Here is a 115343-nt window from a genome sequence, read left to right as displayed (position 1 = left end):
TCCCCCTTGCTGCGGTAGTGGATGTTGTGGTCACACGCTTTGATGTTGTCCTTGTGGTGGTAGTTGTTGTCGAAGTGGTAGTCCTTCTTGCTGTCGTTGTGGTAACGGGCTGGGGCTTTGGCTGAACCCATTTTGACGATGAGGTCTGTACCACCGTCTGTATCCTGTCTGAGCCCTCTCTCGCGTAATGAACAACGGAAACTCTGTAAAATCCGCCGCCCTTTACCTCGACCCTGCGGCTGTCAAGGCTGTAATATCTTGCGTTGCTGTTTGTAAGGTCTCCCAGCGATACCTCATCGCTCCAGTTCTGACCGTCGCTGCTGTACTGCACCACCACGTTCCTGAAGCCGACCTCGCTGATCTTCCCCGAGACCTGTGTCTTTGCTGTTATCTCAATTGCTCCGTCAGCGACAGGTGTACACTTGATGGAACATTTCTCTATAAGTCCTATTGCTCTTTCGTACTGTTCATATGTGCTGTTATCCACCGCATTAACAGTCATCTGTGCAGGTGAATTCAGAAGAAGTATTCCGAGAAAGGCAGCTGTAATGTATTTCATTTTCATGCCGCTGCCCTCACTTCTCCGATGATCCCGTGAAGAAGGGAACGAAATTCTCGGCTATATCCCTGATGTCTGAGCGGTCAAATCCTCTGGTGTGGAGAGTATAGACCGTATTTCCGTACACGAAAAGTGCCGTATTGCTCTCATCCTCAAAGATAATGAATCCGTTGTAATCCGCGCTTTCCATGAGATAGTAATCCATTTTATCGCTGGGGATCACTGCCTCGGGCATCAGGTCCTTGGAAATGTACTCCTCGATTATCAGATCAAGAGTCTTTTCACCGTTTGAGAATGTGAAGTAAAGGTCCTTGGAATCCTTCAGCTGCTCAGAGCTTGAATCCGTCAGTTCAAGTCCCTCGGCATCAAGAGGTATATATGTCGGGTAGCAGACCTCCATGCCGTTCTGTGAGGATGCCTCCCAGATGGCTCTTACAACGGGCTCAGCCGCTTCAGCGCTGTTTCCAAGTGCTTCCGACAGCGGATCTGCTGATACCGAAGGTGTACTGCCGCCTGCCGACCGTGTCGTTGTTATTGGCTCAGTAGTTTCTGCCTCCGTGCTTCCCAGTGTGCTCTGCGACTTGATGGTCGTGACCGTTACAGTGGTCACGCTCTGCATATCATCTGTGGTGACAGTAGTCGCAGTCGTTGCAGGTGACAGCGGGAGCTGATCATCAAAATGTGCCAGATCAACACTGAAGCCCGAGCTTACAGCCTTGATCAATGTCTCGACGACGTTGTAGCCGTAGGTCCTGAGGGTGTAGAAGTTGAGTGCGATGCAGACTGCGAAGCAGGCGCTGATAACTGCTGCCCACCTGCGGAGCTGCACGATGCGTCCGCGCTTTTTCCTTGCGCTGACTTCTGCGAGGATGCCCTCCGCGCCAACAGGCTTCGGAATTTCCTCATCATTAATGCCGACAATTGCGTCGGTAATGTCCTTAACGGCATCAAGATCACGCTCCTCCAAGGGCTTTGCAAGCTCCTCATCGAGAAGCCGCTGCAGATCGTATAGCATATTCTTATCCGAAAGCTTATCGGTGATAGATATATCCTTCAAATTAAACCACTCCTTGTTCATGATAACGTCCGCCTCACTTTTCAGCGGCACGAAGCTTCTTTTTCAGCTTGTGTATCTTTCTGTAAAGCGCGGGCAGGGATAGTCCCAGCCGTTTTGCAGCTTCGTTTCGTTGTCCGTAATCACTGTTGTAGTACAGCTCCAGGAGCTGTCTCTCCTCAGATGACAGCAGGTCAAGAGGGCTGTCTCCGTTTTCCGTAAAACCGCCGCTGTCGGCGATATTCATTGCCTCGGGACTGTCCTCGAGACTCACGGCAGGCGGCGGAGCTTTCCGCACGAACGCCTTTATGACGTTGTCTGCCGCCCGGTACAGCCACAGCCTTATGTTGTCGGTCTCGTCAAGTCTCTCATGCTTTGAGAAGAACACCACGAAGACCTCCTGTGTGCAGTCCTCTGCGGAATGATGACTGTAACCGAGCTTTGCATAGCAATAGCTGAATATCTCATTATAGTATTTTTCGATTATCAGCGTGCAATGTTCGGGCTCTATCAACAGTCTCACTTCCTTCCGTCGATAAGCTTCTGTAATATAAATGTCGCAAAAGCGGCTACTTTTTCTCATGAAGCCTGATCTTTGTACGCCTGCACAAAAACTGCGGCACTAATTTGGGTATTATTGCCGCAGTTTCCAAGCATATTTTATTTTATCATCTTACGGGACTTTTGTCAATCATACCGTTGAATGGGCGGTATTGAGAATGAAGTCCTCACAGGCTTTGTAACATTATTCGTCAAAGTTTTCGGGGTGCTTTGGCTTGCGCTTATAGCGCTTCTTATCGGTCTCCACTACCTTTGTGGCAGGATCGACGCCGTTCCAGCTCCCTCTCTTTGATGAGTCTATCTTCTTTTTCTCCTTTTTGCTCATTTTATCATATGACACAAATTTTTCCATATTGCCTCCCGCAGGTCATTCCTCGCCTGCCTTGAAATTATAGATGGGTGTGATGACCTCGTTTATCTCCACCGTATCGCCGATATTATCAACGATATCCTCCATCGACTTGTACGCCATGGGACACTCGTCAAGTGTCTGTGCGTTTACGGAGGTGGTGTAGATGCCTGCCATCTGCTTTTTGAATTCCGACACAGTGAAGCTCTGCTTGGCCTGTGACCTTGACATAAGGCGTCCTGCACCGTGGGGCGCGGAACAGTTCCAGTCCCCATTGCCCTTGCCTGTGCAGATAAGGCTTCCGTCACGCATATTGATTGGTATGAGGAGCTTCTCCCCTTCCTGCGCCGAAACAGCGCCCTTGCGGAGTATCATGGTATCGGTGTCTATATAATTGTGTATAGTCGTGAACTGCTCCTCAACATGGAGGTGCATACCCTTGATGATCTCGTCCATCATTGCCTGTCGGTTGAGCATGGCGAACTTCTGGACTATCTTCATATCGTGGATGTACTGCTCAAAGAGCTCTCCCTCGCAGTAGGCAAGGTGCTTGGGTACATCTGTGGTCTTGGTATTTGCCAGCTTTTTCAGCTCCGACTGTATCTGCTTTTCCCTGCCCTCTGCCTTCAGCCTTGCAATGAGCTCCGCAGCCTCTTTGTCACTGCTCTTGTTAAGTCTCCTGTAAGCCTCGTTCTGGTAGAACTTTGCAGTCTCAACGCCGAGGTGGCGGGAGCCCGAGTGGATAACGATGTAAATGCTGCCGTCCTCGCCCTTGTCGGCTTCGATGAAGTGGTTGCCGCCGCCGAGAGTGCCGATGCTCTTTTCCGCGCGGAGAGGGTCGATGTGCTTATAGCAGTAAAGCTCGGTCAGGTCTATCTTTTCGCCGTAGCGGTGGGGCTTTTCCCTGATGGCAAAGCCCGAGGGTATCTTCTCGTAGATGAGCTTATCAAGTTTTTGCAGCTCAATGTGTTTCTCCTTCAGCCTTACGGTCTCCATGCCGCAGCCGATGTCAACTCCCACAAGATTTGGGATTACCTTGTCGGTGATGGTCATGGTGGTACCGACGGTACAGCCTGCGCCTGCGTGAACATCGGGCATGATGCGGATCTGTGCTCCCTCGCTCATGGGCTGGCTGCAAAATGCGATGATCTGAGCAATTGCGTCCTGTTCGATGTTATCGGTAAAGACCTTGGCTGAATTATATTTTCCGTTTAAAATGATCATATTTTTCCTTTCCGAAGCTGCCCGAACGCATAAAAAAAGCACCCCCGCAGGAGTGCACAATGCTCAAATATGCGCAAAGCTTCAGCACATGGCTGAATTTATCGGGCAAACTCCATGCTTATCAATTATATTTTGTTTTGCTGTGGGTATGTAATATATGCTTATTGTCATGGTGTTCACCATCCTTTCGCAGAATATGGCATTATTATAATCAGTGATATGGCTAAAGTCAATAACGGTACCCAAACTTTAATCAAACTGTAACCAAACTGTAATAAACGGTGTTCGGAGCGTTTTTGTACACTGCGGAGCAAACCGAGTTCCTAAAACTGTATAAAAGGTTCATATGAACTTATTATTTTAGCATTTTCTTCTGTATATTCTGCACAATTCCATATTTTAAGGTATACGCTCCGTAATTATTTTGTCGCATATTGACAAAGAGAAGGAATTGTTGTATAATACTGTCATACGGCAGAAACAAGTCTGCCGTAAAACTATTGGCGCTCCGCATAAGCGCCCTCATATGATATGGAGGTTTATATGTTTGACAACATCAACTGGGGACTCGTTATCCCGATCGCAATAGGAGTTATATTACTCCTCCTTATAATCATTACCGGCTACATCAAGGCTCCCCCGGACACCGCGTACATCATCTCGGGTCTCAGGAGAAAAATAATCATCGGTAAGGCAAGCATCCGCATACCCTTCTTTGAGCGTGTGGATAAGCTGAAGCTCCAGCTCATCGCAGTTGACGTAAAGACTTCAAGCGCTGTTCCTACCGCAGACTACATCAATATCAATGTTGACGCCAACGTTAACGTTAAGGTCAGCAGTGATCCTCAGCTCATAAAGCTGGGCGCTGAGAACTTCCTCAACAAGGACACAGCTTATGTGGCTAAGGTTGCAAGAGAGGTACTCGAAGGTAATATGCGTGAGATCGTTGGTCAGATGTCCCTTGAGGCTATGGTCAACGACCGTAAGGCTTTCGCCGAGAAGGTTCAGGAAAACGCTGCTCCCGACCTCAACAGAATGGGCCTTGAGATCGTTTCCTTCAATGTTCAGAACTTCACCGACGATCAGAACCTGATCGAAAACCTCGGTATCGACAATACCACAAAGATCCAGAAGAAGGCTGCTATCGCACGCGCTGAGTCCGAGAAGGAGATCGAGATCGCCAAGGCTCAGGCTAAGAAAGAAGCCAACGATGCTAAGATACTCGCAGAGACCGAGATCGCTCAGAAAAACAACGAGCTGGCTATCCGTCAGGCTGAACTCAAAAAGGAAGCCGACACCCAGCTGGCTATCGCAGATGCTGCTTACGAGATACAGCGCGAAAATCAGCGTAAGACCATTGAGGTATCAAAGGCTAACGCTAACATCGCCGCCTCCGAAAAGGACGTTGAGCTGAAGGCTCGTGAGGCAGAGGTCACAGAAAAGGCTCTCGAAGCTCAGATCAAGAAGAAGGCTGAAGCTGACCGCTATAAGGCTCAGCAGGAAGCCGACGCCAAGCTCTATCAGCTCAAGAAGGAGGCTGAAGCCGATCGTTTCCAGCGTGAGCAGGAGGCGGAAGCTCAGAAGGCTGAGGCTGAAGCTCAGAAATTCGCCAAGATGCAGGAGGCTGAGGGTATCGCTGCCGTAGGTAAGGCTGAGGCGGACGCTATCCGCGCTAAGGGTCTTGCTGAGGCTGAGGGTATCAACGCTAAGGCTGAGGCTATGAAGAAGTACGGCGAGGCTGCTGTTCTCGAAATGTACTTCAAGGCTCTCCCCGAGGTAGTAAAGAACGCCGCTACTCCTCTGTCGCAGGTCGACAAGATCACTATGTACGGCGAAGGCAACTCCAGCAAGCTTGTTGGTGACATCATCGGCTCTACCACAAAGATCACCGACGGTCTCACCGAGGCTACCGGCGTTGACATCAGATCGCTCCTTGCAGGCTTCTTAGGCGGCAAGATGGCAGCTCCCAAGGCTGCTGCTGTTGTTGAGACTGCTGCTCCCGCTCAGGAGAAGGACTCCCCCAAGGAGTCAACTCTCCCCGATGACAACGGAAGCTTCTTCTATGACAGCGACAACATTCCCGACTAATATTTTACCACAGGCTCCCCTGACGATATGCGGTCGTCAGGGGAGCTTTTTGTCACTTCCCTGTTGCACGGCTGTAATCGCTCTGTAAAAATCGCCTGTTTTTTGCGGTTGACCACAATTCATTTTGCGCAAAAATTGGTTAGTCCATTTGTATAGTTTTCACAAAGTTGTACAAAAAGCATTTACAAAAAACGTCATATAGATTATAATGTTATTAGTAATTAAGTTGAGACGAAACCAAATGATAGCAATATTTGGTCACGACCTCTGTAAGTGCAGTTCAGAGGGGGGGTATTAAAATGATAAAACATCTCTCGGGCGACTTCGAGACTGTGGAGTATGACACCCAAAAATATGCCATGCTCTACGACAATAACGAGAATGAGGCTTATCCCGTTCACTGGCATAACGCCGTTGAACTCCTCATGCCGCTGAAAAATGAATATACAGTCACTGTGAACGGTATTGATTATATTATTCCCGAAAACGATGTTCTCATCGTTCCCCCGGGTGAGCTTCACAGTATGCCTGCCATTCCCGGAAGGCGTATAATCTTTCAGTGCGATAACAGTATCCTCGGCGAGATATCTGCTCTCGAGCCTGTTATGCGTTCACTGAATTCGGCTGTTCTCATCAATGCGGATATGGATAAGGAGCTGCATGTTCTGGCGAAAAAGACCATGCTGGATATCCTTTCTCTCTATAACTCGAAGTCGGAGCTTGCCGACGTCAAGATATACGTCAAGGTCATCGAGCTGTTCATGGCTCTCCGCGAATATCAGCTGGAGCAGCAGAAGATAGTTATGGACTGCGATGACGAGAAGATAGACGAGTACAGCGAAAAGTTCGGTACCGTGCTAAAGTATATCGACAATAACTACATGTACGATATCACACTTGAACAGCTTGCCGATGTTGCAGGCTACAGCAAGTACCACTTCTCGCGTATATTCAAGCAGTATAACGCTATGTCCTATCTCCAGTACATAAACGCAAGACGTACCAAGGCGGCGGAGCTTCTCCTCCTTGACCCAAGCATTCCCATTACAGAAGTGGCTATGCGCTCGGGCTTCAAGAGCCTTACTACCTTCAACCGTATCTTCAAAGAAATCAAGCACTGCACTCCAACAGACTTCAAAAAGCTATATTCACTAAGATAAAACAATACCGCACATCATAAGATGTGCGGTCTTTTTATTTTATCCCTGTTTTGCTATGTCATTAAGCGATTTTTTTTCGCCAAGTCTGTAATATCTGATATTCTCATTTGCTTCAGCCATGCCTGAGTGGTTTATTTCGATGCGGATAGTATCAAAGCTTTTGTCAAGATATTCGTCGTCGATCACATATCCGACCCTGAATGTCCTACTCTCTCCTGCCTTAAAGTCTGTCTTAAAGTAATCTGCTTCATAAACAGAACGATCTCCGTTGAAAATGTACGCCGTAGCTTCCATAGAGTTTTTAAAGTCCAGTTCATCGCCGTTATAATTATACAGATCGACGCGTGTAGAGTTCATATACAATGACCTGTCCGTATCAGTATTGTTAGTCAACGCTATATCTGCAATGATATAGGAACTGTCACCGATAAGATCGCCGTTTTCGTCACAAGCGTAATGCCCCTCGGGAAAAACGTCCATTCCATCGCCGCTCTTGGTCACATCAACTGACTTTATAACGTATTCCCAGCCATCTGTCTCACACCTCTCTCCAAGCTCTGCTGTATTTCCCGTATTAAACTCATCATCCCCGAGTATCCCCCTCAGTCTGCTCTCAAATTCCTCGATATTGATAGAGTAATTATCCGCAGTGTAAGGTAAAAGATCGTTGCCAGTACCCATATACTCGCTGCTGCTTACAACGCCATTTTCATAAATAGTGAAGTTTTCAGTGTGCCTTTGACCATCGTCGGTCTTAAATTCAAGCATCACGCTATATTTTAAATTATATCCTTCGGAAGCATTATCAGGTACACTTCTTTTCAGCATATAGATAAAGCCGTCCCTAAGGAACTCATTGAGCATTTCCTTTGCTTCCGCCCTATCGGGTTCTATCCTGACGTTATTACTATCGGTCAGCTCGGATAATACGAAGGAACCGCTGAGAAGTCTGTCCGCCTCCTCCTGACTGATGTACACATCCTGAGCAAGAATATTTTGCAGCCCTTTGTCAAAGGCTTCATAATCTATGCTGTATGACCTTCTTTCGACCTCCTCCGAAGTCAGATAGTCCTCGGAATATTTATTTGCAGAGTAGGAAACAAACCCGTCATCTGCTATATAAAGCCACGAAACGACTCTGTTTTCTTCCCACGAAATGTTATAAGCATAATCAGTAACAACAATTTCATCCCCTCTGCCACTCGTGTCTTCCACGGGCTCGCCCCAGTCGAAGGTGTTGAGGAAATCTGCCAGCCCCGTATATATAGCTGCACTTGTACGCTTATTATAGTTCCAGACACCTGACTGAAGATCAAAGTCAAATGCGGTGAAATCGCCGAAAGGTGATATTCCGGCTTCGGCAGCTGACTCTGATCCGTCGTTGCCGATTATTTCCTTTATCCCCTTATCGAAGGCTTCAAAGTCTATCATGTAGTACTTGGTGAAGGCGAGATCCATTGATAGATTTTCAGTTTCTCCACTCAAAATGTACCTCTTATAGCTGATAAAACCGTCCGTTTCTATGGTAATGGAATTCTTGCCCTTGTCATCTTCCCAGTTTATCGCGCCGTATCTGGTCAGAGAATCCTGTTGAAACTCTCTGCCCTCTGCATTCTCATACTCTTCGCCCCAGTCGAAACTATTGAAGAAATCGGCAAGTTCAGCATAGGTTTCGTCTGAGAATCCGTCGTAGTTTTCGTCAAAAAGATAAAAATTGAAGTCCACCTTGGTGAAGTCACCGAAAGGACTGGTCAGCTGTTCATTACTATCAACGATGTCACTGTCTGCCAGCTGGCTTCTGTGGTTTTTATGGAGGAGCACTCCCGTAGTTCCTATGCCGGCGGCAAGAACTGCACAGGCTGCAGCAGCGCTGACTACGCGGATAATGTTGTTTCTGCTGCTAATGCGCTCGGTACCGCTTACGACTTCGGTATAGCCGTCGTTATCGATGCGCTCTATGTTCGTTTTGTCTATGTTTTCGCAGGCTTTTATGATACGCTCTTTCATATCCTCGGGCATTGTTATCTTTTCAGCCGCATTTCTGAGCTTCTTATCCATACTACATATACTCCTTTCTGTATTTCTCCTCCAGCAGCTTCCTGCCCCTTGACAGGCGCATTTTGACTGCCGAAACGCTTACTCCTGTTATATCCGCGATCTCGTCTATCTTGTACTGCTCAACATAGAACAGTATCATTATTATCCTGTATTTGTCGTTGAGCTCCATAAGAGCCTCAAGTATTCCGCTGTCGCTTTTCTCTACAGCGTATGTATTCAGAACCTCCTCGCTCTCAGTCTCGTGGCGTGAACGATATCTGAGCATATCGCGGCATCTATTTGTGGCTACAGTGATGAGCCATGCTTTTTCATGTTCTGCGTCTGTGAACTCCGGTGCCTTCGTGAAGTATTTTATGAAGGTCTCCTGCACAGCGTCTTCTGCGTCGGCAGTGTTTTTCAGAATAAGCAGGCTTATCCTGTACAGCATATCACCGTATTTCTCGACCGCCTCGCGAGCGCAGCCGCATTTTTGCATTCATCATCAGCTCCTTTCACTATATACACGCTTTGAGTAATACAAAAAGTCACATAATATTATAGCATTTTTCTGAAAAAATGAAAAGACAGCCGATTTACACCGACTGCCTTTCAGGGGATATTAAAATTTGGAGAAATCTTAATTAGTGTGCCGACCACCGAAATGATCGGCACATTTGAAACTCTGATAAGAATTATTACTTATCAAACGCGCTTGTAGATAACGCCGCCCTGGAGAGTCTTGCCCTTTGCAGCTGCCATATCAGAGATGGTTACGTTCTGGTAACCATTCTGTGCGAGCCAAGGAAGAACTTCTTCCATAGCTGCTGCTGTTGTAGCATAGTTCTCGTGGCAAAGTACGATAGCACCCTGCAGTGATCCGTCGTTAGCTGCGTTCTTGATTGTCTGAACGATCTGATCCTTAGAAGCATTGCTCCAGTCTCTTGTATCGATTGCACAGTCAATAAGGGGTACATCATAGAGAGCTGTTGTAACCTGTCCGCCGCCATCGAGATAAGGAAGTCTCATGAGGTGTGAAGGCTCTGTGCCGATGATGCTCTTGAGCTTGCTGTTACACTCAGACCACTGATATCTGATCTGGTCACTGCTGAGCTTGCTGAGGCCTCCCTCGGGATGTGACTTAGTGTGGTTTGCAACTTCCATACCATTCTGGTATGCGAACTTGACCTGCTCGTTTGTCTTGATCCAGTCACTTACATAGAAGAATGTAGCTGTCATGTTGTTCTTGATGAGAGCGTCCATGATCCTGTAAGCCGGGTCTGTTCTGCTTGAAGCTGATGCACCGTCGTCGAATGCGATAGCGCAGAGCTTCTTGGAAGTATCAACACCGGGTGTTGTTACTGTCTTGGGCTCGGGTACCTTACCCTGACCGCCTGTTGTTACTGAAGACTTTGTGCCCTCAGCTGCAACTACTACGTTATCGATATAGAAGTCCATGAGATCACCTGAATCCTGAACTGTCTCTACGTAGAGGATCATATCGCCTGAGTTATCAGGAATTGTGAATGAAGTATTCTCGATCTTTGTCCATGTGCCCTTCTTGCACTCAGCCTTAGCGATAGATGTGTATGAAGCACTGTCACCCTCGCCCTGCTGGAGTGAGATCTGGATGGTTGCATTGTCCTTAGCGACCTGAAGAGCTGCTAAGCTTACGCTGTATGTCTCGCCAACCTTGAAGTCGGAGCCGAGTGAGATAGCTGCGCCGTTCCACTCCTGTGATCTGCCTGATACTTCAAGAGCCTTACCTGATGAACCGTAGTAAGCATCAGATGTTGCTGCAACTGAAGCACTTCTTGCTGACCAGCTGCCTGCGCCGCTGTCGAAGTTGCTGTTTATTGAACCCTTACCTGCTGATGAAGGGGTATTTGTTACCACTGTCTGCTGGCTCTTGGTTGTTGTTGTCTGAACCTGAGGTGTGTTGCCGGTAACTGTAACAACCTTTGTAGAAAGCTTGCTTGAATAGCTCTCGGGAAGTGTATTGATGAGACCGAGGAGCTTCTTCTGGATTGCAAGAGCATCGTTAGCTGTTATACCTTCGCCTGCCTCGTAAACGTCACCGTTGTACTTGCCCTGATCTGTGAGAGAGTACTTGTTGGGGTTAGCAAGTGCCTGCATGATGTAGATAGCATCTGCCAGCTCTGTTGTGCCGTCGTTGTTAGCGTCGCCCCACTTGGAAACCTTCTTGTTGAGCTCTTCCTTCTCGTCGATGACCTGAGTAACGATCGTAGGTGTTACAGAAGTTGTAGTTGTAGTTGTTACAGGAGTCTGTCCGCCTGCTGTTGTTACAGGGGGTGTCTTATCGAGAATGCTGAGGATCTCGTTGTAGAAGGACTTAGGCTGATAGTTGCTGAAAGGAAGCGGTGAACCGCCGTTCTGATCCTTTCTCCAGCTTCTCTCGTCTGTTGTACCCCAGAGGGTTACAGATGAGATGTTGTTAGCGTGATCAGCGATCTTCTGGAATATCTGAGGATATGCCTTATCGTTTCCGCCTAACTCGTTTGTGATATCAAGCTCTGTTACCTGAACGTCAAGACCGAGGCTTGCGAAGAGCTCGATTGCTTCCTCATACTCAGAAGCTGAAGGATATCTGTCAGAAAGGTGTGACTGCATACCGATACCGTCGATATAGTCGCCCTCTGCCATGATCTTCTTAGCCATGTTGTAGAGGTCCATTCTCTTCTTGGGCATATACTCGTTGAAGTCGTTCATGTAAAGCTTACAAGTAGGAGGTGCATACTGTCTTGCATACTTGAAGGCATTGATGATGTACTCGGGGTTATCCTTACCGTAGATACTTACCCAGCGTGAACCCTGCTTGGTTCCCCACATCTCGCCGCCGTTCTCGAGAGTATCTCTCATTCCGCCGCCGTCGTTGATGAAGAGCTCGTTACAAACATCATATGCATAAAGCTTGAGGTTAGGATACTGAGACTTGATAGCAGAGAATGTATTCTTGATCATGTTCTCAAGACGCTTATCCATTGTAGCCTTTGAAGCGTATCCGTTTCCGTCCTTGAAGAAGAACTCAGGAGTCTGCTGATACCATACGAAGGTATGACCGCGGACGCCGAGACCGTTCTTGCTTGCGAAATCAAGAGCAGGCTTTGCATCGTTGAGGCTGATGGTAACATCTGTACCGTTTACGCCCTTAACTGTTGAATCAGGCTTCATCTCGTTCTCACAAGTGATGGAGTTGTAGTTCTTGAGGATGAAGTCCTTACCTGTATTGCCTGAATTGAGCTCGTACTGGCTTACGGAAGTACCGAGTCTGAAGAGGTGACCTGCGTGATCCTTGAAGCCTGAGCCGCCCTTTGTGTATGTGTAATCACGGTTTGCGTGACCTGTTGAACCGCTGCTTACAGTGGGAACAGGATCTGTTGTGCCGGGATCTACTGAACCGGGATCGGATGATGAACCGACCTTGCCCTGTCCTGTTACAACAGAGGACTTAACGCCTGACTTTGAACCCTGAGCAACGTCTATATAGAAGTCTGTGAGCTCGCCGGAATCCTGGGGAGTCTCAACATAAAGAGTCATTGTGCCTGAATTCGAGGGGATCTTGAATGAAGTATTCTCAAGCTTTGTCCACTCGCCGCTCTTAGCGTCTACCTTAGCGATAGATGTGTAAGAAGCGCTGTCGCCGTCACCCTGCTGGAGTGAGAGCTGCATAGGAACTGTGCTGCCTGACTTCTGGAGCACGCCTACGCTGAAGCTGTATGTTTCGCCGGGAACGAATGCTGCCGAGTCAAGCTCGATAGCTGCGCCGTTCCACTCAGCTGTTCTGCCTGTAACTGCGAGAGCCTTGCTGCCGTCATAGCTTACATCAGAAGTAACTGCGACCTTTGTTGATCCGCTGCTTCTTGCTGTCCAGCCGCCTGTGCCGCTCTCGAAAGTGCTCTGGAAGTAATTTCCGTTTGTATCGGGCTCTACTGTAGGTGTGGGTGTAGGTGTAGGCTCGGGATCGGGTTCCTTGCCAAGAGTAATAGTATTCTTATTTACGCTTGCCTCACCGTTGCTCTCCCAACCTTCTACGTTGAAAGCAACCTCGTACATTTTACCCATCTGAAGTCCCTTGGACTCCCAAGCCTCAAAGTGCTTTGAAACACTGATGGTACCCTTTGTTCTTCCGCTGCTGCGGACACTGAAGTACTGTACGAAGGGCTTGTTGCCCTCGATAGTATATGAGTTACGGTTCTCCTTGTAGATGTAGTAGTTAGCTCCGTCGAGGCTTACTGTGCCTAAGGGGCTTCCTGCTCCGGGGGATCCGTTAGGAGGACACCAGTTCTTCCAGTCCTCAACTATATAGTACTCTACGAGAGGATTCTGTGTCCAGCCGTAGATACAAAGACGTGAGTTACCTGAAGAGCTTGCTGACCAGTTTACATCGAAATCGCAAGTGATTCCGCCGTAATCCTGGAACTTCTTTGTGCTGCCCATATCGATACCGCGGCGGGCAAGGAAGTTTCCGCTGGGTCCTGCACAGTTCCACTTTGTTGTGAAAGTACCGTTGTCACCAAGTGTCATTGATGACGGCTGGTTTGTATCAGCAGCCCAGATCTCATAGCTGTAGCCATCGGGGCCAGTACCCTTATGCTGTCCTGCACCGTTCAGAGTATATGTCTGACCGGCAGCAGCATTGAACGCTGTGAAAGGTACTGATGAAACGCATACGATGCTGGCTACGAATCCGAGTGCAGCTCTTTTAACACCTCTGAATTTCATGTTTAATCATTCCTCACTTTCATTTCGTGATATATGTTTTCTTCGTGACACTAAGAAAAAGCGCAAAAGCACAATACCTGCTTTTGTGTCCCTCCTTTTCCTCAGCTTCTGTCTTAATTTTATTACATTTCTGTGAACTATTCAAGTCAAATGTTGCTAACAATTTTTGGGCTTGCTCATTTTTTGCTCTTTTTGCACATTTTAGCTTCCACTTGTTGCGTTTTTTTATACATTTCACGGTTCTGCGTTGTTTTTCCGTTGTTTTGACAGCACAAAATGATAAGTGGCATTGCACTTTTGCGCTACCCGAAACCTACCGATATTTGCGGTCAGATCAACGTATCTGCGTGCATTAGTATATTTAACAAAATTTTAACCTAAACAAGCAGGAGCTACCTCATCCTCCGTGACAAGGCGGCACCCTGCTTTTCATTATTTATTTCCGCGAAACAACTGCCCGTATATTTTCTTTTGTGGTTTTGCACAAAGCCAAAACTGTGATAATGTAACATCCTCCAAAAAGTTCGCTAAATCCTTTATTTTTTCCGCAGAAGTGGTATAATTGTATCAGGTATATAACTCCATTCACAAGAGGGGATAGCATGGATTCCGAAAGAATTATCAACATCGCCGTCATTGTCTCCGGACTCGACGAAGAGTATCAGTACAATACTATACGCGGGATCAACAATTTCGCACTTGAGCACAACATCAATGTGTCTTATTTTGCTGCCTTCGGCGGTATGGTCGGAAGCAGGACCTTCGATATCGGCGAGGTGAGCATTTACAACTTAATAGATTATACCCGTTTTGACGGAGTCCTTCTTATGACCAACACCTTCGGCGACAAGGAGATACGCACACGCATTCTCGAAAGAGTCAGAAGCGCTCATATCCCCACCGTCATATTCGAGAGCCACGAGTTTCCCGAGTTCTATGACATCCGCATCGACAACTTCTCTGTCATGAAGAAGCTGGTGAACCATATCATACAGTTCCACGGCGCCAAGGTCATAAACTTTGTTTCGGGTCCCCTGCCCAATCCCGAGGGCAAGGCTCGATATGACGCTTTCAGAGCCGCCATGGAGGAAAACGGGCTCCCTATCGACGAGGAACGCATATACTACGGCGACTTCAAAAGCTATGACGGAAAGCTCGCCGTGGACGAATTTGCCGCTTCGGGAAAAGAGCTTCCCGACGCATTCGTCTGTGCCAATGACAGCATGGCTCTGACAGTTGTGTCATCTCTGGAAAAGCTGGGATACAAGGTCCCCGATGACGTTATGGTCACAGGCTTCGACAATACATTCAACGCAAGGAACTGCAGCCCTGCCATGACCTCGGTCAAGCGTCCGCTGTACAAAGCAGGTTTTCAGGCTGCGGAGGTGCTCCTCAATGTCATAAACGGCATAGAACAGCCTCACAGCATCACTCTAGAAGCCGCTCCCGTATTCAGCGAGAGCTGCGGATGCAGGAACGAGGAGCACGATGACCTCATCGCATACAAAAAGGTCACCTTCCGCAAAACAGAGGTGACCAACAGCAATATACTCATGATAAACCGCCTTACCGCAGGACTTGCCGAGACCGAGACCGCTTCGGAATGCTTCGACGTTATCGAAAAGCTCATCGGCGAGCTGGAATGCGAAAAGTTCCAGCTCTGTCTCAGTGAGGACTGGCAGGACGCCTTTAACTCTGCGCCCGTCATCTCCGAGCCGAATGCTTATAAGAGCTACATGACCGCTCCCCTTATCTGGGACAAGGGTCAGCGCAGGAGCGTGGGCTATTACCCCAGCAGCAATATGTTCCCCGAGGGCTTTGAGGAAAGGAGCTGCATAAACTACTTCCTCCCTCTCCATTTCGGCGACCGCTGTCTGGGCTACTACATAATCACAAACGGAGACTTCCCTATTTACAGCCTGCTCTGTCACACCCTTACCATGACGCTGAGCAACTCCATAGAGAATATCCGCAAGCTCTTCCACCTCAACAAGGCTATGGACGAGCTGAACCGCCTGTACGTCATCGACCCCCTCTGCAACATCTACAACCGCAACGGCTTCATCAATATCGCCGATGATATGTTCAGGGAGTGCGTTGCCAACGGGAAGGAAATGCTGCTCAGCTTCATAGATATGGACGGTCTGAAGTTCATCAACGACAACTACGGACACAATGAGGGCGATTTCGCTATACAGCGCCTTGCCAACATCATCAGCAGCTGCTGCGGCCGCGGAAGCATATGTGCAAGATTCGGCGGCGACGAGTTCATCATATTCAGCACCAACGCTTCACAGGGAGCTGTGGAGGCACTGGAGCACAGGTTCAACACCGAGCTTGAGAATATCAACAAGCTGGTGAAAAAGCCCTACGTTATTTCCGCAAGTATCGGAAGCATAGTCACTAAAGCCAATGAACATGATACCCTTTACAGTATCATCAAAATGGCAGACGAGAAGATGTATGAGATAAAAAGGCAGAAAAAGCTGGCAAGAAAGTCCGAAAAGGTCTGAATAAACAATAAAGCCATAGTATTTCCCATTTTAAGAAATACTATGGCTATTTTTATTGACAATGCCGATTTGAGTTTAGAGTTGAGAGTTTAGAGTTGATAGTTGTGGAGTCGCCTGCGGCGACAATATTTAAATATTGTGAGCGAAGCGAACACATTAACTCTCAACTCTCAACTTTCAACTATCAACTTAGCGCATACGCGCTAAATTATGTTTTTTAAGTGAGAATTATCAGCTCTTACGGAAGCCGACACACTGGACTGCGGCAACAGGATTGCCCAGCTCGTCCCTTATGTCAACATTGTAGCAGCATATTGTCCTGCCGTCCTTGATGAGCCTTGCTTCGGCGATGATGCGCTCTGTCTTGGGAACTCCTATGAACGAGGCGTCGCAGTTGAGCCCAACTACTCCTGCCTGCTGCCAGTTTGAAGCAACTGCAAAGGCAAAATCCGCAAGGGTGAAGTAAACTCCGCCCATGATACCGCCGACAGCGTTCCTGTGGTGTTCGTTGAGAACAAGGCTGCACTTTGAATAGTGGTCCCCTAACTCATCAATAACCGCTCCCATTTCCGTGGCAAAGCGGTCGCCGCGGAATGTCTCGCGTACTCTTTCAAGTGTTTCGTTATCAGTCATTTTATTGCCTCCTGTTTTCATATTCATCGCGCAGTATGGAGAAGTAATGCCTGCCCACATACTGACCGTCCATATAGAAATAGTCCCTGAGAGTGCCCTCGAATGTAAGTCCGCACTTCTCTATGACCTTTCGGGACGGAGCGTTTATGGTCTTGCAGCATATCTGCACCTTGTGCAGATTCATTCTGTCAAATCCGTAGGCTATCACAGCCTTTGCAGCTTCGGTGGCATAGCCCCTGCGCTGGAACTGCGAGCCTATGCAGTACTCTATCTCCGCGAAGTGGTTCTTGCTGTCCACAAGGAAATAGGCTATCTGTCCGATACACTCGCCGCACTCCTTGTCGATGACTGCCCAGCGGTAATAGTCCTCACGGGCGCAGCCACCGATGTACTTGTCCAGAAGCCCCTTTACCTCCTCCTTTGTGGAGTAAACAGGCTCTGAATACAAGGACTGCACCTTTTCGTCAGCTACCCAGTATTTCAGCATAGCATCGTCGTCGGAATATTCAAACCGTCTCAGAATAAGCCTGTCGGTCTCTATTGTCTGTGTACCGGTATGTGTAAGCATTTTTACCTCCTTTTGTCGTTTTCAAAGCACATTCTTTTCAAATCAAAATTTAGCAAAGCTAAATTTTGATTTGAGCCGTTAGCCTGATGTAGGGGCGGCGTTCCGCCGCCCGATAATAAAGCGGCGGAGCCGCTTCCTAAGGGCTAAAAGCTAAGGGCTTCGGAATTTAACACCGCAGGCGTTAAATTCCGACTTATCTAAAAAAGCTTCCCCCTCTTTCTTCAAGAGGGGGATCACGTCTTATACTAAAAATGACATATCATAAAGTCCCGCAGGCTGGTCCTTGAGGAATACCGCTGCATTTACAGCTCCCGCTGCGAAAACAGCCTTTGAAGCTGCCGAGTGGGAAAGGGTTATGACCTCATCATGGCCTGCAAAGATAACGTCGTGCTCACCTACGATAGTGCCGCCGCGAATCGAGTGCATTCCTATCTCGGATTTCTCACGCTTCTGACGGCGTGAGTGACGGTCGTAAACGTAGTGCTTGGAATTGTCAAGTGTCTCGTTTATTGCATTTGCCAGCATTATTGCGGTTCCGCTGGGAGCGTCTATCTTCTGGTTGTGGTGCTTCTCCACTATCTCGATATCGAAGCTGTCGCCCAGCACCTCGGCTGCCTTCTTTGCCAGCTGTACCAGCAGGTTGATGCCCAGTGACATATTGAATGTGAAGAACACGGGTATCTGCTGTGCAGCTGCCTTTATCTTGGCGGTCTGCTCGTCTGTGTAGCCTGTTGCGCCGATAACTATGGGAGTTCCCGTAGACAGGCAGTAGTCAAGAAGTCCGTCCAGAGAAGCAGGATTTGAGAAATCTATGATAACATCGGGCTTTACGGGCAGCTGTGCAGGAGTCTCCACAATGGGGAAATCCGCATACTGCTTGGTGTAGATGTCGATGCCTGCAACTACTGTGCAGTCCTCTCTCTCGGCGGCACAATTGAAGATATTGTGTCCCATCCTGCCGTTAGCGCCGCAGATAGCTATATTAGTCATACTTTACACTTCCTTTTCGGTGGATGGTTTACTTGATGAGTCCGTGCTTTGCCAGAGTAGCTCTCAGCTTAGCCCTGTGCTCATCTGTCAGCTCGCAGAGAGGCAGACGGCAGGGACCTGCGTTCCAGCCCAGCATATTCATTGCTTCCTTTATCGGTATGGGATTGACCTCGATGAACAGGTCGTTGCAGATATCCAGATACTTTATCTGGAGCTTCATAGCCTCTGCGAAATTGTTATCGAGACAGAGCTGCACCATGTCGTGCATCTCCTTGGGGATAATGTGCGAAGCTACGGAGATAACGCCCTTTCCGCCCAGCGACATGATAGGAACCACCATGTCATCGTTGCCGCTGTATATGTCGATATCGTCGCCGCAGGCAGCTGCCAGCTTTGCAACATAGCTGATGTTGCCGCTTGCTTCCTTGATAGCAGCGATATTCCTGTGCTTTGAAAGCTCCTTTACTGTAGCCACGTCAAAGCCGCAGCCGGTTCTGCTGGGAACATTGTAAAGGATAATGGGGATGTTCACGGCGTCGGCGATAGCTGTGAAGTGTGCAACGAGACCCTTCTGTGTTGCCTTATTATAATAAGGTGTAACGTGGAGAAGAGCATCTGCGCCTGTTGCCTCAGCCTCCTTGGAGAGCTCTACGGCATAGCGTGTATCGTTGCTGCCCGCACCTGCGATAACAGGAACTCTGCCTGCAACGTGCTTTACTGCGAACCTGATGCAGTCGCGGTGCTCGTCGTCTGTCATAGTTGCTGACTCACCTGTGGTGCCGCAGATAACTACAGCATCGGTGCCTCTTTCGATCTGGTCGTCGATGATGCGTCCCAGCTCGTCATAATTTATAGAACCGTCGGCGTTCATGGGCGTGATGATAGCCACAGCAGCGCCGGTGAAAATAGTGTTCTTCATTACACTCAACCTTTCGTTCAATTCGTAATTCGTAATGCGTAATGCATAATTAAACTACGAATCTATAGTTTTACATATTGATGTAAGAATTTTTATCAATTCCTGACATTCCGGATAAATACTGCGGAAATGTTTTTCTTCAATATAATCACTTTCATTAAGAAGCTCTAACCAATACTCAGTTTCACTCGCTTCTTTTAACGCAATACTCATTTTAGCATAAAAATCAGCTTTACTCTGTCCGCGTATCGCCTCTTTTACATTTGCGCCAATACTCGTACCGCATCTGAGTATCTGTTTTGACAGTATATACTCTTTCTTTTCAGAAGTCAGATATTTATACATTTTTATTATTCTGAGAGCAAAAGCTTTACTTTTACTAACAATAACATTTTCGCCAGCCATATAATTATGCATTATGAATTATGCATTATGCATTAATCCGGGGCTCCCCGCTTAATCGAAATAGCCCTTTGCTGCAAGGAGTTCAGCAAGGAGGACACCGCCGCCTGCTGCACCTCTCAGTGTATTGTGTGAGAGGCATACGAACTTGTAATCGTACTGTGTATCCTCTCTGAGACGGCCTGTTGATACTGCCATGCCGCCCTCGAGATTTCTGTCAAGCTTAGCCTGAGGACGATCGTCCTCCTCGAAGTAGTGGATGAACTGCTTGGGAGCGCTGGGGAGCTCAAGCTCCTGAGGAACGCCCTTGAAGTCCTTCCAGAGCTGGAGGATCTCCTCCTTTGAGGGCTTGTTCTCAAAGCTTACGAATACAGCAGCCGTATGTCCGTCAGATACGGGGACACGGAGACACTGTGTTGTAATATTGGGAGCTGTTGCCTTTACGATCTCGTTGCCCTTGATCTCGCCCCATACCTTCAGAGGCTCCTGCTCGGACTTCTCCTCCTCGCCGCCGATGAAGGGGATGAGGTTATCCACCATCTCGGGCCATGTCTCGAAATTCTTGCCTGCGCCCGAGATAGCCTGATAAGTACAAGCAAGAACGTTCTTCAGACCGAACTTTCTCAGGGGGTGAAGTGCGGGAACATAGCTCTGGATAGAGCAGTTGGACTTGACTGCGATAAAGCCTCTCTTTGTGCCGAGACGCTCTCTCTGAGCCTTGATGATCTCGATGTGGTCGGGATTAATCTCCGGAACTACCATGGGAACGTCGGGAGTAAATCTGTGTGCGGAGTTATTGGAAACGATGGGGCACTCTGCCTTGGCATAAGCCTCCTCCAGAGCCTTGATCTCGTCCTTCTTCATATCAACTGCACAGAAGCAGAAATCCACCATGCCTGCGATCTTCTCAATGTCGGAAGTAGCATCCATGAGGACCATATCCTTCATAGCTGCGGGCATGGGCACTGCCATCTTCCAGCGGCTGCCTGCTGCCTGCTCATATGTCTGACCTGCACTTCTGGGTGAAGCTGCAAGCACCTTGACATTGAACCACGGATGGTTCTCCAGAAGTGTCGCAAAACGCTGTCCTACCATGCCCGTTGCGCCTATAATGCCTACGTTGTACTGTTTCATATTGACCTCTCCTTGATAAAAAATTACAAAAAATAATAAAAACCGGTTGCAAACCGGCTCATCATGCGTTATAATAGAAATGTTGACATATTTCGTGAACATATGCCGATAGCTCTCCATCACACATGATGACAGCTGCATACCTGTTTGACATACAGCCAGAGCTGAATTTACCAAAGACAGCTCTTCGGCGGCATTGCCTTTCGCTGTCCACCATCGGACGGGTCGTCCCGTGAACAGGTACTTTTCGCAGCCGCGCCTCTACCTTGTTTACATAATAGCACTTTAAAGATACGTTGTCAACAGTTTTTGATGATTTTACAAAAAATTATTTTTCACAGAAAGGGGTGTCATATGAGCATATTTACCCATATCGGGGCAGCTCTCGGCAGCCTCGGCGACGAAAAATACGCCCTTTCCCAGAGAAAGACCATTCCCGAGGCAGAAGCAAGCCGCTTTCTCGGAGTCCGCACCCCCGACCTGCGAAATCTGGCAAAGGAGCTGCGGAAACGCGAGGATACAGCCGATTTTCTGTCGGCTCTCCCCCACGGCAGCTTTGAGGAGAACCAGCTCCACGCATTCATCATCGCCGATGAAAAGGACTTTTCAAAATGTCTGGCTCTGACCGAGAGCTTTCTCCCTTTCATCGACAACTGGGCGACCTGTGACCAGTTCTCCCCAAAGGTGTTCGCAAAGCACCGCGAGGAGCTGCTGCCCTGCATACGCCGCTGGATAGCTTCCGACCGCACATATACGGTCAGATTCGGCATCTGTATGCTGATGAAGCATTTCCTCGGGGAGCACTTCCGCAGGGAATATGCCGATATGACAGCGGATATCCGCTCCGAGGAATACTACATAAATATGGCGAGGGCGTGGTACTTCTCTGCGGCACTTGCCTCCAACTATGCCGAGATACTTCCCTATATCGAGCAGAAAAGGCTGGATATATGGACTCACAACAAGACTATACAGAAGGCGGTGGAAAGCTTCCGCATAACCGCGGAGCAGAAGCAGTACCTCCGTACTCTGAAAATAAAAGGAGAATGAAATTGGAATTACTGAAATCCGACTTCTATTACGAGCTTCCCGAGGAGCTCATCGCGCAGACTCCCATAGAGCCGCGAAATGCCTCACGCATGATGTGCGTTGACCGCGCTACGGGAGCCATCACCCACGACCACTTCTATAATCTATGCGACCACCTCAGAGAAGGTGACCTGCTGGTCATGAACGACTCCCGTGTTATCCCTGCAAGGCTCTACGGCGAGAAGATAGGAAACGGCACATTTATCGAGTTCCTGCTTCTTGAGCAGAAGGGCGACAAGCTCTGGGAGATAATCTGCCGCCCCGGCAAAAAAGCCAAGGTGGGAACAGAGTTCTCATTCGGCGGCGGAAGGCTCACCGCAAAGGTGGTCGAGGTCAAGGACGACGGCAACCGTATCGTGCAGTTTCAGTGCGAGGGCAACTTCTTTACCGCGCTGGAAGATGTGGGTCAGATGCCCCTCCCTCCTTACATAAAGGAAAAGCTGGAGAACCGCGAGCGCTATCAGACGGTCTACTCAAAGGAGCTGGGCTCCGCTGCGGCTCCCACGGCAGGTCTGCACTTCACGCCCGAAATGCTGGACGACCTGCGCTCACGGGGCATAAAGACCGCCTTTGTAACTCTCCATGTGGGTCTGGGTACCTTCCGCCCCGTCAAGGAGGATAACGTGCTTGACCACAAAATGCACAGCGAGCACTACTTCCTGCCGCAGGAGACTGCCGATCTCATCAACGAGACCAAGCGCAATGGCGGCAGAGTCATCGCAGTGGGCACCACCACCTGCCGCACACTGGAAAGCGTGGCGACTTTCTATAAGGATATTTCCGAACATGAGGGGTATACGGATATATTCATCTATCCTTCCTATGAGTTCAAGTGCATAGACGGACTTATCACAAACTTTCATCTTCCCGAAAGTACGCTGATAATGCTGGTCTCTGCATTCATGGGATACGATAACACCATGAATGCCTACAAGACCGCTGTTGAGGAGCGCTACCGCTTCTTCAGCTTCGGCGACAGTATGTGCATTCTCTGAGCTACTTATTATAGGAATGAGGGGAACAAATGAACACTGACATTTCCGATTTTTTCGTCAGCTACGCAGAGACAGAGGATTTTCCGCTGGTAATGTGCGATCTTGACTACAGGATCATATACTTGAACCCTGCCGCAGTCAGCGCATATGACAGCTACGGCGGAAACGACCTTGTGGGCAGATCTCTTTCGGTCTTCATGGACGAGGAGGCTAAGAGCAAGGTGGATATGGTCATAGAGTGGTTCAAGGAGGACAGAGAGCATAACTGCCTTCTTGCAGTTCAGGACAACCGCTCCGATAAGGACATATATATGTGCGCTCTGAGAAACGGAAACGGAGAGCTTATAGGCTTTTGCAGCAGACACAGGTCCCGTATAAAGGACACCGCAGAACCCTATACAACAATTGACTGAATAAGGAGAAAAACAATGACGGAATTAGAATTAACTGATTTTTTTAAGGGGATCGTCGATTCGGAGGAGGGACCGATCGTCATCTGCAATATGGATTACAGGATAATCTATCTCAACCCAGCCGCTATTGATTACTACAAATCGGGACACAATATGCAGGGCAAGCTCCTTGAGAGCTTCATGAACGAGGAGCTCATGAGCATGGTGCGTATGTCCGTGGAATGGTTCAAGGAGGGCAGGGACAACAACCGCGTCTTTGCTTTCCATGACAATAAAAAGAACCTGGATATGTATATCCTCGCCATCAGAAACGGCAGCGGAGAACTCATCGGCTTCTACGGCCGTGAGGAAAGCAGGACTCCCGACCAGAGCCGCCCCTTTGACCTTGACTGACAAAGAGGGAGCGCCTCTGCGGCGTCACTGTAAGCGATACACAGTGATAATATAATTATAAAGGAGAAGCTATGTTCAAACTTCTTAAAACCGACAACAAGGCTCGCCGCGGTACCTTCGAGACCGTTCACGGCACCTTCCAGACACCGTGCTTCATGAATGTGGGCACTGCCGCTGCCATAAAGGGCGGTATCTCCTCAGTTGACCTGAAGGGTCTCAAGACTCAGGTGGAGCTGTGCAATACCTACCATCTGCACCTCCGTCCCGGAGACCACGTTGTAAAGCAGATGGGCGGTCTCCACAAGTTCATGAACTGGGATAAGCCCATTCTCACAGACAGCGGCGGATTTCAGGTGTTCTCGCTGGCTCAGCTGAGAAAAATAAAGGAGGAGGGCGTGTATTTCGCATCTCATATCGACGGTCACCGCATTTTCATGGGACCCGAGGAGAGTATGCAGATACAGTCAAATCTGGGCTCAACTATCGCCATGGCGTTTGACGAATGTATCGAAAATCCGTCCCCCTACAAGTACGTTGCAGCCTCAATAGAGAGAACTACACGCTGGCTCATACGCTGCAAGGAGGAGATGGCAAGGCTCAACAGCCTGCCCGATACCATAAACAAGCATCAGCTGCTTTTCGGCATCAATCAGGGCTCTACCTTTGACGACCTCCGCATAAAACACATGGAGGACATAGCAAAGCTTGACCTTGACGGCTACGCTATCGGCGGTCTCGCCGTGGGCGAAGCAACTGAGGAAATGTACCGTATAATCGATGTTGTAGAGCCGTATATGCCTGTGGAGAAGCCCCGCTACCTCATGGGCGTGGGTACTCCCTCAAATATAATCGAAGCCGTGGCAAGAGGCGTGGATATGTTCGACTGCGTAATGCCCAGCCGAAACGCCCGCCACGCCACAGTTTTCACATGGAGCGGCATCATGCACCTTAACAACAAGTGCTATGAGACAGACCCCCGCCCCGTGGACGAGCAGTGCGACTGCCCCACCTGCAAGAACTTCACCAGAGCATATATCCGCCACCTTTTCAAGGCGAATGAGCAGCTTGCAGGCAGACTGGCAGTCCAGCACAACCTCTATTTCTACAATACCCTTACAGAAAAAATAAGAGAAGCCATAGACGAGGACCGCTTCGAGCAGTTCCGCGGCAAATACTCGCAGCTTCTTGCGACAAGAATATAAATAAATATTTACGGAGTTTTTATGAGTACTTTCCTGTTTTTGTTATTACTTGCGGTCTCCGGCACTGTGACCGCGGTTTCCCTTCACGAAATAAAATGCGATATCAGGCGCGAGGAATCAGACAATAAAAAGCTGAAAAGCATACGCGCCCTCTCAAGAGGAGCTGCTGTGCTTCTGGCTTTCATTGCCGCTGCGGAAGCCTTCGGACTTATCCGCCCTCAGGTCTATAAGGGCGCCTATGTCCTTCTCGGAGGTGCGGCAGCCTTTTCAATGCTGGTCTGTACCCTCAACAAAAAGCGCAGATACCATGCGGCAGCTGCCCTTGTAAAGGCTGTCCTCATTGCAGCAGTCCTCGAGGCTACGATATTCAATATCCCCACCTACCGTCTCTGGCTCGGAAGCTACGGTCAGATGGACTTCACCGCCGAGGAATTTGCAAAGAGCGGCAGCGCTGAGCTTCGCCCCGTCACAAACGATATCACCGTTACAAAGTCCCATGTCTCCACCTTCACCTTTGACGGCATGGACGAGGAGATAGCCGATGTATTCGTAGATATCGGCTTTGAAAAAGGCTCGAAATCTGCCATTCTGAAGATAGACTCCATGGACGAGACAAATACTGTCAATTACCGTGATTATGTTGCCGAGGGAATACTTATCAAAGGAAAGCCCCATTCTCACTACACACAGCTCCACCTGTCAGGCAAGGTGAGCAGCCTTAAACTCACGATCACCCCCGAAAACGACGGAACAGTATACATAAAGGGCATCAGCTTCAACAAACAGATACCCATGAGCATATCATGGATAAGAGTTTTCCTCATCATCTTCGGAATGACCTTCTGGCACCTGCTCATGCACAGCAAGACCATGCAGAAAAGCTATTCCAAGAGCAAGAACGTCTGCCGTACAGCAGCCATATTCATCACCGACCTCATCTGCCTTGCGGTCATACTCACCACCTTTGCAAAGCTTGACAACTACTCTATCATCGATATCATGAAATGCGATTCGGGCGACCAGATGACTCAGGAGCTTGTTGACGCCTTCGAGAGCGGAAGCACCAGTCTCCTCGAAAAGCCGTCAGCCGAGCTCAATGTCTCATTTAACCCCTACTCCACGGACCTGCTCAACAGCAAGGGCATCTCATACAGCTGGGACCACGTTTACTATGAGGGCAACTATTACAGCTATTACGGCATAGCTCCCGTTGTGTTGGTATTCCTGCCGTATCACCTCATAACCGGATATTACTTCCCCGAATCCATGGCGGTAATGCTGTTCGCGCTCATCGGTATCATAGGTCTCACCAAGCTCTACATGGAGTTCATAAAGAAGCTTTTCCCAAAAGCTCCCGCAGGACACGTTATAGCAGGACTAATCATCATCCATATCACAAGCGGAATATGGTTCAGCGTGGGACGCCCCGAGTTCTACGAGATAGCCCTTTCCGCAGGCTTTGCCGTGCTGACATGGGCTGTGTACTTCTTCTTCTCCGCCAACATCATAGGTGACAAGAAGATATCCCTCCCCAGAACAGCCATCGCCTCAACTCTTTTCGCCATTGCCGTGCTCAGCAGACCGACTCTGGTGCTGTACTGCATAGCCGCAGCAGTTTTACTGTTCATGGCACTGCCAAAAGCGGCTTCCGACGGCAAGGCTGACAAAAAGTCAAAGCTTTTCAATGCCGCAGGCGTGAGATACCTCCTCTGTGCAATGCTCCCCATGGTCTGCATAGGACTTGTGCAGATGTGGTACAACTACGACCGCTTCGGCAATCCCTTTGAATTCGGCATACAGTACTCGCTGACCATCAATGACTTCACAAGGACACAGTTCCACCCACGTCTGTCACTGGTGGCTATATACAACTACTTCTTCAATCCGCCCATTTTCGTTCCGGGCGCCCCCGGAGTAAAGACCGACTTCCAGTATCTCAACAATGGCGGCTACTTCTACTCCGACGACGTCTGCACGGGCAATACCTCGGGCATATTCTTCATTGCCCTGCCAATGTTCGCATACCTGTTCTCCGGCAAGGCTCTCAAGCTGATACGAGGCAGGAGAAACAAGCTCAGAAAGGCAGTCTGTGTAGGTCTGCCCTGTGTCATCATCCCCTTTGTAATAGTTGCTTCCGTCTGGGAGAGCGGCTACGCTTCACGTTATATGAGCGATATCGCGTGGCAGTCGCTCCTCGGAGCATTCGCAGTATTCTTCTTCCTCTACGGCAAGATCAGCGACCCCACAAAGAAAAAACTGGCAAACGGCTTCATGTGGTTCGCCATGATGTGGGCTCTCGTAGTTGGAGGAGTTCAGGAGTTCAACCAGATGTTCAGATACGATTACTTCTACAAGGACTTCCCCGAGATGTCCTTTGAGATACAGCGTCTGTTCGCCTTCTGGACCTGATAGACACAAATATGTATTACATCTATATCTTAAAATGCGAGGGAGACCTGCTTTATACAGGCATCACTACCGATGTCGGACGACGTATGGACGAGCATTTCGGCAGGACCGAAAAATGCGCCCGCTTCACGAGGTCACATAAAGCTGTCGCCCTCGAAGCTTTATGGAGCTGCGAGAACCGCAGCATAGCCTCAAAGCTGGAATACCGCATAAAACAGCTGTCAAAACCGCAGAAGCTGGCTCTCATAGCGGATAACGACTTGTTCCCCAAGCTTTTCGGCAGCGATATGGCGGAGCTCTACCGCCGCGAGACTATTTGATAAGGAGTCACTATGTACGAGAACAAAACGGAAGACCTCCCCGTAAAAGCGGTCCTCGCCTGTGTGGACACGGGAGAATTCGACGCGGAGGTCTCTATAAACGAGCTGGCAGAGCTGGCTGATACGGCAAACGCCGAAGTGGTGGGCACCATCATACAAAAGCGTCCCGCCTATGACCCTGCCACCTGCATGGGCGCAGGCAGACTGGAGGAGCTGAAGGAGCAGCTGGACGCCCTTGAGGCGGAGCTGGTCATCTTCGACCACGAGCTGACAGGCGTTCAGGTGCGAAATATCGAGCAGATACTGGACGTCCGCGTCATCGACAGGACCACCCTCATACTGGACATCTTCGCTCAGCGCGCAAGGACAAAGGAGGGTAAATTGCAGGTGGAGCTTGCACAGCAGAAGTACCGTCTCCCCCGCCTTACGGGCATGGGCACGGCGCTTTCCCGACTGGGCGGCGGTATCGGCACAAGAGGTCCCGGTGAAACGAAGCTGGAGACCGACAAGCGCCACATCCGCAAGCGTATAAGCTACCTCGAAGCGGAGCTGGAGGAGCTGAAAAAGCACAGAAGCTTCTCACGCTCACGCCGCAAAAAGGACGGCGTACTCTGCGCGGCTATCGTGGGCTATACAAACGTCGGCAAGTCCACCCTGCTCAATGCTCTAACCGACGCAGGTGTACTGGCGGAGAACAAGCTCTTTGCCACACTGGATATCACCTCACGCGCAATTGAGCTCCCCGACGGAAGAAGCGTCATGCTGGTGGACACAGTCGGTCTTATAAGGCGGCTGCCCCACAATCTGGTGGAGGCGTTCAAGTCCACACTGGAGGAGGCTGCGGCTGCGGATCTTATCCTCAACGTGCAGGACCTCTCCTCCCCCGAAATAAAGGAGCAGGCGGAGGTCACAGACAAGCTGCTCAGCGAGCTGGGCTGCGAGGGCATCCCCCGTATCTATGTCATGAATAAGGCGGACGCCGCTCCCTTTACTGATACGGTGTTCGAGGACGACAACACTGTTATGATAAGCGCAAAGGAGCGCACAGGCTTTGACAGGCTGCTGGAGTGTATCGTGAAGAACCTGCCCGAGACTGCCAAGCGCATGAAGCTCCTCGTTCCCTACGACAAGGGAGCTTTCATCGGAAGGATACGTCAGGAGGGCAAGATTTTCTCCGAGGAGTACGCCGAGAACGGCACTCTGCTGGACGCCCTTGTGGACGTAAAGCTCATAAAGGAGGCAGAGAATTACTCCGTCTGAGCCGCTTTCAGCGAAAATGCGTTGACATCGGCTTTTAAAAGCGATATAATCTAAGTGTACATACAAATCATAATTTAGCGCGTATGCGCTAAGTTGAAAGTTGAAAGTTGAAAGTTGAGAGTTAATGTGTTCGCTTCGCTCACAATATTTAAATATTGTCGCCGCAGGCGACTCCACAACTTTCAACTCTAAACTCTCAACTCTAAACTCAAATCAAAATTTAGCAAAGCTAAATTTTGATTTACAAGAAAGGATAACCAATGAACAGTAAGATAAATGAATTATACGGATTCAATGAAAAGCTCTCGGAGCTTGCCGCTCAGGCTGAGAAAAACTGCGCGGAAGCCTTCGCAAGAATAGACGCAAACGCCGAGTACTGCGGTGCTAAGGTGCTCAAAGCCTTCTCCGACAACAAGGTCAGCGAGCCTTGCTTCTACGGCTCAACAGGCTACGGCTACGGAGACATGGGACGCGAGGTCATCGACAAGGTATTCGCTCAGGCTCTCGGCGCTGAGGACGCTCTGGTGCGCTTCAACTTCGTTTCGGGCACTCACGCCCTGTCTGTTGCCCTTTTCGGCGTACTCAGAACAGGCGACAAGATAGTTTCCGTTACGGGCAAGCCCTATGACACACTTGAGGAAGTAATCGGCATCAGCGGTGAAAAGGGCAACGGCTCCCTTATGGACTACGGCGTGGAGTACGGTCAGGTGGACCTTAACCCGGACGGCACTCCCGACCTCGATGGCATCACCGAAGCCGTAAAGGGCGCCAAGGTGGCTTATATCCAGCGTTCAAGGGGATATTCACTCCGCGGAGCCTTCACCATCGCCGATATCGAAAAAATGGTAAAGGCTGCCAAGAAGGGCAACCCCGACGTTATTATCATGGTGGACAACTGCTACGGCGAGTTCGTTGAGGACAGAGAGCCCACAGCAGTAGGCGCTGATGTCATCATCGGCTCGCTCATCAAGAACGCAGGCGGAGGTATCGCCCGCACAGGCGGCTATATCGCAGGCAGAGCCGACCTTGTAGAGCTGTGCTCCTATCGCCTCACCTGCGTAGGCATGGGCAAGGAAGTCGGCTGCACTCTCGGAATGAACCGCGAGATGCTTCTGGGTATATTCTTCGCTCCCGATGTAGTTGCCAATGCCATCAAGACCTGCACCTTTGCCAGCGAGCTGTTCACGCTCCTCGGCTTTGAGTGTTCTCCCCGAAAGGACGACCCCAGAGGCGACATCATCACCGCCGTAAAGCTGGGCGACGAGGAGCACCTCTGCGCTTTCTGCCGCGGCATTCAGAAGGGCGCTCCCGTGGACTCTTTCGTAACTCCCGAGCCGTGGGATATGCCCGGTTATTCAAGTCAGGTCATCATGGCGGCAGGCGCTTTCACCAACGGCGCATCTATTGAGCTCTCCGCAGACGCTCCCCTCCGCGAGCCCTATGCTGTATGGATGCAGGGCGGCATTACCTACACCAGCGGCAAACTGGGCGTAATGCTGGCGGCACAGGAAATGCTGTCGGAAGGACTCATAAATATATAAAAACGAAAAATTACAATGAGGAGGTAATCATTATGCCATTCATCAACGTCAAGACCAATGTCTCTGTTTCAAACGAGCAGAAAACAAGTATCAAATCCGCTCTGGGCAGAGCTATCACTGCTATCCCCGGCAAGTCCGAGGGCTGGCTCATGGTGGGCATCGAGCCCGAGTACGACCTGTGGTTCAAGGGCGAGGACGCTCCTGCCGCTATGGTGGAGGTGTCCATCTTCGGAAGCGCTTCTTCAAATGCGCTCACCACTCTCACAAGCCACATCACAGGCATTCTTACCGACAACATAGGCGTTCCGTCAGACCGTATCTACGTCAAGTACACCGGTACCAACGACTGGGGCTGGAACGGTTCTAACTTCTGAGGTGATATCTATGATACTCAAAAGAATAATAGGCGCTGCTGCGGCTGCGGCACTGTGCTTCTCCGCATACGCTCCCACAGTCACAGGAAAAAGCGATACTGCTCTCAATGCTTCCGCTGAGGAGTGGTGCTTCGCAGGAACCACCTGTGAGCCTCTCCACGATACTTCACGGGACGTTCAGGCAGAGGGCGTGGGAAATCCCCTGAACTTCGGCGAGAGAAATACTCCCGCAGACGCATCAGCTGAGGAGATACGCGCTATCAACCACAAAATGACCGTTCAGGAGGTAAAGTACGCTCTCTATAAGGAGATAGACGAGCACTGGGACCTTATCTCCACCCGTCTCGGTCAGCCCGACCGTGAGAAGATGTATGCGCTGTTCCTCGGTCTCGGTTCAAGAGAGTCAACTCTCGGTGAGGGTAAGATAGGCTCCGACCATGAGACCGCATACGAGGACGGCTGGGGTGTGAACTCTGCCCATGCATACGGCACATTGCAGACCGCAGTTACTGCCTTTGCGGACTGCGACCCCAAGTTCATGCCCGAGGACAATGTTCCCGAGATGTTCCAGTATTCATTTACCCCGCAGAACTTTTATGACTGCATAATCTCAAACCATATGGGTATCAGAAAGATACTCCACTTCGCCGAGATATGCATGAACGAGCAGGGCATGACCGACTATCAGGTAGTAAGGAACAGCCTCAAGGGCTTCAACACAGGATGGTGCAATATGGCTGAGGACGACGGCGCTTATGCCACCTACGCCGATGAGATCTGCACTATGGCACAGTTCTACTACTATGAGGGACACCTCTATGATAACGTGTTCACATGGACATCTGCAAACGGTGAAGCTATAAACAAATACCGTACTCCCGACCGCTGGGACTGGTGGGGCGATACTCCTCCAAGCATGGCTCCCATAACAGAAAGACCCGTTATCACTACCACGACTTCAACAACGACTACCACTACTACCACAACGACCTCAACAACTACCACCACAACAGTTACTGCACCGCCTCAGAAGATCGTTTACGGCGACACCAACTGTGACGGCACTGTCGAGCTGGCAGACGCAATTCTCATCATGCAGAGCCTTGCAAATCCCAACAAATATGTTGTTACCGAGGAGGGCAAGACTAACGGTGACGTGGATAAGTCCACTGTGGGACTTACCTCCAATGACGCACTTCGCATACAGGAGTTCCTGCTCCATAAAATAGAAAGTCTGGATATAAACTCAGACTGACAATAAAGTTTTTGCCCCTGAGCGTTTTGCAACGCTCAGGGGCAATGTGTTTTATTCCGATTTAGTTCAGAGTTGAAAGCTGCGGAGTCGCCTGCTGTGACGATTTTTAAATAATTTCCGCGAACACATTAATTCTTGATTCTCAATTTCATCGTTTGCGCTGATCGGCGGGCACCGTAAAAGTGACCCTTGTCAGGTCGCTGTCGGGATAGCCCAGAATATAGCGCTGGAGCTTTATAAGATCGGCAATATTCAGAACGCGGTCACCGTTGAGGTCTGTGGTGATGTCGGGCACTTCATTTCTGCCCTCCGTCAGGATAAGCTTCCTCAGTGCGGCAACATCAAAAACATCGATAACATCATCGCGGTTTATATCGCCGAGGACAGTCTCTATCTCCTCTGTGGGAACGGTAGTAGTTGTTGTAGTTGTAGTCGTTACCGTGGTAGTAGTGGTGGTTGTAACCTTTGTCTGCTGTGGGAAGATGTTAAGGAACAGGTCGAGTGACTCCAGCGGCTTGCCGTGGAAATCGAAAAGCGCCTGATTGTCAAATGAGGAACCGCCCGTAGCATCTACGCCATCGTCATAGCTCTTGGCGTAGATGGTAGCCCAGCCTGTGCCGTACTTCTCCCAGTTGTTCTTCTGGTCGTTCAACGAAAGGTCGGGTATGCCCAGCCAAGCAGGCTCCCAGTAGAAAACGCCTATGCCGTGACCGTTGCAGTTGGCAATTGCCTGAAAGACGTCGGTAACGGCTTTTATCTGACCGTCAACGGATACGGGATAGCGCAGCTCGCAGTCCTCATAGCTGGAGGTCACGTTGTTGCGGAAGTGGTCGCCGTCCATATCGGTGTAGGGGTAGGCGGTCTCGGCAACCATGACGTACTTGTTGTAGGTGTTGCCGATATCCGTCAGCACCTTTGTCAGGTTCTCGAGGGAGCCGTGCCAGTAGGAGTAGTATGATGTGGCAAACACATCGTAATCCAGCTTGCACTCGTTCATGATCTTGGCGTACCAGCCGAAGTGACCGTTTCCGGGATTTGCAAAATGGTGAGCGATGAGGATATCCCTGTCGAAGTCACGGACAGCCTTCTCGCCGCTGGAGAACAGGTCGCATATCTTGTACATGTCCTTCTCGCCGCAGAAGAAGCACTCGGTCTCGTTGCCCACCTGCACCATGCCGATATCGCTGCCGTTTTCGGTTAGGTACTTGAGCACCCACGATGTCCAGTTGTATATCTCGCTCTTGAGCTTTTCATGGGAGTGGGGCTGCCAGTACTTGGGACGGGTCTGCTTTGCAGGGTCCGCCCAGAAGTCTGAGTACTGTATATCCGCAAGGAGCTTCATTCCGTGTTCAGCAGCGCGTTTGCCTATTTTAGCGGCAGTTTCCAGATCGGAGTGACCGCCGCCGTAGCTGTTGCCGTTGTCGTCATGGGGCTCGTTCCATATCCTTACGCGGATATAGTTGACGCCGTGGTCGGCAAGGACGGTGAACAGGTCAGCCTCATTGTCATTGTCGTCATAGAACTTCATGCCCGCTTCCTCTAAGGAGATCACGGAGGAGATATCCACGCCGCGGATAGGCTCCCCGCCATTGATACGGCTGTCGAAGTTGTTGAATGTCACGGCAGGTATATTTGCTGCGTCGGTGACATGGACGGATGTACCGCAGCTGCCTGCGACGGGAAATGCTATTGCCGCAGCGATAACAGCTGCGAGGACTCTCCTTGTACTCATAATGACCTCCTTTGTATCAGTCGTTTTTCTTCCTTGTTCTTATCCACATCTTCTTCATGGGGTTCTTGACCTGCATATCCGAGAAGTAATGGTACAGCACATCCTGATTGCAGCCTGCATCGGGAAGTGACTTGTAGAACTTCTCCAGACCCTTGATATCCATGCCTATCTCAGAGGGAAACTCGATATCGTTTGCGGTGAATACGACTGCACCGTTTACGGGAGTAGTATCGAAGCCCCCCTTTTTCAGATGGTGGATAACATTATCCATGTGGGTCTTGTTCTGAAGCTGTGGGTTATAGAGCTTATGGGTCTTGCTGCCGATAGAGTGGGTGAGGTTCTTGCCGCTGCCTGTTACCTTACCTGAGATGCCCTTGGTCTCCACTACAAGAACACCGAAGCGGCCGAATACAAGGTGGTCCACCTCGCAGGCCTTGTTGTAGAGAGGGAGGTAGGCATTGTTGATGATACGGATATGATCAGCCTTTCCAATTTTCTTCAGCTTTTTTGCCACCTTGCGCTCGGCAGCTCTGCCCTTGCGCTTGCCCTTGCTGAAGTGTACGGAAATATATAGAATGAGCAGAAGTACAGCCACCGCTATGACAGCGATGAGTATCCATGTTTTTTTGTCAAATATTATCGAAGCAGAAATATCAGGTACCATAATTTTCTCCTTAAAAAATGAATAATCATAATATATGCGGTGATAATAGTCATGTACCGTTGAAGCGCGGCATATCCGTCATCAGCGGTCTTACAAATCCCGAATAAAGAGGTGTTCTCAATATGTGGGACAAAATAGCTCTTATTCTTCTGATAATCGGAGGAATAAACTGGGGACTTGTCGGTATTTTCGAGTTTGATATGGTCGCATGGCTCTTCGGAGGCGCAGACAGCGTCATCAGCCGTGCGGTATATATACTCGTAGCCATTTCGGCAGTCTGGTGCATATCACTTCTCTTCCGCAAAGACGAGGAGCTTGCAGTACAGAATATCGACAGATAGACCCGTTCACACGCTCCTTCAACGATGCCGTAAGGAGCGCTACATACGGATATGCAAAAAGGGAGGCATAATGCCTCCCTTTAATTTTATGAATTAGTCGCTGATATAAGGAAGCAGAGCGATGTGTCTTGCTCTCTTGATAGCAACTGTGAGCTCACGCTGGTGGTAAGCGCAAGTGCCTGTTACACGTCTCGGAAGAATCTTAGCTCTCTCGGTCATGCACTTTCTGAGCTTAGCGAGATCCTTATAGTCGATCTTCTCGATCCTGTCAGCACAGAACATACAAACCTTCTTGCGGGGCTTCTTCGAGGGACGGGAATTTCTTTCCTTTTCCATGACTTTTCCTCCTATCGTAATAAAGTAAAGTTAACGATCTCAGAACGGAACATCTCCGTCGCTGAGGATCTCCTCAAAATCGCTGAGGTTGCCGTAAGACATACTGTCATTTGCAGCGGGCTGCTGTGGAGCTGCCTGCTGAGGAGGAGCGGAATAATTGTTATTGTAATTGTTCTGGGGAGCGCCGTAGCCTCCGCCGTTCTGATAACCGCCGCCATTGCCGCCGTTATCGCCCTTGCCGCCCACGAATTCAACGTTATCCACCTGCACGTCCATGGTGTAGTGAGTAACATCGGGGTGATTCCTGTCCTGATAGTTGTTATTTCTGAGAGAGCCCTCGATAGCGATGAGCTTGCCCTTATTGAAATAACGTGACACGAACTCGGCTGTCTGTCTCCATGCTGTGCAGCTGATGAAATCAGCCTGTCTCTCGCCTGTAGTCTTATCGGCGAAGCGCCTGTCTACAGCAACAGTAAATCTGCATGAAGCAACACCGCTCTGAGTCTGTCTCAGCTCGGGATCAGCAGTAAGTCTGCCGACTAAAATAACCTTATTCATCTGACCGCCTCCTGATAAATGAAGTAGAATTATTCAACAACTGTAACGAGTGAACGAAGAACGCCGTCTGTGATGTTGAGACGTCTTGAAAGCTCAGCGGGATAATCGGGCTGTGACTGGAATGTGTAGATCACATAGTAGCCCTCTGTCTCGTCCTCGATAGGATATGCAAGCTTGCGCTTACCCCAATCCTCGTTGACTTCAACAGCTTCGGCGTGACGCTCGATTCTCTCCTTGAACTTCTCTACGAGAGCCTTCATAGGCTCCTCGCCGTTCTTGAGGCTGAAAACAACCATTACTTCATACTTAGCGGATACCTTTGCCATTTAGCACACCTCCTTCTGGGATCATGCCCGGCAACTTACTGCGGGCAAGGATAATAATAGTATCGGTTTACACACGATACTCAAATATTATACCATTTCAAAAAGGGCTTGTCAAGCGTTTTTCAAAAACTTATTTCTCAAAAAAGTTGACAACTGACAAGCTTCATAGTATAATAAGTATATACGGGAGCCATGAAGCTCCCTTTATTTGCGAAAGGATATGTATATGAATGGAAACCTATAACATTCTCAGAGACCTTGCCATTATCTTCATATGTGCCAAGGGAGCGGGACTTCTTGCCAGAAAGTGCAGGGCTCCTATGGTAGTGGGCGAGATAATCGCAGGGCTTATCATCGGTCCCTGTCTCCTGAACTGGGTAACGCCAAACGATTTCGTGGCGCAGATGGCGGAGATAGGCGTTATACTCATCATGTTCTCCGCAGGACTTGAGACCAACCTGCAGGAGCTGAAAAAATCGGGATTCGCGGCGTTCTTTATAGCCTGTGTGGGAGTGCTTGTGCCGCTGGTCGGCGGAAGCCTGCTGTATATGTGCATTTACGGCTTCTCGGCATTCGGCACGGACGAGTTCTTCAAGGCGGTGTTCATCGGCTGTATCATGACGGCTACCTCCGTAGGCATCACCGTTGAGGTGCTGAAGGAGATGGGCAAGCTCAAGACCCGTGTGGGACAGACCATACTCAGTGCGGCTATCATCGACGACGTTATCGGAATCATCGTGCTGACCTTTGTTCTCGGCTTCAAGGACCCCGACAGCAATACACTCCTCGTAACGGGAAAGATACTGCTGTTCTTAGTGCTGTCGCTGGTTCTGGGCATTGTCATCTACAAGCTGTTCAAGTTCTACGACGACAGACACGCCCACACAAGACGTATCCCCATTATCGCCATCACGCTCTGCTTCATAATGGCATTCGCGGCTGAGAAATACTTCGGTATCGCCGATATAACGGGAGCCTATATCGCAGGAATAATCCTCTGCAACGTCCGCGATGCCGAATACATAGACCGCCGCATAAGCATAAACGGCTATATGTTCTTTGCACCTGTGTTCTTTGTCAGCATAGGACTGAAGACGGATTTCAGCAATGTTGACTCCAGCATGATAGTGTTCTCCATAGGCTTTGTCATAGTGGCAATGCTCAGCAAGGTCATCGGCTGCGGACTGGCATCAAAGTGCTTCAGGTACAGCTGGACAGACTGCCTCAAGATAGGTGCAGGCATGATGACCAGAGGAGAGGTAGCCCTCATCATTACCAACAAGGGACTGGGGCTTGGCATCATCGACTCCTCGTACTTTACTGCGGTAATACTCCTCATTATTGTATCAAGCATAGTAACGCCCGTAGTGCTGAAGCTGCTTTTCGGAAAGTCCGACAAGGGCACTAAAGAAGCGGCTCTTGCCACGGCGAAGAAATAGCAATATCCCCGAAAGGAGAATAATATGTTCAGAATAGGTCACGGTTACGACGTACACAAGCTGGTGGAGGGCAGAAAGCTCATTCTCGGCGGAGTTGATATTCCCCATGAGACAGGGCTTCTCGGTCACTCCGACGCAGATGTGCTGGCTCACGCCATCATGGACGCAATGCTGGGAGCGCTGGCAATGGGCGATATCGGACACCTTTTCCCCGACAACGACGACAGCTTCAAGGGTGCGGACAGCATGAAGCTCATGGCAGAGGTTTGCCGCAGGGTAAGAGCCGAGGGCTGGGAGATAGGCAATATCGACGCAACTGTCATAGCACAGGCGCCCAAGCTGGCTCCGCATATAATGACCATGCGCGAGAATATTGCAAGGGTCTGCGGCTGTGATGTGTCGCAGATAAGCGTAAAGGCTACCACCGAGGAGCACCTCGGCTTCACAGGCGAAAAGCTGGGAATGTCAGCCCATGCAGTAGCACTTATGCAGAAGGCATAAGCCAAAGCGCAAGAAGCGTTCAGACGGATACCCATATAAAAGTTATGCCCCTGAGAGTTCATTCACTCAGGGGCAATGTTTTTTATTAAGATAAATCGGAATTTAACACCTACGGTGTTAAATTCCGAAGCCCTTAGCCTTTAGCTTTTAGCCATTAGGAAGCGGCTTCGCCGCTTTATTATCGGGCGGCGGAACGCCGCCCCTACATCAGGCTAACGGCTAATGGCTATGGGCTAACGGCTTAAATCAAAATTTAGCAAAGCTAAATTTTGATTTATATTACGCAGGAGCGCTTTTAACCGAGTATTATATCTGCGATATCGGAGGGCTTCTCCGCTATGAAATCCGCACCTGCTGCTTCCAGCTCGGCGCGTCCGCGAAAGCCCCATGCACAGCCTATGCTCTCTATGCAGGCATTCTTCGCGGTCTGTACATCTACATTGCTGTCCCCTATCATGAACACGCGGTTCTCCTCGTCGGGGAGGGCTGCGAATATCTCGATAAGTATAGCCGTATCGGGCTTTGCAGGTCTCTTGTCATTGCCGCCGAGTATACGGACAAAATCAAACTCAGGCAGCAGCTCCATGACTATCTCCGCAGCCACATTCTCGGGCTTGTTGGTTGCCACAGCAAGCTTTACACCGCTGTCCCGCAGCCTTGCAAGGCTCTCCTTTATGCCGTCATAGAGCTTTGTCTTGTCCAGATAGTGAACCTCATAATACTCCTTGAAAAGTCCGTGGAGCTCATCGAGCCTGTCCTTGCTGTCCTCGGGAAGCGCTCTGTAACAGAGCTTCCTTACGCCGTTTCCCACCATCTGCTTATAGGCAGTATAGTCATGGGTGGGAAAGCCCAGCTTTTCCAGTCCGAAATTCACAGCGTCACCAAGGTCAGCTATTGTATCGGCAAGTGTTCCGTCAAGGTCAAATATTGCAGTTATCATGGCTCCTCCTCATTCACCCATGAGCTTTCTTATCTCGTCGGGAGTGAAAACGTACTCCTTACCGCAGAAATGACAGCTCACCGCAGTATCCTTGCCCTCATCGGCTATGGACTTCAGCTCGTCCTTTCCTATGCTGATGAGAACTCTCTCTGTACGCTCACGGCTGCAATCGCACTTGTATACGGGAGCGGCTGTGTCCAGCACATTGGGCTCCAGACCATCAAGGAGCATATTCGCTATCTCCTCGGGGGTTATGCCCTCGTCCAGCATTGCCGAAACAGGACGTATCTTCGCAACATTCTTCTCGATGATATCTATGCACTTCTCGTCCGCAAAGGGAAGGAGCTGCACAAGGAAGCCGCCTGCGGACTTCACCGTAAGGTCGGGATTTACAAGGACGCCGAGGCTGCACACCGTGGGTATCTGCTCACTGGTGGCATAGTAGCTGGCGATATCCTCGGCTATCTCTCCCGAAACAAGGGGGATAACACCCACATATGGCTCCTTCAGTCCCATGTCCTTCACCACGGAAAGAGTACCGTCTGTGCCCACTGCGCCGCCTACGTCAAGCTTGCCCTGTGCATTGAGAGGTATCTCCACCACAGGATTATTGACGCAGCTCTTTACGTTTCCGCGGCTGTCGGCAACTGCCACAAGCTGTCCTGCGGGACCGCCGCCGTCAACTCTCAGCGTGATGCTGTCCTCATCGCCCTTGAGCATATAGCCCATGAGGGAGGCAGCTATGGTAAGCCTTCCCAGTCCTGCCGTGATAACAGCTGAGGTCTTGTGTATGCGCTCTATCTCCGAAACAATGTCCTTTGCGTCAAGAACCTCTGCAAACGCGGAGCCGTCCGCAGATATAGCTCTGTATAAATTTCCCATATTATCTATCCTTTCAGTATTTCTGACCGCTCCTGATACATCTTGCGGCGTAGACTATCCGCTGTGAGTCCGCCTTCGGGGGCTCAAGAGTATCGTCGCCGTACTTTCCCAGCACCTCAAAGCCGCATTTCCTCAGCAGTCTCTCTATGTCCTCCTCGCTGTAAGCCTTTTCCGAGAAGCTGTCGGAGCTTCGGGAGTATAGCCCGTTCTCCTCCCGCTCGAAGAACTCCAGCGCCATTCTGACCTCAAGGGTGTCGGGGTCAAGAGTGTTCTCCCAGACGCAGTACACGTTCTCGGTCTCGTAGGTGAAGGTATTGTTGGCAAGGACCTCCCTGTGCTTGTAGGGAGTGTTCACATCAAAGATGAACAGTCCGTCCTGCTCGGAGAAGAATGCCACGTTCTCGAAAACCTTCCTGACATCGTCAATTGAGGCAAGGTGGTTTATGCTGTCAAGGGCGCAGACGGTGATGTCCACCGTGCCGAACATATCCAGCTTCCGCATATCCTGACAAAGGTACTGTATATCCAGTCCGCTGTCGAACTTCTTATCGAGGGCTATCCCCAGCATCTCGTCGGAGTTGTCCACGCCGATAACGTCGTAGCCAAGTCCTGCCATGACCTCAGAGATACTTCCCGTACCGCAGGCAAGGTCAAGGAGGATATTCTCCTTTGTGGTCTTGAAGCGCTGAATGATATTGTGGAAGTACTCCCCACGCTTTTTGTAGTCTATATTTGCAGTGAGCTCGTCATAATAACGGGCAAACGCGCTGTATCCGCTCATAATAATATCTCCCGAATAGTAGTTATAGCTCCTCAGCCTCAGTATGAGCCCGTAGGCAGCGAGACGTCCTTAACGTAGCTCTCATTGCCCTGCGCATCATACTCATAAAGCTCATACATTCCCTTCTTCTTTATACGATGCCTTCTCTGGGTGAGCTTCAGGCTTCCGTCAGACCAGACAAGTATGTACTGGTCACTCTCTCCATTCTCAGATGAGGAGTAGTCAAAGTAAGTGATCTCCTTTGTGTCCTCTATGGTAAAGAGCTGGTATCCGCTGAATCTGTTCAGCTCCTCCCATGGTGTATAGCTGCCGCTTGCGGTATCGTAGCGGTAATAGAGCACGTTCAGTCCGCTTCCGTCTCTCGATGTATCGGTATATATGGCAAGGTCGCTGTGACCGTCAAAGTCGAAGTCGTACTCAGAGAAAAGCAAGCCCTCGGGTACAGGCGCAGGACAGCCATTGTTGATCGTGTAGCTTGCCTGATACTCGCCTGAAAGTATCTTTCCGCACATTTCGGGCAGTCCGCTGACCTCTATGCTCTGGAGCAGCTCTGCCCCCTTCATATAGTCAACGGAGCTGTCGGTCACGCGGAAATACTCAATATCCTTTTCCGTTTTTTTCAATTCACCTGTCCGACCGTTAAGAAGCTGCCTTTCGGTAAGCACCTTCCGCAATTCATCGTCAAATACATAGTTGTACACGAAGGGACCGTCATCAGAGGTGTAATAGCTTATGCTCATACTTATGGGGACAAGCTTGTCTTCCTGCCATCTGAATACGGTACTGCCTTCGTTTGAATCGCTTTTCTGTACAACAGTGACTGCATTTTCGCTGCTGTCCGTTTCGCAGGTGACGCTGCAGCCCCTGTTTTTATCAAAAGCAAAGGCAATGGGAAGTTTTTCCCCTGCACTGACAAATTTCTCAGCCTCATGGTCGTATACCCAGCAATCAGCCCTGAAGCAGTCCAGACAAACAAAAATATCGTCATAGCCGTCAGAATTAACATCTGCAAACAGTACCTGTTCACCCTCACTGAGAGGAGTATCGAACTTCATACTGCCTGCGGACTTTCCGTTGACGAGCATAGTGGCGCCGTTCTTGTCCGCCGAGAGCTTATAGTCCTCTGCGCTCACCTCGGCAGCAGTGGTTTCAACAGCCTCTGTGGCAGGCTCCGTGACACTCACAGACGAGTCATTGTTATCTGAACATCCTGCAAGCAGCAGACTGCCTGCAAGCAGCAATAATAGCTTTTCCGATCTCATAGCAAAACCTTTCTTATGTTTATCAGCAGTCATCCTTTACGTATTTGCCTGTACGAACATAATGCTCGTTTCCGTCCTCGTCATATTCGTATATATCGCAGTCATTGCTGTCGCCGTGATAAAATTGCCGCTCTTTCAGACAAAGCTTGCCCTTGTCCCATTTGAAGATATAGCAGTTGTGGTCCTCGTCAAGTGAATGCTTATCATAATACCGGATAGTCTGTGTCTGGGAATTTGCGCTGATATAACAGTCAAAGGCATTGAGCTCCTGCCACTCCGTATACCTGTCCTTTTCGGCGTCATATCGGTAATAGACATATTTATCACTGCCCCCTGCAAGCACAGAATCCGTCTGTATCTGCAAGTCGTTATAGCCGTCGAAATCATAGTCATCTTCGATGAGGAGCACATCTGCGCTGTCATCGAAGTTGTAAGAGCTATGTGGGAGAGAGTCAGCCTTTCCGTTCTGCTTTATCCGCTCATAGAGCTGCGGAAGCCCCGACACATCAATGGACTGTATCAGCTCCCGTCCCTTCATGTAGTCCACGGAGTTTTCAGCGGCGCGGAGGTAAGGCGGATCGGTCTCGGTTTTGAAGCAGGCATCTGTCTCAGGGTTGATGTACTTTCTCTCGACAAGGACTTTTCCGCCGTTTTCGTCAAATTCATAGCAGTCTTTCAGCTTCTTCTCTGTACTGGAGCGATCATAGTATTCCACTGTCAGCTCCAGAGGCGAAAGCTTATCGTTCTGCCACTTATAGCGATATTCCAATGTCTGCCAGCTTCCACGAACTGTCGCAGACAGCGTCTTGGAAGTACTTGCAGGAGTCATATGGTACGTCTTTCCATCGAAAAGAGCAAAGGCATCAGACTTTGTGAACTCCTCTTTCTCAGGGTCATACAGCCAGTAGGTGCCTGTTTCAAGGCTGTCATACACAAAAATATCGTCATAGCCGTCGAAGTTCACGTCCTCGGTCACAACATCATCTGTTCCGTATTCGGGAGGCTCGTCCAGCTCGATAGTTCCCACCTTGCTTCCTCCTTGGAGCACGGTAAGTGTAGTGCCCGAAAGTCCCACGGTGAACTTCACCTTCTTCTCCTTATTTCTCGGAGGAGTATATATAGTGACTATGGGCTTTGTTGTGTCAGGCTCAGTGATGGTAGTCTTGGCAGCGGTGGTTTCTTCGGCAGGAGCACTGCTGAGAGATGTCCTGCTCTCCGAACAGCCCATAAGCAGTACGGCGGTCAATATTGGTACGATGTAATGCTTATTCATAATGAGTCTGTTCCTTTCACGCTGCTGTAACAAGGGGCTGCACCGTTTTCGGCGCAGCCCCGCAGTAAACTCTGATGAATAGATCAGCCAGCCGCTTTAAGATAAGTCCTCCGCAGACGGATCCTCTGTTTCGCCGCCAACAGGATTGCCCTGACTGTCCTTGGTCTCTCTTGAGCTCTCGATACCGTTCTCGTCATAGAGCACAGTCTCAATGAGCTCGCCGTCATTGTACTGGTTGACATATCTTCTGAGTACAAGGAGCTGATGCTCGTTCCACTCGAAGGTCTTTGCCTCATAGTTGAGGGTATCCTTCTTATTGTAGATAGTAAGGCTGTTTTCCGTAGCATTGGGAACGATCTCAAATCCGAGACCGTTGAGCTCGCTCCACGCTGCATAGATGCCCTTTGTGGGGTCATAGCGGTAGTACTTGCCTGTCTTGTTGAGTTCATCCTGCTTCTCAATTATAAAGAGATCGGGATAGCCGTCAAAATCAAAATCGTTCTGCCTTACGATGAAGTCGTTTATCGTCTTTGAGGGGTCATTTGCGATGGTGTTCCTTATCTCTGTCAGATCAACGTCCTTCAGCACCTGTATCGAACCCGACATTCCCTCTCTTGAAACGTCTATCTCGTTTGAGCTGCTGTTGAGCTCAAAGGTGATGGAGCTGTAATCCTTAGGGTCTATGGCAGGTGTCTGTGATGTGGGCTGAGCTGCTGTAGTTGTGGTTCTCTGAACAGTGGGGACGTGTCTTGTGGTGCCGCGGCTCCCGCCGCTGTTTCCGCCTGAAGCTCTTGTTGCAGCCTGTACTGATGATTTTTTTGACTTTGTGGTAGTTGTTCCCGATACCTTCTCGCCTGCGGTCTTTGACGTAGTCGAACCTGTTGTATGTCCGTCTGTCATAGCCTCTGTCTCGGAAGTTGTACGACTGCGGGTAGTGCCCTCAACTATTCCCGAAACGATATTGATGCGGCTCTCGACGCCCGAAGCATCGCTAACCTTGCCGCAGCCCGAAAGAAGTGCCAGAAGTATAACGGGAAGAATACACTTTTTCATATTGTCACCTCATAAAACCTTTCTTTTCTCTCTATAAAAGAAACTTTGCACAGCCGCCCCCTGCGGCAATGCTTAAAGGGGCGGCAGTCCGCCCCTGTGCATATTACTTGTTAGCCATATCCTTTGCCTTGCAGCACTTCTTGTACTTCTTGCCGCTTCCGCAGGGACAGGGATCGTTATCGCCGATCTTCTTCACGCGGACAGGCTCGTCTGTAAAGCTGCCGTCACCTGCTCCTGCATTGGGAGCATCGGGCTGAGCGACCTGCTCACGCTCGGGAGCCTCGTTCTTCTGGAGCTTTACTGTAAGGAGCATACGGATAGTATCCTCACGGATGGACTCGACCATAGCGTCGAACATCTCAAAGCCCTCGTAACGATACTCGATAACGGGGTTCTTCTGACCGTAGGAGCGGAGTCCGATACCCTTCTTCAGCTCCTCCATATCGTCAATATGAGCCATCCACTTGGTATCAACTACCTTCAGCAGGATAACTCTCTCGAGCTCACGCATAACATCCGAACCGTACTCTGCTTCCTTTGCCTCGAATATCTCTCCTGCCTTGGTGCTGAGAGTATTTACGATATCCTCCTTGGAAACGTCGCCCAGATCGTCCTCGTCGTAGTCAAGGTCCTCGGGACCGATGAGCCAGCCCATGAAGTGCTCTCTGAGACCAACAAGGTTCCAGTCGTCCTTTACCTCATCGTCAACGAGATAGCTGTCAACTGTGGACTGGATGAGATCCTCTGACATCTTGAGGATGCTCTCGTGGAGGTCCTCGCCGTCAAGTACCTGAGCTCTCTGCTTGTAGATGATCTCACGCTGTGTATTCATAACGTCGTCGTAGTTGAGGACGTTCTTTCTTATGCTGAAGTTCTGACCCTCGACCTTCTTCTGTGAAGACTCGATGATCTTTGTGAGCATCTTGCTCTCGATAGGTGTATTCTCGTCAACATTGAGGGTCTTCATAAGGTTCTCAAGTCGGTCACCTGCGAAGATACGCATGAGGTTATCCTCGACTGAGAGGAAGAAGCAGCTTTCGCCCTCGTCGCCCTGACGTCCTGAACGTCCGCGGAGCTGGTTGTCGATACGGCGTGACTCATGACGCTCTGTACCGAGGATATAGAGACCGCCTGCCTCCTTAACGGCAACAGCCTTCTCCTTTACCTCTGCATTGAACTTGTCATAGAGCTCGCGGTAGAGCTTTCTTGCTGCAAGTATCTCCTCGTCATCTGTATCAGCAAAGCCGATAGCCTCTGTGATGATCTCCTCGGGGATCTCGCGCTTTCTCAGCTCGGCTCTTGCGAGGAACTCGGCGTTACCGCCCAGCATGATATCGGTACCACGTCCTGCCATGTTGGTAGCGATGGTAACGGCGCCGTACTTACCTGCCTGAGCAACGATCTCAGCTTCCTTTGCGTGATGCTTGGCATTGAGGACCTCGTGCTTTATGCCCTTTCTCTTGAGCATAGCGGAGAGGAGCTCTGACTTCTCGATGGAAACTGTACCAACGAGGATAGGCTGTCCTTTCTCGTGGCACTCTATGATCTTATCGATGATAGCAGCGTACTTGCCCTTTTCGGTAGTATATACCTGATCGTTGTGGTCTATACGGATAACGGGCTTGTTTGTGGGAACAGCGATAACATCCAGCTTGTAGATCTCCTTGAACTCGTCTTCCTCGGTCATGGCAGTACCTGTCATACCGGAAAGCTTTGTGTAGAGACGGAAGAAGTTCTGGAAGGTGATAGTAGCAAGAGTCTTTGACTCGCTCTTGATCTTAACGCCCTCCTTAGCCTCGATAGCCTGATGGAGACCGTCGTTGAAACGACGACCCATCATAAGACGGCCTGTGAACTCGTCAACGATGATGATCTCGCCGTCCTTGACAACGTAGTCGATATCGTTCTTCATTACGCCGTTAGCCTTGATAGCCTGATTTATGTGGTGGAGCAGTGTCATATTCTCGGAGTCCATAAGGTTCTCGACTCTGAATGCCTGCTCTGCCTTCTTAACACCGCGCTGTGTGATGGTTGCGGTCTTAGCCTTTTCGTCGATGATGTAGTCAGCGTCCTCGTTGAGAGCGTCCTGATCCTGCTTGTCGTCCATTTCAACTACTGTTGTGGCAGTAAGTGTCTTTGCAAAGCGGTCAACGATTGCGTACAGGTCTGTGGACTTGTCGCCGCGTCCCGAAATGATAAGAGGAGTACGAGCCTCATCGATGAGGATGGAGTCCACCTCGTCCACGATAGCGAAGTTGGGGGCACGCTGAACGCGCTCCTCCTTGTGAGTTACCATGTTGTCACGGAGGTAATCGAAGCCCAGCTCGTTGTTTGTAGCGTAGGTTACGTCGCAGTTATAAGCTGCACGGCGCTGGTCGTTGTTGAGACCGTGAAGGATACATCCAACAGTAAGTCCCAGCCAGCGGAGCACCTTGCCCATTTCCTCAGCCTGAGTCTTTGCAAGGTAATCGTTAACGGTAACGACGTGAACGCCGAGACCTGAAAGTGCGTTGAGGTATGAAGCTACGCAGGCAACGAGAGTTTTACCTTCACCGGTCTTCATTTCGGCAATACGTCCCTGATGGAGAACGATAGCACCGATTATCTGTACGGGATAGGGCTTTTTCTCGAGGACACGCCAAGCGGCTTCTCTTACGGTAGCAAGAGCCTCGGGGAGGATATCGTCGAGAGTCTCGCCGTCCTCCAGTCTCTCCTTGAATTCGGGGGTTTTAGCCTTCAGCTCTGCATCAGAGAGCTCACCGTATTCCTCTTCCAGCTCCAGTACTTTATTCTTAATAGGCTCTATGCGCTTCAGCTCGCGGTTTGAGTAAGCGTTAGGACCGAAAATGTTTTTGAATAAACCCATTTTGTTTTCCGCCTTTACATTATTTTACATTATTCATTATTATAGTGTAGGTCTGATACATTGTATAAATACACATAATATATTGTACATCAAACGACATAGTTTGTCAATACCCATGATGAGAAATAGCGGACAAAGTCCGCTGTTTCGTCAATAATGTCATTTTTAAGCACACTGTGCGACAGGTTTTTGAGAATAATCAGTCAATAGGCACATATCCCGCCTGCTCCACCAGAGACTGCCCCTCATCGGACAGTAGCCAGTCAATGAGCACAGGCACCTGCTCGTTGTCGTTATCCCTGCGGTATATCGCGTAAAAGCTGCTTGCAAGGGGGTACGAACCGTCGGCGATATGCTCTCTGTCGGGATACGCTCCGTCCAGCGCCAGAAGCTTCACGCCGCCGTCCGTCATGTTCTCGGCGTAATACCTGAATGAATAGCCTATGGACCTGCCGAAAATACCGAAGGGGCTCTGCTTCTGCTCCCGTCCTGCCATGAATTTGTCCATGGTGGTCTGACTGCCGCTGCCCTTGTTTCGGGACAGCGCTTCTATGGGCAGGTGCTCGCCGCCTACCTCCGACCAGCTCTTTATCCCGCCCGAGAATATATCCCTGACCTGCTCCGAGGTGAGACCGTCCACGGGATTGCGCTCATTTACGATAAAAACGAAAGCCTCTCTGCCTATGGGCACCATTTCCAGCTCTGCGCCCTTTTCTTCGGCGTAGGCAAGCTGTTCGTCGTTTGGCTTTGCGCAGAATATGATATCCGCATCGCCGTCCGCCACCGCCTTGTAAGCGCCTATGGTGTTGGTGTAGTGGAGGGCGCTGTCCGCAGTGAACTCACCGTTCTCAAAGTGAACACAGTCCTCTGGATAGACCGAGTTCACCACTCCCGAGAACACGGGATAGAGAGCCGCTGCACCGTCCAGCACGGGAAGGTCTCCCGATAGTCTCAGCTCCGTGTCCGCCTTTACCGCCTCAGAGCCCTCCTCAAATGGCATATAGCGGTGGAGCTCCACGGAATAGCACTTCATCTCCTCGCTGGAGGTGTCTATGCAGCGCTTTGTAAAAAAGCCGTATATCGCAAGGTCAAAGCCTGCGAAAGCGCCTATAAGCAGCGCTATTGCGCCTATTTTCTTAGCTGTCCCCACGGTCTCACCTCCCGTTTGCCACATAGGAGACTATGGAGCAGACACCGTGCAGGTGAACTGTATACCACATAAGTCCTCCTGTCACGAGAATGCCCAGAGCTGTAATGACTGCGATGATACGTCCGAATGTCTTGTCACTCATGCCCGTCACCTCACATATGGTTCATAGCAGAAGTCAGCAGCACCATGAAGCCTATGATCAGTGCTGTCAGCAGTCCCAGAAGCACCGCCGAAACGATAAAGGCAGTCTTTCTTCCTTTGTACTTCGGGTGATCTTTCGGAGTCCTGCAAAGGTTCACAAGTGAGACGATAAAAAATATGAGCAGTCCGACAGGTATGCCGATTATCAGTATTAATTCGATGATCTCCATTATCAGGATATTTACGTCATTCATGACACCCTCTCCTTTCGCAGTCTATGTATCAGTGCTTATAAATCGAATATAAGAATAATGCCAGAATTACCACAAGAACGGCTATCCACGAAACGAGATAGCCTACCACGGACCTTCCATACATAGGAGACCTCTGCTCCCTTACGGATACTCTCCTCTTTTTGTACCATGGAACATAGAACTCTCTGATCAGACAGAACTTCGTGTGATCGTCCGGATCTACTATGACATCAACGTCCAGCCCCGTGCTGATTATCGCCCTGATCTGATTTTCGCTCACTGCGAAATCAGGATCGAGGACGCCGTATATCTCCCTGCCGTTGATGACATATTTCAGAGTGAGTCCGATCTCTCCGTCGGGGTAATGCCAGATATCGGGTTCACGTCCCACACGCCTGAGTCCGCGGTTCTTGTACCTTTGCAGGTCACCTGCATCTCTTACCGTTATTCTTGAACTTGTCACTTCTTTGTAAATGCATACGCATAAACCGATGATCAATGCTATGATAACAAGGCAAACTAAATACTTCATTTTATTTCTCCCTTTTGCAATATGCCTTTATTATAGCACTCCGAACTGCACATATCAAGAGATACCGATAAATTCAGCCCATAGTGCCCGATCAAACGTCCACACAACAGCAGCCTTGACCGAAAATGCCAAAAACAATGCCTTTCATTATGCTCTCGCCTTTCATAGCCGTTCAGCGGCTTTATTCAAACTGCTCCAGAATAATGAGCAGCATGAGTAATCCCAGTATCATACCGCCTGACCATATCACTAACTTCAACTTTAACCAAGAGTTCACCACGGAGCCGCGCTCGCTTCTGTAAGCTGCCATTGCCCTCGGGTTCGGTCCGGAGGAGTAAAACTCCCTCAGCAGACAGAACTTTCCGGGATCGTCGGGGTCTACCACCACATCTACCTCTTCATTTGCTTCGACTATGGCATTTATATCCGCCTCGCTTACGGTGAAGCCGCGGTCCAGAACGCCGCAGACCTCCCTGCCGTCGATGGTATATTTCAGCGCGAGACCGATACCGCCCTCGGCGTAATGCCAGACCTCGGGCTCTCTGCCCACTCGTCTGCGTCCGCGGTTTTTGTATTTGTTTACGTCAGAATACGTCTGTGTTACCTTGGCAGTGCCCTTTGTCGTTCTGAAAATGAATTGTACCGCCAAAACGAAAATCACTGCGCCAAAAATCAGAGCTACTATTTCCATGACCGACCTCCCTGTTGTAATATGCCTTTATTATAGCACCCCAAGCCGTGCAAATCAAGAGATACCGATAAATTCAGCCCATTCTGCCTATATCGGTACAGCAGGAATCGATCTTGTCCAATATTTCCCATTTTATAAGTATCCAGACAATAATGCACATACCTGCCATACCAATGAAAGCAATTATTCCATCCCGGAAAGCAGACGTTATCTCAAAACGCTCGCTGATATATGCAAGTATTATCCAGAGCAGTACTATGGCTGCGGTAATTATCAGACTTATCAGCATATACATCGCCTCCGTATCCTGTTTACAGCTTTATAATAAAACTATCACGCCGCAAAATGAAGATGTATTCTGTCACTTTCGCGGTGACATTTGTCATTTCCTGTTGCAAAGGGGCTCCGACCTGTGCTATACTGTAAATGGTGATGAATATGCTGATGATATCAATAAGGGAGATGGACAAAAAGGAACTCCACACCCATGCTCACAGGCTCCTCAGGGAGTGCCTGCGACCTCTCGGTGTGGACTACGGCGAGGACACTCCTGTTACAAAAGGAAAAATGGGCAAGCCCTCTCTTGCGGACCGCCCCGATATACACTATAATCTCTCCCACGCGAACGGCATTGCCGCCTGCATCGTATCGGAGCAGGAATGCGGCATAGACTGCGAAAATGTCAGGGAGTACCGTCCCAAGGTCATGAGCCGCGCCTTTTCGGAGAACGAACGGCAGATGGTGGAGAGCGCTTCCGCAGAGGAGCGTGACCTGCTTTTCTTCCGCCTGTGGACCCTCAAGGAAGCCTACGTCAAGGCTCTCGGCATAGGCATTTCCTACCCTATGGACAAGGCAGAGTTCTCTTTCCGCGGCGGAGAGATAGTCACAGACATAAAGGGCTGCCGCTTCAGACAATACATAACAGGGAACGGGAAATATGTTGTTTCGGTCTGTGAGCTGCTGAACAAAGCACAATAGGAGAAGTTTATATATCTTCTTCCTTTCTGTGGAAAACGTACTCTATCAACTTCTTTTGCTGTGCAATATTCATAAAATCGGCAATAAAATTCGGTCAAATCGGGAAAAATTCCTGTTCCCCCTTGCTTTGCCGCCCGTTTTAGGGTATAATATAATGTACAAGCTTCTTCCACCAGAAGTATTCCAACAGCGGGAGGCTGATAATATGTTCGATAAAACAATGACGTTCTCCGTCAACGAGGACAGAGAGGCGGAGCTGAAGAAAAATCTCACGATAATCTATGACGCTCTCACTCAGAAGGGATACAACCCCGTCAATCAGATAGTAGGCTACATCCTCTCGGAGGATCCTACATACATCACGACATACAACAACGCAAGAAACCTCATCCGTCACATCGACCGTGACGAGCTTTTGCAGGTGCTTGTAAGGAATTATCTCAACGCATAAAAATATGCCCCCGGGTGCTGCAAACGCTCGGGGGCATTGTGTTTTTTCAGGTGTAAGATAAATCATAATTTAGCAAAGCTAAATTATGATTTAAGCCGTTAGCCCATAGCCATTAGCCGTTAGCCTGATGTAGGGGCGGCGTTCCGCCGCCCGATAATAAAGCGGCGAAGCCGCTTCCTAATGGCTAAAAGCTAAAGGCTAAGGGCTTCGGAATTTAACACCTTCGGTGTTAAATTCCGATTTAGCTTTGCAGATGAAAAAACAGGCTCTTGCACTGCAAAAGCCTGTTTTTATTACTTTTCGGGTCTGAACCAGATGTTCAGGTCAACGTCCCCCTCGATCCCGGGAACGTGCCCTGTGTTGGTGTACTGCCATATCTTGAAGTCGTAGTAGTAGGACGGACTGTCGCCGTATTCAGCCAGCCAGAAGTCGTAGTCCTTGATACGGGGCAGGTCAAGCTTGTGCATTGCCGTTCCCGTATTCTGGTAGACCATTGGAGTGTAGCCCGAATCCTTTATCCTCTCACAGAAAGCCACACAGCAGTCCGCCAGAGCTTCAACGCTTACATCGTCTGTACGGGCACTGTCGGTATGTACTATCTCCCAGTCGTATACGACGGGAAGACTTATATCGTAAGGTGCAAGAGCATCTATCATGGCATCGGCTTCCTCAACAGCCTCATCGGCATTGGTTGCCTGTGAGTAGAAATAAGCGCCCACCTTGATGCCTGCCTTCTGTGCTCCCTCGATATTGCGCTGGAACTCGTTATCGTAGGTGATTATGCCGTCACCGTAGGTACGGTAGCCCACACGGATAAAGGCAAAGTCTATATCAGCCTGCTTTACCTGCTCCCAGTCGATCGCGCCCTGAAACTCCGATACGTCAACGCCTGTGGTGGAGATGATCTCGCCGTTCTCCTCATAGTAGGCATATCCGTTTCTCATGGTAAGACCGCTGAGGTCAAGGTCGCTTGCAGGAACATCTCCGTAGATGGGTACGAATATCTCGCCGTATGTACTGTCGTGCATGAGGAGCTTCTTGCCGTCCAGCTGATAGAAGGCCTCCTCCTTGTCTATAACAGCCCTTCTGCGGACCTGCGGCTTGTTTGATGAATTTGCAGGAACTGCGTCCTTCCTGCCCTTTATGAAGCCCACCCAGACGAGTCCCACTGCAAGAATAAGTATGATGACAGCTTCAAGGATAGCAATACTCCTGAAGCGTATGCGTTTTTTGTTGTCTGCCATTATTTCCTCCATTAGTTGTTTTTTATCTGTAATTACATAATACCACATTTTTCGCTCTTTGTAAACATTATTTTCGCAGAAGATGATAACACTTCTGTCACTTTGGCAGGTATTTCACAGAATTTTCAGATAAGGGTATTGACAAACGCAATAAAATGATGTAAAATTAAATTGAACTCAATCAATAAACCCTTTTGCTTTAAAGAAACGGAGGATATTATGGATTACACTTATAAGACAAGCATGGTATGTGCACAGGAAATAAGCTTTCATATCGAGGGCGATGTTATCACCAATATCTCCTTCTACGGAGGCTGCAACGGCAACCTCAAGGCTATCTCAAAAATACTTGACGGCTGGACAGTTGAGCAGATAGAAGCCAAGCTCAAGGGCAATACCTGCGGCAGAAGACCTACCTCCTGCGCGGATCAGCTCTGCCTCGCTGTACGCGAAGCCTACGAAAAGACAAAGACCGCGTGAGGTGAACGATGGACAAGTACGACTGCCTTAAACTGGAAAACCAGCTCTGCTTCCCTCTCTATGCCTGTTCAAGGGAGATAATCAAAAAGTACAATCCGCTGCTGAAGTCCATTGACCTTACCTATACCCAGTATATCGCTATGATGGTATTCTGGGAGCACAAAAAGCTCAGCGTAAAGGAGATAGGGCAGAAGCTTTTTCTCGATTCGGGCACTCTTACTCCCGTGCTGAAAAGCCTTGAAGCCAAGGGGCTTGTCCACAGGTCAAGAAGCACCGAGGACGAGAGGGTGCTCATTGTTGAAATAACCGAAAAGGGCGACAAGCTCAGAGAAAAGGCAGCAGAAGTCCCTCCGCAGGTGGGAAGCTGCGTGAACCTCTCACCCGATGAGGCTATGGAGCTTTACCGCCTGCTCTACAAGATACTGGGAGCAGAAAAAAATCAAACATGAGAGCGCACATAATCGTGGTGCTTATATAGCAGCTTATGCGTAATTATGGGGAGAAAACCTTTCTGAGGAAAGGTTCTTCCTCAATATCACCTATAAAACTGCTGTACGAGTATCACGTTTAAGTGCGCTCTTTTTTTCATTTTTTACGGTGGACAAAGTCGTTTATGCCTGCAAACAGCGTGAACGCCACCTTGCCGCGGTACTCCTCCGTATTCAGCAGCGCCGCCTCGTCGGGATTGGACATGAAGCCGCACTCCGCCATAACTGTGGGATTGTCGCTGTAATAACAGAGGAAAAGCTCCTTGCCGCAGAGCTTTATCTCGCGGTCGTTATCGGGCTGGAGAAGCTCCCTGAACCTGCTTTGCAGCGCCCTTGCAAGGACTTCGCTTGTGCTGTTGCTGCCCGAATAGAACATCTGGGCGCCTTTGTATTTCGGGTCTGTGAACTGGTTCTGGTGGACGGATACACAGACCGCATTGCCGCTCTCGTTGAACATGGCGAGCCTGTTGTCCATGTCGGAGCTCTTCTGGGCGGCGATGCCCTCCACGCCCTCGTCGTGTATTGACCTGTCGGAGTCCCTTGTGACCCTGACCTCATAGCCGTTGACTTCAAGGATATCCCTGAGCCTGAGGAGTATGTCAAGGTTTATGCCCTTTTCGGGGACTCCCTCCGCAGAGGTGCAGCCGCCGTCGATACCGCCGTGACCTGCGTCGAGGACGATGACGGGCAGCTCATCACCCTCTCCCGAAAGTGAAACGGGCAGGGCTCCCTTTTCGCTTTTTTCTGCCACACGGGACGCTCCGTACAGTGTAAACAGCGCACAGCCGCACAGTAATGCTCCGCTGACGATCTTTCTGTGAACTCTTTTCATAACAGTAACTCCTTCCGCTTCTGCGATGGTATTGTCACTGGATTATATGCACACAGCTGCCGCTTTATTACATTGTAAGTTGCAAAATAAGGCGGTAAGTTGCATTTTACGAGGGGTAAGTTGCATTGACAGCAAGCAAAAAAACGTGTTATCATAAATATGAAAAAGCAGTCTGTATCGCTACAGACTGCCTTTAAATATTGTATATGCTGTCCTGTAAGATCAGCCGCGGTCGAGCCTGTCAAGAAGTGTGCTCGCACTCATGGAATAGTAACGTGTGCCCACAGATGAGGGTGTAGCACCTGAATAGAATACTACTGTTGTGGCATTCTGGAGATAAGTTCTCAGGCTGGAGCAATGTCCCATGATGTCTCTGCCGCCGTTGCGGAAGAATGCTTCAAACTTTGTGCTGCCCGAACCGTTTAACCAGCCGGGATCGCCGATGCCTGCATTCTTTCCTGTGTAGATATAGATAGTGCTGCCCGAACGCTTATAGGCATTGAATCTGCTGTCAAGGAAAAGCTGACGGTCATAATTTTTCAGATTTGTGATAAATCCGGGACAGCTGATAAGCCCGTCATAATTATTATTGTATGCGATATAGTCGCTGTATGGAACGGATATTGTCTTTTTGGATATTCCGCCCACCTTGATGTAAGAACTTACACCCGAGCTCTGATCTCCGTTGCAGGTGAGCTTTAAGTCCTTCAGGAACTCAAATGTACGCGAGCCCGAGGTGGAGCCTGACATTCCCAGATAGACAGTCGGAGTCGGAACAGGATTGCTTATATGGAATGTTATCTTTGTACGGAAGACACCTCCGCCTGACTTTTGCTCAAGGACAGGCTCATCGAATGTGGTATAAGGATCAGATGAAGAAAGCCTCATGCCTGCGATATAGTGGTCATCAAGATAGATATTGCCCGTATATCCGTTATGGCTCTTTATATAGCTATAGTTGATGTCGTTTGGGTGGTCAATATAGAAATTATTCAGTATATTCTGTAAATAAGGACCTTCAAGCATTCTCAGAGCGTAATCACAGGCGTCAGAGTTTACCGGAATGCTGGGGCGTTTGAGGTGAGTATCTGTTTTGGAAACGTTTGAATACTCCAGTGACAATGCATAGTAATCTCCTGTTTTGCTCTTTACAGAAAGATTATCTATATAGGGGCGGGCATTGTTGATAGTTGCAGTTGTTGCAACTTCAAGAGGGAGCATTGCAAAAATATCGCAGTTGCCGTATTCATTGCATCTTGTATCGGTAGTTGCATAGTAAGTGTACTTGCCTTTAGCCTCCAGAATTGTCCTTGTCAGCGCAGGGATATCTTTCTGAACGCTGTAATACTGCCATTGCTGACCTCTGCCCGCCGATGTATCGTAGTTTATAAGCGGATTGCTGAATGACTTTCCTGTGTCCACGTTATAAGCGAATGCGGACATATTTGCAGGGATAGCCAGCATTGCGGCAGCAGATACAGCTGCGATGACCTTTGTAAGTTTTTTCATGATTTTTTCCTCCGTTCATTTTTTTGATTTGGTTCGTTTTTCACCGAAACTCTCTGTTTCAGCTCTGTAACCCAAGTTTATCATATTGGAGGGGGACTTTCAATAATTTGCGACAGAATGCTCATTTTCGCGATAAAATGCAAAATACGGCGACGGACGGTACAATACCGCGACGAAATGCACACTCTGCGACAAACGGTAAAAATGTACCGTTCGTCCTCAGAAATATACCATTCATCCATTACAAAAACTCATTATACGATCTGAAGATCATCACACTATAAGGAGCAGGAGGGCTTTACCATGTCATCACACAGATCTATTGCAGTAATATTCTCAGATATCAGGGAAGACTATAACGACGCTTTCCTCACAGGCATACAGTCTCAGGCAAACGCCTGCGGCTACCGCACATTTACCTTTTCCATGCCCCAGACCGGCGAGCTGTACACCAATAACGAGGAGTGGGTATACAGTCTCATCGACTACGACCGCTTTGACGGTGTTATCTTCGTCGAGCATACCTTTTCAAACCACAAGAGCCTCATTCCGCCTATCGAAAAATCTCTCCGCGAGAATTGCAGCTGCCCCGTGGTAGTCATCGGAAGCTCAAATGTGCTGCCCAACGTCATAGGCATGGATAATCAGAAGAACTTCGAGAAGGTGGTGGAGCACCTCACAGACGTCCACGGCTGCCGCACCCTTTACTGTCTCGGCGGTGAAAAGGGCATTGCCGATGAACGCATAGACGGCTTTGTGAATGTGCTGAAAAGCCGCGGTATCCCCTGCGATGAGGACAATCTGCTCTACGGAGGGTACTGGATATCGGGAGCAAAGGCTGTGGCAAAGGATATCGCCTGCGGCACTCTGGAAAAGCCCGATGCCATTGTATGTCTCAATGACGAGATAGCCTATGCCCTCATAAAGCAGCTGTTCTTTGCAGGGCTCCGCGTCCCCGAGGATATACTTGTTACGGGCTTTGATGATTCCTCATACGCCTCAAACAGCGCAGTCTCCATCACTACATTTACCGCGGATACCCACTTCTGCGGACAGCGCGCCGTGTCCCTGCTCCATTCGCTGATAACGGGACGAGCTCCCCAGCTGCCCAAGCAGAAAAAACACAGCGTCATAACGGGAGACAGCTGCGGCTGCGGCAGAAAAAGCCTGCTGAACGTCCGCGCAAAGCTTGACGCTCTCAACAGCAATGAGCGCTGTGAAATGGAGTTCCGCAACAGCCTTTTCGAGGAGAAGCTTTACAAGGTCAGCTCCCAGAAAGAGCTGTCGCTGTTCATCAAGAACCACAAGTACCTTATCCGCGATCACATCAGTCTCAGCGTAAACCTCATGGAACAGTACGACCGCTTTGCAAAATGCATCTTCCTGAAGGACTACCTGCTCAACGGCGAGACTGCTGTTTTCCGCGCCGACTCCATCTATCCCGATATGTTCTCATACGGCGCTATTCAGAATATATACATACTGCCGCTGGTATTTGACAAACGCATATACGGCTTCATGACCATAGGCTACGCAGGTCCCGAGCTGTACACCCGTCACGCCAAGGTCTTTGCAAACAGGTTAGCCATAGGCGCAGAGATACTCAATGTCCGCCAGCAGCTTCCGCCTGCGGAGGAGACAAGGTCTGTGCCTGCTCAGACTGATGTCGTCCCCACGGTCAGCGAGGTAAAAACCCCCTCTGCAACGATACTGGTAATGCACAACAGCTCCATGACCAAGGTCCACCTCGAGAACGTGCTGTACTTCGAGTCATACGAGAAAAAGGTCTTTGCCGCCATGAAAAACGGCAAGTACGAGATAAAGCAGCGGCTTTTCGAGCTGGAGGAGCAGCTGACCCATAAGAACTTCTTCCGCATATCACGTTCTGTCCTTGTGAATATGAACAAGACCGTGGGCTACAAGGTGGAGCCTGACCGCTCCATACTGGCGGTCATGTCCGACAGGGAGGAACTCCGCGTATCAAGGACAAACAAAGAGGAATTCAAGCAGAGGCTTGAAAGAACATAAAAAGCGCCCCGAAGCGTTACAAAACGCCTCGGGGCTTGTTATTTGCCGATATTTGCGCTATCTGACCTGCGTGATGAAGCCTGCTATACTTGCAACATTCGGCTCGCTGCCCTGTTTCAGTCCGCCAACCTTCTTCTTTGACAAAAAATGATGCAGTATCATTGACACTATGAAAACAGGAGTTGTAGCGAAAAATATTACAAAGAACAAAGTAATGCCGATCGCTCCCAGAACAGAGATACTGTCCATCTTGAGCCACATGAATGACAGTATCAGGGTCAGCACCTCAAGAAAAGCGAATAACATGAAGAAATGCAGCTTTGACTTGTAATTCAGCGGCACCTTCGGAGAGGCAAATTCTCCTGTCTGACTGTTCATGGCAAAAGTATAATCCACGCCCTTGTATGCAACGTTCAGGAACCATACGGGCACAAGGAAGTATGTCAGCTCCTTATGGCTGACAGAGGACTTTGTTTTCATCTGACCGGGGATATAGTCTCCTCCCACGATCGACGCCGCCCTTGCAGAACATACCCCCAGAGCTTCCTCATCGGCTTTTGCCATGGCGTGTTCCGCTCCTATGGAGTAGCGGCTGGCAAAATATCCCGTAAGGCAGGATTCCGTAAAGGGCTCGGAGTCCTCATACATGAATGGAGCCACAGAATAGAAGATATCCCTCTTGATATCGGTTCCCAGTATAGGGTAGTCCTTTATCCTGAAGTCCACTTTTCCGCGAGTTCCCACATCTGTACCGCAGTTAAAGCTGTAAAGCCATATGGGCACATAGCAGCCCACGATCCTATCCGTCACCGAGGGATCGCTGAACTCCTTGGGAGCATATTCCGCACTTGCTATCCTCTCTCTGTATTTTTCCGCAAATTCCTCTGCACTGCGGCTGAATGGTATGACTCTGTCGGGACGCAGGTCTCCGTCAAAATTTGACGATATAACCACATCATGTCCGCAGAACGGACATCTTGCGGAGGAAATTATATTCTTCGTTATGATATTGCCGCCGCATGAGGAGCAGGTGTACTCCGCAAGCTGTTCCAACACATCGGGCTCCCACACATATTTTGTGCGCTCTACCCAGTCAAAGTCCGAGAGCTTCTCATCTGTGACTTCGTTGAAATGTGAACGTATATAATCAAGGTCGTATCTGCCTGAACAGAAGCTGCAAACCATGCACTGCGCCTCAATATCAAACTGCATCGGTGCTCCGCAGGACGGACACTTGTATTCTCTCACATCTGACATTTTATCACCGCCTTTTAATCAAGTAAAATTATATCATAGTATCATCGTTATGTCAATCCGAAGGGTGAGCTGTCCTGTTACAAAAGGCGATATATAGCAAAATACGCCTTGACATCAGGCTTCATATGTGGTAAGATTGATGTATCATGCATTGCAGTCATCAAGGCAGCACCGTAACTTTTCCGCCTTGACGGGTGCAGTGCTCCCGTTCGTGATGGCAGCAGAGATAATTTCACCCACATATGGCTGCTGCCGCAAAATTCAATAAAAAGGAGCTTTAGCAATGGAAAGAAAACTAATGCAGAAAACTATCGCTGCAATAATGGCAGTCGCTCTGCTGGGAGGAGCTGTCACCGCACCTGTCGGCAGCAAATCCCTTTTTGGCAGCGCACTGACCGCAAATGCAGAAGACACTTCAACAGCTTCATTCGATGAAGTAACAATGACTCTCACGCTCAGCGGAAACGTAGTTAAAAGCGACGTACAAAAGTGGGGCAGCAACAACGCTGTCAAAAAAGTAGTCTGCGAGGAGGGCACAGTTTTCCCTCAGGACTGCCGCGGAATGTTCTATGCATTCAGAGCTGAGGAAATGGACCTTGCCAATGCCGATACCTCAAAGGTCACCGATATGTACTGTATGTTCAACGGGTGTACCTCCGTTAAAAAGCTTGATCTCAGCAGCTGGAACACAGGAAAGGTCATAGATATGGGGAATATGTTCAGCGGAATCAATTTGCTGACAGACCTTGATCTGAGCGGCTTCGATACTACAAAGGTACAGAACTTTGCAGGTATGTTCAGCAACTGCTCTTCACTCAAAAAGCTTGACCTCAGCAGCTTCTATACATTCTCGGGAAAGACGTTCATCGGAATGTTCTCTGACTGCCCCTCTCTCGAATATATTGATATGTCCAATATTTATACGAAAAATGCTGAGGAATTCAATAGTATGTTCAGGAACTGCTCAAACCTGAAGGAGTTAGACCTGAGCCGTTTCGACACCTCAAACGCCACAAGCTTCAGGTATATGTTCAGCGGCTGTTCATCACTGGAAAGCCTCGATCTCAGCAGCTTTGACACATCAAAAGCCGAGTATCTCACAGGTATGTTCGAGTACTGCAAAAATCTGAAAACGCTGGACCTCAGCAGTTTTGATACACATAATGTTAAAATGATAAGCAATATATTCCTCGGCTGCGAGAGTCTGACCGATGTTGACCTCAGCAGCTTCGATACCTCAAATGTCATCAGCCTTAACAGCACATTCATGAACTGCTATTCACTGGAGGCACTCGATCTCTCAGGCTTTGATACCTCAAGAGTAACAGATATGACCAATACCTTCAGAAGCTGCAAAAAACTGACTTCACTTGATCTCAGCTCGTTCGATACTTCAAATGTAAAAACTATGTCATATGCATTCGACAGCTGTGAGTCTCTGGGGGAACTCGATCTCTCGTCCTTTGACACCTCGTCTGCAACAAATATGATAAATATGTTCAGCGGCTGCCGCTCATTGAAGGAAATAAACCTCAGCAGCTTTGAAAATCCCAAAGTCACCGTCATGAACGGAATGTTCTCCAACTGCACCTCACTGGAGGAGATCGACCTCAGCGGCTTCAATACCTCATCAGCAACAGATATACAGCGTATGTTCAGCGGCTGCCGCGCACTGAAAAGCGTCGACCTCAGCAGCTTTGACACCTCAAAGGTAACTCACATGGGATATCTGTTCTTTGGCTGCTCCGCTCTGGAGAGTGCCGATCTCAGCAGCTTTGATACAAGCAATGTGCTTTATATGCCCTATATGTTCTTCGGCTGTTCAAACCTCGACCACCTCGATCTGAGAAATTTCAACACTTCAAAGGCAGATCAGCTGGCAAGTATGTTCCAGAACTGTACATCCCTCAAAGACCTTGATGTTACCAGCTTCGGTACCTCTAAGTCCTACATCAACCAGAAGGATATACTGGAGAACTGCCCTGCCTACAATGTAACCTGCGAGAGCGTTCAGCTCCTTCTCGACAAGGGACTCATCGGTATGCGCGTCGCTTTCACGACCAATACCGACCTGAAAACCGTTGTTATAAACGGCCCCGCAGGCGAGAAGAAGATAGACGTTTCAGAGCTTGAAAAGAATGCTGACGGACAGTATACCGCCGAGTACTACATCAATGCCACACAGTCCCATGAGCCCATAGCTTACAGCTTCTACAACGGCAGCGGCAGACAGATAAACCTTATCGATTCAAAGCGCGAGATCATCAGTTACAGCACCTACAAGCACTCTGTAAGCGATCTTGTCGGCGATTATCTCAGATTATACAATAACGACAGCACCACATATGCAAAGCTGATCGAGCTCCTCGATAAGCTCACAAATTACTGCAATTCCGCCGAGAATTACTTCAGCGGCACATCCTATACCGTAACAGATATGAGCGATGAGGACAAAAATGTTATGATCGCCGAGCACTCCACCACACTCGGAGATGATGTGAAGATATCTCTCGTGCTCAACTCCGCAACCGCTCTCAGGATATACACCGAAAGCAAAAACGTGCTCATAGACGGCAAAAAGGCTGCTCCAAAGATGAAGAACGGCAATCAGTATTATGAGCTCTCCAACATTGCGGCTCAGCGCCTCCTTGACAGACACACCGTTTCCATCGACGGCAGAGAATACTCGCTAACGCCCATGTCCTATGTATACCGTATAATCAAGAACGATCCCGCTCGCAAGGATGCACTCGAACAGGCAGCAGCTTCCGCATACCTCTATGCAAAGGCAGCAGCCGACTATGTAAAATAAAGGAAAGGATAAACAGCTATGAAGGAAAAATATACAGCTCCCGAAATGGAACTCATCGTGTTCGCTTCCGAGGACGTAATAACCACAAGCGACCCTGAGCTTCCGCCCGTTTAAAAAAACTCGGTGTTAAGAAAGACAAACATATAAAAGTTTGCCCCTGAGCGTCTTGTCACGTTCAGGGGCATTGTTTTTTAAGCTAAATCGGAATTTCGAGCTGAGCCAGCTCGACCGCTTGCCACGTTGTCGCTCGTAAACTCGCTTAATAATATCAAAAATGGTATTTGTACATCGCTTACAGCGCAATAAGTACTCCGAGCCTATGTAAGGGATTCCAAAGGGACTGTGTTCCTTTGGCGGAGTCCAGAGGCAGCGCCTCTGGTCGTCGCTTTCAGCTTTTAAGGCGACGAAATAAAACAAAGCGCTCCGCAAGGGGTGAATCAAAAAACAGTCCGGTGGACTGTTTTTTGAGAGGGGACGCCCTGCAAGTGAGGGCGTCCCTTAATTGAGCGAATGATAGTCGCCACTATAATATGAATTTTGCGGGACGTCGAGGACGCCGTCCCCTACATTTCCAATTTTTCGCGTATGCGCTAAATTATGATTTAAGAAGCTCTTTGCGAAGGCTTACCATGTCAAATATATCAGCAGAGCCGTCCTCATTCATGTCCGCAAGCTCAGACTGCTTTTGGGTGAACTCCTCCCGTCCCAGCAGGTATTGGCTCATGAACACAAGGTCGGCAGTATTTACGGAGCCGTCCATATTTACATCGCCCCGTCCGTACTCGGTCTTATTGAAAGTGCAGACCAGAGTTACTGCTTTATCAGCGGTAACGGTTATGGTCGCGGAGTCGGAGCTGACTGCTCCCGACCAGCCTGCAAAGGTGTAGCCATCGGCAGGCTTTGCTGTAATGGTTACCGTCTTTCCGCTGTCAAAGGAGCCTGTCCAGACGCCGCCCGAAAATGCAGCATCGGCAGAGTTCACGGAAAGTGAGCCCATACCCTGCGCCGTAACGGTCACAGTTGCGGTATTCTTTGATAAGCCGAGATAGTTCTGCATATCCTCAACGGCGTATTCTGCACGGCGCTTGAAGAATGTTCGCATTTTCTCCATTTCGTTGTGGTAATAGCTCCTCTGCTGTGACAGGAAGGTATTATAGTCGGAATTTGGTCTGCCGTTGTTCCAGCGCCATGCGGTCATGGTCATGTAGTCCATGTACCTGTTTTCCTCGTCGTCAAGCTCAGCCGTCATCTTAGATGGCTCGAATACGGAATATGCATATGAGTAAAATCTGTCAGCAAACTGCTGTCTGAACTGAGGATTTTTCAGAAGTCCCGCAAAAATGGATGTGGGCATACCCTTCAGTGAATTGTCCATCTTGCGGAAGCTGTCGTACTGATAGCCCTCAACTCCGCCGAAGCTCTGATAGGTCAGTCCCACGGAGTAGTCGAAATCAAAGGAGCCGAATCTCCACTTGCCGTCGCTGTAAGGATTTCCCTCTATGGCTTCGCCGCTGTTTCTCCACATGAGGTAGTTGTGGTTGGGCCAGTCCCATGTGCCGAGATACAGACCTGCGCAGTAGCAGTCAATAAGACTCTCCACATCTACCTTTGAGGTCACATACTCATAGTTGGCGGCAGAGGTCATATCGTTTTTGCGGCAGAACTCTCCCAGAGCCTCAAGCTCCTCAAGGTCGCTGTCGGTGCCCTCCTCCACCTCGCCGTTCTTTATCATGACAACATTCTCGGCAGGCACACCGTAGTTGGACTGTATGTAATAGTCCGAGGACTTTTCTATTATTTCGTACATTCCCCAGAGCTCGCCGTCGATGAACAGCATACACCTGTCGCTGTCATAGGTGGCAAGTGAGGGGATATCGCAGAGGGAGGAGTGTACCACACGCTCTCTCATCCTGTCCACCCACGCCACAGCTCTCAGGCTGAATGAGTCGTAGCGCTTAACGGTCTTTCCGTCATCGGCGGCGTAATTGTCGTCAATGAGCTTATAATCAAGCTTTGAGTCACCGTATTCGCTGCGCGCATAGACATTGAAGCTCTTGGTCTGACTGTTCCTTGTGGAAGCACCCTTGATGCGTATTCCCATTTTCTGTGAGAAGCCCAGCTCACCGTCCTTAAAGTAGGTGATGTCAGCCTCGCGCTCCCACTCCTTGCCCTTTGAGAAGAAATTGGCAACGTTATCCGTGTCCCATTCGCTCTTTCTCGGGTCATAATCGGGACTATTCTTCCAGTCGAGATACTGCTGACCTGCAACATAGATGCCCTTGTCCTTGTCGAACAGGTTATCGGGGTCGGTGACCAGTGACACTACGGGTATCGCCGAATAATAGGCAAGTTTGTCATCGCTCATGACGAAGAATGTCTTGGTGACGACTCTGCTGAATGAGCCGTCCTCCGACTTTGAAGCCGCCCTGACGACAGTCGCCTTGTCAAACTTCTCGGGATTGGCGTTAAAACGCTGATTAAGGGTAACTGAATAGGGACTGTTGTCCTGATGCTGATACTTGCTGTACACATTCTCGTCGATGCTCCTGTCGTACATTGGCACAGCGCCGCTGTATACAATGGCGGTCTCGGATGTGGTGGGGTCGGAGCCGTCAAGGGTGTAGTATACGGTGTCGGAGGAACTTATGGTCAGCTCGTTCACGCTGCCTGCGCTGTAAAAGCCCGACTCCAGCGAGAAAACAGGCTCGGCAGGGGCAGTGCGGTTGGCAGCGGCAGGCGTGGGAGCCATGACTGCGAAGCTGCTGCCGCCGTCGGGAGTACGTCCGTAGGTGGTGTCCTCTGCAAGTGCAGGCACCTCGACGGTCTGGAGCATGGTGCCGTCGGAAGCCGACAGCACAAGGGTCTCGCCCGATTTGCTCAGCGCAAAGCCCGTGTTCAGTTCGGTGAGCTGATCCTTGCTGGCAGCCAGCAGAAGATGCTCCCCCCTTTTTATGACAGTGCCCGACGGAAAAACGAACTTCATGGGCGCATCGGCGCTGTCCGACAATCCGAAGCCCGAAAGGTCAATGTCCTCGCTGCCGCCGTTATACAGCTCTATCCAGTCGGAAGCCTTACCGAGACTGTCGGTGAAGCTGCTCTTGTTCTGGGTGCAGACCTCGTTTATCCAAAGCCCTGCCACATCCTGCTCAGCCGCGGCAAAGGCTGCAATACAGGGCATTGAAGCCATCATGATGACGGCTGCGGCAAGGCTTCCCATTTTTTTAATAAATTTCATAAAAATACCCCTCTCCGTATTTAATGATAAACTTATTATATCATATCCCACATTTTACTTCAATATTTTTGTCTAAATTGAACAACTGAAATTTCGGGCTGTTTTTTGGTGATGCTGTATAAGCCCGATACTTCCGAAAGTAATAAAATTCAGTAAAAAACATATATATTGTAAATAAGTACGCTGTTATAAAAATATCGCAGGATAGTAAAATAAAAACCTCAGAACCCGTCCCCTTTTCGGCATCAAAACTGCCGTGCGGAAAATCCCCCGAATAATCAGTCATTTTGTCCACTTTTTCGGCGCTATGTGAGTTGACTTTTGTAGCAAAATGACAGTATAATGATATTATCAGAAAAAATAATGTTTTATTTTACCAAATCATTATTCAGGGGGAATTAAAATGAAAAACAACTTGATCCGCAGACTGGTCTCAGTCTGCTCTGCCGCGGCAGTAGTTTGCTCCGCCGGCAGCAGCCTTCCCACAGGCAGCCTTGGAGCTAACGCTGCCAAGGCTGATATAGAGGACTTCTCTATATCCGATGTGACCATGACCGACGACTACTGCACCAACGCATTCAGCAAGGAACTGGACTACCTGCTGTCCTTCGACACCGAAAAGCTCCTTGCAGGCTTCCGCGAGAACGCAGGACTCAGCACCAACGGTGCCACACGCTACGGCGGCTGGGAGAACACCAACATCGCAGGTCACTGCGTGGGACACTACCTCACCGCTCTGGCGCAGGCTTATCAGAATCCCAACATCACCTCACAGCAGAAGGACGCCATCTATAAGCGCATTACCACTCTCATCGACGGCATGAAGACCTGCCAGCAGCACCCACGCGGCAAGACAGGCTTCCTGTGGGCGGCTCCCGTGCCATCCGACGGCAATGTGGAGCGGCAGTTCGACCGCGTAGAGGTGGGAAAAGCCAATATCTTCGATGACGCATGGGTGCCGTGGTATACCATGCACAAGCTCATCGCCGGCATAGTTGACGTATACAACGCCACGGGCTATGCCCCTGCAAAGGAGGTAGGCTCCTCACTGGGTGACTGGGTCTACAACAGAGTGAGCAGGTGGAGCTCACAGACAAGGAATACCGTCCTTTCTATCGAATACGGCGGCATGAACGACTGCCTCTACGACCTCTACGCCATAACAGGCAAGGATAATCATGCAGCAGCGGCTCATGTGTTCGATGAGGACGCACTCTTCCAGAAGGTAGCTCAGGGAGGACGGGACGTACTCAACAACCGCCACGCCAACACCACTATCCCCAAGTTCATCGGCGCCCTCAAGCGTTATACCGTCCTTGACGGCAGGACCGTCAACGGTCAGCAGGTGGACGCCTCCGCATACCTCAGATACGCAGAGGATTTCTGGGACATGGTAACCACTCACCACACCTACATCACAGGCGGCAACAGCGAATGGGAGCACTTCGGCAAGGACGACATCCTCGATGCCGAGCGTACCAACTGCAACTGCGAGACCTGCAACTCCTACAATATGCTGAAGCTGTCCCGTGAGCTGTTCAAGATAACTCACGACAGCAAGTATATGGATTTCTACGAGAACACCTACTACAACTCCATACTCTCCTCACAGAACCCCGAAACAGGTATGACCACCTACTTCCAGCCTATGGCTACGGGCTTTTTCAAGGTGTACAGCACACGCTGGGACAAGTTCTGGTGCTGTACGGGAAGCGGCATGGAGAGCTTCACAAAGCTGGGCGACACCATATATATGCACGATGACAACACCCTCTACGTCAACTTCTACCAGAGCTCCATACTGGACTGGGCTGAAAAGAATGTAAGGATTACTCAGGAGAGCTCCATTCCCGAAGGAGCTTCCGTAAAGTTCACCGTAAGCGGCAGTTCCGACCTTGACCTGCGCTTCCGCATACCCGACTGGATAGACGGCACCATGGGCGTTACGGTCAACGGCAGCAGGTACAGCTACAAGACCGTGAACGGCTATGCCGACGTTTCGGGAGACTTCTCCGACGGCGACGTTATCGAGCTCACCGTTCCCTCAAAGGTAAGGGCTTATCCCCTGCCCGATGCTCCCGATGTATACGGCTTCAAATACGGACCTCTGGTACTCAGCGCAGAGCTGGGCAAGGAGGACATGAAGACCGACAGCACAGGTATGTGGGTAACTATCCCCAAGGAGAAAAAGGTGGCGAGCGAGACCATAAGGATATCAAAGCAGGGACAGTCCGTGGCTTCCTTCATGGCTGAGATAAACGACCATCTCGTCCGCAGCGGCGACGGTCTCAGCTTCACCCTCAATGATACCAATACCAAGCTGGTGTTCACTCCTCATTATAAGCAATATCAGCAGCGCTACGGCATCTACTGGAAGTTCGTTCCCAACGGTACTGTTATAGAGGAGAAGCTTCCCCGCGCAAAGACCACCATCACCGATACGGTACAGCCGGGCTACGGTCAGTACGAGAGCGACCAGCTCCACGCAATGGTGGAGACAGGCACAGTGGGCGTCACCAACGACAGCACCTACCGCTATGTGGAAAAGGACGGCTGGTTCACATACAGAATGGCAGTGGACGAAAGCGCTCCCCTGCTCCGTCTCCACATAAAGCTCCGCAAGGCTGACAACGGCAAGTCACTGAGGGTCCGCGTGGGCGACGCTGTCCTCTGGGCAGGAACGCTCTCATACAGCGGCAATAAGGACGTTTACGACCTGCTGCTGACCATTCCCGAGGACGTCCGTGACCGCTGCACCTATACTACAAGCGACGACGGCACCGAGAGGAGCGTCCTTGACGTTACATTCTCTCCCGACAAGGAGGGAGCAGGCTCCGCAAAGGTCTGCGACTTCATCTACATGGAGGCAGTTGCCCCCGCATACGAATACACCAATGACATCGCCTACTTCGTGGACTGCGGCGACCATAACTCCGGCACCCTCACAGGCAGGGACAGACTGGGTATGTACAACAGCGTCACCGAGCAGCTCTGCGGCGAGGACGAGGTAAGCGGCAAAAAGTGGGGACTCATAGACGACTCCACCGACCGGTACAACGGCTCAACAAAGAGCGGCGGTCTCTATACAGCCAATACATGGTGCGACGAGGCAAATACCACCGACGGTGCAGACAAGTCAAACAGCTTCCGCTACACCAAGAACCAGTACGAGAACAATATCGCCCGCCACCTTGATTACAGCTTTGAGCTTCCCAACGGCACCTACTCCGTGGAGATGTGCTTCTGCGACCCGTGGGGCTGTTCAAAGTCTCCCACGGCATATGCAAACTACGGAAAGAGCTCGGAATCTGTCATAGTAAGCAATGCTCCCACGGACAAGACTGCCGTAAGCGGCAATGTAAAAGTCACCGACGGCGAGCTGACAGTGAACCTCCGCTCAGAGGACAAGGCGATAAACCTCTGCTATATCATTATCCGTCCCCTTGACACAGAGGGCGCTTCCACAAAGGGCAGAAAGGGCGACATAAACCTTGACGGCGAGGTCAATGTCTCCGATGCAGTGCTCATGCAGAAGTATATCCTCGGCAGCTCCGCTCTCACAGGCGAGCAGGCTTATGCAGCCGATATCATCTCCGATGCAGCTCCCGATGTGTTTGACATGGCAGCTCTCAGAAGAATGCTCATCGCATAATAACAGCAAAAACAAAAGCCGCAGTATCTCACGAGGGAGGTGCTGCGGCTTTTTTGTGTCTGTACAGTAATATGGACTTGACAGAAGATAAAATAGTCATTCCGCCGAATTGAAAATATTTTTTCCAATGATGTAACAGAATGTGCAAAGAGTGCGAAAATAATAATAGAAACAAAAACGGCACAGTCCGTGAATAAACTTTACAGGAGAGATAATTATGAAAAAGACTATCGCACTTACACTGGCAATGGCAGCAATGCTCTGCGGCTGCGAAGAAATGCCGGATAACGTAAGCTCACTTGCTTTGGCTCCCAAGGCTACAACAGCAGCTACAGCTCCACAGGAGACAACAGCTGCCGATACAAAGGGAGATACAGCTGTTGCTGCTTCCACTACCACCGCAGCTGCTGACGATAACAAGACCGCCGAGACCGCACAGGAGACCACCGCAGCAGCCGTGACCGAGGCAGCTCCCGAAGCGGACAGCAGTGTTTCCGCAGACAGCAGCTCATCACTGCACAACGATCCCTTTGAAGGATATTATGTTGACCAGAACGACAGCAGCTACTCCCTCTCCATCGATCTGAAGGGCGATACCTACTATGTCAGCATCTCACACAAGCTCAGCGACAATGAGTCCTACTCATGGTTCTTTACGGGTATTTTCAGCGGCAGACAGGTGCTTGAATACACAAACGGCATAAAGAACCGCGTGTCCATCGGTGAGGACGGCTCTGTCTCCACAACTGCCGAATATACAGACGGCACAGGCAATATCCATATCACGGCAAAGGACGAAAACAACGGCATGGCATGGCTTGACAACAAGGAAGATGCAGGAGCTTACCTCTACTTCGTAAAGCAGTGATCTAAGCGCATCACACCTCCCCTTTTGCACATCCCCTTACATTTTTTTGCAGTTTTGAGCATAAGATTTCGTTATAATGACTACTGCTCAATTAATTGACACAAGTGCCGCGATGTGGTATACTAAAAGAAAAAAACATCTGCCGCTGTCTCAGCAGGCGGATACAGCACTTTTTCTTAGGGAGATATGTATATGAAAGAAGCTTTGATCATCATCGACGTTCAAAACGACTACTTCGAGGGCGGAGCCTGCGAGCTCCACAACCCGAGACAGGCTGAGGAGCGCATTGCCGAGCTCATCAGCGAGAGCCGCCGCATAGGCAGGCACATTATCTACATACGCCACATCAACCCCGATGACGAGACTTTCTTTAACGAAGGGACCTACGGCTGCGAGATATCCGACCGCATAAAGCCTCTTCCCACAGACATTGTTATCAATAAGTACTGCCCCAACAGCTTCCTCGGTACCGAGCTCAATGACTGCCTCCGCAGTCTCGGGGTGGAAAAGCTCATAGTATGCGGCATGATGACCCATATGTGCGTTGACACCACTGTCCGCGCAGCTATGGACCACGGCTATGAGGTGTCTCTCGTTGCAGACGCCTGCGCTACTATGGACCTTGAGATAAACGGCGAGGTGATACCTGCCGAGACCGTACAGAAAACATACATCGCTTCTCTGGCAGGAATATTTGCCAAGATAGTGTGACAGAATTAAAGCAGCCGACGTTTTTCGTCGGCTGTAATATATATTGAAGGAAAGAAGGTCATGGAATGAAAGTCGCTTTTTTTGACGCAAAGCCCTACGACATCCCCTCATTCGAGAAATTCGGAGGAGAAAACGGTATCCGCTTCAAGTTCTACGAGACCAAGCTCAACGAGGACACTGCGGAGCTGGCTAAGGGCTGCGAGGCTGTGTGCGTATTCGTTAACGACACCGTCAATGCCGCTGTTATCGACAGGCTGTGCCAGCTGGGAGTAAAGACTCTGGCGCTGCGCTGTGCAGGCTACAACAATGTTGATATCAAGTACGCCAAGGACAAGATAAAGGTAGTCAGTGTACCTGCCTACTCCCCCTATGCAGTTGCCGAACACGCTATGGCGCTGCTGCTGACGTCCATACGCCGCGTACACAAGGCATATATCCGCACAAGAGACCACAACTTCTCACTGAACGGACTTACAGGATTTGATCTTCACGGCAAGACCGTAGGCGTTGTGGGAACAGGTAAGATAGGACGCATCTTCATCAATATCTGCCGCGGCTTCGGCATGAACGTCATCGCCTATGATAAGTTTCCCGCAAAGGACAGCGGTATCGAGTACGTTGAGCTTGACGAGCTTTTCAGCCGCAGCGACATCATCTCATTCCACTGCCCTCTTACCGACGAGACCTATCACCTTATCGACGAAAAGTCGGTTGACAAGCTGAAAAAGGGCGTTGTCATCGTCAATACCTCAAGAGGCGCCCTCATCGACGCAGAGGCTCTCCTTGAGGGCATAAAAGCCCGTAAGATAGGCGCTGCCTGCCTTGACGTATACGAGGAGGAAGCCGATGTTTTCTTTCAGGACTTCTCGGGACACATCATCGCCGACGATACTCTCGCCCGTCTTATTTCCATGCCAAACGTTATCGTAACTTCTCATCAGGCATTCCTCACAGAGGAAGCTCTCAGCAATATCGCCGAGACCACTGTGAACAACATCATCACCTGTCACAAGGGTGAGGAGTGCCCCAATGAGCTCCGTATATGAGGTGGATAATATGCTTACAGAAAAGACCGTTTTACTTGGAGTAACAAGCTCCATAGCCATTTACAAGACCTGCAACCTCGCCCGTATGCTGACAAAGCTGGGTGCGGATGTACACGTTGCAATGACACCCAACTCGCTCAATTTCGTACACCCCCTGACATTCGAGACTCTTACTCAGCACAAGTGCCTCATCGACACCTTTGACCGCAACTTCGAGTACAGCGTGGAGCACGTTTCAATCGCCAAGAAGGCAGATGTGGTCATGATAGCTCCTGCCTCTGCCAACGTCATAGGCAAGATAGCAAACGGAATTGCCGACGATATGCTGACCACCACGGTCATGGCTTGCACCTGCAAGAAGATAATCGCTCCTGCCATGAACCATAATATGTTCCACAACCCCATAGTTCAGGACAATCTTGACAAGCTGAGAAAGTTCGGCTATGAGATAGTGGAGCCTGTCCGCGGTATGCTGGCAAACCGCGATATCGGCGACGGAAAGCTCCCCGACGAGGAGACTCTGCTGGAGTACATCGTCCGCGAGGCTGCCTATGAGAAGGACCTTGCAGGCAAGCGCATACTCATCACCGCAGGCGCTACCCGTGAGAGCATCGACCCCGTCCGCTTTATCTCCAACCACTCCAGCGGCAAGATGGGCTTTGCACTTGCAAGAGCAGCAATGCTCCGCGGCGCAGAGGTCACGGTAGTCGCCGCACATACCGATGTGGAGCCCCCCATGTTCGTGAATGTGGTCCCCGTTAGGTCTGCGGAGGATATGTTTAATGCCGTAAGGGAGCGCCTTGATGATACCGATATCATCATAAAGGCTGCCGCCGTAGCGGATTATACTCCCGTTACCACTGCCGAAAGCAAGATAAAGAAGTCTGACGGTGATATGAGCATACCTCTGAAGCGTACCACGGACATACTCGCCTATATCGGCGAGCACCGCCGCGAGGGGCAGGTGGTCTGCGGCTTCTCCATGGAGACCGACAACGTCATCGAGAACTCCCGTAAGAAGCTTACCAAGAAGAACTGCGATATGATATGCGCCAACTCTCTGAAAAAGGCAGGCTCGGGCTTCGGCACCGACACCAATATCATCACCATGATAACCAAGGACGGCGACGAGGAGATGGAGCTCATGTCCAAGTTTGATGCCGCAAATATAATCCTGAGCAGGCTCAGGAGCCTTTCCGAAAAGTAATGACAGGCGGTGACAGCGGCTTCGTCTTCAAGGACGATATGAGCAGAAAGAGCAAGATAACTCTTGTTGCAGTATTTCTCGGTCTGGCAGCTATATTTTTCCTGCTGACCATCTTCGTTGACTGCCTCACAAGCAGTCTGGAGAAAAAATGCACAGGCACGGTCTATGGCGTTGTGACAGATGTTAAGACAGAACACTACAATGACAGCTATTACTTAAACGGCAGGGAAAAAAATCGTACCAAGACCCGCAATATATACACTATAACCGTGGAGAACGACGATATTTTCAAATACCCGACCCTCTCCTCCTCAGATACATCACTGAGCGTGGGCAGCAGGGTAACTATCCACTACGACCCGAATGACACCGCTCTTTTCTACTTTAATGAGACTGAGGACAGCATAAATGCATTAGGCATCACATTCACGGCCCTTGGCTGTATATGTCTTATAGTCGGACTTGTGCTGCTCTTTGCCTTTTTCATTCTCAGAAAATACCGCGAAAGTCAGTTATATTAGCATAAAAAAGACCTCCGTGAGATACGGAGGTCTTTTTTATTGCTGTTTTATCAGTTTGCCTTAGATGATGAGCTCTCGTACTCGTCATAGTACTTCTTGATGTTGTCCATCATTTCGTTGAACTCTTCCTCAGTCATGTAGTCCTTGTAGTCCTCGTACTTGAAGCTGTCGGGATCAAACTGGAAGTCGAAATCATCATAATCGTCGTCGTCATCATCAAAGTCGAAATCATCATCGTCATCATCGAAATCGAAATCATCATCGTCGTCGTCGAAATCGAAATCGTCATCATCAAAGTCGATGCTGCCGTAGTCTAACTCGTCGTATACTTCCTCTGTGATAGCCTCAGCATACTTGTCTGCGTACTTGCTGTCAATGCCTGCCTTTGTAAGGAGACCCTGCATGAAGCTGTTGAACTCGTCCTTTGAAGCATATTCCTCAAAGTCAGGAGCTTCCTCGCTATCCATATCGATCATGAATGCGCCGCCCTTGTCGGGAATGTCGATATCTGCATTATAGTCAACAGAGTAATCAAATGTGAGCTTTCCGTAGTTAGTGCCGTCGATAACGATGTCACTGCTTACGCTCTGACCGTCCTTGTCAGCGCTGCAGCTGATAACGAAAGGAGCTGTATCGGGGATATTCACTGTGAAGTCACCGTTGAAGTAGCCCTTCTCCTCGTCTACGATCTCAACGTCCTCAAAGAGTACGGAAACTGTTACGGGAGTTACCTCCTTCTGATAATCGTCGTCAACGTAGTTGTATGAAACATCACTGTATGTGAGCTCGATGTCGCCTGTGTACTTCTTGTGGTTCTCCTCGGCTGTGAGCTTTACCGAGAACTGCTCCTCGCCGTCCTCTGTGAATGAGAACTCACCGCGGATGCTGTCGCCGTCCTTGCCCATAACAGCAGTGAAAGCGCCCTCGTCATTATAGAACTTCAGACCGCGGATAGTACCTGTGCCGTCGATATATGTATCGATGCTCATAACGACCTCTTTATCGTCATAATAGTCGCCCTTGAGGTCTTCCTTGATATCGTCTATCTCATCGTCGATGCTTGACTCGAACTCATCCTTGTCCACAACGTCAAGCTTGTCCGTCAGGATATCCTTTACAATCTTGTCGTCACGGAGCTCCTTGAGGAACTCGACCTCAAGCTTAGCAGCGTCCTTTTCTGTGAGCTCTACTGTAGCGACTGTGTAGTTTACGGTGATATCGCAGATATCCACCTCTTCCTTCTTCTCCAGCTCTACATCGTCTGCAAAGCTTGACCATACTGCCGCATATCTGTTGACCTCGGTCTCAACATCCTCGGGTGAGAGGAATGACTCGGGGTCCTTCAGGATATCCTTGTACGCAGCTGTGGGATCACTGTCAAGACCTGCCTCCTCAACAATACCCTCAAGCATCTTGCCGTACTCGATACCGATCCACTGATCCTTCAGCTCGGGGATACGGAAGAAATAATCGGCAGCATCTCCGTCGCCGACGATATCTGCACCGACAACACGGTCGCCGTTAAGGTCAAAGCCTACATTAGCGTCGATATTGCCTTTTTTGCTTGCACATTTTGCGCTGACAGAGAATTTTTCATTCTTGTCGATAATGTCTATAAGGGACGAGATTTCTTCGTTATCGGAGTCTCTGTAGTCACCGAATATCTCATCCTTCAGAAGTTCCTTTGTGTCATCCGTAGGCTCGAATGTTACCTTAAAGTCTACAGTCTGTCCTTTTTTGTACTTGTCAAGTCCCTTTTTGTAAGCCTCGCTTACTGATTCACCGATGGTCTTTGAATTGTTTTCAGTCACCCAAGCATAATACTTCTCGGGAGAGCTTACGCGAAGCTTCACCTGATTTTTGACAGTATCGGAAACGCCGTAAGCAGCAGCGCCGCCTCCGACGATAACAGCTGCTGATATACCCCCGATCATCGCTGCTTTCTTGCCCTTGCTCTTCTTTGTAACAGGCTCAACGCCTGATACGCTGAATTCTTCGTTGAGAGACTGATTTTCGTAGTTGTTCTGATCGTTGTTAAACATTCAGATCCCCTCCTGTAAAATATCATTGTGAGCATATAGCCCCATATGATAATATTATCACAAAGCTTTGCAAAAGTCAATAATGCAGCGTGTTTTGTATTCATGCTGTAATCTTTCCATCACGAATAGTTCACAATTAATCGGGCATAATATCCTTGCCCGAAAGGGTAAATACTCACAAAGAGGTGTTTATCATGGATGATAAGAAGAAAAACAAGAGCATCAAATGCGACGTATCCCAGTGCCGTCACAACCTTGTGACAGAGAATTACTGCTCTCTCGACTGCATTTCCGTAGGCACACATGAGGACGATCCCACAGTGCCGGAATGTACCGACTGCAACTCATTCGTAAAGCGCACAGGCTGCTGCAGCTGAGCACAGGGCAAAAAAATAAGCAGTTCCTCATATGGAACTGCTTATCTGCCTTTTGTTAGATCACTCAGCGTTAGGAGCGCCTACAGGACATACTCCTGCACAAGCACCGCACTCAACGCAAGCGTCTGCATCGATAACGTACTTTCCGTCGCCCTCAGAGATAGCGCCAACAGGACACTCACCTGCACAAGCACCGCAAGCTACGCAATCATCAGAAATAATATATGCCATATACATACACCTCCGTGTTATTCGGGAGCAGTGCTCCTCGTTATTTATATTGTAGCATATCCATGTCAAAAATCAAGGCTTTTTTGTTAGTATCCGCTTACATTTACACCTGTCAAACCGCGTAAAATCGCCGAAAGAAAGCCTGAGAGTCAGACTCTCAGGCTTTAAATTTCATCTTATTTTCATTATCGTATCACAAAGCATCATGCCTTGTTTTTCTTTGCAGCCTTCTTCTCTGCCTTCTGCTGCCTGCTGTCCTTTATCTCTGCACAGGCGGCTCCCGCAGCCACCCAGAACACAGGTGCGAAGGGGATGCTGCTGCATCCTATGAGATAAACGAGGACTCCGCCGAGAGCGAGTATGAACACGGTGAATGACTCTGCCGTAGCTCGTCTGCGGAAAGCCTTCAAGCCGAGTATGACTGCCGAGAGAACTGTCAGCACGAGGAATATGGCTGATGTGACACCTCTTGTGGCAGCTGTGTAGAGGTACTCGTTGTAGACCTTGTCGAAAACGCCTCTCTGTGAGGAGATAAGGTCGCCGAAATCGGTGTATTTGCCTGCGTCCTCCTGAGACACTCTGATGAGGGCGAATGCCAGCTGGTCGGGACCCGTTCCCGTAAGCGAATTGTGCTCGATAACGTCCATGGTCCTGTCATTGAGGTACATATATACGTCATAGGTGTCGTCTATATCGACTACATCGGGATTGAATGTACCCGAGGATGAAGCTCTCATATAGCCGTCAGCCCACCAGAGTATCCTTCCGTCGTACAGTCTGTACGAGTCGATATTGCCGATAGCTCCCGCAAATACAAGGGCAATTGCCGCTGCCGCACCTGCTATGCTGCAAGGAACGCCAACGAGCTTCTTTTTAGGAGCTTTCAGTGCGAATACCGCTGCTATTGCAGAGATAAGAGCAAAGGCAAGTCCAAAGAAGCCGATGAACGAATAGGTGAACATCATCACGAATGAGAACAGAACTGCACACACCAGCATACCGATGCTGCGCTTCCTGTCCTCTGAGGAGATGAAGCTGATAAGTGCGGCAGAAAGCGAAAGTGTCAGCACCATCGCAAGGAACAGGGGCGACATTGAAAGACCGGAAGCCGCATTTGCCTTTATGTCTATATATACACTCCTGTAATGGCTGAGCTGTCCCGAGAATATCTGTATGAGACCCACGATACTGTTGAGAAGTCCCACACCCACAACACCGTCGATAACGGTCTTGACGGCGCTCTCACGCTTCAGTGCCGACGCCGAGACGAAGAAGCAGAAATAGAAGATAAGTGCAAGGAGTCCCTCACCTCTTTCGGGGAAACCGTAGAATGAGATTCCCAGATCAACGCCCTTGATGAGGGAGAACACTCCCCAGAGCTCCATGATGAGCATAGCTCCCATGGGGATAATGAACCGTTTGCTGATGTACTTCTTCATAATGGCGATTATGGCGATTATCATGGCGATAACGCCGCCTGCTACGAGACCGCCTGCCGAAAAGGCATAGGTAGCCTTGTCCGTTATCTCGGGGACGAGAGTGAACAGCGGAGTCATCAGCATAGCTATTGCAAGTCCCCTTGAAGCCAGCTTTGAGAACTGTTCCTCGGTCATATTGAGTATGAAATTTGATTTTTCGGATGAATGGAATATGGTTTTTGGCATTTATCTCTTTCCTTTCTGCCTTTTGCAGAATTTATTTAGGTGAAACGGTAACTGTATAGCTGTCGCCGTTCTTTTCTCCAACGGTGATGATGAAGTCCGTAGGAACATTCTCAGCTCCCGTGGACAGGTCGTACCATGCAAAGCCCGGAGTATTGCCGTCCACACGGTTTCCTCTGCGTAGGAGATTGTCCTTGTCGCCGTCGTTGACCAGTCTTATGTAGCGTATACCGTCATCGTAGTTGGTCATTTCGTCGTTGCCGCTCTCGTACATGAAGAACTTCCGCCAGCCGTCGTCAGCCTCGGTGGTATTCACATGGAGCAGTCTTACGCCGCTTCCCGTAGGTCTCCACCAGAAGTAGTCGTCCACCTGACTGTTATTGCCGTCAAGAGTGGTATATTCAAGTATGAAGTACTCCGACTTGTACTTGCTGTTGAGCTCACCTCTCGGGATTATAAGGCAGTTGCCCTCGTCGGTCTGACCGTTGATGAGCTTAAAGGTCTGAGCGCCCTTTGCAGGGTCATAGACCTGTATCTGGTCCTTTCTGTACCAGCCCAGCATGAGCTTGGAAACTGAGCTGAAGTCCGAGAAAGCCTCGTCCATGAGGTCATAGCCTGCCGAGCCGTGAAGTCCCTCAAAATCATCCTTATTATAGAGATAATAGTCGGGAAGTCCCATACAGTGACCCATTTCATGGAGATATGTGGAAACGAAGTCGGTATAGTCATTGTCGCCCTTTACAGAAGCATTTCCCGTAATGACATGGCCAATGGACATACCGTCCACCTTCATCCAGTAGTTTCCGCCGAAGCCGCCTGCACAGGGCCACCACTCGTCATCGCCTGCGCTCTTTGGAACGCAGAACAGTATAGCGTCGATGATCTTGTCGTTGTCGGCATCGAACTGCGAGTAATCGATGGTGCTGTCCATAGCCTTTATGACCTCGGTGGTGAAGTCCGCCTTATAGACATCGCCCTCATAGCTGGACTTGTTCTTCTTACAGGTATACCTGTAAGACTTTCCGCTGAGGTTCATCTGTCCCTTTGAGGCTCTTGAATAGAACGCCGAGAAACTCTCGAAGGGATACTGAGTCGAAGAAGTGTTTTCGGGTCCGAATGCCATCTCGTCAAGACGGTCGGTAGTCGGCATATAGTCGAATTTGCAGTCGGGGAAGTCAACATAGAAAATGACCAGCTTTGAGTCCCCCTGTGACGGCAGAGTGCCGTACATATCGTATATTGGCGCAGGGATGAATTCCCTGTTGGGCTGAGTGGTGGTAGTAGTTGTGGTGGTGGTAGTAGTTGTTGTAGTCGTGGTAGTAGTTGTGGTGGTTGTTGTTGTCTCATACCAGCGATATATCTCGTCCTTTGGCGAAACAGAGATGACATTCCGTCTCAGGCTCGCAAGGTCGAGTGAGTCGACAACTCCGTCGCGGTCGAGGTCTGCCTTCTGAATGACATTCTTTCCCACAGCCGCGCCTGCCGAGGAAAGGTTGTTCTTGTCCGTTACGCTGCCTATAGCGTAGTAGGCGCTGCCGATGTTGTAGGTGCTCTTGTCAGAGAGCTTCTCCTTGCCGAGGAGATGTCTTGAAAGTGTGATAATGTCCGCAACGTTAACGGCTCCGTCGCCGTTAAGGTCGCCCATTCTGTCGACCTGCCGCCATTCTGCGCCCGCAGAGGCAGGAATCGCCGCAGCAGCCATGAGTGCCGCAAAGGCTGCCGAAGTGAGCCATTTTAAAAATGACCTTTTTTTCATTATAATACCCCCTTCGTGTTTTACACGAACATTTTGTTCTGAAGACATGAGGATAAGTTATCTTTATATATCTCTCCCCGTTCCCCCTCCTGCCTTCACAGCAAAATAAAAGGAACGGCTGTCGAGCATAAAAGCCCGACAGCCGAAGCATACGCGGTAACTATCCGATCCGCAGCGGTCGAATTATTTAGCGTAGTCAGTTACCCTGCTCTCACGGATAAGGTTGACCTTGATCTGTCCCGGATAATCCATCTCAGACTCGATCTGCTGAGCGATCTGTCTTGCAACGAGGACCATCTTCTCATCATTGATGACCTCGGGAACGACCATGATCCTGACTTCACGTCCTGCCTGTACAGCAAAGCACTTCTCAACGCCGTCGTAGGAGTTGCATATCTCCTCAAGCTTCTGAAGGCGCTTGATGTAGCTTTCGTAGTTTTCGCTTCTTGCGGCAGGTCTTGCAGCGGAGATAGCGTCGGCTGCCTGAACTATGCAGGCAATGACTGTTCTGGGCTCGACATCGTTGTGGTGAGCCTCAACAGCGTGGATAATAACAGGATTTTCGTTGTATTTTTTACAAACGTCAACACCGATCTGAACGTGTGATCCCTCGATCTCGGAGGTGAGTGCCTTACCGATATCGTGGAGAAGACCTGCACGTCTTGCCATGTTGGCATCGACCCCAAGCTCGGAAGCGAGGACTCCGCAGAGCTTTGCGACCTCGATAGAGTGGTCAAGGACGTTCTGTCTGTAGCTTGTACGGAACTTGAGTCGTCCGATAAGCTTGATGAGCTCGTGGTTGAGACCGTGAACATTGGTCTCGATAACGGCTCTTTCGCCCTCCTGCTTGATGCGGTATTCCACTTCGCGGCGGGCTTTCTCGACCATTTCCTCAATGCGTGTGGGGTGGATACGTCCGTCAGCGATAAGCTTTTCGAGAGCGATCCTAGCGACCTCACGTCTGATCTGGTCGAAGCAGGAAATAGTGATAGCCTCGGGTGTATCGTCGATGATGAGATCGACACCTGTGAGGGTCTCAAGAGTCCTGATGTTACGTCCTTCACGGCCGATTATGCGGCCCTTCATCTCGTCATTGGGGAGAGGAACGACTGAAACAGCCGCCTCGGACACCTGATCCGCAGCCACCTTGGCGATAGCCAGTGAGATATAGCTTCTCGCCTTCTCCTGACATTCGTCCTTGATCATCTGCTCGTAAGCAGCGACCTTGACAGCCTTTTCGTGGACGAGGTCGTCCTCAAGCTTTGAGATTATGTACTCCTTAGCCTGATCCTTGGTAAATTCGGAAATACGTTCCAGAATATCCATCTGGCTCTTCTTGATAGAGTCAGCTTCCTTCAGCTTTTCATCGGCTGATTTGATCTTCTGGTTGAGGGTTTCCTCCTTTTTCTCGAGGTTATCGGTTTTCTTGTCTAAATTCTCTTCCTTCTGCTGCATACGTCTTTCCTGACGTGACAGCTCTGCTCTGCGATCCTTGATCTCCTTGTCCGCTTCTGTGCGGAGCTTATGTATTTCGTCCTTAGCCTCTATGAGAGCGCTTTTCTTTTTATTGTCGGCATCCTTTTCGGCGTCCTCGACAATACGCTCAGCCTGCTGTTCAGCAGAACCGACGATAGCCTCTGCATCGCGCTTACGCTGTTCAACGCCTGCTGCAACGCCCTTCTTGAAGAAAAGCATATAGCCCAGAAAGACACCGCCTGCAAGTGCGACGAGGATAAGAACAATAGCCAGACCCGGGTTCATACAGTGCATTACCTCCTTTTCTGATATAATTAAAAGTTTGTATCATGTTTTAATTATTACTTAAAGGCGGTAAATGCCGCATTATTTTATTCATTTATAAATATATAGATCAAGAGCCATGCCCTGACAAGCGGGCTGACTCGCAAAAGATAGACGGACGTTATCCCGTCCAAATTTTTTGTTCCGTTATCATATTTAAAAACCGCGGCTTGTATATATATCTTGCCCTGTGCGGATAATGATGTAAAACAAAGCTGCATATACTGCCATAGTAATATTATGCAAATAAATACAACATAATTATTATATAATATTTCAGCCGTTCTGTCAATAGATTTTTGGACATTTCTTCGCCGCAGCACATTGATACAACGTGGTTCGGGAAGCAGGCGGCGCAGGTAATATCTGCCCTGCAAATATATTATGCAGATCATATAAAAAAGCCATAGCACTTCCGATATATGGAAATACTATGGCTCACTGTTCCGGAATAACCGATGAACTTACTTTTTCTCGGGCTCGGGCTCGATAACGGGAGCATCAACAGCGTTCTTTCTTACGCTGGCGATACCCTTCTTGCAGCTGTCCTTCTTGACATAGCCCTCGCTGGCGGCGATGATCTCACCGTTTTTTGCTTTAAGGCGGAATCTGAACTCGCCCGACTTGTCCTTGTATATCTCGAACTTCGGATTTGTCTCTGACTGGAATCCCTCAATGGTCTGATCCTCAAGATTAGCCGCGGGAGCATTCTTGGCAACGCTGGCGATACCTTTCTTTACGCTGTCGAGAGTATTGTATACCTCTCCGCCGGTAGCTATGACCTCGCCGTTACCTGCTTTCAGGCTGAATGTGAAGCCTGTTTTTGTAGCCTTGATGATAAATTTACCCATAAATGTTTTCAACACCTTTCAGCAAAGAATTACAAAATCGATTGTTTTTCGATTTACACCATAATTATAACTGAATATTATCATCTTGTCAATAGATTTTGTTAATTTTCATCAAAACGCCAAAATTATGAACAGATACTTACAGCTGCCCCTCAGCGGCAGATACCTGCCCGTTTTGCTATAAACAGCGTAAAAAAGCAAAGGGACGGTCTTATCCGTCCCATGATATGCATATATATCCCACTGTTCAGACAGCAAAGTTTTTTCAGATAACTATGAAGCTTTCGGGAACAGTCTCGCAGACTGCGGCAAAATAGCCCCATTTTTTCAGCTTTTCCGCACATATCTCAGCCTGCTCGCGGCTCTCGAAAAGCCCGAATACTGCCGAGCCGCTTCCCGTCATGACCGCTCTGAGAGCGTCCTTGTTGAGCATTGCGGACTTCAGCTTGTCAACATCCTCAAGGCAGACCGCCTGTTCAAAGAGATTGCCGAAGTGCTCGTAAGCTCTGTCGGGAGCGCTGCCGATAGTCTCCGCAAGAGCCTTTGCGTCGGGGTGGTGCGGAGCTTCGAGCGCGTCTATGTTTCTGTAAGCCTCGGCGGTAGAGACTCCCTCGCCGCCCTTGGCGATAACAAGGGTGCGTCCTGAATAATCGGCAATAGGCTTTATTACCTCGCCGATGCCCTCAACATAGGCAGTCCCTCCCGTAAGGAAGAAAGGAACGTCCGCACCCAGCTTTTCGGGAGCGCTGACGCTCTTGCCCGTAAGCTCTCCGAGGCAGTACAGCACAGCAGCCGCGTCGGTGCTGCCGCCGCCCATGCCTGCCTGAGAGGGTATTCCTTTTTTAATATGTATACGGCAGCCGCAGTCCATACCGTTCTCCTCAAAGAACAGCTTTGCGGCTTTATAAGCGATATTGCGTTCATCGCAGGGTATGGGGTCCGCGCTTGCGAACTCCTCGGGGACCTCACAGCCAAGCTCTATGCCAACCTCGGTCAGCTCCACGCTTACCTCGTCATAGAGTCCCACGGTCTGAAAAACGCTTTCGATGGTGTGATAGCCGTTGGGCAGCTTTCCCGTAACATCCAGTGCAAGATTTATCTTTGCAGCAGTCTTTACCCTCATTACTTCTCAGCCTCCAGCTTTTTAAGGAACTTCTCGATACGGCTTATAGCCTCCATGAGGTGCTTGAGGGAGTAGGCGTAGGATATGCGGATATAGCCCTCTCCGCTGTCTCCGAAGGCGCTTCCGGGAACTGTTGCCACCTTCTCCTCAAAGAGCAGTCTCTCGCAGAATTCCTCGCTGGTGAGACCTGTGCTCTTGATACAGGGGAACACATAGAATGCTCCCTCGGGATTGAAGCAGGTAAGTCCCAGACGGTTGAATTCGCCAACCAGATAGCGGCGGCGGATATTGTACTCGTCCACCATCTTGTCCACCTCCGCATCGCAGGAGGTAAGAGCCTCAACAGCGGCGTTCTGGCTGATAAAGGGGCTGCACATGATACCGTACTGGTGTATCTTTGATATCTGGCTGATAATTGGCTCGGGAGCGGCAACGTAGCCCAGTCTCCAGCCCGTCATGGCATAAGCCTTTGAGAAGCCGTTGACGTAGATAGTCCGCTCTCTCATGCCCTCCAGCTCGATGATGGAGAAGTGCTTTCTGCCGTAGGTGAGCTCCGAATATATCTCGTCGGAGAGTATCATTATATTTGTATCGCGGAGGAATTCGGCAATAGGCTCCAAGTCCTCCTTAGTCATTACTGCTCCCGTGGGATTGTTAGGGAATGGCAGTATGAGCAGCTTTGTGCGCTCTGTGACCTTGTCTTTGAAGTCCTCAAGGGTCAGCTTGAAGTTGTTCTCTATCCTTGTGGGCACCGATACGGGCACACCGCCTGCCAGCTCCACCAGAGGAGCATAGCATACGAAGCATGGCTCCACCACCAGCACCTCGTCGCCGGGGTCAAGGAGACCTCTTACGGCAAGGTCGATAGCCTCGGAGCCGCCCACGGTCACGATCATTTCCTTGTCGGGATCGTACTTTACGCCGTGCTTCTTCTCAAGGTGAGCGGAAATGGTGTTTCTCAGGGGCACGAGTCCCTTGTTGGGACCGTAGATGATGTGCTTACGCTCCAGCACCTTAATGGCAGCTTTTCTGATAGCCCATGGAGTGTTGAAGTCGGGCTCGCCCACGCCGAGGGAGATGACGCCCTCCATAGTTCCTGCAATATCGAAGAACTTTCGTATGCCCGAGGGCTTGATATTCTTTATTTTGTCCGAAAGGACCTTATCGTAGTCGATCACGATCAAACGAGTCCCCTTTCATCGGGCTCCTCACTGTCGATGAAGATGCCTTTTTCCTTGTATTTTTTCAGAATGAAGTGGGTGGATGTGGAGAGTATACCGTCAATGGTGGCAAGTCTCTCGGAAACGAAGAAGGCAACGTCCTTGAGGTTGTCGCCCTTTACCTCAACGGCAAGGTCATATGCGCCCGAGGACATAAGACTCACGCTTTCCACCTCGTCGTACATCATGATAGTCTTGGCAATATCGTCGAAGCCGCAGTCCCTCTGCGGAGTTACCTTCAGCTCGATGGTAGCGTAAACAGTGGACTTGTCGTAGAGGTCGTCGTCAACGATAACGCTGTATCCCTTGATGACTCCGCTCTTTTCAAGCTTTTCTATCTCCGCAGCAGCCTCCTCCGCGGATATGCCCAGCATCTCTCCCAGCGCCGCGTTGGAGATACGGGCGTTCTGCTGTAATATTTTTACGATGTCGTTCATGGTATCAGTTCCTTTCATATAATATCAGTCTATGTCAATAAAATAAGGTGTTCTTTTAATAAAGTAAGCAATGCGGCGGAAGCCTGCCGCTCGTGCGATGTCAATGCCCTTTTCTATGTCGAAGCCTATATCCTCGACCCTGTGAGCGTCGGAGCCTATGCTGAGTATCTCTCCCCCGAGGTTGCGGAAAAGCCTTGCATATTTAAGGTCAGGGAAGCAGTCCCCGAAGCCCTGACGTATACCCGAGGTGTTGATCTCAATGCCCCTACCCTTTTCGATCAGTGCGCGGAAACTCTCGGCGATAAGCTCATCAAAACGGCTTATATCGGGCTCAATGCCGTCCCTCTGCTTCATATAGCGCAGGCAGTAGGTAAGGTGCGCCAGCACATCGAACTCCACAGTGGTACACATCTCGTATATCTCGCGGAAGTACCGCTCCAGCAGGTCATATATCCTGTCCTCGGAGAAGTCCTTGCAGTCGATGTAGTAGAAGTCCCACTCATTGCGTATCTGGTGGAGGGAGCCGATGATGAAGTCAAGGCGCTTGTCAGCCGCAATTTTCGCCGCAATATCCGGAGCATGGTGCCCCTGTCCCATTTCCGTACCGCAGATGATACGGGTACTGCCGCTGTATTCCGCCTTTATCCTGTCCACAGCGGACACGGAGCGCTCAAAGTCCTGACCGAAGCCGAAATCCTCGGACTGAACGTCCTCGCCGTAATGCTCACGGGGATACCACCAGTTGCACTCGCAGTGGTCGGTTATGGCATAGGCAGCAAGTCCCAGATTCTCCGCCCGTTTTATGCAGTCCGCTATGGGAGCGTCGGAATCGAAGGAAAACTGAGTATGTGTATGGCAGTCGATCAGATTCATAGTTTCAGCCCCTTTTTAGTGTATTTTATTATTATAGCACATAACGAAGCAAATTTCCACTGTTTTTTAAAAAAAGTGAATAGTGATAAGTTATTAGTGAGTAGTGTAGGAAAAGGCGTCCCCCACATAGACCAGTGTGGTTTGCTGCGTTATTTGCGGAACGCCCGATGGGCGTCCCTGCTAAGCATTATGCACCATGCACTGATCACAAAAAAAAGCGATATTGACTTTACGGAGCAGGTATGATATAATTATATCAATCATGTGGGGACTCCCCATATAACAACAAAACGGAGGTTTTTGATTATGAGAGCAGTTGTAACTGTTATCGGTAAGGATACTGTCGGTATCCTCCACAAGGTAAGCGGTATCTGTGCCGAGTACAATGTTAATGTTATAGAGGTGACACAGAGCGTTCTTCAGGATATGTTCGCTATGATAATGCTGGTGGATATATCAGCTATAAAGGGCGATTTCTCGGAGCTTGTTGACAGGATGACTGCCCTCGGTACAGAGCTTGGGCTCTCTATCCACACAATGCACGAGGATATCTTCAACTCCATGCACAGTGTCTGATGAAAGGAAGTCCGCTCAATGCTTAACGTATATAATATTCTTGAAACTATCCGCATGATACAGGACGAGTGCCTTGATATCCGTACCATCACTATGGGTATCTCTCTCCTTGACTGTATCGATACGGATATAGACAAGGCCTGTGAGAAGGTCTACAACAAGATAGTGACCAAGGCAGGCAGCCTTGTTCCTGTCGGTCAGCAGATCGAAAAGGAGTACGGCATCCCCATCGTAAACAAGCGTATCTCCGTAACTCCCATAGCCATGCTGGCAGCTGCCTGCCCCGACGGTGATCCCGTAAAGTTCGCAAAGGCTCTCCAGAGAGCTGCCGACACCTGCGGCGTAAACTTCATCGGAGGATATTCGGCACTGGTCCACAAGGGCTTCAGCGCAGGCGACATGGCTCTCATCAAGTCTATCCCCGAGGCTCTTGACGTTACACAGAACATCTGCTCATCCGTAAATATCGGCTCCACAAAGTCGGGTATCAACATGGACGCTGTAAAGCTCATGGGTCAGATAGTCAAGGAAGCTGCGGTAAAGACCGCAGACCGCGACTGTATCGGACCTGCAAAGCTGGTAGTATTCTGCAATGCCGTTGAGGATAACCCCTTCATGGCAGGCGCATTCCACGGCGTAGGCGAGCCCGACTGCGAGATACACGTTGGCGTTTCCGGTCCCGGAGTTGTCCGCGCAGCTCTTACAAAGTATCCCGACGCTTCAATAAACGAAATTGCGGACATCATCAAAAAGACCGCATTCAAGATAACCCGTATGGGTCAGCTGGTTGGCGCAAGAGCTTCAGAGCTCCTTGGCGTTCCCTTCGGCATAGTTGACCTGTCTCTGGCTCCCACACCTGCTGTGGGCGACAGTGTTGCACATATCCTCGAGGAAATGGGACTGGAAATGTGCGGCACCCACGGCACCACTGCCTGCCTTGCTATGCTCAACGACGCGGTCAAGAAGGGCGGCGTAATGGCTTCGTCAACTGTCGGCGGACTCTCGGGCGCATTCATTCCCGTATCCGAGGACGCAGGCATGATAGACGCAGCAGTTGCAGGCGTTCTCAGCCTTGAAAAGCTGGAAGCCATGACATCTGTATGCTCCGTCGGACTTGACATGATAGTAGTTCCCGGCGAGATAAGTCCCGAGACCATATCCGCTATCATTGCAGACGAGGCTGCTATCGGCATGGTGAACTCAAAAACAACAGCAGTACGTCTTATCCCTGCCATCGGCAAGAAGGAGGGCGACACCCTCGAATTCGGCGGTCTGCTGGGAAGCGGTCCCGTTATGCCTATCAGGGAGAAGTCTCCTGCCAAGTTCATCAACCGCGGCGGACGTATCCCTGCACCTATGCAGAGCCTTAAAAACTAAGCCGTCAGGCGTAAACAATGTAGGGAACGCCGCCCTCGGCGTTCCGATGTAAGGGCGGATACCATCCGCCCTTTTTAATTCATAATTTATAAAAGCGGGGTGATACTATGGATATCCGCTATATACCTACACTTTTCGGTCTTCCCGAAGCCGCTGAGCAGACGGAGCTGAACACGGGACACATAAACCGCACCTTTCTCGCGGACTGCGGCGGAGAACGGTATGTGCTTCAGGCGCTTAACCGCTCTGTATTCCCCTGTCCCGAGGCTGTTATGGACAACATCGCTGTCATCTCCCATGCCTTTGCGGAGTCAGGCAGCTCTGACACAGCCGTCCCGTGTTTTATCGCCTCGGGCGATAAAACATATGCGGTCGCGGAGGGAGAAGTCTGGCGTATTTACAGGTATCTTTCCGCGACCGCAACAGCCGCGGCTGAACCCGCGGCTGCGGGACGGGCATTCGGCAGCTTTATCAGAGTCATGGACGTCAAAGAGCTTAACTCTGCCGCTCTGCCGAGCGGCTACCACGACTTTGGCAGCTATTACGATGAGCTTACAGCTCTGGGCGGAAAAGCTCCGCGGCTTGCGAGTCTGAAAGCAGAGCTGGACACCGTGTTCACAGAGGAGCTTCCAAAGCGTATCATACACGGCGACGCAAAGGCAGACAACGTCCTTATAGGGGACGCCCTGACGGTCATCGATCTTGACACCGCTATGGAAGGCTATGCCGCCATAGACTTCGGAGACCTTGTGCGCTCGTTGTGCGTAGGTGATATGTCAGACCTTTCCCCTGTCCGCGCAGCCGCACAGGGCTTTGCAGAGGGACTTGACGGGCTTCTCACCGCAGAGGAAGTCAGCTCACTGTACTACGGCATATTGCGGAGCACGGGAGAGCTTGCGGTCAGGTATCTTGCGGACAGTCTCCGCGAGGAAAAGTACTTCCGCGGCAAGACCACAGCGGACTGCATTGCCCGTGCAGAGGAGCTTCTCAGGCAGCTTGACCGCTTTACCGCCGCAAGATCTGAGCTCAACGAGATCATAGCCGAAGCATTCGGATAATGTGCGGCTTGATATTTTTCGGAAATCATGGTATAATATATCAGACTCATACCCTGCAAACTCATGGGGAGGTGTAAAAGTATGGAAGCCATTGCCGTCATAGCAGTCATAGTCGTCCTGTGCATTGTACTTGGCGTAAAAGCCATATATCTGTTATTTGCCGCAGTAATTCTCATGGCGGCAGGATTTGTGGTATCCATGCTGCTCCTTGCCTTCTTTTTTGTGCGGCTGCTCTTTTCAAAAAAGCACAAATCGGTGTTTTCACGCATTGACCAGAGTCCGCGGCACAAGTTCAGGGTAGCATTTTACAAAATTGACGGCACGGAATACCCCAACATCTTCCCCGTAGAGAGTTTCCTGCACAGCAGGCTCTACCGCACAGACAGGGAATATACCGTCTTTCTCAGCAGAAACAAGAATTTCGTTTTTGACAGATTTGCCTGCATCACCTGCACTACTGGCACCATTATCGGTATCTCATGTGCAGTGGCGGCGGTCCGTTTCTTTATATCATAGGAGGAAATTATGGAGGAACACATCTGCGGCACTCACGGTGTCCACAGGGACATAGTTGAAAAGGTCTCAAAGGTAATGCCCGACGAAGCCGTTCTCTACGACGCTGCGGAGCTGCTGAAGGTATTCGGCGATTCCACAAGGATAAGGATAATATTCGTGCTCTGCCAGAGCGAGATGTGCGTCTGTGATATAGCAAGGCTCCTCGGCATGACACAGTCTGCCATCTCTCACCAGCTGAGAGTGCTCAAGCAGGCTCGTCTGGTCAGCTCCCGACGGGAGGGCAAGACCATATTCTACTCCCTATGCGACGACCATGTAAAGACCATTTTCTATCACGCCATGGAGCACGTTATGGAGTAACACACAGCATGAGATATTTTGATTTCCACACCCACGCATTCACCGATGCCCTTGCAGAAAGAGCTGTTTCGGGACTTGCCGACACCAGCGGCATAACTCCTGCCACAGACGGCACCCTTGCAGGGCTTCGCAGAAAAATGGCAGAAAACGGCATAGACCGCGCTCTGCTTCTGCCTGTTGCCACTAAGCCCTCACAGCAGACCACCATCAACAACTGGGCTGCCGAAATAATGGGGGACGGGCTCTACTGCTGCGGCACGGTCCACCCCGACTCCGAGGACGCGGTCCGGGAGGTAGAGCGGATAAAGTCTCTCGGACTCTGCGGCATCAAATTTCACTCCGAGTATCAGAAGTTCTCCCCCCATGAGGAGAGGATGTTCCCCATATACGAAAAAATAGCCGAGCTCGGGCTCATCGCCGTTTTCCACGGCGGCTGGGACCCATACTCCGAGGACATCGTAAGAGCAACTCCCCAGAGCTTTGCAGCCCTTGCGGAAGCATTCCCCCACCTGACCATAGTCGCCGCACATCTTGGCGGTCTTGGTATGTGGGACGATGTTGAGCGATACACCGCAGGAAAATACGGGAACCTATGGTTCGATGTGGGAGTTATCTCCCGATATATCGAGGACGAACAGCTCCTCCGCATAATCCGTATGCAGGGAGCGGACAAGGTCCTTTTCGGCAGCGACTGTCCGTGGGACGACCCTGCCAATGAGATAGCCATGATAAACAGGCTTTCTCTCACAGAAAAAGAAAAGGAGCTCATCTTCTGCAAAAACGCAGAAAAGCTCCTGAAGATCATATAAAATGCGAAAAAGCTCATGTACCCCTACATGAGCCTTTTCTTTTCCCCTTATCAAGAGATAATCCCCTTATCCCTTCAGAGATCCGTCTGAAATCATGTTATATGCTTGCGTTTCATAAGAGGAAGCTTTTTCCGCATACCCCTATGCGGCAGAGCAATCATTGCCCCGATCACCCCTATATCATGGCTGTTCTGTCACTATTGCTGCGTCGTTATACAAAGTTGTTTACCACTGTGCGCATCTGTCACCCCAGACCTTTCCGCGCACTATCATTAAAGAAGCTTTCTCTTATTTCAGCTTCGAATCCCTAACTTGGTCAGATGAGTTGTCTCACTCTCCGTCCCCCCGAACGGAGAGTGAGAAAAGCTTTCATCGCCGCTCCGAGAGCAGCTGTCATTTCCCCCGAAAGACTATCCATGGAAGATCAGTTCTGCGTATCGCCGTCATTGCTGTCCCCCGTACCGGACCCCCTGCGTTTCTTGGCGTCAAGGTATGCGCCCGCGGCAGTGCCGACGGACATCCCTATTCCCATACCCAGTACCATATTTTTAAACAACGCCTGTCCTATGAGCATCCCCATGCTCATTCCGATACACATAAAGCACGACAGATACGATCCCTGATCCTTGTGCGGTGTTTTCTTGTTTACATCTTCATTTTTCATTGTAACGCCCTCAATGGCTTACATCTCGTCGAGAATGATCTCCAGACCCTTTTCCATTTCAGTCCTGAGGAAACCGCTTCTGTAACCCATTACCATGACGAACATAGCCTTTTTCATCTTGTCGTCATCGGCGATCTCCTTGGTATTCTCCGCCACCTCACGGGCTACCAGAGATTTTATGTGGTCACTGTCAAAAGCGCCCTCGTCCTCGGCTGTAAAGATGATCCTGCAAAGCATATCATAGAGAAGCACCTCCTCGACGATATCATCCGAGGTATCCTCAACATCGCCGTTTATGTAGCGCATAAGGTTCGCAATGTCCTCCAGCTTCATAGCCTTGCGGAGCATATTGATAAGAAGTATGCGCAGGATCTGCTTTTCGGAATATTTCTTGCCCTTTGTAGCCGAGACCCAGCCGCGCTTTATCCAGTTCTGTATGGTAGTGCCCTCAAGACCTGTGAGCTTTGAGAGCTGCGACAGCGTAAGTCCGCCAGTTGCTTCGAGAACGGGAGAGATAAGCGAAAACGCCGATTCTCTTGCCTGTTCCGAAAATTTCATTGTTGTTCCGGGAATAAGTCTGTTCATAGTCTTTAACTCCTCTCTGACGATGATATGATTATATCACAGGTTCATACGAACTTCAAATGCTATCTTGGGATGCTTTTGAGCTTTTTTGGATATTTTTTTGCAATTATCATAGTATTTCATTGATTTTCACACTTTTTCGCGTTTTTTCGTATTGGTCTGACCACTTGGTATATACAGCCTCCTCCGGCGAGCTCCACCGCCTGTTTCGCGGCGCATCTCCCCCCAAACAGCCCTTTTCTCCGCGCCACTTGCTTTATTGCATATAATATGTTATAAGCGGGGAGCCCCGCAGGCTGTTTCGCGGCATAAATATCAGAACAGTCAGTTTTTCTCCGCGCATCTTGCTATTTTCATACTTATATGTTATAATTAGTACATACTTGAAATGCTCGGCTTATCATGCAATATGGAGCGATATACACAAGGAGGTCTATATGAAATATACTCAGGGTCAGTATATCATTACTGATAAACACGCCATAGCCCGTGAGATATACAGCTTCACCATCTCATGTCCCGAGGTGGCTGAGGCAGCCTGTCCGGGACAGTTCGTACATATCAGGGCTAAGGGCTTTACTCTCCGCAGACCCATCTCTATCTGCGGCATAGATAAGGAAAAGGGCACCCTCCGCATAGTTTTCGAGATTCGCGGCGAGGGCACCGCTGAGATCGCAAAGCTCAACAAGGGCGACCTTATTGATATGCTTGCCCCCCTCGGTCACGGCTTTACTGTGGACAGCTCCTATAATAAGGTAGTTCTCATCGGCGGCGGCATCGGAACACCACCCATGCTTCCCCTTGCAAAGATATACGGTGCCAAGGCAGTTGCCATAAGCGGCTTCAGGAACGCCTCTGCGGCTATCCTTCAGGAGGACTTCCGCAGCACGGGCGCCGAGACCATTCTCTGCACCGATGACGGCTCGGCAGGTATCCACGGCTTTGTTACGCAGCCCTTTACCAAGCTGGCTGAAAAAGGCGGCATAGACGCAGTTTACGCCTGCGGACCCATGCCCATGCTCAAGGGCATAGCTGCCATCTGCAAGGAAAAAGGCATATTCTGCCAGATATCCCTTGAGGAGAGGATGGCTTGCGGCATAGGAGCCTGTCTGGGCTGTGCCTGCCGCACAAAGAGAAACGACGAGGAATATTTCGCTCATGTCTGCAAGGACGGCCCCGTATTCAATGCTGAGGAGGTGCTCTGGTAATGGCTGATCTTTCTGTAAAAGTCTGTGGAACAGACTTCAAGAACCCCATAATCCCCGCTTCGGGCGTATTCGGCTACGGCAGGGAATACGAGGAGCTCTTTCCTCTTGAAAAGCTTGGCGGTATCGCCACAAAGGGAACCACTCTCCATCTCCGCACGGGAAATCTCGCTCCCAGAATAGCTGAGACCCCTTCGGGTATGCTCAATTCCGTAGGTCTCCAGAACCCCGGTATCGACCACTTCATCAGCACTGAGCTCCCCTATCTGCTCACAAAGGACCTTGTAGTCCTTGCAAATATCGCAGGCGCTACCCCCGAGGAATGCGCTGAGGTCGCTGCAAAGCTGGAGGACACCGACGTCCACATGATAGAGCTGAACATCTCCTGCCCCAATGTAAAGCAGGGCGGAGCAGCCTTCGGTACAAGCTGCGAAATGGCAGCCGAGGTCACAAGAAAGGTCCGTGCAGCTACGACGAAGCCCCTTGTGGTAAAGCTCTCACCCAATGTCACCAGCATCACGGATATTGCAAAGTCCGTTGAAGCCGCAGGTGCAGACGCAGTTTCACTGATAAACACTCTCCTCGGCATGAGGATAGACATAAACACAGGCAGACCCATACTCCGCAACAATGTAGGCGGCATGAGCGGTCCTGCGGTATTCCCCATAGCTGTACGCATGGTATGGCAGGTGGCTAACGCCGTGAACATCCCCGTAATCGGCATGGGCGGCGTGTCATCGGGACGTGACGCCATAGAGCTCATGATGGCAGGCGCCTCCGCAGTACAGGTGGGTGCAGCCATATTCACAGACCCCTACGCTCCCGTAAGGATAGCCGAGGAAATGAACGAGTGGCTTGACAGCAAGGGAATAGCGTCCGTAAAGGACATAATCGGAACAGTAAAGCCGTGGTAAATCGGAATTTAACACCTGCGGTGTTAAATTCCGAAGCCCTTAGCCTTTAGCTTTTAGCCATTAGGAAGCGGCTTCGCCGCTTTATTATCGGGCGGCGGAACGCCGCCCCTACATCAGGCTAACGGCTAATGGCTATGGGCTAACGGCTTAAATCAAAATTTAGCTTTGCTAAATTTTGATTTATCGGAGGATATAATGATAATAATGTCAGTTGACTTCGGCGACGCAAGAACGGGCATAGCTGTCTGCGGAAAAAGCGAGATGATAGCCTCACCCGTCACGGTCATTGCCGAAAAGGACTTCAACAAATGTATAGAAAAGACCGCTGCCCTTGCAAAGGAGCAGCGTGCCGAGCAGATAGTCGTCGGCTATCCTATGAATATGAACGGAACAGTCGGCGAAAGAGCCGAGAAATGCAAGCTCTTCGCCGAGGAGCTCGAAAAGCTCACAGGCTGTCCCGTAAAGCTCTGGGACGAGCGCTGCACCACAGTTTCGGCGCATAACGCCCTCAACGTCACCAACACCCGCGGCAAGAAGCGCAAGGCTGTTGTGGACGCTGTTGCGGCTGTGCTCATCCTCGAGAGCTATTTAGGCTTCAGGCGCAATTCGGGCGAGCCTACATAATTACCGACTTGATGTCGTCAAGAAGGTTGCCTGCGGCTCTGAGAGCCTTTCCTGCGTCCCGCTTTATGCTCATCTTCTTGATGGGACGTGCGCTTGAGAGCGCATAGCAGGCAAAACCTACCGCCGCACCTGCGGCTGCCCCTTTGGCAAGTGACTTAATATCCATTTCAAACACTCCCGTCAGTTATTGTCCGTTTCTGCGGACGATGATATTATCTGTATTTCAGAGAAAAATATTCTGAGAACAGAGGGAGAAAGCCATGAAAGCAAAACTCGCAGCACTTATCCTGCTTCCGGCAGCGGCAGAGACAACTGCTGTATAAAGGCTCTTTTAGCCAAATAAACACCGTGTTCTCCTTACAGAGGAGAACAATACTATTATAAATAACAGAAGGATAATTATGCAGAACCTTAATATCGTGCTGGTAGAGCCCCAGATACCGCAGAATACGGGAAATATCTCCCGAACCTGCGCTGTTACGGGAGCAAGGCTCCACCTCGTCCGTCCGCTGGGCTTCGAGGTAAGCGACAAGCACCTGAAGCGTGCAGGTCTGGACTACTGGGACAAGCTGGACATCACATACTACGACAGCCTTGCTGACTTCTTCGAGAAGAACAAGGACGGGCATTTCTTCTACTTCACCACAAAAGGGCTCCATGTCCACAGTGAAGCGGAATACCCCGATAATGCCTATCTCGTCTTCGGACGGGAGGACAAAGGGCTCCCCGAGGAGCTCCTGCATGATAATCCCGAAAGCTGTGTAAGGATACCCATGCGAAACGAGCTGCGGAGCCTGAACCTTTCCAATTCCGTAGCCATAGCGGTGTATGAGGTCCTTCGGCAGTGGGATTACCCCGACCTTTCCCGTGAGGGAAAGCTGACAAAATACGAATGGTAAAGGAGATATTATTATGTCAAAGATAGCGTTACTTACCGATTCATGCTGTGACCTTTCAAAGGAGACCATCGAGGAGCTGGGAATAAAGCTGCTCCCTTTCACCCTCACCGTTGGCGGCGAGAGCTTCAGGGAGACTATTGACAAGTCCACTCAGGAATTCTATGAGCTCCTTGAAAAAACAGACGAGATACCCAAGCATTCCCAGATATCTCCCGTCACCTTCGAGGAAGCTTACAAGGAGCTCTTTGAGCAGGGCTACACCGATATCATCAGTGTTTCCATCAACTCTCAGGGCTCAGGCACATACAACAATTCCATCATCGGAAAGAACGATTTCTTCGAGAACGTACCCGAGGCAAAGGACAAGGTCCGCATATTCAACCTTGACTCCAAGTGCTACACCCTTTTCTACGGCTATCCCATTATGGAAGCCGCAAAGAAGATCCGCCGCGGCGCTGACGCCGAGGAGATAGTGGCATATCTGGAGGACTGGTTCAACGTCTGCGGAATATACGCAGTCCCCTACAATCTCAAATACGCCAAGAAGTCGGGACGCATCTCCGCAGCAAAGGCTTTTGCGGGAGAGCTTTTAGGTCTCAAGCCCGTTATCCTCTTTGCCGACGGTACTACTACCATCGTTGACAAGATAAGGGGCGAGAAGAACATCGTTCCCAAGCTGGCAGAGATAGTGGAGAAGAACATGACTCCCCAGACTCCCTACCTGATGATACACGGCAAGGACAATACCCTTGCAAAGGAAGTGGAGAAGGAGCTCTACAAAAAGACGGGCAGAAAGGCTGAGATGTACGGCAGCATCGGCGCAGTTGTCACAGCAAACATAGGTCCCGAGCTTGTAGCAGTCCTCGTAAGACGCAAGAACAAGTGATATAAACTCAAAAGAGACAGGGCATAAAAGAGATGCTCCTATAGAAGTTTATGCGTAATTATCGGGGAAAAACCTTTCTGAGGAAAGGTTCTCCTCTGACGGAGGCGCGCCCCTCTGTCACTGCGTGACATCTCCCCGCACTGCGGGGAGTCACCCCGAACCCCTTTTCCAAAGACTTTTGACTGGTTTCTATATGGAGAGGACGCCTTTATACATAACCAAACGACAGTTTTTTCAAACGTCCTCTCCATATAAAAACTAAAACAGAGTCTTCAGAAAAAAGTTAGGAAAGCACTTTTCCACAAGAATTTCCCTTGATATCACTCAATAAGCTTCTATAAGAACGCCACGATCCGCTCCGTCTTTTTTGATGTGTGCATTTGCCTGTATTTCGGGATGTAAAAGGACTTTGACAGCGCTTTTGCACCCGTTGTCAAAGGCTTTTTGCAATTATTTTTGCAGATGTAAAAACAGTTTGGTAGCATTTTTCTCGCAGGACAGGTATACTGGTATCTGTCAGGAGAAAAAGCTCCGAAGGAGGAAACATGGAGATCGGAAACCAGATCAAAAAACACAGGACCAGACTCAAATGGTCGCAGGAGACCCTTGCGGAAAATGCATATGTCAGCCGCCAGACCATATCTAACTGGGAGAACGGCAAAAGCTATCCCGATATCCACAGCCTCCTCATTCTCGGAAAGCTTTTCAATATATCTCTTGACGAATTAGTCAAAGGAGATGTTGAAACTATGAACAACGAAATAAGCAAAAACGACACAGCAAAATTCAACAAGCTGGCATGGCTGCTGACAGCGGAGTACATTATTATGATAGTATCTCCCCTGCCTCTCATCAAGTATCTCGGCTGGGTCGGCGGAGCCATCTGGGCTGCCATCACGGCAGTGTCACTGTTTACTGCCGTAAAAGTGGAAAAGCTGAAAAAGGCTAACGACCTTACCACATACAAGGAGATAAAAGCCTATATGGAGGGTAAGTCACTTGACGAGATATCTGCCGAGCGCATAAAAAAAGGCAGCAAAAACCTCATGAAGGCGCTGTTCGGAGCAGTATCCGCCATGATAGGCTTCACGGTCTGCATTCTGGTGGCATGGCTGCTGAAATGACGTTCTCTCCCGAAGGTCAGACAGCTATAGTATGACCAATAACACATGATCTGGTGGTAAATATTATGATAAAGGGATTTAACGATAAATTTACAATAATGATCGACACCTCAGCCTGTACATCATGCATTGCAGGTCACAGCACAGAGCTTAATGACACATGGTATTACAAGGATCTGACCTTTGAGAGCGGCAAAATTTATGGCTTGGTAAGCGAATACGGTCTGGGCTGTGAGTATTTATCCTATTTTCTGGGCGGCAGGATAGAATTTGAGGAAGTCAGGGTCTGTTGCAGCGGCAGCCCTATAAGCCGTCAGGACCTTTGTGACGTATCATGGAATCTGGAGCCCTCACGAGAGCCCTACGGCAAAAATCAGGTGAAAAGATCAATAGAAAAAGCCTTGTCGCGGCGCTCCGATACCATGAGCTTTCAGGACATCGCCGGAAGGTTCCTGCTGACCGAAGAACGATACAACAGAAAGTTCACAGAACTGAGCGGAGAGCGCTGGAGAGCCTCTTCTGCCTATGGCTATGCTCAGAACAAGCGCATCTACTTTGCCCCGTACAATTCAAGCGCTTTTTACGCGAGAATGTGCAGCTCTAACTTATTAAAAGCGCTGCATGAGCTTACAGACAGCGGCGCACTGGTGGTCCTTCCTGTGGGAAGCGACGAATTTATAAAGCATATCGCAGATGAAGTCATTTACCTTGGGAAAAGCTATAACACAGCAGAACTGAAAAACTTTAACACCGCTTTTTTCGGCAAAGACTGGGTACATTGAAATAACGAAAAGGGAACGCAGAAGCGTTCCCTTTTTTATTATGACACAGCTGTTACTGCATCTTATATGAGTCGATCATCTTCTTGACCATGCTGCCGCCGATAGAGCCTGCCTCTCTTGAGGTAAGGTCACCGTTATAGCCCTCCTTGAGGTCGATGCCCAGCTCGTTTGCGGACTCCATCTTGAATCTTTCGAGAGCCTCTCTGCCCTTCTGTGTCATTACGCCCTTGTTATTGCTGTTATTGCTCATTGCTGTTTCTCCTTTGAAAAAATATTGATGCCGTGATAGTATTATAGCCTTCGCGGCATTTTTTATTACATGGAAAAATTATGATGAGCAAATATGTCAGCTGTCCGCCTTTGTATCGTATGTATCAAGGAAGCGGTGGACTCCATCATCATCCTTATAGGCAATGACGGTGTTGACGTTGACGTTTTCGACGCTGCGGAAGATATTCTTCTCCACCTGCGGATTTACCTTTTTGAGCTCGGCGATAAGATTTTTTATCTCAAGGCGTTTTGACACCGAGCGGCTGTCGGGAGCGCAGGTGGTGCAGGTGTCGGTGAATTTGCAGGCGCACTGTATGAAGTGGAGCCCGTTGTAGTCTCTCCAGTGCTTGATATCGTCCTCCCTGACCAGATAGAGGGGACGGATCAGCTCCATGCCCTCGAAGTTGGTGCTGTGGAGCTTAGGCATCATGGTCTGTACCTGACCGCCGTAGAGCATACCCATGAGAATGGTCTCGATAACGTCGTCGAAGTGGTGACCGAGAGCTATCTTATTGCAGCCCAGAGCCTTTGCGTGACTGTAAAGGTATCCCCTTCTCATCCTCGCACATATATAGCAGGGGTTCTTCTCGATATTGTACACCGAGTCGAAGATATCCGACTCGAATATATGCACGGGTATGGACATTGAACGTGCGTTTTCCTCGATGACGCGGCGGTTCTCGGGACTGTACCCGGGGTCCATGACAAGGAACACCACCTCAAAGGGGAATTTGTCGTGGCGTTTCAGCTCCTGAAAGAGCTTTGCCATGAGCATTGAGTCCTTGCCGCCCGAGATACAGACGGCTATTTTATCATTGGGCTTTACAAGCTCATACTCGTTTATCGCCTTGGTGAATTTGCACCATATTGACTTCTTGAACTTCTTCCGCAGGCTCAGCTCCACAGCCTCGGTGACCTGACTGTTCTCCATTTTCAGCCTCAGCCACTCCACATAGCCGCCCTCAAGGTTGTATGCGTCAAAGCCCTTGTCGCAGAGCTCGTCTGCAATATCGCGGCTGATGATACCGCTGCGGCAGCAGATGATGAACTTCCTGTCATCGTGAAGCTCCGCCGCGGAGATATCCTCCTGCGCGATGTTGACAGCCCCGTCGATATGTCCGTACTCAAAGGCAGAACTGTCGCGTATATCTATAAGTGTAAAGGAGCCGCTTTCCAGCTTTGCCAGCTCCTCCGCCGTAATACTGTTTCCCATCAGAACACCTCACTGTTTTTTCTCTATGGGCAGCTCAACGGTGAAAACCGTTCCCCTGCCTGCTTCGCTGTCAACGCGGACCGTACCGTTGTGATACATGACGCCGTGCTTGACTATGGACAGTCCCAGACCCGTGCCCTTTATCCTGCGGGAGCGGCTCTTGTCCACGCGGTAGAAGCGCTCGAAGATACGTCCGATATGCTCCTTAGGAATGCCCATGCCCGTATCGCTGACGGTGATAATGGCACGCTGAGGGATATGGGCGATCTTCACATCAAGCTTTCCGCCGCTTACGTTGTACTTTATGGCGTTGTCGCAGAGATTGTACATCACCTCTCCGAGAATGGTCCTGCTGCCCATGAGTGAAACTCTCTCTCCCGACACTGAGACCGTAACGCCCTTTTCCTCGGCGCTGAGCTTCAGGCGGTCAAGTATCTCCTCTGCCAGTGCATAGAGCTCAACGCTCTCATTCTCGCGGGGAGCAGAGTCCTCGTCCAGCTTTGAGAGGGCAACTATATCATTTATGAGGTTTATGAGCCTTTCCGACTCGCTGCGGATATTTCCGCCAAACTCTGCCACGTCCTCCTGCCTGACCATGCCGTTCGCCAGCATATCGGCAGTTCCGTAGATGGTGGTCAGGGGAGTTTTCAGCTCATGGGACACATTTGATGTGAACTCGCGGCGCATGGTCTCAAGCTCCTGCTTTTCGGTAACGTCCATGATGAACACCACCAGTCCGCAGACCATATCTATGCTGTTGGCAGGACTGGCGATGACCTCGCGCTGACCGTCACCCGTGCGGAGGATGCACTCCGAACGCCGTCCGCCCAGTGCATTGAGGAGACAGCGGCGGAACACCTCTGAATTGTTGAGGGTATAGATGCTCTGTCCCTCGGTGAATGAGCCTGCTCCGAGGAGTCTTTTTGCACTGGAATTGCAGGTGAGCACATTGAGCTTGGGGTCAGCGATGATAAGTCCCTCGGTCATGCTCTCGGTCATGAGGGTGAACTGCTCACGGCGGCTCTGTATCTCGTCCATCTGGCGGCTTACCTTGATATTCTGGGTGCGGAGCTTATCCAGCAGGGGCGCCAGCTCCTCATAGCCCTTTATATTTGTCGGGTGAGCAAGGTCTATATCGTTTATGGGCTTGACTATGTTTCGTGACACCTTTGAAGCTGCCAGCGCCGAAAACAGCACCAGTACCGCCAGTGTCAGCAGCATGGGGGTCAGTACCTTCAGCAGCTGTGCCGTCAGGGAGGTATGCACTCCCGAAACTCTTATGACAGAGCCGTCGGACAGCCTTACAGCATGGTTCACGGTCTTCTGCATTATGGTGGCGGAGTATCGTGAGGAGCTTCCCTCACCGTTTTTCACTGCCTCTTGTATTTCCTTGCGGTCGGAGTGGTTTTCCAGCTCGGAAGCCTCCTCCTCCGAGTCAAAGAGCACCCGACCGTCCCTGCCTATCCATGTCACGCGGACAGCATCGTCTATTACCGCAGTCTCAAGGTAGCTGCTTCCGCTCTGCTCCACGGCAGAGGAAATGAGCTTTGCGTCCGTCCTCACCTCGGAGGCGGCAAGCTCCGCGGAAGCTCCGTACAGTATGGCGGTGACTATGATTATGGCAGCCACAACAGAAAGGCTGCAAATGGTGATTATACTGAGGAATATCTTCTTAGTCAATACTGCCGTCACCTGCCTTATAGCCTACTCCGCGGATAGTCTCGATGAGCTCTCCGCAGTCTCCCAGCTTCTGTCTGAGAGTCCTTATATGAACGTCAACAGTGCGGCTCTCGCCTGCGAAGTCATAGCCCCATATCTCCCTGAGGAGGCTGTCCCTCGAAAACACTTGTCCCCTGTGCCTCATGAGCATAAGCAGCAGGTCGTACTCCTTCAGGGTGAGGTTCACCTTTTCGCCTTCGGCAAATACCTCATGCTTTGTGGGATAAACGGCGATACCGCCCAGAGAAAGCTTCTCTGTCTCTGCGGAGCTGCCGTAGGTGCGCCTGAGCAGCGCCTTTATGCGTGATATAAGCTCCATTGTGCCGAAGGGTTTGGCGATATAGTCATCAGCGCCGTTGTCCAGCCCCTCCACCTTGTCAAGCTCCGTGCCCTTTGCGGTCAGCATTATCACAGGGAGCTTCTGCGTCTCGGGAACGCTGCGGAGCTTTTTCAGCACCTCAAGACCGTCCTCCTCAGGGAGCATACGGTCAAGGAGCAGCAGCTCGGGAAGCTCCGCTTTAATTGCCTCATAGAGCGCTGAGGGAGCTTCAAAGCCCTCGGCTTCAAAGCCCGAGCTTTTCAGGGCATAAATGACGAAATTTCTGATGCCCTCCTCGTCCTCAAGCATATATATCATAAAAAAGTCTCCTTTCCCTGCGCGGGAGTGATACGTTATCATTACTCAGTGTTCAGTGGTCTGACAAATATTATTATACGTCGCTTTGTGAAAAAATTCAAGTCCCTGTTAAAAACAGCCGAAAATACGCGGAAACCCGTCATAAATTTTTTGTGTATTTTTTAAAATTATAGTTGAATTTCTCGGCTGTTTGTGTTATACTGTAATGTGCAGACTTTTGCAATCTTATAAATATCCGCCTTTGTGTAAAACACCATGAAAGGGCGGAGGATCGGAGATAATATGAACTTCACAAATATGCTTACCAATCTCGCACAGATCTCGGACGCAGAAAATCCTACGATCTTCCCATTCCCATTTCCCATGCACATCGCTATCGTTATAATATCCGTGATCTTTTTCGGTTTCAGATTTGCAGTACAGAAAAAGCCCTACCAGCTCATTTTTGCGATCGCAGTACCCATATCACTGCTGTTATGGGTGTCCAATAACAAGACCCTCTACTATACAGTTGGTATCATCGAGCTGATACTCATTCTCCTCGCTGTTATATCCACTTTCGTATTCAAGCCCAAGAAGGCAGAGGCAGCTGTTACAGCGGCTGCCGAGGAAAAGGCTGAGGAAGCCGGCAGCGACAAGGCTGACGAGGAGAAGGCTGAGGAAGCCGACAGCGACAAGGCTGACGAGGAGGAATAATCCGTGAAGATAGCAGTCCTTGACTGGTACACGGTCAACATAAGCGGAGATATCCCCACTACTCAGCTTGAGGAGCTGGGCGAGGTAAAGATAATACCGCTTACAAAGCCCGAGGAGACCGCTGCAAATATCGGCGACGCAGACATAGTCCTCTGCAACAAGGTGCTCATCACCAAGGAGGTCATGGACGCCTGCCCCAACATAAAATATGTGGGACTTTTCGCCACGGGCTTCAATAACGTGGACATCGACTATGCCGCTGAAAAGGGCATAACCGTATGCAACGCAGGTCAGTATTCCACCAACGCCGTGGCTCAGCAGACCTTCGCCTACATACTTGACCGCTTCAGCCGCATAAGAGACTACGATACAGCCGTGAAAAACGGCGAGTGGGAGCGTTCCCCTGCCTTCTCATACTTTCCCGTCCCCACCTCAGAGCTGGCAGGCAAGACCCTTGCCATAGTGGGCTACGGCTCGATAGGAAGAAAGGTAGCCGAGATAGGCTCAGCCTTCGGCATGAACATAGTTATAAGCACAAGGACTCAGCCCAAGGACTGCCCCTATGAGGTCACAGACCTGTTCACAGCGGCAGAAAAGGCTGACGTCATCACCTTCCACTGCCCTCTTACCGAGCAGACCGCAGGCATCATCAATGAGGAGCTCCTCTCCCATATGAAGCCCTCGGCAATGCTGATAAATACCTCAAGAGGCGGAGTGGTCAACGAAGCCGACCTTGCAGCTGCGCTCAGCAGCGGAAAAATTGCCGCCGCATACCTTGATGTGCTGGTAAAGGAGCCCATGTCTCCCGATACTCCCCTCAAGGGCGCAAAGAACTGCGTCATCACTCCACATACCGCATGGGCGCCTCTGGAGACCAGACAGCGCCTTGTGGATATCGTATGTGAGAACATCAGGGCTTGGCAGAGCGGAAAGCCGCAGAATAAAGTCAACTGAAGGAAGTCAGTACCTATGAGAAATATATCCGACAAAAAGCGTATCGTCATAAAGCTGGGCACTTCTACCCTCGCTCACAAGACGGGCAAGCTCAACATACGCCGCATGACCAACCTTGTGCGCGTTATTTCCGACCTGCACAACTCTGGCAGAGAGATAATCATGGTCTCCTCGGGAGCCGTTGGTCTGGGCGCAGGCAAGCTGGGACTCCCCGAAAAGCCGAAGGACACCAAGACCAAGCAGGCTGTTGCCGCCATCGGTCAGTGCGAGCTCATGCACGTCTATGACGATATGTTCGCTAAATACAGCGTCACGGTGGCGCAGATACTGCTCACCAAGACCATAATCAATAACCCCAATCACTGCGAGAACTTCATGAATACCGTGGAGAAGCTGGTGAATATGGACGTTATCCCCATCGTAAACGAGAACGACACCATCGCCATCGACGAGCTGGAGCTTGAGATAGGCGAGAACGATTCCCTCTCCGCCCTTGTTGCGGAGCTGTCAAGAGCCGACCTGCTGCTGATACTGTCAGACATCGACGCTCTCTACGATGATGACCCCCGCTCAAATCCCGACGCAAAACCCATTCCCCTTGTCGAGGAGATAACTCCCGAGATAGAGGCAATGGCAGGCGGCGCAGGAACAAGTCTGGGCACAGGCGGTATGTCCACCAAGATAACCGCCGCAAAGATAGCCACAAACGCAGGCATCGACATGGTCATCATGAACGGCAGGGACCCCGAGAAGCTCTACGACCTCTTTGAGGACAAGGAGATAGGTACCCTTTTCAAGGCAAAATAACCGCCGACACCATTCACGGAGGTTCGATATGATAATTTCCAGAGGCAGCGAGAGAGTGTCCAAGGAGGACACATACCTCAACTGCGCAGAGGTATTCGCTTACAGGAGCACCTGTCTCAAGCGCAAATACGGCGCGGTCATAGTCAAGAACGACGCAGTGCTGTCAACAGGCTACAACGGCTCTCCCCGAGGCACGGAAAACTGCTGTGACAGAGGAGAATGCCCGAGGATACCACTTGGTCTCCATCAGGGCGAGGGCTACGGTATGTGCAGAGCTGTACACGCCGAGGCAAATGCGCTGCTTAACTGCTCCCGTGAGCAGACCGTGGGTGCCGACCTCTACCTGACAGGTGTGAACCCCTCCGACGGCAGCGTACACAAAGCAAAGCCCTGCCCCCTTTGCGCAAGAATGATAATACAGGCGGGGATAAGGAACGTATACCTCCGACAGAGCGACGCTCCCAACGACTATATAAAAATGCCTGCCGAAAAGCTTGAATGGTACCTTGAGGGATAAATCATAAAGCTGCTTATACAGACCGTAACAGCGGCTTCATCGTGTACAGAAAACAAGATATTCGTAATATATAACAGAGATTGAACAAGAGGTGTGAATAATGAGCTATACAGAGGAACTGGGAAAAAGAGCCAAGGCAGCCGAAGCTGCCGCAGCAGGCGCTTCAACTCAGATGAAGGACAGCGCCCTTGCAGCTATATCAAAGGCGCTCATTGAAAACAAGCAGCTTATAATCGAGGCTAACGCCAAGGACATCGCCGCTGCAAAGGCAAACGGCATGACCGAGGCTAAGCAGGACAGACTGAAGCTTGACGAAAAACGCATCGAGGGCATCGCCAAGGGAGTTGACGAGCTCATCGCCCTGAAGGATCCCATCGGTGAGGTCATCGGCGGCGGAAACCGTCCCAACGGCTTGCAGATAATCAAGACCCGCGTACCGCTGGGTGTTATCGGAATAATCTTCGAGTCACGTCCCAATGTTACAGTTGACGCGGCTGCACTGTGTCTCAAGGCAGGCAACGTTGTTATCCTTAAGGGCGGCAAGGAGGCAATAAACTCCAACATCTGCCTCGGAAACATCATGCGTAAGGCTGTGGAGGAAGCAGGTCTCCCTGCGGACGTTATACAGGTCGTTGACAACACAGACCGCGAGACCACTAACGAGCTCATGCGTCTCAACGGCTATGTGGACGTTATTATCCCCAGAGGAAGCGCTAACCTCATTCAGGCAGTAGTAAAGAACGCAACTGTTCCCGTTATCGAAACAGGTGCAGGCAACTGCCACGCCTACATAGACGCATCCGCAGACCTTGACATGGCTGTGAATATCACCGACAACGCCAAGACACAGCGTCCCTCGGTGTGCAACGCTATCGAGAGCCTGCTGGTACACAAGGACATCGCAGACAAGTTCCTGCCCCTTATAGCAGAGCGCTTCAAGGAGCACGATGTGAAGATATACGGCTGTGACAGGACCATCTCTATTCTCGGCAGCGGCATCGAAAAGGCTACCGAGACCGAGTATGCCACAGAGTTCAACGACTTCGTCATAGCAGTCAAGGTAGTTGACGACATCGACGAGGCTATCGCACATATAAGAAAGTACAGCACAAAGCATTCGGAGTGCATCGTTACGAGCTCGCTTGCAAATGCACGGAAATTCCAGAAGCAGGTAGACGCAGCAGCTGTCTATGTCAATGCTTCCACCCGTTTCACAGACGGCGGCGAATTCGGCTTCGGCGCAGAAATAGGCATTTCCACCCAGAAGCTCCACGCAAGAGGTCCCATGGGACTTACTGAACTTACCACAGTAAAATACCTGATCAACGGAGACGGTCAGATCAGATAAAACCGCCGCCTCCGCGCGGCAACATCAGAATATTCACTTGATTTTGGAGGTCGAAATGGCTATTAGAAAAGATCTTGACGATATGCTCAACAGCCTTATGGACGGCGGCGGAAGCAGCAGTACGCCTGCAAGGAGCCATACCACACCAAGGGCTGTGCGAAAAAGCAGATTCGACAATATGTCGGTGGACGACCTGCTCCACGCTCTCGAGGAGGAAAAGCACCACATCGAGGACGAGCAGCCTGTAATTCCCGATAATGCGCCGCCTGCGTCATGGGAATTCGCTCCCCCCACACACGAATTTGCTCCATCCCCCGAGAGTATCGCCCCCGAGGAGTCTCCTGCCGAGGAGGTACCCAATATCATTGCCGAGGTGATGCACACAGAGCCCACAGCGGAAATGACAAGGGTATTCGATACGGTGCCCGTAAGCGAGGAGCTCCCCAAGCCTGCTAAGAAGAAAAAGATAGTGATCACGGGAGAGCTGCCCGACTACGAAGCGCTCCGCCGTCAGGAATTTGAAAGAGAGCAGCAGGCGCAGAGAGCTGCGGAAGCTGCCGCAGAAGAGGCAAGAGCTGCCGAGAGAGCAAGGAGAGCTGCTGAGGCTGCTGCCGAAAGACAGCGTCTCGCTGAGGAAGCCGAAAAGCGCAGACTTGCACAGGAGGAAGCCGAGAGACAGCGCCGCCTTGCAGAAGAAGCTGAGCAGGCTCGTCTCGCTGAGGAAGCTGAAAAACGCAGACTTGCACAGGAGGAAGCTGAGAAACAGCGCCGCCTTGCAGAGGAAGCTGAGCAGGCTCGTCTCGCTGAGGAAGCCGAAAAGCGCAGACTTGCAGAGGAAGAAGCCGAGAGACAGCGCCGCCTTGCAGAGGAAGCTGAGCAGGCACGTCTCGCTGAGGAAGCCGAAAAGCGCAGACTTGCAGAGGAAGAAGCCGAGAGACAGCGCCGCATAGAGGAAATGAAGCGTCTTGCGGAAGCTGCCGAGGAAAAAGCACCTGCACCGGTTACATTCACCGAGGAGACGATAGTCAACTCCTCCGCCGAGGAAGCCGTTGACGCTGCAATAGAGGCTCTCGGAGAAGCCGCTGCCGCTCCCGCAGAGGAGATGGCAGAAGCTGCCGCCGAGACAGCAAAGCCCAAGAAGATCAGCCTTTTCAAGAAGCTGAAAAACAAGGGCAAGGACGAACCCAAGCCCGATACGGAAGCTGCTCCCGAGGACGGACTTTTTGAGCCGGCAGAGGAGCCCTCCGCTACCGACCTTATCGATGCAGCCATAGCCGCTATACACGATGAGGAAGTGTCTCACGAGAGCGACCCCGTGGGAAGTATGCTGGAAAATATCCGCGAGGACGCAGCAGAAGCCATTGCCGACATGAACGAGACAAAGGCTGAGGAGCCCGAAAACACAAGCTCTGAGCCTCTTATAATGTCCGACGAGGACATCATCTCGGGACTCACTCCCGACCTGAAGGAGCGCTTTGACGCTCTCCCTGCCGACAAGCAGCAGCAGGTCATCGAGATGCGCCGCGCACAGATGGGCGCTATCGCTCCGCCTATCGTTATTGACGAGCCCGAGGAGGACATACTCCCCGATGAGGATATAGCTCCCGAGGAGCCCGAAACTGCCGAAAAGGCTGAGGAGACAGCTCCCGAGAAGCCCGAGGATGAAGAAAAGCCCGCAGAAGCTGCTCCCGTAAAGGAAGAAAAGCCCAAGGGCAAGGTGACATCCGCACTTGAGAGGATACTTGACGAGGACCCCGACGAGCTCATCGCTCAGCGCAGGGAAAACGTGGAGAGCAGCTCCGATGAACCTGCCAAGGACCCCAACAGAAAGAAGCTCCTCTACACCATTCTCGGCGTAGTAATGACAGCATTCGCCATAATCGGTATCATTGCCACAGTTTTCAAGGGTATCGGACTGGCAAGAAGCTTCACATCGGGTGAGGTAAAGAAGGACAGCTTCACACAGATGGTCTATCCTGCCGTAATCATGGATATAGAGCCATTCAGCGATCCCTCACAGCTCACATCGGAGCAGATCGTTACCGCTACCATCTGGTCCATCATCATGGACGACAGCAAGATATCCAAGTATGACGCCACACTTGACACAGTGACTATCCCCGACGTTGACGTAGAGAAGTACGCAGTAGAGCTGTTCGGCGAGAATATCCCACAGTTCAACCACTGCACCGTAGGTCCCGTTGAGTCAAGATTTTACTACTCCGACGGAGCATACAACGTAAAGGTGAAGCCTATCACCCATACATACGCTCCCGAGGTAAAATCCATTGTCAAGAACGGCAGCGAATATACTCTTACCGTTGATTATATCGCGGAGCTCCCCACATGGATGGAAAAGAACGTCGCCAAGCAGGCTGAGTACAAGCTCACCGAAAAGGAAGACGGCACATTCCGTTTCAATTCCATGAAGATAATCTCCGTAAACAGCGGCAATATCTGATACAGTGAAAAAAAGCTCCTGAGTGCTTGAAGTGCTCAGGAGCTTCGTTTTTTCTGATAAATCATAATTTAGCGCGTATGCGCTAAGTTGATAGTTGAAAGTTGAGAGTTGAGAGTTAATGTGTTCGCTTCGCTCACAATATTTAAATATTGTCGCCGCAGGTGACTCCACAACTTTAAACTCTAAACTCTAAACTCAAATCAAAATTTAGCAAAGCTAAATTTTGATTTATCTCAGCCGCAAAAGGTTACAATTAAGGAAAATTACCGCTGAAATTGTTACAAAAAAAATACAAATTCATATGTTTTCGCAATATCAGTCATTAAACAGTTGACATTTCGGCGATTTGCTGTTAAAATAGATATGATGCCTATTTAGGGCATTGACTTTTCTTTAGGAGGAGGAGCTGCTTTGGGAGACAGTAAATATTGCTTTAAATGCATGGAACCATACGGACAGGAGCTTCATGTTTGCCCGTCATGCGGATACGTTGAAACTGCTTCATATGACCCCATGTACGTCCCACCCGGTACTATACTCCACAGCAAGTACCTCTGCGGTATTCTTCTGGAATATAACGGCGAAGGCGCCACATACATCGGCTGTGATACGACCACAGGCAAAAAGGTACTTATCAGAGAATATATGCCCATAAACCTCTGCACAAGAGTAAAGGGCAAGGCTATTATCAGCGTTAACTACAACAACCTTGCAAAGTACAAGGCTTTCATGGCTGAGTATACAGAGCTCAACAAGTCTCTGGCAAGACTGCGCAATAACTCAAATATACCGCCTGTACTCGATATGTTCGCCGAGAACAATACCACCTACACCATTTTTGAATACATCGAAGGCGTGAAAATGCTGGATTATCTCAAGGAAAATGCAGGAGAGCTGAGCTGGGAACAGGTCTCCAAGATATTCCCGCCCCTTTTCACGACTATAGGTATCCTGCACAACGCAGGTATCATACACCGTGCCATCAGCCCCGATACGGTCTATATCACCGACAAGGGCGAGCTGAAGCTCTCAGGCTTCTGCGTATCCGCTGTGAGAACAGCCAACGCAGGTCTTGAATATGAGCTCTTCAAGGGCTATGCCGCTCCCGAGCAGTATTCTGCCAACAGCAGCAGCCGTCAGGGCTCATGGACAGACGTTTACGGTGTCTGCGCCCTTCTCTACCGCGCACTCACAGGCTGTATGCCCGTTGACTCCGTAAGCCGACAGAAGCACGACGACCTCCACGAGCCTCATATGCTGGATTCGCGCATTCCGCGCCACGTTTCCAGAGTCATCATGGAGGGTATGAACCTCAATGGCAGAGACCGTATACAGACCATCACAGAGCTGGTAACAAGACTATTCGAGCAGCCCGCAGAGGATGAGGAGGACATGGACAGCACAGTTCTTCTCGACAGCGGTATCCCCTCGGAAACTCCGTCAGCCGCTCCCGAGGCGCCCGTATATCAGCAGAGTGCATATCAGCACGAGCAGCAGAGCTATGAGCAGCCTCAGGAAGTTATCCACCAGCGCAGCGCGGCTTCCTACAAAAAGCCCAGACGTGACGACAGCTATAAATACGAAAAGGTCAACACAGTTGACAGGATAAAGGTTCCCATAATCATCGGACTCCTGCTCCTCGCCATACTCCTGACCCTTTCCGTAATACTCATAAGCATACTCACACCGCCAAAGGATGAGACCTCATCCGTGAGAACAAGACGCTCCTCCATCAGCTCCAACGTAGTTGACGACGCTGAGGCTACAAAGGCTGCTGACACCGAAATGCCAAAGCTTGTGGGACGCTTCTATGAGGTAGTCAAGGAAAAATGGAAGGATTATTTCGTGCTTGACGCGGAATATGAGTACAATAACGATTACGAGAACGACATGATCTTCGAGCAGGCTGTTCCCGAGGGCGAAATGGTATCTCAGGGACAGGTCATCAAGGTCAAGGTCAGTAAGGGCAAGGAATCCGCTTATATCCCCGATTTCGCGGGAATGACCGTGGATCAGTACAAGAACGCCCTTGACAAGGCAGGAATAACCGACTTCAACTATCAGTTCATCGAATCCAAGAGCTCCTACGGCAAGGCAAACACAGTCGTAGAGCTTCAGGTGGACGGCAAGGTAGTTTCGCCGAACACACTGTTCAGCAACAAGGAGGGCAAGAAGCTCACTGTATTCTATGTTTCCGAGAATGCTAACGCTCAGCAGTATGCTACAGCAGCTCCTCAGGTAACAGAAGCACCTGCTACAACAGCAGAGCCCGTAACACAGGCTCCTACAACAGCGGCTCCCGCACCTACGGATCCTCCTCCGACGGATCCTCCTCCGACTGATCCTCCCCAGCAGCCCGAACAGCCCGTAGAAGGCGGCGAGGGCAGCGGCGAAGAACAGCAGTAAGACCGCTCAATAACAAACATAAAGCCATAGTATTTCTCATAAAGAGGTACTATGGCTTTTCTGTATCCGCCCATACCACAATGAAAAAGGCAGCCGAAGCTGCCTTTTTCCTATTAGGGAGAACTGAGATATCTTAAACTCTTGTGCCGCCTGTCAGTGTGCCGCCGTATGCAGCAAGCTGAGTCTGGTCAAGCTGCTGGAAGTATGCAGAACCGCTGAGGGTGCCGCCTGTGTAGAAGGAAGCTCCCGAGGTGCCTGTGCCGCCTGCCTTGAGCTGGCTGACAGACTTGTCAACGATGAAGGAAACTATTACCTTTCCGTCGCTGCCCACCAGTGAAAGTCTGGTATTAGCGCCTACATTTGAGGAAGCTGTCACGCTTGCGGACATTGTACTTCCGCCCATTGCCATACCGCCCGAAGGACAATCGGATATCCATGTACCGCCGTTTACGATGATGGAGCTGCCGCCGTCGCCGCAGTCAAAGGGCTCGTTGCCGTTTGATACGAGGTAGCCGCCGTTTATCTCAATATTACCGTTAGAGTCAAAGCCGTCATGGTCGCCGTTTGCAGCGTTCACGATGGCTAATCCGCCGTTGAACTGCAGGATATAGTCGCCTGAGTTTCCGCCGAAGCCGCCTCCGCCGAAACCTCCGCCGCCCTGACCCCAAGGCATACCTGTGTTGCCTGTGCCTGAGCCGTCGCTTCCGCCTGCTGCGTTGAAGCCGTCATCTGTGGAATTAACGATAACAGAACCGCTGTTCTGATATATCTTCTGGGCTTCGATACCCTCGTAGCACTTCTCGGCAGCTATAACGATATCATCGTATTTTCCGCTGTTTTTGGTGCCGATTGTGAGGTTATGGTCAGCGTGGGCGCCGTCATCAGCGGATGAGAGCTTCAGCTCGCCGCCTATGAGCTGCATATCGCCGCCGCAGTGGAGACAGTCGTCCGAGGAGTCTATGGTGACAGTACCGCCGTTGATGGTGATATCGCCAACGCTCTGCCATGTGGTGCCCGCTTCGTCATAGAGTCCGACAGCCTTGATGCCCTTTGCGGAGATATCGGTCTTGTTGGAGTTTCCGTCCATACCCATACCGCCCATGCCGCCTCTGCCGCCGAAATTGAAGCCGCCTGTGTTGCCGCCGGCAGTTGTACCGCTGCCTGTGAAGGAGCTTCCCTCATAGGTCTTGATATTGAGGTCTCCGCCGTTCATAACGAAGAACTGCTCTGCGGAGATACCGTCAGCATAGGATTCAATATCCACTGTACCGCCGTTTATTGTAACGATACCCACCTGCTTTGCAGTCGAGGACACATCTGTGGATGTAGCCTTGATACCGTCCCCTGCCTTGGTATTTACGCTTACACTGAGAGTAGAGTAGTCCACCTCTGTGCCGTCATCTGAGGTATTGCCGACAGTAACGCTGTCCTTGCCGCGGATACCGTCATCAGCAGCGTTTACTACGAGAGTGCCGTTGTATATCTTTATATCGTCCTTGCCGACGATAGCGTCTGCGGCATTGCCGTTTACAGTGAGCTTTCCCTTGCCCTTGAACTTTATGTCGTCCTTGGAGTAGATAGCTCCCGTATCGCCGTCAGCGTTGGTGTAGCTCGTACCGTCCGATATTGTATTCTCAGTACCGTTCTTAGCAACAATGATGACCTCGTCTGCGATAGATGCTACATATATAGGAGAATTAGTTGTATTTGTAAGGCTCATGCCGCTGAGGTCGAGCTCAACGACGCCGTCGGGATAGACAGTCTTATCTACGTCAACGATTATCTGTCCGCCGGTCATCCCGCCGGTTACTGTAAAAACACCGGGCTGCTCAATAGTACAAACGTTGTTTTCAACCTTGGCTTCCGATGAAGCATTTGTTGTCATGCCCGAATCAGCGAGGGTAATGGTAAGTCCCTCGGGAGCGGGAGTAGGCTCGACAACTGTGGTGCCGCCTGTGCCTGACGGGTCAACATTGTTGAATGTTGTAACGAGACTGAGCTGGAACTGAGTCTGCTTGCCGTCAGTATGTGTTACAGAAGCGCCTGTGGACAGGTTCTTGAAGCTGCATGACTTAGCACCGTTGATAGCAGTATCGCTGTAAAGCACATACTTGTACTTCTTGGTGTACTTGACATCGAGGCTGCCAGCTGCAAGAGCATTAGCCTTCTTCCATGTGCCGTCCTTCTCATTAGTCGCGTCATTGATACAGTTGAGGAGCACTGTGGTCTGTGTGGTACCTGCCATGAGCTTCTCGTCTGCCTGATTATCGGTAGCAGTAGCGATAACAGTACCGCCTGTGATATTGATAGCAGTTACAGCTGTGAGACCGCGGTCGCCGCCTGCGATAAGAGTACCGCCGCTGACATCGATAGAGGTCTCAGCCTGTACAGCGTCCTTGCCTGCCTTGATGCTGGTATTACCGCCTGTGATAGAAACAGCACCCTTGCTGGACTTGATACCGTCGCCCTCGGAGTCGATATTGAGGACACCGTCCTTGACTGTAACAGACTTCTTAGCCTTTACAGCGTCAGTGCCGTCGGTGGAGTTCAGGGTGGTGATATTGACTGTACCGCCGTTGAATTTGATATCATTGTTGCAGGAAACAGCGTCCTGAGTGTTAGCGGTTATCTCAAGGACACCGTCGCCCTTGTCGCCGCCCTTTATTGTCACATCGTCCTTAGCCTCGATAACAGCAGTGTTGAGGTTATCGCCTGCATAAGCTGTGTCGCCGTCGGAGATACTGTTAGTAGTGCCGTCAACTATATTTATAGAGGTATTCTCTGCGTTAGTGACAAGGATCGCAGGAGCGCTCTTGCCTGTGATATTAGCACCGTTCAGGAATATCTTTACTGTATCGGGGTCAGCAGCCTCATCGGGGATATTTACCTCGATCTGACCGTCGTCAAGAGTTCCGTCGATATAGAACTCGCCCGAATGAGTGATAGTTACCTTAGTTCCCTCAACAACAGCATTCTCGCCCTCTACCTCGATGGAGGTGTTCTTCAGATGTATCTTTGTAGCCTCGGCAACGGGGTCAACGCTTCCTACGGGAGTAAGCTTTCCCTTGCCTAAAAGGTAAAGCTGGATAGTAAGTGCATCGTTGCCGGTAACGCCTAACTCGCCGTCACAGTCTGCATTGAGCCAGCCCTGCTCCTTGAAGCAGAGCGGATCTGAGCCGCCCTGTGAATACTTATTCGGGTTGGCAAGTGCCTGCATGATGAGGATAGCATCTGCAAGCTCAACAACTCCGTCGCCGTTGGAGTCGCCGAGAGTTTTGGATAATTCGGTCTCTGCCGCAAAGCTCATTGCAGGAAGCGCAGAGCCGAGAACGCAGGCTGCCGAAAGACCTGCCAGCAGCTTTTTAAAGCCGTGCTTTTTCATAAATATCAATCTCCTTTTTTAATATCGACCTGATCTCTGGTATCCGATCCTCTTAGATTATGACTTAATTATAGTGCAAAGACCTTAAAATAATCTTAAAATCGGCTTAAAATAGATTTAAGATTACCAAAAACAGGTAGTATAACACAGTTAAATCATTATGTATGATTTGTTCCTAAGCTTTCCGTCTATAATAATTATACATTATATTTTGACGATTCGCGACTCCGCGAGGTGAAGATTTCAAGTTAAAATAAAAAAAGATTTGTGAAAGAGCTTGACAAATGATAAAACATGAGATATAATAAAGCTGCAGAAAGATTGAGTTCAATTTAATTGCGTATAATTTATTAAAGGAGGATCATATATGTCAGTTTACGATTTCACAGTAAAGGCACAGGACGGAACAGAGGTAGCTCTCTCCGAATATAAGGGAAAGGTGCTTCTCATTGTCAACACCGCAACAGGCTGCGGATTTACACCTCAGTATGACGAGCTTCAGGACATCTATGAGGAGTTTCAGGCAAAGGGACTGGAGATACTTGACTTCCCCTGCAACCAGTTCGGCGAGCAGGCTCCGGGAAGTGATGAGGAGATACACAGCTTCTGCACAGGCAGATTTGGCATAACCTTCCCCCAGTTTGCAAAGATCGATGTAAACGGCGACAATGCTATCCCTCTTTATAAGTGGCTTGTGGAGAACAGCACCTTTGAGGGCTTCGGCAAGGGTCCCAAGGCGCTTGCCATGGGCGGAGTCATGAAGCTTATGGACAAGGATTACAAGAACAACAGCAAGATAAAGTGGAACTTCACAAAGTTCCTCATCAGCAGAGAGGGCGAGATCATAGACAGATTTGAGCCCACTAACTCCATGAAAGACCTGCGGGCCGCAGTAGAAAAGGCACTGTAAAGCAAAGCCCCGAAGCATAAGGGCTACACTCATATAGAATGTTATAGCAA

The 115343-nt window shown here is 50.0% G+C and carries 106 protein-coding genes and 1 riboswitch (1 of these 107 only partly in view); of the genes, 51 read left to right on the top strand and 55 right to left on the bottom strand.

The features are described from left to right. The 5 genes from DSZ37_RS11980 to DSZ37_RS11965 all read right to left on the bottom strand — a co-directional run. A protein-coding gene (locus tag DSZ37_RS11980; RefSeq protein ID WP_109727129.1) for a hypothetical protein crosses the window boundary here: on the bottom strand, nucleotides 1-565 show its 5' portion. It extends 284 nt beyond the left edge of the window; only the first 565 of its 849 coding nucleotides appear in the window; the start codon lies at nucleotides 563-565; the stop codon falls past the left edge of the window. A 10-nt stretch (nucleotides 566-575) separates the two neighbouring features. Next, a complete protein-coding gene (locus DSZ37_RS11975) occupies nucleotides 576-1616 on the bottom strand; it encodes a hypothetical protein (protein ID WP_146198180.1) in 1041 nt (346 codons plus the stop codon). 34 nt (nucleotides 1617-1650) lie between these two features. Next, nucleotides 1651-2127 carry an RNA polymerase sigma factor gene (locus DSZ37_RS11970; protein WP_173385244.1) on the bottom strand — a complete coding sequence of 159 codons (477 nt, stop codon included), beginning with the start codon at nucleotides 2125-2127 and terminating at the stop codon, nucleotides 1651-1653. A 231-nt stretch (nucleotides 2128-2358) separates the two neighbouring features. Continuing rightward, nucleotides 2359-2526: a hypothetical protein gene (locus DSZ37_RS17765; protein WP_173330244.1), complete on the bottom strand. Its 168-nt coding sequence runs from the start codon at nucleotides 2524-2526 to the stop codon at nucleotides 2359-2361. A 15-nt stretch (nucleotides 2527-2541) separates the two neighbouring features. After that, nucleotides 2542-3747, bottom strand: a complete 1206-nt coding sequence (locus DSZ37_RS11965) for an RtcB family protein (RefSeq protein ID WP_109727126.1) — start codon at nucleotides 3745-3747, stop codon at nucleotides 2542-2544. Between the two features lie 543 nt (nucleotides 3748-4290). Here DSZ37_RS11965 and DSZ37_RS11960 point away from each other — a divergent pair. Next, entirely contained in the window at nucleotides 4291-5835 is a 1545-nt protein-coding gene (locus DSZ37_RS11960) for a flotillin family protein (RefSeq protein ID WP_109727125.1), read from the top strand. Between the two features lie 299 nt (nucleotides 5836-6134). Continuing rightward, nucleotides 6135-6995 carry an AraC family transcriptional regulator gene (locus DSZ37_RS11955; RefSeq protein ID WP_028519237.1) on the top strand — a complete coding sequence of 287 codons (861 nt, stop codon included), beginning with the start codon at nucleotides 6135-6137 and terminating at the stop codon, nucleotides 6993-6995. A 39-nt stretch (nucleotides 6996-7034) separates the two neighbouring features. Here DSZ37_RS11955 and DSZ37_RS11950 read toward each other — a convergent pair whose 3' ends face one another. The 3 genes from DSZ37_RS11950 to DSZ37_RS11940 all read right to left on the bottom strand — a co-directional run bounded on the left by DSZ37_RS11950 (nucleotide 7035) and on the right by DSZ37_RS11940 (nucleotide 13772). Then, nucleotides 7035-9053 (bottom strand): hypothetical protein, encoded by a 2019-nt coding sequence (locus tag DSZ37_RS11950; protein WP_109727124.1) that lies wholly within the window; start codon nucleotides 9051-9053, stop codon nucleotides 7035-7037. Between the two features lies 1 nt (nucleotide 9054). Further along, on the bottom strand, nucleotides 9055-9528 hold the full coding sequence (locus tag DSZ37_RS11945) for an RNA polymerase sigma factor (RefSeq protein ID WP_109727123.1): 474 nt from the start codon (nucleotides 9526-9528) through the stop codon (nucleotides 9055-9057). 206 nt (nucleotides 9529-9734) lie between these two features. Continuing rightward, nucleotides 9735-13772, bottom strand: coding sequence for an endo-1,4-beta-xylanase (locus tag DSZ37_RS11940; RefSeq protein WP_109727122.1), 4038 nt, complete (start codon nucleotides 13770-13772; stop codon nucleotides 9735-9737). Between the two features lie 602 nt (nucleotides 13773-14374). Here DSZ37_RS11940 and DSZ37_RS11935 point away from each other — a divergent pair. Continuing rightward, the gene (locus DSZ37_RS11935; RefSeq protein ID WP_109727120.1) at nucleotides 14375-16285 is read left to right on the top strand and encodes a diguanylate cyclase domain-containing protein; all 1911 of its coding nucleotides are present in this window, start codon (nucleotides 14375-14377) and stop codon (nucleotides 16283-16285) included. A 231-nt stretch (nucleotides 16286-16516) separates the two neighbouring features. Here the strand turns inward: DSZ37_RS11935 and DSZ37_RS11930 are convergent, their stop codons facing one another. From DSZ37_RS11930 to asd, 6 genes are all read right to left on the bottom strand, one after another. Next, a complete protein-coding gene (locus DSZ37_RS11930) occupies nucleotides 16517-16918 on the bottom strand; it encodes a PaaI family thioesterase (RefSeq protein ID WP_109727119.1) in 402 nt (133 codons plus the stop codon). A 1-nt stretch (nucleotide 16919) separates the two neighbouring features. Further along, entirely contained in the window at nucleotides 16920-17486 is a 567-nt protein-coding gene (locus DSZ37_RS11925) for a GNAT family N-acetyltransferase (RefSeq protein ID WP_109727118.1), read from the bottom strand. A gap of 240 nt (nucleotides 17487-17726) precedes the next feature. Beyond that, nucleotides 17727-18476 (bottom strand): 4-hydroxy-tetrahydrodipicolinate reductase, encoded by a 750-nt coding sequence (gene dapB, locus DSZ37_RS11920; protein WP_109727117.1) that lies wholly within the window; start codon nucleotides 18474-18476, stop codon nucleotides 17727-17729. A 28-nt stretch (nucleotides 18477-18504) separates the two neighbouring features. Beyond that, nucleotides 18505-19395: a 4-hydroxy-tetrahydrodipicolinate synthase gene (gene dapA, locus DSZ37_RS11915; protein ID WP_109727116.1), complete on the bottom strand. Its 891-nt coding sequence runs from the start codon at nucleotides 19393-19395 to the stop codon at nucleotides 18505-18507. 54 nt (nucleotides 19396-19449) lie between these two features. Continuing rightward, nucleotides 19450-19800: a four helix bundle protein gene (locus tag DSZ37_RS11910; RefSeq protein ID WP_028519247.1), complete on the bottom strand. Its 351-nt coding sequence runs from the start codon at nucleotides 19798-19800 to the stop codon at nucleotides 19450-19452. Between the two features lie 51 nt (nucleotides 19801-19851). Beyond that, nucleotides 19852-20931, bottom strand: a complete 1080-nt coding sequence (gene asd, locus DSZ37_RS11905) for an aspartate-semialdehyde dehydrogenase (RefSeq protein WP_109727115.1) — start codon at nucleotides 20929-20931, stop codon at nucleotides 19852-19854. A 101-nt stretch (nucleotides 20932-21032) separates the two neighbouring features. After that, nucleotides 21033-21203: riboswitch (Lysine riboswitch) on the bottom strand. Between the two features lie 82 nt (nucleotides 21204-21285). Between asd and DSZ37_RS11900 the strand changes: the two genes are divergently transcribed. From DSZ37_RS11900 to DSZ37_RS11850, 11 genes are all read left to right on the top strand, one after another. Next, a complete protein-coding gene (locus DSZ37_RS11900; protein ID WP_181380308.1) occupies nucleotides 21286-21981 on the top strand; it encodes a DNA alkylation repair protein in 696 nt (231 codons plus the stop codon). Then, nucleotides 21978-23015: a tRNA preQ1(34) S-adenosylmethionine ribosyltransferase-isomerase QueA gene (gene queA, locus DSZ37_RS11895; RefSeq protein ID WP_173330038.1), complete on the top strand. Its 1038-nt coding sequence runs from the start codon at nucleotides 21978-21980 to the stop codon at nucleotides 23013-23015. Before DSZ37_RS11900 ends, queA begins: the two co-directional genes overlap by 4 nt. Before the next feature lie 29 nt (nucleotides 23016-23044). Beyond that, nucleotides 23045-23428: a PAS domain-containing protein gene (locus DSZ37_RS11890; RefSeq protein WP_109727112.1), complete on the top strand. Its 384-nt coding sequence runs from the start codon at nucleotides 23045-23047 to the stop codon at nucleotides 23426-23428. Between the two features lie 15 nt (nucleotides 23429-23443). Further along, the gene (locus tag DSZ37_RS11885; RefSeq protein ID WP_109727111.1) at nucleotides 23444-23821 is read left to right on the top strand and encodes a PAS domain-containing protein; all 378 of its coding nucleotides are present in this window, start codon (nucleotides 23444-23446) and stop codon (nucleotides 23819-23821) included. A gap of 71 nt (nucleotides 23822-23892) precedes the next feature. Then, nucleotides 23893-25023 (top strand): tRNA guanosine(34) transglycosylase Tgt, encoded by a 1131-nt coding sequence (gene tgt, locus DSZ37_RS11880; RefSeq protein WP_109727110.1) that lies wholly within the window; start codon nucleotides 23893-23895, stop codon nucleotides 25021-25023. Nucleotides 25024-25044: 21 nt separating this feature from the next. After that, nucleotides 25045-27432: a hypothetical protein gene (locus DSZ37_RS11875; RefSeq protein WP_109727109.1), complete on the top strand. Its 2388-nt coding sequence runs from the start codon at nucleotides 25045-25047 to the stop codon at nucleotides 27430-27432. An 11-nt stretch (nucleotides 27433-27443) separates the two neighbouring features. Then, a complete protein-coding gene (locus DSZ37_RS11870; RefSeq protein WP_109727108.1) occupies nucleotides 27444-27752 on the top strand; it encodes a GIY-YIG nuclease family protein in 309 nt (102 codons plus the stop codon). A 12-nt stretch (nucleotides 27753-27764) separates the two neighbouring features. Continuing rightward, the gene (gene hflX / locus DSZ37_RS11865; RefSeq protein ID WP_109727107.1) at nucleotides 27765-29012 is read left to right on the top strand and encodes a GTPase HflX; all 1248 of its coding nucleotides are present in this window, start codon (nucleotides 27765-27767) and stop codon (nucleotides 29010-29012) included. A 260-nt stretch (nucleotides 29013-29272) separates the two neighbouring features. Further along, a complete protein-coding gene (locus DSZ37_RS11860) occupies nucleotides 29273-30553 on the top strand; it encodes an aminotransferase class I/II-fold pyridoxal phosphate-dependent enzyme (protein ID WP_109727106.1) in 1281 nt (426 codons plus the stop codon). 32 nt (nucleotides 30554-30585) lie between these two features. After that, nucleotides 30586-30927, top strand: a complete 342-nt coding sequence (locus tag DSZ37_RS11855) for a phenylpyruvate tautomerase MIF-related protein (RefSeq protein ID WP_109727105.1) — start codon at nucleotides 30586-30588, stop codon at nucleotides 30925-30927. 10 nt (nucleotides 30928-30937) lie between these two features. Further along, complete coding sequence (locus tag DSZ37_RS11850; protein WP_109727104.1) at nucleotides 30938-32182, top strand: dockerin type I repeat-containing protein; 1245 nt, start codon at nucleotides 30938-30940, stop codon at nucleotides 32180-32182. 148 nt (nucleotides 32183-32330) lie between these two features. Here the strand turns inward: DSZ37_RS11850 and DSZ37_RS11845 are convergent, their stop codons facing one another. Both DSZ37_RS11845 and DSZ37_RS11840 read right to left on the bottom strand, forming a co-directional pair. Beyond that, complete coding sequence (locus DSZ37_RS11845; protein ID WP_109727103.1) at nucleotides 32331-33914, bottom strand: glycosyl hydrolase 53 family protein; 1584 nt, start codon at nucleotides 33912-33914, stop codon at nucleotides 32331-32333. 16 nt (nucleotides 33915-33930) lie between these two features. Then, complete coding sequence (locus tag DSZ37_RS11840) at nucleotides 33931-34578, bottom strand: nuclease-related domain-containing protein (RefSeq protein WP_109727102.1); 648 nt, start codon at nucleotides 34576-34578, stop codon at nucleotides 33931-33933. A 122-nt stretch (nucleotides 34579-34700) separates the two neighbouring features. Between DSZ37_RS11840 and DSZ37_RS11835 the strand changes: the two genes are divergently transcribed. Then, nucleotides 34701-34919, top strand: coding sequence for a DUF378 domain-containing protein (locus tag DSZ37_RS11835; protein WP_028519265.1), 219 nt, complete (start codon nucleotides 34701-34703; stop codon nucleotides 34917-34919). A gap of 93 nt (nucleotides 34920-35012) precedes the next feature. On the opposite strand, the gene rpsR is transcribed toward DSZ37_RS11835, so the two are convergent. The 3 genes from rpsR to rpsF are packed head-to-tail and all read right to left on the bottom strand — an operon-like array spanning nucleotide 35013 to nucleotide 36139. Then, on the bottom strand, nucleotides 35013-35255 hold the full coding sequence (gene rpsR / locus DSZ37_RS11830) for a 30S ribosomal protein S18 (protein WP_028519264.1): 243 nt from the start codon (nucleotides 35253-35255) through the stop codon (nucleotides 35013-35015). A 39-nt stretch (nucleotides 35256-35294) separates the two neighbouring features. After that, the gene (locus DSZ37_RS11825; protein WP_028519263.1) at nucleotides 35295-35813 is read right to left on the bottom strand and encodes a single-stranded DNA-binding protein; all 519 of its coding nucleotides are present in this window, start codon (nucleotides 35811-35813) and stop codon (nucleotides 35295-35297) included. Between the two features lie 29 nt (nucleotides 35814-35842). Further along, nucleotides 35843-36139, bottom strand: coding sequence for a 30S ribosomal protein S6 (rpsF, locus tag DSZ37_RS11820; protein WP_109727101.1), 297 nt, complete (start codon nucleotides 36137-36139; stop codon nucleotides 35843-35845). 230 nt (nucleotides 36140-36369) lie between these two features. Here rpsF and DSZ37_RS11815 point away from each other — a divergent pair, with 230 nt between their 5' ends. Together DSZ37_RS11815 and ispF are read left to right on the top strand one after the other, a co-directional pair. Next, the gene (locus tag DSZ37_RS11815; protein WP_109727100.1) at nucleotides 36370-37578 is read left to right on the top strand and encodes a cation:proton antiporter; all 1209 of its coding nucleotides are present in this window, start codon (nucleotides 36370-36372) and stop codon (nucleotides 37576-37578) included. A gap of 24 nt (nucleotides 37579-37602) precedes the next feature. Further along, entirely contained in the window at nucleotides 37603-38079 is a 477-nt protein-coding gene (gene ispF / locus DSZ37_RS11810; RefSeq protein ID WP_109727099.1) for a 2-C-methyl-D-erythritol 2,4-cyclodiphosphate synthase, read from the top strand. Between the two features lie 295 nt (nucleotides 38080-38374). Here the strand turns inward: ispF and DSZ37_RS11805 are convergent, their stop codons facing one another. From DSZ37_RS11805 to DSZ37_RS11750, 13 genes are all read right to left on the bottom strand, one after another. Beyond that, the gene (locus DSZ37_RS11805) at nucleotides 38375-39019 is read right to left on the bottom strand and encodes an HAD family hydrolase (RefSeq protein ID WP_109727098.1); all 645 of its coding nucleotides are present in this window, start codon (nucleotides 39017-39019) and stop codon (nucleotides 38375-38377) included. A gap of 9 nt (nucleotides 39020-39028) precedes the next feature. Beyond that, the gene (gene hslO, locus DSZ37_RS11800; RefSeq protein WP_109727097.1) at nucleotides 39029-39901 is read right to left on the bottom strand and encodes an Hsp33 family molecular chaperone HslO; all 873 of its coding nucleotides are present in this window, start codon (nucleotides 39899-39901) and stop codon (nucleotides 39029-39031) included. Nucleotides 39902-39914: 13 nt separating this feature from the next. Beyond that, on the bottom strand, nucleotides 39915-40682 hold the full coding sequence (locus tag DSZ37_RS11795; protein WP_109727096.1) for a class I SAM-dependent DNA methyltransferase: 768 nt from the start codon (nucleotides 40680-40682) through the stop codon (nucleotides 39915-39917). Nucleotides 40683-40720: 38 nt separating this feature from the next. Next, nucleotides 40721-41944, bottom strand: coding sequence for a hypothetical protein (locus DSZ37_RS11790; RefSeq protein WP_146198179.1), 1224 nt, complete (start codon nucleotides 41942-41944; stop codon nucleotides 40721-40723). Nucleotides 41945-41966: 22 nt separating this feature from the next. After that, nucleotides 41967-43217: an XAC2610-related protein gene (locus DSZ37_RS11785; protein ID WP_109727094.1), complete on the bottom strand. Its 1251-nt coding sequence runs from the start codon at nucleotides 43215-43217 to the stop codon at nucleotides 41967-41969. 96 nt (nucleotides 43218-43313) lie between these two features. Further along, complete coding sequence (locus tag DSZ37_RS11780; RefSeq protein WP_109727093.1) at nucleotides 43314-44270, bottom strand: XAC2610-related protein; 957 nt, start codon at nucleotides 44268-44270, stop codon at nucleotides 43314-43316. A gap of 103 nt (nucleotides 44271-44373) precedes the next feature. Continuing rightward, nucleotides 44374-47136, bottom strand: a complete 2763-nt coding sequence (secA, locus tag DSZ37_RS11775; protein WP_109727092.1) for a preprotein translocase subunit SecA — start codon at nucleotides 47134-47136, stop codon at nucleotides 44374-44376. Nucleotides 47137-47335: 199 nt separating this feature from the next. After that, a complete protein-coding gene (locus tag DSZ37_RS11770; protein ID WP_109727091.1) occupies nucleotides 47336-48286 on the bottom strand; it encodes a PstS family phosphate ABC transporter substrate-binding protein in 951 nt (316 codons plus the stop codon). Between the two features lie 4 nt (nucleotides 48287-48290). Then, on the bottom strand, nucleotides 48291-48428 hold the full coding sequence (locus tag DSZ37_RS17760) for a hypothetical protein (RefSeq protein ID WP_155267137.1): 138 nt from the start codon (nucleotides 48426-48428) through the stop codon (nucleotides 48291-48293). Between the two features lie 10 nt (nucleotides 48429-48438). Next, on the bottom strand, nucleotides 48439-48681 hold the full coding sequence (locus DSZ37_RS11765) for a hypothetical protein (RefSeq protein ID WP_109727090.1): 243 nt from the start codon (nucleotides 48679-48681) through the stop codon (nucleotides 48439-48441). A gap of 28 nt (nucleotides 48682-48709) precedes the next feature. Beyond that, nucleotides 48710-49213: a hypothetical protein gene (locus tag DSZ37_RS11760; RefSeq protein WP_109727089.1), complete on the bottom strand. Its 504-nt coding sequence runs from the start codon at nucleotides 49211-49213 to the stop codon at nucleotides 48710-48712. Between the two features lie 181 nt (nucleotides 49214-49394). After that, on the bottom strand, nucleotides 49395-49904 hold the full coding sequence (locus DSZ37_RS11755; RefSeq protein WP_109727088.1) for a DUF3592 domain-containing protein: 510 nt from the start codon (nucleotides 49902-49904) through the stop codon (nucleotides 49395-49397). A 73-nt stretch (nucleotides 49905-49977) separates the two neighbouring features. Next, nucleotides 49978-50193 carry a hypothetical protein gene (locus tag DSZ37_RS11750; RefSeq protein ID WP_109727087.1) on the bottom strand — a complete coding sequence of 72 codons (216 nt, stop codon included), beginning with the start codon at nucleotides 50191-50193 and terminating at the stop codon, nucleotides 49978-49980. 149 nt (nucleotides 50194-50342) lie between these two features. On the opposite strand from DSZ37_RS11750, the gene DSZ37_RS11745 reads away from it, so the two are divergent. Next, entirely contained in the window at nucleotides 50343-50882 is a 540-nt protein-coding gene (locus tag DSZ37_RS11745) for a 4'-phosphopantetheinyl transferase family protein (RefSeq protein ID WP_109727154.1), read from the top strand. Between the two features lie 205 nt (nucleotides 50883-51087). Further along, nucleotides 51088-51333, top strand: a complete 246-nt coding sequence (locus DSZ37_RS11740; RefSeq protein WP_109727086.1) for an IreB family regulatory phosphoprotein — start codon at nucleotides 51088-51090, stop codon at nucleotides 51331-51333. A gap of 293 nt (nucleotides 51334-51626) precedes the next feature. On the opposite strand, the gene DSZ37_RS11735 is transcribed toward DSZ37_RS11740, so the two are convergent. Further along, complete coding sequence (locus DSZ37_RS11735) at nucleotides 51627-52577, bottom strand: glycoside hydrolase family 25 protein (protein ID WP_109727085.1); 951 nt, start codon at nucleotides 52575-52577, stop codon at nucleotides 51627-51629. Between the two features lie 219 nt (nucleotides 52578-52796). Between DSZ37_RS11735 and DSZ37_RS11730 the strand changes: the two genes are divergently transcribed. Both DSZ37_RS11730 and DSZ37_RS11725 read left to right on the top strand, forming a co-directional pair. Further along, nucleotides 52797-53057 carry a TIGR03905 family TSCPD domain-containing protein gene (locus DSZ37_RS11730; RefSeq protein WP_109727084.1) on the top strand — a complete coding sequence of 87 codons (261 nt, stop codon included), beginning with the start codon at nucleotides 52797-52799 and terminating at the stop codon, nucleotides 53055-53057. Nucleotides 53058-53065: 8 nt separating this feature from the next. Next, complete coding sequence (locus tag DSZ37_RS11725; RefSeq protein WP_109727083.1) at nucleotides 53066-53506, top strand: MarR family winged helix-turn-helix transcriptional regulator; 441 nt, start codon at nucleotides 53066-53068, stop codon at nucleotides 53504-53506. Between the two features lie 136 nt (nucleotides 53507-53642). Here the strand turns inward: DSZ37_RS11725 and DSZ37_RS11720 are convergent, their stop codons facing one another. Next, nucleotides 53643-54377, bottom strand: coding sequence for an N-acetylmuramoyl-L-alanine amidase (locus DSZ37_RS11720; protein WP_109727082.1), 735 nt, complete (start codon nucleotides 54375-54377; stop codon nucleotides 53643-53645). A gap of 222 nt (nucleotides 54378-54599) precedes the next feature. Next, nucleotides 54600-55886: a hypothetical protein gene (locus tag DSZ37_RS11715; RefSeq protein WP_109727081.1), complete on the bottom strand. Its 1287-nt coding sequence runs from the start codon at nucleotides 55884-55886 to the stop codon at nucleotides 54600-54602. Nucleotides 55887-56189: 303 nt separating this feature from the next. On the opposite strand from DSZ37_RS11715, the gene DSZ37_RS11710 reads away from it, so the two are divergent. After that, nucleotides 56190-57914, top strand: a complete 1725-nt coding sequence (locus DSZ37_RS11710; protein ID WP_109727080.1) for a substrate-binding domain-containing protein — start codon at nucleotides 56190-56192, stop codon at nucleotides 57912-57914. A 57-nt stretch (nucleotides 57915-57971) separates the two neighbouring features. Here the strand turns inward: DSZ37_RS11710 and DSZ37_RS11705 are convergent, their stop codons facing one another. Further along, nucleotides 57972-59171 carry a hypothetical protein gene (locus DSZ37_RS11705; protein ID WP_109727079.1) on the bottom strand — a complete coding sequence of 400 codons (1200 nt, stop codon included), beginning with the start codon at nucleotides 59169-59171 and terminating at the stop codon, nucleotides 57972-57974. Between the two features lie 283 nt (nucleotides 59172-59454). On the opposite strand from DSZ37_RS11705, the gene DSZ37_RS11700 reads away from it, so the two are divergent. Then, a complete protein-coding gene (locus DSZ37_RS11700) occupies nucleotides 59455-61983 on the top strand; it encodes a BspA family leucine-rich repeat surface protein (RefSeq protein WP_109727078.1) in 2529 nt (842 codons plus the stop codon). A 595-nt stretch (nucleotides 61984-62578) separates the two neighbouring features. Here DSZ37_RS11700 and DSZ37_RS11695 read toward each other — a convergent pair. After that, nucleotides 62579-65218, bottom strand: a complete 2640-nt coding sequence (locus DSZ37_RS11695; RefSeq protein WP_109727077.1) for a CotH kinase family protein — start codon at nucleotides 65216-65218, stop codon at nucleotides 62579-62581. A 403-nt stretch (nucleotides 65219-65621) separates the two neighbouring features. Here DSZ37_RS11695 and DSZ37_RS11685 point away from each other — a divergent pair, with 403 nt between their 5' ends. From DSZ37_RS11685 to DSZ37_RS11660, 6 genes are all read left to right on the top strand, one after another. Beyond that, a complete protein-coding gene (locus DSZ37_RS11685) occupies nucleotides 65622-68870 on the top strand; it encodes a beta-L-arabinofuranosidase domain-containing protein (protein ID WP_109727075.1) in 3249 nt (1082 codons plus the stop codon). Nucleotides 68871-69087: 217 nt separating this feature from the next. Then, entirely contained in the window at nucleotides 69088-69738 is a 651-nt protein-coding gene (locus DSZ37_RS11680) for a hypothetical protein (RefSeq protein WP_109727074.1), read from the top strand. A 192-nt stretch (nucleotides 69739-69930) separates the two neighbouring features. Further along, the gene (locus tag DSZ37_RS11675) at nucleotides 69931-70449 is read left to right on the top strand and encodes a cysteine hydrolase family protein (RefSeq protein ID WP_109727073.1); all 519 of its coding nucleotides are present in this window, start codon (nucleotides 69931-69933) and stop codon (nucleotides 70447-70449) included. 65 nt (nucleotides 70450-70514) lie between these two features. After that, nucleotides 70515-71495: a 2-hydroxyacid dehydrogenase gene (locus DSZ37_RS11670; RefSeq protein ID WP_109727072.1), complete on the top strand. Its 981-nt coding sequence runs from the start codon at nucleotides 70515-70517 to the stop codon at nucleotides 71493-71495. 10 nt (nucleotides 71496-71505) lie between these two features. Beyond that, nucleotides 71506-72702: a bifunctional phosphopantothenoylcysteine decarboxylase/phosphopantothenate--cysteine ligase CoaBC gene (gene coaBC, locus DSZ37_RS11665; protein ID WP_109727153.1), complete on the top strand. Its 1197-nt coding sequence runs from the start codon at nucleotides 71506-71508 to the stop codon at nucleotides 72700-72702. Further along, the gene (locus DSZ37_RS11660; RefSeq protein WP_109727071.1) at nucleotides 72702-73223 is read left to right on the top strand and encodes a DUF3592 domain-containing protein; all 522 of its coding nucleotides are present in this window, start codon (nucleotides 72702-72704) and stop codon (nucleotides 73221-73223) included. The genes coaBC and DSZ37_RS11660 overlap by 1 nt, the downstream gene beginning before the upstream one ends. A gap of 50 nt (nucleotides 73224-73273) precedes the next feature. On the opposite strand, the gene DSZ37_RS17755 is transcribed toward DSZ37_RS11660, so the two are convergent. Further along, nucleotides 73274-75265 carry a DUF6583 family protein gene (locus DSZ37_RS17755; RefSeq protein WP_109727070.1) on the bottom strand — a complete coding sequence of 664 codons (1992 nt, stop codon included), beginning with the start codon at nucleotides 75263-75265 and terminating at the stop codon, nucleotides 73274-73276. A 194-nt stretch (nucleotides 75266-75459) separates the two neighbouring features. Between DSZ37_RS17755 and DSZ37_RS11650 the strand changes: the two genes are divergently transcribed. Then, nucleotides 75460-75642, top strand: coding sequence for a DUF1540 domain-containing protein (locus tag DSZ37_RS11650; RefSeq protein WP_109727069.1), 183 nt, complete (start codon nucleotides 75460-75462; stop codon nucleotides 75640-75642). Between the two features lie 60 nt (nucleotides 75643-75702). On the opposite strand, the gene DSZ37_RS11645 is transcribed toward DSZ37_RS11650, so the two are convergent. The 9 genes from DSZ37_RS11645 to DSZ37_RS11605 form a co-directional block, all read right to left on the bottom strand. Then, nucleotides 75703-75873, bottom strand: a complete 171-nt coding sequence (locus tag DSZ37_RS11645) for a DUF362 domain-containing protein (RefSeq protein ID WP_019680871.1) — start codon at nucleotides 75871-75873, stop codon at nucleotides 75703-75705. Nucleotides 75874-76076: 203 nt separating this feature from the next. After that, complete coding sequence (locus DSZ37_RS11640) at nucleotides 76077-77537, bottom strand: hypothetical protein (protein ID WP_109727068.1); 1461 nt, start codon at nucleotides 77535-77537, stop codon at nucleotides 76077-76079. 31 nt (nucleotides 77538-77568) lie between these two features. Continuing rightward, complete coding sequence (locus tag DSZ37_RS17750) at nucleotides 77569-79290, bottom strand: dockerin type I domain-containing protein (protein WP_181380307.1); 1722 nt, start codon at nucleotides 79288-79290, stop codon at nucleotides 77569-77571. A 183-nt stretch (nucleotides 79291-79473) separates the two neighbouring features. Beyond that, the gene (gene rny / locus DSZ37_RS11630) at nucleotides 79474-81051 is read right to left on the bottom strand and encodes a ribonuclease Y (protein WP_028519721.1); all 1578 of its coding nucleotides are present in this window, start codon (nucleotides 81049-81051) and stop codon (nucleotides 79474-79476) included. Between the two features lie 503 nt (nucleotides 81052-81554). After that, nucleotides 81555-81941 carry a YegP family protein gene (locus DSZ37_RS11625; RefSeq protein WP_109727067.1) on the bottom strand — a complete coding sequence of 129 codons (387 nt, stop codon included), beginning with the start codon at nucleotides 81939-81941 and terminating at the stop codon, nucleotides 81555-81557. A 265-nt stretch (nucleotides 81942-82206) separates the two neighbouring features. Next, nucleotides 82207-83064, bottom strand: coding sequence for a 4-(cytidine 5'-diphospho)-2-C-methyl-D-erythritol kinase (gene ispE, locus DSZ37_RS11620; RefSeq protein WP_109727066.1), 858 nt, complete (start codon nucleotides 83062-83064; stop codon nucleotides 82207-82209). Then, nucleotides 83064-84242 (bottom strand): aminotransferase class I/II-fold pyridoxal phosphate-dependent enzyme, encoded by a 1179-nt coding sequence (locus tag DSZ37_RS11615; protein ID WP_109727152.1) that lies wholly within the window; start codon nucleotides 84240-84242, stop codon nucleotides 83064-83066. Before DSZ37_RS11615 ends, ispE begins: the two co-directional genes overlap by 1 nt. A gap of 2 nt (nucleotides 84243-84244) precedes the next feature. Beyond that, entirely contained in the window at nucleotides 84245-84721 is a 477-nt protein-coding gene (locus DSZ37_RS11610) for an Lrp/AsnC family transcriptional regulator (RefSeq protein ID WP_109727065.1), read from the bottom strand. Nucleotides 84722-84745: 24 nt separating this feature from the next. Next, nucleotides 84746-85594: a histidinol-phosphatase HisJ family protein gene (locus tag DSZ37_RS11605; protein ID WP_109727064.1), complete on the bottom strand. Its 849-nt coding sequence runs from the start codon at nucleotides 85592-85594 to the stop codon at nucleotides 84746-84748. 306 nt (nucleotides 85595-85900) lie between these two features. Here DSZ37_RS11605 and DSZ37_RS11595 point away from each other — a divergent pair, with 306 nt between their 5' ends. The 6 genes from DSZ37_RS11595 to DSZ37_RS11570 all read left to right on the top strand — a co-directional run bounded on the left by DSZ37_RS11595 (nucleotide 85901) and on the right by DSZ37_RS11570 (nucleotide 90290). Then, the gene (locus DSZ37_RS11595) at nucleotides 85901-86170 is read left to right on the top strand and encodes an ACT domain-containing protein (RefSeq protein WP_028515335.1); all 270 of its coding nucleotides are present in this window, start codon (nucleotides 85901-85903) and stop codon (nucleotides 86168-86170) included. An 18-nt stretch (nucleotides 86171-86188) separates the two neighbouring features. After that, nucleotides 86189-87547, top strand: coding sequence for a PFL family protein (locus DSZ37_RS11590; RefSeq protein ID WP_109727062.1), 1359 nt, complete (start codon nucleotides 86189-86191; stop codon nucleotides 87545-87547). 107 nt (nucleotides 87548-87654) lie between these two features. Continuing rightward, nucleotides 87655-88605: a phosphotransferase enzyme family protein gene (locus tag DSZ37_RS11585; RefSeq protein WP_109727061.1), complete on the top strand. Its 951-nt coding sequence runs from the start codon at nucleotides 87655-87657 to the stop codon at nucleotides 88603-88605. An 81-nt stretch (nucleotides 88606-88686) separates the two neighbouring features. Beyond that, on the top strand, nucleotides 88687-89121 hold the full coding sequence (locus DSZ37_RS11580; protein ID WP_109727060.1) for a hypothetical protein: 435 nt from the start codon (nucleotides 88687-88689) through the stop codon (nucleotides 89119-89121). 9 nt (nucleotides 89122-89130) lie between these two features. After that, nucleotides 89131-89481, top strand: a complete 351-nt coding sequence (locus DSZ37_RS11575; RefSeq protein WP_109727059.1) for an ArsR/SmtB family transcription factor — start codon at nucleotides 89131-89133, stop codon at nucleotides 89479-89481. A gap of 8 nt (nucleotides 89482-89489) precedes the next feature. Beyond that, nucleotides 89490-90290 (top strand): amidohydrolase family protein, encoded by an 801-nt coding sequence (locus DSZ37_RS11570; RefSeq protein WP_109727058.1) that lies wholly within the window; start codon nucleotides 89490-89492, stop codon nucleotides 90288-90290. 424 nt (nucleotides 90291-90714) lie between these two features. Here DSZ37_RS11570 and DSZ37_RS11565 read toward each other — a convergent pair whose 3' ends face one another. Both DSZ37_RS11565 and DSZ37_RS11560 read right to left on the bottom strand, forming a co-directional pair. Beyond that, nucleotides 90715-90954 (bottom strand): hypothetical protein, encoded by a 240-nt coding sequence (locus DSZ37_RS11565; RefSeq protein WP_109727057.1) that lies wholly within the window; start codon nucleotides 90952-90954, stop codon nucleotides 90715-90717. Nucleotides 90955-90972: 18 nt separating this feature from the next. After that, entirely contained in the window at nucleotides 90973-91539 is a 567-nt protein-coding gene (locus DSZ37_RS11560; protein WP_109727056.1) for a DUF1836 domain-containing protein, read from the bottom strand. A 437-nt stretch (nucleotides 91540-91976) separates the two neighbouring features. Between DSZ37_RS11560 and DSZ37_RS11555 the strand changes: the two genes are divergently transcribed. The 3 genes from DSZ37_RS11555 to ruvX all read left to right on the top strand — a co-directional run bounded on the left by DSZ37_RS11555 (nucleotide 91977) and on the right by ruvX (nucleotide 94282). Then, complete coding sequence (locus DSZ37_RS11555) at nucleotides 91977-92747, top strand: dihydroorotate dehydrogenase electron transfer subunit (protein ID WP_109727055.1); 771 nt, start codon at nucleotides 91977-91979, stop codon at nucleotides 92745-92747. Next, nucleotides 92747-93658: a dihydroorotate dehydrogenase gene (locus DSZ37_RS11550; protein ID WP_109727054.1), complete on the top strand. Its 912-nt coding sequence runs from the start codon at nucleotides 92747-92749 to the stop codon at nucleotides 93656-93658. The genes DSZ37_RS11555 and DSZ37_RS11550 overlap by 1 nt, the downstream gene beginning before the upstream one ends. A 195-nt stretch (nucleotides 93659-93853) precedes the next feature. Next, nucleotides 93854-94282 (top strand): Holliday junction resolvase RuvX, encoded by a 429-nt coding sequence (ruvX, locus tag DSZ37_RS11545; protein ID WP_109727053.1) that lies wholly within the window; start codon nucleotides 93854-93856, stop codon nucleotides 94280-94282. Here ruvX and DSZ37_RS17745 read toward each other — a convergent pair. Beyond that, nucleotides 94275-94448, bottom strand: a complete 174-nt coding sequence (locus DSZ37_RS17745; protein WP_173330340.1) for a hypothetical protein — start codon at nucleotides 94446-94448, stop codon at nucleotides 94275-94277. The two genes, ruvX and DSZ37_RS17745, sit on opposite strands and share 8 nt — an antisense overlap. A 235-nt stretch (nucleotides 94449-94683) precedes the next feature. Between DSZ37_RS17745 and trmL the strand changes: the two genes are divergently transcribed. The 4 genes from trmL to DSZ37_RS11525 all read left to right on the top strand — a co-directional run bounded on the left by trmL (nucleotide 94684) and on the right by DSZ37_RS11525 (nucleotide 97973). Beyond that, nucleotides 94684-95181, top strand: coding sequence for a tRNA (uridine(34)/cytosine(34)/5-carboxymethylaminomethyluridine(34)-2'-O)-methyltransferase TrmL (gene trmL, locus DSZ37_RS11540; protein ID WP_109727052.1), 498 nt, complete (start codon nucleotides 94684-94686; stop codon nucleotides 95179-95181). Between the two features lie 13 nt (nucleotides 95182-95194). Then, nucleotides 95195-96067: a DegV family protein gene (locus DSZ37_RS11535; protein ID WP_109727051.1), complete on the top strand. Its 873-nt coding sequence runs from the start codon at nucleotides 95195-95197 to the stop codon at nucleotides 96065-96067. A 545-nt stretch (nucleotides 96068-96612) separates the two neighbouring features. Then, a complete protein-coding gene (locus DSZ37_RS11530) occupies nucleotides 96613-97191 on the top strand; it encodes a helix-turn-helix transcriptional regulator (protein WP_109727050.1) in 579 nt (192 codons plus the stop codon). A 65-nt stretch (nucleotides 97192-97256) separates the two neighbouring features. After that, entirely contained in the window at nucleotides 97257-97973 is a 717-nt protein-coding gene (locus DSZ37_RS11525; protein WP_109727049.1) for a hypothetical protein, read from the top strand. A gap of 52 nt (nucleotides 97974-98025) precedes the next feature. On the opposite strand, the gene DSZ37_RS11520 is transcribed toward DSZ37_RS11525, so the two are convergent. From DSZ37_RS11520 to DSZ37_RS11505, 4 genes are all read right to left on the bottom strand, one after another. Further along, a complete protein-coding gene (locus DSZ37_RS11520) occupies nucleotides 98026-98223 on the bottom strand; it encodes an alpha/beta-type small acid-soluble spore protein (protein WP_028519702.1) in 198 nt (65 codons plus the stop codon). 96 nt (nucleotides 98224-98319) lie between these two features. After that, nucleotides 98320-99456 (bottom strand): ATP-binding protein, encoded by a 1137-nt coding sequence (locus DSZ37_RS11515; protein WP_109727048.1) that lies wholly within the window; start codon nucleotides 99454-99456, stop codon nucleotides 98320-98322. Nucleotides 99457-99465: 9 nt separating this feature from the next. Next, nucleotides 99466-101136 (bottom strand): ATP-binding protein, encoded by a 1671-nt coding sequence (locus tag DSZ37_RS11510; RefSeq protein ID WP_109727047.1) that lies wholly within the window; start codon nucleotides 101134-101136, stop codon nucleotides 99466-99468. Next, the gene (locus DSZ37_RS11505; protein WP_109727046.1) at nucleotides 101129-101812 is read right to left on the bottom strand and encodes a winged helix-turn-helix domain-containing protein; all 684 of its coding nucleotides are present in this window, start codon (nucleotides 101810-101812) and stop codon (nucleotides 101129-101131) included. The genes DSZ37_RS11510 and DSZ37_RS11505 overlap by 8 nt, the downstream gene beginning before the upstream one ends. Nucleotides 101813-102094: 282 nt before the next feature. On the opposite strand from DSZ37_RS11505, the gene DSZ37_RS11500 reads away from it, so the two are divergent. The 7 genes from DSZ37_RS11500 (at nucleotide 102095) to DSZ37_RS11470 (ending at nucleotide 111001) form a co-directional block, all read left to right on the top strand. Next, complete coding sequence (locus DSZ37_RS11500) at nucleotides 102095-102508, top strand: hypothetical protein (RefSeq protein ID WP_109727045.1); 414 nt, start codon at nucleotides 102095-102097, stop codon at nucleotides 102506-102508. Nucleotides 102509-102511: 3 nt separating this feature from the next. Then, nucleotides 102512-103462: a D-2-hydroxyacid dehydrogenase gene (locus DSZ37_RS11495; RefSeq protein ID WP_109727044.1), complete on the top strand. Its 951-nt coding sequence runs from the start codon at nucleotides 102512-102514 to the stop codon at nucleotides 103460-103462. A 15-nt stretch (nucleotides 103463-103477) separates the two neighbouring features. Next, nucleotides 103478-104269, top strand: a complete 792-nt coding sequence (proB, locus tag DSZ37_RS11490; protein ID WP_109727043.1) for a glutamate 5-kinase — start codon at nucleotides 103478-103480, stop codon at nucleotides 104267-104269. A gap of 28 nt (nucleotides 104270-104297) precedes the next feature. Continuing rightward, nucleotides 104298-104786, top strand: coding sequence for a deoxycytidylate deaminase (locus tag DSZ37_RS11485; protein ID WP_109727042.1), 489 nt, complete (start codon nucleotides 104298-104300; stop codon nucleotides 104784-104786). Between the two features lie 100 nt (nucleotides 104787-104886). After that, the gene (locus DSZ37_RS11480) at nucleotides 104887-106134 is read left to right on the top strand and encodes a glutamate-5-semialdehyde dehydrogenase (RefSeq protein WP_109727041.1); all 1248 of its coding nucleotides are present in this window, start codon (nucleotides 104887-104889) and stop codon (nucleotides 106132-106134) included. Between the two features lie 55 nt (nucleotides 106135-106189). Further along, a complete protein-coding gene (locus DSZ37_RS11475; protein WP_109727040.1) occupies nucleotides 106190-108595 on the top strand; it encodes a hypothetical protein in 2406 nt (801 codons plus the stop codon). A 411-nt stretch (nucleotides 108596-109006) separates the two neighbouring features. Continuing rightward, nucleotides 109007-111001 carry a protein kinase domain-containing protein gene (locus DSZ37_RS11470; RefSeq protein WP_109727039.1) on the top strand — a complete coding sequence of 665 codons (1995 nt, stop codon included), beginning with the start codon at nucleotides 109007-109009 and terminating at the stop codon, nucleotides 110999-111001. A gap of 133 nt (nucleotides 111002-111134) precedes the next feature. Here DSZ37_RS11470 and DSZ37_RS11465 read toward each other — a convergent pair whose 3' ends face one another. Further along, the gene (locus DSZ37_RS11465; protein ID WP_109727038.1) at nucleotides 111135-114383 is read right to left on the bottom strand and encodes a carbohydrate-binding domain-containing protein; all 3249 of its coding nucleotides are present in this window, start codon (nucleotides 114381-114383) and stop codon (nucleotides 111135-111137) included. Between the two features lie 367 nt (nucleotides 114384-114750). Here DSZ37_RS11465 and DSZ37_RS11460 point away from each other — a divergent pair, with 367 nt between their 5' ends. Further along, the gene (locus DSZ37_RS11460) at nucleotides 114751-115293 is read left to right on the top strand and encodes a glutathione peroxidase (protein WP_109727037.1); all 543 of its coding nucleotides are present in this window, start codon (nucleotides 114751-114753) and stop codon (nucleotides 115291-115293) included. The last annotated feature ends 50 nt before the right edge of the window (nucleotides 115294-115343 follow it).

The sequence above is a fragment of the Ruminococcus flavefaciens genome (genome assembly GCF_900116855.1).
Taxonomy (GTDB): domain Bacteria; phylum Bacillota; class Clostridia; order Oscillospirales; family Ruminococcaceae; genus Ruminococcus; species Ruminococcus flavefaciens_R.
This window is presented reverse-complemented; position numbering and strand designations above follow the sequence as displayed.

Excerpts from the sequence above, each read along its gene's own strand:
- DSZ37_RS11705 (WP_109727079.1), bottom strand. The coding sequence starts at position 59,171 with ATGTCAGATGTGAGAGAATACAAGTGTCCGTCCTGCGGAGCACCGATG.
- DSZ37_RS11515 (WP_109727048.1), bottom strand. The coding sequence starts at position 99,456 with ATGGGAAACAGTATTACGGCGGAGGAGCTGGCAAAGCTGGAAAGCGGC.
- proB (WP_109727043.1), top strand. The coding sequence starts at position 103,478 with ATGAGAAATATATCCGACAAAAAGCGTATCGTCATAAAGCTGGGCACT.
- DSZ37_RS11960 (WP_109727125.1), top strand. The coding sequence starts at position 4,291 with ATGTTTGACAACATCAACTGGGGACTCGTTATCCCGATCGCAATAGGA.
- DSZ37_RS11805 (WP_109727098.1), bottom strand. The coding sequence starts at position 39,019 with ATGATAACTGCAATATTTGACCTTGACGGAACACTTGCCGATACAATA.
- DSZ37_RS11745 (WP_109727154.1), top strand. The coding sequence starts at position 50,343 with ATGCTGATGATATCAATAAGGGAGATGGACAAAAAGGAACTCCACACC.
- DSZ37_RS11595 (WP_028515335.1), top strand. The coding sequence starts at position 85,901 with ATGAGAGCAGTTGTAACTGTTATCGGTAAGGATACTGTCGGTATCCTC.
- DSZ37_RS11485 (WP_109727042.1), top strand. The coding sequence starts at position 104,298 with ATGATAATTTCCAGAGGCAGCGAGAGAGTGTCCAAGGAGGACACATAC.
- rny (WP_028519721.1), bottom strand. The coding sequence starts at position 81,051 with ATGAACCCGGGTCTGGCTATTGTTCTTATCCTCGTCGCACTTGCAGGC.
- DSZ37_RS11845 (WP_109727103.1), bottom strand. The coding sequence starts at position 33,914 with ATGAGTACAAGGAGAGTCCTCGCAGCTGTTATCGCTGCGGCAATAGCA.
- DSZ37_RS11825 (WP_028519263.1), bottom strand. The coding sequence starts at position 35,813 with ATGAATAAGGTTATTTTAGTCGGCAGACTTACTGCTGATCCCGAGCTG.
- ispF (WP_109727099.1), top strand. The coding sequence starts at position 37,603 with ATGTTCAGAATAGGTCACGGTTACGACGTACACAAGCTGGTGGAGGGC.
- DSZ37_RS11765 (WP_109727090.1), bottom strand. The coding sequence starts at position 48,681 with ATGAATGACGTAAATATCCTGATAATGGAGATCATCGAATTAATACTG.
- ruvX (WP_109727053.1), top strand. The coding sequence starts at position 93,854 with ATGATAATAATGTCAGTTGACTTCGGCGACGCAAGAACGGGCATAGCT.
- DSZ37_RS11855 (WP_109727105.1), top strand. The coding sequence starts at position 30,586 with ATGCCATTCATCAACGTCAAGACCAATGTCTCTGTTTCAAACGAGCAG.
- DSZ37_RS11750 (WP_109727087.1), bottom strand. The coding sequence starts at position 50,193 with ATGCTGATAAGTCTGATAATTACCGCAGCCATAGTACTGCTCTGGATA.
- dapB (WP_109727117.1), bottom strand. The coding sequence starts at position 18,476 with ATGACTAATATAGCTATCTGCGGCGCTAACGGCAGGATGGGACACAAT.
- DSZ37_RS11660 (WP_109727071.1), top strand. The coding sequence starts at position 72,702 with ATGACAGGCGGTGACAGCGGCTTCGTCTTCAAGGACGATATGAGCAGA.
- DSZ37_RS11590 (WP_109727062.1), top strand. The coding sequence starts at position 86,189 with ATGCTTAACGTATATAATATTCTTGAAACTATCCGCATGATACAGGAC.
- tgt (WP_109727110.1), top strand. The coding sequence starts at position 23,893 with ATGTTCAAACTTCTTAAAACCGACAACAAGGCTCGCCGCGGTACCTTC.
- DSZ37_RS11730 (WP_109727084.1), top strand. The coding sequence starts at position 52,797 with ATGGATTACACTTATAAGACAAGCATGGTATGTGCACAGGAAATAAGC.
- DSZ37_RS11955 (WP_028519237.1), top strand. The coding sequence starts at position 6,135 with ATGATAAAACATCTCTCGGGCGACTTCGAGACTGTGGAGTATGACACC.
- DSZ37_RS17760 (WP_155267137.1), bottom strand. The coding sequence starts at position 48,428 with ATGAGTGACAAGACATTCGGACGTATCATCGCAGTCATTACAGCTCTG.
- DSZ37_RS11735 (WP_109727085.1), bottom strand. The coding sequence starts at position 52,577 with ATGGCAGACAACAAAAAACGCATACGCTTCAGGAGTATTGCTATCCTT.
- DSZ37_RS11700 (WP_109727078.1), top strand. The coding sequence starts at position 59,455 with ATGGAAAGAAAACTAATGCAGAAAACTATCGCTGCAATAATGGCAGTC.
- DSZ37_RS11795 (WP_109727096.1), bottom strand. The coding sequence starts at position 40,682 with ATGAGCGGATACAGCGCGTTTGCCCGTTATTATGACGAGCTCACTGCA.
- DSZ37_RS11675 (WP_109727073.1), top strand. The coding sequence starts at position 69,931 with ATGAAAGAAGCTTTGATCATCATCGACGTTCAAAACGACTACTTCGAG.
- DSZ37_RS11625 (WP_109727067.1), bottom strand. The coding sequence starts at position 81,941 with ATGGGTAAATTTATCATCAAGGCTACAAAAACAGGCTTCACATTCAGC.
- DSZ37_RS11685 (WP_109727075.1), top strand. The coding sequence starts at position 65,622 with ATGAAAAACAACTTGATCCGCAGACTGGTCTCAGTCTGCTCTGCCGCG.
- DSZ37_RS11475 (WP_109727040.1), top strand. The coding sequence starts at position 106,190 with ATGGCTATTAGAAAAGATCTTGACGATATGCTCAACAGCCTTATGGAC.
- asd (WP_109727115.1), bottom strand. The coding sequence starts at position 20,931 with ATGAAACAGTACAACGTAGGCATTATAGGCGCAACGGGCATGGTAGGA.
- DSZ37_RS11935 (WP_109727120.1), top strand. The coding sequence starts at position 14,375 with ATGGATTCCGAAAGAATTATCAACATCGCCGTCATTGTCTCCGGACTC.
- DSZ37_RS11910 (WP_028519247.1), bottom strand. The coding sequence starts at position 19,800 with ATGGCTGGCGAAAATGTTATTGTTAGTAAAAGTAAAGCTTTTGCTCTC.
- rpsR (WP_028519264.1), bottom strand. The coding sequence starts at position 35,255 with ATGGAAAAGGAAAGAAATTCCCGTCCCTCGAAGAAGCCCCGCAAGAAG.
- DSZ37_RS11870 (WP_109727108.1), top strand. The coding sequence starts at position 27,444 with ATGTATTACATCTATATCTTAAAATGCGAGGGAGACCTGCTTTATACA.
- DSZ37_RS11790 (WP_146198179.1), bottom strand. The coding sequence starts at position 41,944 with ATGAGATCGGAAAAGCTATTATTGCTGCTTGCAGGCAGTCTGCTGCTT.
- DSZ37_RS11465 (WP_109727038.1), bottom strand. The coding sequence starts at position 114,383 with ATGAAAAAGCACGGCTTTAAAAAGCTGCTGGCAGGTCTTTCGGCAGCC.
- DSZ37_RS11860 (WP_109727106.1), top strand. The coding sequence starts at position 29,273 with ATGAACAGTAAGATAAATGAATTATACGGATTCAATGAAAAGCTCTCG.
- DSZ37_RS17745 (WP_173330340.1), bottom strand. The coding sequence starts at position 94,448 with ATGGATATTAAGTCACTTGCCAAAGGGGCAGCCGCAGGTGCGGCGGTA.
- DSZ37_RS11710 (WP_109727080.1), top strand. The coding sequence starts at position 56,190 with ATGTCATCACACAGATCTATTGCAGTAATATTCTCAGATATCAGGGAA.
- queA (WP_173330038.1), top strand. The coding sequence starts at position 21,978 with ATGAAATTGGAATTACTGAAATCCGACTTCTATTACGAGCTTCCCGAG.
- DSZ37_RS11785 (WP_109727094.1), bottom strand. The coding sequence starts at position 43,217 with ATGAATAAGCATTACATCGTACCAATATTGACCGCCGTACTGCTTATG.
- DSZ37_RS11725 (WP_109727083.1), top strand. The coding sequence starts at position 53,066 with ATGGACAAGTACGACTGCCTTAAACTGGAAAACCAGCTCTGCTTCCCT.
- ispE (WP_109727066.1), bottom strand. The coding sequence starts at position 83,064 with ATGAGGGTAAAGACTGCTGCAAAGATAAATCTTGCACTGGATGTTACG.
- DSZ37_RS11535 (WP_109727051.1), top strand. The coding sequence starts at position 95,195 with ATGTCAAAGATAGCGTTACTTACCGATTCATGCTGTGACCTTTCAAAG.
- DSZ37_RS17755 (WP_109727070.1), bottom strand. The coding sequence starts at position 75,265 with ATGTTTAACAACGATCAGAACAACTACGAAAATCAGTCTCTCAACGAA.
- DSZ37_RS17750 (WP_181380307.1), bottom strand. The coding sequence starts at position 79,290 with ATGAAAAAAAGGTCATTTTTAAAATGGCTCACTTCGGCAGCCTTTGCG.
- DSZ37_RS11605 (WP_109727064.1), bottom strand. The coding sequence starts at position 85,594 with ATGAATCTGATCGACTGCCATACACATACTCAGTTTTCCTTCGATTCC.
- rpsF (WP_109727101.1), bottom strand. The coding sequence starts at position 36,139 with ATGGCAAAGGTATCCGCTAAGTATGAAGTAATGGTTGTTTTCAGCCTC.
- DSZ37_RS11505 (WP_109727046.1), bottom strand. The coding sequence starts at position 101,812 with ATGATATATATGCTTGAGGACGAGGAGGGCATCAGAAATTTCGTCATT.
- DSZ37_RS11550 (WP_109727054.1), top strand. The coding sequence starts at position 92,747 with ATGGCTGATCTTTCTGTAAAAGTCTGTGGAACAGACTTCAAGAACCCC.
- DSZ37_RS11840 (WP_109727102.1), bottom strand. The coding sequence starts at position 34,578 with ATGGTACCTGATATTTCTGCTTCGATAATATTTGACAAAAAAACATGG.
- DSZ37_RS11525 (WP_109727049.1), top strand. The coding sequence starts at position 97,257 with ATGATAAAGGGATTTAACGATAAATTTACAATAATGATCGACACCTCA.
- DSZ37_RS11680 (WP_109727074.1), top strand. The coding sequence starts at position 69,088 with ATGAAAAAGACTATCGCACTTACACTGGCAATGGCAGCAATGCTCTGC.
- dapA (WP_109727116.1), bottom strand. The coding sequence starts at position 19,395 with ATGAAGAACACTATTTTCACCGGCGCTGCTGTGGCTATCATCACGCCC.
- DSZ37_RS11695 (WP_109727077.1), bottom strand. The coding sequence starts at position 65,218 with ATGAAATTTATTAAAAAAATGGGAAGCCTTGCCGCAGCCGTCATCATG.
- trmL (WP_109727052.1), top strand. The coding sequence starts at position 94,684 with ATGCAGAACCTTAATATCGTGCTGGTAGAGCCCCAGATACCGCAGAAT.
- DSZ37_RS11815 (WP_109727100.1), top strand. The coding sequence starts at position 36,370 with ATGGAAACCTATAACATTCTCAGAGACCTTGCCATTATCTTCATATGT.
- DSZ37_RS11715 (WP_109727081.1), bottom strand. The coding sequence starts at position 55,886 with ATGAAAAAACTTACAAAGGTCATCGCAGCTGTATCTGCTGCCGCAATG.
- DSZ37_RS11570 (WP_109727058.1), top strand. The coding sequence starts at position 89,490 with ATGAGATATTTTGATTTCCACACCCACGCATTCACCGATGCCCTTGCA.
- DSZ37_RS11925 (WP_109727118.1), bottom strand. The coding sequence starts at position 17,486 with ATGCTTACACATACCGGTACACAGACAATAGAGACCGACAGGCTTATT.
- hflX (WP_109727107.1), top strand. The coding sequence starts at position 27,765 with ATGTACGAGAACAAAACGGAAGACCTCCCCGTAAAAGCGGTCCTCGCC.
- DSZ37_RS11520 (WP_028519702.1), bottom strand. The coding sequence starts at position 98,223 with ATGAGCAATAACAGCAATAACAAGGGCGTAATGACACAGAAGGGCAGA.
- DSZ37_RS11890 (WP_109727112.1), top strand. The coding sequence starts at position 23,045 with ATGAACACTGACATTTCCGATTTTTTCGTCAGCTACGCAGAGACAGAG.
- DSZ37_RS11835 (WP_028519265.1), top strand. The coding sequence starts at position 34,701 with ATGTGGGACAAAATAGCTCTTATTCTTCTGATAATCGGAGGAATAAAC.
- DSZ37_RS11480 (WP_109727041.1), top strand. The coding sequence starts at position 104,887 with ATGAGCTATACAGAGGAACTGGGAAAAAGAGCCAAGGCAGCCGAAGCT.
- DSZ37_RS11850 (WP_109727104.1), top strand. The coding sequence starts at position 30,938 with ATGATACTCAAAAGAATAATAGGCGCTGCTGCGGCTGCGGCACTGTGC.
- DSZ37_RS11565 (WP_109727057.1), bottom strand. The coding sequence starts at position 90,954 with ATGAAAAATGAAGATGTAAACAAGAAAACACCGCACAAGGATCAGGGA.
- DSZ37_RS11900 (WP_181380308.1), top strand. The coding sequence starts at position 21,286 with ATGAGCATATTTACCCATATCGGGGCAGCTCTCGGCAGCCTCGGCGAC.
- DSZ37_RS11575 (WP_109727059.1), top strand. The coding sequence starts at position 89,131 with ATGGAGGAACACATCTGCGGCACTCACGGTGTCCACAGGGACATAGTT.
- DSZ37_RS11500 (WP_109727045.1), top strand. The coding sequence starts at position 102,095 with ATGAACTTCACAAATATGCTTACCAATCTCGCACAGATCTCGGACGCA.
- DSZ37_RS11885 (WP_109727111.1), top strand. The coding sequence starts at position 23,444 with ATGACGGAATTAGAATTAACTGATTTTTTTAAGGGGATCGTCGATTCG.
- DSZ37_RS11720 (WP_109727082.1), bottom strand. The coding sequence starts at position 54,377 with ATGAAAAGAGTTCACAGAAAGATCGTCAGCGGAGCATTACTGTGCGGC.
- DSZ37_RS11875 (WP_109727109.1), top strand. The coding sequence starts at position 25,045 with ATGAGTACTTTCCTGTTTTTGTTATTACTTGCGGTCTCCGGCACTGTG.
- DSZ37_RS11585 (WP_109727061.1), top strand. The coding sequence starts at position 87,655 with ATGGATATCCGCTATATACCTACACTTTTCGGTCTTCCCGAAGCCGCT.
- DSZ37_RS11460 (WP_109727037.1), top strand. The coding sequence starts at position 114,751 with ATGTCAGTTTACGATTTCACAGTAAAGGCACAGGACGGAACAGAGGTA.
- DSZ37_RS11950 (WP_109727124.1), bottom strand. The coding sequence starts at position 9,053 with ATGGATAAGAAGCTCAGAAATGCGGCTGAAAAGATAACAATGCCCGAG.
- DSZ37_RS11530 (WP_109727050.1), top strand. The coding sequence starts at position 96,613 with ATGGAGATCGGAAACCAGATCAAAAAACACAGGACCAGACTCAAATGG.
- DSZ37_RS11930 (WP_109727119.1), bottom strand. The coding sequence starts at position 16,918 with ATGACTGATAACGAAACACTTGAAAGAGTACGCGAGACATTCCGCGGC.
- DSZ37_RS11945 (WP_109727123.1), bottom strand. The coding sequence starts at position 9,528 with ATGCAAAAATGCGGCTGCGCTCGCGAGGCGGTCGAGAAATACGGTGAT.
- DSZ37_RS11670 (WP_109727072.1), top strand. The coding sequence starts at position 70,515 with ATGAAAGTCGCTTTTTTTGACGCAAAGCCCTACGACATCCCCTCATTC.
- DSZ37_RS11940 (WP_109727122.1), bottom strand. The coding sequence starts at position 13,772 with ATGAAATTCAGAGGTGTTAAAAGAGCTGCACTCGGATTCGTAGCCAGC.
- DSZ37_RS11780 (WP_109727093.1), bottom strand. The coding sequence starts at position 44,270 with ATGAAAAAGTGTATTCTTCCCGTTATACTTCTGGCACTTCTTTCGGGC.
- DSZ37_RS11755 (WP_109727088.1), bottom strand. The coding sequence starts at position 49,904 with ATGGAAATAGTAGCTCTGATTTTTGGCGCAGTGATTTTCGTTTTGGCG.
- DSZ37_RS11560 (WP_109727056.1), bottom strand. The coding sequence starts at position 91,539 with ATGAACAGACTTATTCCCGGAACAACAATGAAATTTTCGGAACAGGCA.
- DSZ37_RS11645 (WP_019680871.1), bottom strand. The coding sequence starts at position 75,873 with ATGGCATATATTATTTCTGATGATTGCGTAGCTTGCGGTGCTTGTGCA.
- DSZ37_RS11580 (WP_109727060.1), top strand. The coding sequence starts at position 88,687 with ATGGAAGCCATTGCCGTCATAGCAGTCATAGTCGTCCTGTGCATTGTA.
- DSZ37_RS17765 (WP_173330244.1), bottom strand. The coding sequence starts at position 2,526 with ATGGAAAAATTTGTGTCATATGATAAAATGAGCAAAAAGGAGAAAAAG.
- DSZ37_RS11965 (WP_109727126.1), bottom strand. The coding sequence starts at position 3,747 with ATGATCATTTTAAACGGAAAATATAATTCAGCCAAGGTCTTTACCGAT.
- DSZ37_RS11740 (WP_109727086.1), top strand. The coding sequence starts at position 51,088 with ATGTTCGATAAAACAATGACGTTCTCCGTCAACGAGGACAGAGAGGCG.
- coaBC (WP_109727153.1), top strand. The coding sequence starts at position 71,506 with ATGCTTACAGAAAAGACCGTTTTACTTGGAGTAACAAGCTCCATAGCC.
- DSZ37_RS11760 (WP_109727089.1), bottom strand. The coding sequence starts at position 49,213 with ATGAAGTATTTAGTTTGCCTTGTTATCATAGCATTGATCATCGGTTTA.
- DSZ37_RS11610 (WP_109727065.1), bottom strand. The coding sequence starts at position 84,721 with ATGAACGACATCGTAAAAATATTACAGCAGAACGCCCGTATCTCCAAC.
- secA (WP_109727092.1), bottom strand. The coding sequence starts at position 47,136 with ATGGGTTTATTCAAAAACATTTTCGGTCCTAACGCTTACTCAAACCGC.
- DSZ37_RS11650 (WP_109727069.1), top strand. The coding sequence starts at position 75,460 with ATGGATGATAAGAAGAAAAACAAGAGCATCAAATGCGACGTATCCCAG.
- DSZ37_RS11640 (WP_109727068.1), bottom strand. The coding sequence starts at position 77,537 with ATGCCAAAAACCATATTCCATTCATCCGAAAAATCAAATTTCATACTC.
- DSZ37_RS11555 (WP_109727055.1), top strand. The coding sequence starts at position 91,977 with ATGAAATATACTCAGGGTCAGTATATCATTACTGATAAACACGCCATA.
- hslO (WP_109727097.1), bottom strand. The coding sequence starts at position 39,901 with ATGGGAAATTTATACAGAGCTATATCTGCGGACGGCTCCGCGTTTGCA.